The organism is Draconibacterium mangrovi, assembly GCF_010586825.1.
Classification (GTDB): Bacteria; Bacteroidota; Bacteroidia; order Bacteroidales; family Prolixibacteraceae; genus Draconibacterium; species Draconibacterium mangrovi.
The window spans coordinates 173,015-288,357 of record NZ_JAAAGB010000006.1; the positions used below are offsets into that span (position 1 = coordinate 173,015).

Genomic DNA, 115,343 nt, shown 5'->3' on the forward strand with positions numbered 1-115,343 from the left:
TATCCGATATTATTCAAAAGAACCTTTCGTACGGTGGTGCACTGGATCAGGACACTTTGAAGTACCGCGAAGAAGAAAAGGGAACGATGACTTTCCCAATGACGATAGGCGGAGGACTGTCGTTGGCAAAAAAGAATGTGTATGAAATAAATGTGGATTATTACCACGAAGGATGGGACAACACCAAATTTTTGGGAAGCAAAAGTAATTTTTTAACAGATTTAAATAAATTTGCGATTGGGGCTGAGTGGATTCCGGATAAGTTTTCGATCAGAAGTTTTGTAAACCGAGTTGCATATCGCGCAGGTTTTAAATACGAACAAACTTACCACACCTTTGCCGGACAGCATATAAATGACTTTGGCATAAGTTTTGGGGTTGGCCTACCACTGTATCGTTCTAACTCAACACTTAATTTAAGTGCCGAGTTCGGGCAAAGAGGGACAAAAGAGTATAATTTAGTACTTGAAAAATATGCAAAAGTTAATGTAAGTGTAAGCTTGCACGACTTGTGGTTTATGCAGCGAAAAATTGACTAGAATTCAAAAAAAGAAAAACAAATAAAACTCATTATGAAATCTATTTTACGCATATCTCTTTTAATCGCGGCAGTTGTAATGGTCGGTATTACAGTTGCACAGGCGCAAAGAGTTATTAAAGGAACTGTTTACATCGACGGAGAACCGGCAGCTGGAATTACTGTTGAAGCCCATAAAGGTGGAGAAATGATGACCAGTTTCGATGGTAAATACGAAGTTGAAGCCGATGAAAAATCAAAATACATCAGGTTTACATTTATCGATGAATCAAAACGACTAGACATTGAAGGCAAATCGGGCGATGTGTTTGATTTTGCATTTAGTGGAAGTCTTCCTTCGGGCGATGCTGAAGAAGTGGAAACAGGAGAAGTGAACCTGAGTACATTGGAAGAACTGATGAAAGCACAGGATAGAGATTTCTTAAATGAGCTATCGTTATATACCGAGTTCTTCAAACAACAGGATTATAAATCAGCTATTCCTCACTGGCAAAAGCTGTATAACATGTATCCTAAATCTACCATGAACCTGTATATTCACGGTTCGAAGATTTACGAGCACCAGATTGAAAATGCCACTACCGACGCTGAGCGCGACAAGTACATTGATTTGTACATGAAATTGTACGACAAACGGATGAAGTATTTTAACGACCGCGGTAATGTATTGGGTCGTAAAGGTACATCGTGGTTAAAATACAAATTAGACCAGAACAGAGATAAAGCTCCTGAGGGTGATGCGTTAAAAGCGGTTCACAAATCAGCTTACGAGTGGTTATCAGAATCGGTGAAGCTGCAAGGCGACCAAACCGAGCCACCTGTTCTTTTAGTTTATATGCAAACGACTGTTGCGCTGTTCAAATTGGGAGAGCTTCCAAAAGAGCAGGTTGTTAAGAATTACGAAGAGGCTACTTCAATAGGAAATGCTATTGTTGAGGCCAACGAAGATGCTGATAAAGTGAAACTAACGCAGGAAACAGTAATACCTTATATCGAAAATATTTTCGGAAAATCGGGAGCTGCTGATTGCGAAGCTTTAATAAGTATTTACGAACCTCAGTACCGCGAAAATTCAAGCGATGCCGATTTTATTAAATCAATGTTACGTCGTTTGGGTAGAGCTAACTGTACTGAAACGGAACTTTTTGGGTTAGCTACCGAGCGTTTGTACGAACTTGATCCGTCAGCAGAAGCAGCATTTAACATGGCTCGTCGTTTCCTGAAAAAAGACGATGTTGAAAAAGCACGTGAATATTACCAAATGGCTATTGACCAAGAAACTGATGATAAATTAAAAGCTACTTACCATTACGAGCGCGGTTTGGTTCGTTATACAAAAGATGGTAACTATGTTGGAGCCCGTAACGATGCCAGAAGAGCTCTTGAGTTGGATCCTGATTTATGTGATGCAAACATGCTGATTGCAAACATCTATGTTGCTGCCTCGCAAAAATTCGAAGGATCGGCCATGGAGAAATCAGCGGTATTCTGGTTAGCAGCCGACTATTTCGCGAAAGCGCGTCGCGGCGAAGACTGTGCAATTGATGCAGCAGAAAACCTTAGAAAATACAAAGCTTATTTCCCTAACAAGGAAGAAGCATTTATGGAAGGGCTCCAGGAAGGTTCTACCTATCACGTAGGAGGTTGGATTAATGAAAACACAAAAGTTCGCTTTTAAAATATTGCAACTGATAAGAATGTCTCGTATTGCAGTTCCCGTGTTGGGAACTGCAATACTTTTCTTTGCGTGTAAGAAAAACGACATTGACAAGATAAAAGCTTTTAGTTCCCCCGAAAATTTGCCGATTTTAGAGGCAACAAATTTCGAAACACTCTCCACCGATTCAGGTACCATTCGCTTTTTACTTAAGGCACCAAAATTACTTCGCTTCGAAAACGAAGGCAAAACATTTCACGAGTTTCCCGAGGGTTTATTGCTGATTAAATACGACGAGAACCATAAAATAACTTCAAGTATTAAGGCCGATTATGCCAAGGAGTTTATTAAAGAAGAAAAGTGGGAAGCCAAAAATAACGTGATCGTTACCAACGAAAAAGGCGATTCGCTAAAAACCGAACACCTTATTTGGGACGAAAAACATGAAACAATCTTCACCGAAGAATACGTAAAGATTATTAGTGCCGACAAAATTATAACCGGAACAGGATTAACATCTGACCAGAATATGCAAAACTGGAAAATTACAAATCCGAAAGGTGTTATTTATGTGGCGGTAGATAATAAAAACCAGCCGCAGCCAATGGGTAGCAACATTGAACAGCCAGCGGCAGAAATTAACGATCCGGTAATTTCAAAAACGCCACCCAAAAAAGCTGTAAACTTTAACTAGTTATTTATGAACCCATATTTGCTGATTCTGATAACGATCATTCTCTCGGCCTTTTTTTCAGGAATGGAGATTGCTTTTGTTTCAGCGAATAAACTGCGCCTTGAGCTTGATAAACAATCCGATCCGTTTAGCTCAAAATTATTGAAGTTTTTAACCCATAATGGAGGGCAGTACATTGCTACCATGTTGGTTGGCAACAACATTGCGCTTGTGGTTTACGGTATCGCTTTTGCTACAGTTTTAGAGCCAGTTTTGCTAAATTCTATCCAGTCGGAGTCATTGGTTTTATTGCTGCAAACAATCATCTCAACTTTTGTAATTTTGCTGTTTGCCGAGTTTTTACCCAAAACATTATTCCGCATTTTCCCCAATACGCTGCTGAATGTTTTTGCTTTACCACTAGTTTTTTTTTATGTAGTATTTTTTCCGGTAACACGTTTCTCAATGGGCATAACCAATTTTCTGTTGCGAAATGTTTTTAATACCGAACCAGGCAACGAAGACAAAAACAAAGTGTTCCGCAGGATTGATCTCGATGAGTTCATTAAAGAGAACGACCGGACAAATGCCGAGCATAAGGAATTGGTTGAAACAGAAATTAAACTGTTTAAAAATGCACTCGATTTCTCGAAAATAAAGTTGCGCGAGGTAATGATTCCGCGTACCGAAATTGAGATGATGGAAACCGGCGCCTCGATAAGCGATTTGCGGCAAAAATTTGTGGAAACCGGTTATTCACGGATTCTGATTTATAGCGAAAGTATCGACAATATAATTGGTTATGTGCATTCGTCGATGTTGTTTAAAAACCCGCAAACCATCGATCCGTTTATAAAAAATGTATTGATTGTGCCCGAAACCATGCCGGCAAATAAATTGCTGAGTACTTTTATTCAGGGACACCGGAGTATTGCAATTGTTGTTGACGAATTTGGCGGAACCGCAGGAATGGTGACCAGCGAAGATATTTTGGAAGAAATATTTGGTGAAATTGAAGACGAGCACGACGTAAAAGATATTGTTGAAAAGAAAATAAGCGATACCGAATTTATTTTTTCAGCACGAGCCGAAATCGATATGCTGAATGAAAAATATTTCCTCGAACTTCCCGAAAACGAAGAGTTTGAAACACTTGCCGGTTTTATACTTTACAACTACGAAAGTATACCAAAAGTGAACTCGGTTATAAAAATCGAAAAATTTCAGTTTAAAATCCTAAAGGCAACCAATACTAAAATCGAATTGGTAAAACTCAAACTTCTGGATGATTAATTTCATAAAACGTTGCGAAGATAAAGTGCTGGAAATCTGACGATTCTGAGCTCGTTTCGGGCATTGGTAAAAAATTTTCGATAATGGAGGTAAAACAGTTAAAATTATTATCTTCGTAGCTCGAAAAATTCAAACGATTTTAGACAAAAAATAACTGTAAATCAATGGCAACGTTACAAAACATTAGAACGAAAGCAGGATTGTTAGTAGCAATTGTAATCGGTTTATCATTGGCAGCGTTCATCCTTGGAGATTTGTTACAAGGAGGTTCGTCAATGTTTCAGAGAAACCGCTTAGAAGTTGGAGTAATTGATGGTGAATCAATTCAATATCCTGAATTTCAGCAAGAGGTAGAAGAGCTGGGGGAGATATTCAAACAAAACTATGGGCAAAATCAGTTAGATGATAATACCTGGTCACAAGTACGCGAACAGGCATGGCAACGAAAAATTGCCGAGATCGTAATGGGCGAAGCCTACGAAGATCTTGGAATTGAAGTTAGCTCAGAAGAGTTATTCGACATGCTTCAGGGCGCAAACCCGCACCAAATTGTTCGTCAGATATTCAGCAATCAGCAAACAGGTCAGTTCGATCGTACTGCGGTAGTTCGTTTTCTGAAAAACATGGATACTGGTTTAGTTTCGCCTGAAGACCGTGCATCATGGTTAAACATCGAAAAACAAATTGTTGAAGAACGTACGCAAAGCAAATACACTTATATGGTGGCAAAAGGTATGTACGTTACCGGCGAGCAGGCTGAAGCCAGTGCAACTGCCGGAAACAAATCGGTTAATTTCGATTATATCGCTTTGCCACACAGTACAGTTGCCGACGAAGATGTTACCGTTACTGAAACTGACCTGAGAGATTATTACAACGCACATAAAGAAGATTACGAATCGGAAGCCAGCAGAAGAATTGAATACATTGCTTATCCGGTAGAACCATCGGAAAAAGATTTTGCTGATGCTGAAGAGTGGATCACAGATATTAAAGCTGATTTTGAAGAAACTGAAAACACTATTCAGTTTATTGATACCAACTCAGACATTAGCTTTAACGATGTATGGGACAAAAAAGACGACCTGCCGGAAGCTGTTGGTAACTGGATTTACGACGAAGGTGCTGAAGTTGGATCAGTTTACGGCCCTTACAAAGAAGGCGAATCATTCACTTTGGTAAAATTGTACAAATCGGAAATGATGCCTGATTCGGTTGAGGCGCGTCATATTTTGTTGCAAGTTACAAATCAAGCCGAAGCTATTCTTGCACAGCAACTGGCCGACAGCTTGAAAACAATGATTGAAAACGGTGCTGATTTTGCTGAACTGGCACGTACCAATTCAGCCGATCAGGGATCTGCAATCAACGGTGGCGATTTAGGTTGGTTCCAGCGTGGTCAAATGGTAAAACCATTCGAAAATGCAGCATTTAACAACACTACTGATAGTGTAACAATGGTTGCAACGCAATACGGAATTCACCTTGTACAAACTACAAAACGTGGAAAACTTACCCGTCAGGTGCAGGTGGCCTACCTTACCCGCAATGTTGAGCCAAGTACAAGAACATACCAGAATGTGTATGCTAAAGCAAGCCAGTTTGTTGGTGAAAATCCAACTGCCGAAGCATTTAACGCTGCAGTTAGCGAACAAGGTCTTACAAAACGAGTAGCAAATGTTAGCGAAAATCAACGTACGATCGTTGGTTTGGAAGATGCTCGTCCGTTAATTAGAGCTGCCTACGAAGCTGAGGTTAATGATATTTTGACTAACAACCAGGATTCACGCATCTTCGAACTGGGCGACAATTTTGTAATTGCCATTTTAGCAAGCAAAACTGAAAAAGGAATTGCTCCTTTCGAAGACGTAAAAGCACGTGTTGAGTTAGCAGTAACAAAGGAGAAAAAAGCTGAATTGTTGGTTGAGAAAGCAAAAGCTGCTTTAAACGGCAATGCAGATTTAGCCGCTACCGCTTCAGCGCTTGATACTGAAGTTCAAACAGCAAACGCAATTAACTTTAACTCGTTCTCGGTTCCCGGAATTGGTTTGGAACCTGCCGTAATTGGAACAGTTGCAGCACTTGATGTTGACGAAGTATCGGAACCAATTGAAGGAAACAACGGTGTTTATGTTGTAATGCCTACTTCGGTTAGCGAAGGTGCAGGTGTTGACGTAGCTGCCGAGAAAATGCGTCTGGCGCAAACAAGCACTTACCGTGTTGGTTCGGAAGTATTTAATGTATTCCGTAACTCGGTAGAAATTGAAGACAAAAGAGCGAAATTCTATTAGTAGAATAACGCACAACAATAGTAGAAGCCGTTCCTTTTTTAGGAGCGGCTTTTTTCTTAGTCGCAAGTCTGCTTCAGAATTTATAGACTAAGCCTGATTGTACCTCTCAACAGGTACCTGGATTTGTTCAGATATGTTTTGATGAAATAAAAAGAAGAAAGCACATTCTATACTATTTTTTAGGAAAAAACGTTAAGTTTGACGATAAACCTTTATAATTCAATGCTATGAGAAATACACTATTGGTCGTTTTGGGCTTGTTGATTCTTTTAATCACTGCCTGTAAAGAAGTTGATAAGAGAACCATCACATCCGATGAAGCCACTGTTTTGGTAATGGAAGCTGCAACTGCTTACAGTATTTATAGTTCCACGCAGGAAGAAGGAACCAGTGCCGGTTTTCAATCGGAGGGCATGTTGAAAAGCGCTACAACTACAAACGAAAATTATCCCCAAATTTCTATTGAGCCACTCGATCTTACCTCCTGGCCAAAAACCATAACTGTGGATTATGGCCCTGAAAATATTTTGGGATTAGATAACCATGAGCGTAGAGGGAAATTGATTATTACTGCCGATAATTTCCCGGGAGTTAGCGGAGCTGAATGGGAAATCACCTTCGACGATTTTTATCACGACGACTATAAAGTAGAAGGCGTGCAAACCATTGCTTACAGCGGCCCAAATGCCAGCGAACACCCGGTATATAACTGTACCGTAAGCGATGGAGTAATTACTGCACCTAATGGTGAAAGGTTTTATTTCGAGCAACAAACACAGCGCGAATGGATAAGTGGCTACGATACACATATGGTAACAAGTGGTGAAACTTCCGATTTTTGCGATGATAATTTCCAAATAACAGGAACCCACAGTGGAACGAGCTCCGACGGATATGCCTACACCATGTCTACAACAACACCACTGCTGATTAGTAATTGTTGCCGTTGGATTAAAGAAGGAGTGCTGTATATTGGCCTCGAGGATTACGACCTGAGTTGTGAAATTGACTACCGGCCTGCAACGGATACGGGTGACGACTGTAATAATCTGGTCAGTGTTACCGTATTCGGAGAAAGCGTAGCGGTTAATCTGCCATAATGAGATAGTATCTGAAGATTTTCCCCAATCCAGGCTGAAAGTAAGAGACCGGGGCTGTATAAATGATATAAATACAGCCCCGGTTTTTTGCATGATACGCCGACAATGATTGGGGAAGTAAATGGCGAATCGAATTTTTCCCTGTTTAAACTGTGGTGGGCTGTTCGGGATGCAGCATTGATTCTCCACGGCTGTAGAGCTGTGTTTTGAAAATATTTTTTCGTTTCCGCAGCGGTGGAGAAGGATTTTGAAAGTTTATTTTTAACTCGACCGCTGTCGAGTTAAATCCTGAAAGTTTTTTTTGTTGCCGACAGCTGTCGAGTTGAAAATCAGAAATATTTTTGCTGTCGACAGCAGAAATCATCGATTTTGAAAATTTATTTTGTTGCCGACGGCTGTCGGATTAAAAACTGACAGCTGATTTTGTTGTCGACAGCGTCGGGCTTCATTGCAACGATAAATTTTATCAACACTGTGCATATGTCATACCGACAGGCCGGTATAAACATTAAAGCTGGCATTTTGTACGAAAACTGCACTTTGAGTTGAATACAAAAAAGAAACCAACCAACGCTCATACCTTCCTTTTACCAATAACAAATTGTAGCCAGAGCGCAATTCAACAGGATTGATGTTTCAAAGCTATTGCATTCCTGATTTGTATTTTTATATTTATCGAGATAGCTATTAAAAACTGAACAAACAAGGCTGGAAAAACGCAAAAATACCCGGGAACGACATGACTGAATTTACAAGATCGATACTGTTATTACTTGTTTTATTAAATCCGTTTTTGGTAATTGTTTATTTAATCGACATAGTTCAAAAGCTCGATAATAAACAGTTCCGGAGGGTTTTAATTCGTGCCGGGCTTATTTCGTGTATTGCATTTTGCAGTTTTGCTGTGCTGGGCGATCGGATTTTCTCCGACGTATTTCAAGTTCGTTTTGCTTCGTTTCAGTTGTTTGGTGGTATCGTTTTCCTGCTCATCGGGCTGCAGTTTGTTTTTCGGGGGCCAACCGCTATTGAGATATTGCGTGGCGAATCGAAACACATTGCCGGAGCCATTGCCATGCCGGTTTTAATTGGCCCCGGTACCATTAGTGCCAGCGTGGTTATTGGAAAACGTAACGATATTCTTATGTCGTGCGCATCCATCGTAGTGGCGGTTATGCTGTGTATTCTGGTTTTGGTGGTATTAAAATTTTTGCACGATGTAATTCGCCAAAAACGGGAAGAATTAATTGAGCGCTACTTCGATTTGGCCGGACGTATTACCGCGCTGTTTGTAGGTTCTGTAGCCATTGAAATGATTATGGCGGGCGTAAAATCGTGGCTGAATATTCACTGGAGTTAGTTTAACAAATCTCCACCAAACGAATATCAAAACTCAACACGGCATTTGGTGGAATTTTATTTCCGGTACCTTTTCGTCCCCAGGCCAGTTCCGAAGGCACCCAGAATTTATAACGGCTGCCTACGCTCATCATAGGTAAACCTTCCTGAAGTCCTTCAATAAGTTCTTCTATTTTAACTTCGTCGGGCTGGTTTTGGCGGTAAGTGTCTTCCAGAATTTTACCGTCGAGGAGCAAAGCGCGCTGATGAATTTTAACCGTATCGAAGAGTCCGGGTTTTGGCCCCTGTTTTTCTTCCACAATTAAATATTGCAATCCACTGTCGCTTTCTAAAACACCGGTTTTCTGCTTGTTGTTTTGCAAAAAATCTTCACCCGATTTCCGGTTGTTTCCGGCCGATCCTTTACTACGTGCTTTTTTCTCTCTGCGTGCCATCTTACTCTTTCAATATTAAAAAGTACTACAAAGTAAATGAAAATCAGAAAGTAAGTTTTAATTATTGCAGTTGAAGTTCTATATTTGAGCTGCTTTTAATACATATTTACTTTTTAAACCAACTTGAACCTGATAAGGAGGACTAAGATGATACTGCGCTTTCTCACCGTTTTTTCACTTTTAATTTGTTTTGCATTGAGTAACGTTTCGGCTGCCGAAAATCCCGAGAAAGATGTGCGTATAAAAAGCCACGGATCGTTATCGTACAACAAGCGGGATGCTAAAATTAAAGTTTATATCGAAGGCGCCCGGCTCGATATGGATTACATGCGACGCAATATGCGTTTTGCCGATTTTGTAAACGATCCGGCCGTTGCCGATGTGCATATCATTATAAATAGCCGGGTGAGCGGTTCGGGCGGAATGGTTTATTCGTTGATGTACAACAACCTTACGTTCGAGAATTTCAGCGATTTTACCATTACATGCACTATACTTGCCGACGATACAAACGAAGAAGAACGCCGGAAACTGAAAGACGCACTTTCGCTTGGATTGATGCCTTTTGTAAACCAGACAAAAGCTTCCGATCAATTGAGCTTCAGATACCGCGACGAAGCAGAGCAGACGCAGGTTGCTGTTGTTGACGATCCTTGGAACAACTGGACGTTTAGAGGCGACATTAGTGGCAGTGTGAATCTGGAAGAAAGCAAAAAGAACTATAACTATTCGTTTTATGGGCGTGCCGATAAGGTGACCGAAGAAATTCGGATAAGAAACAATGCGCGTCGTTCAGTAAATACGAAGAAATACACCACCGACGGGGAAGAGTACCGTTCGGATAATACATCAACATATGGCTCGTCGAGTGTGGTGAAAAGCTTGTCATCGCGTTGGTCAACAGGTTTGTTCGGAAGTTTTTATAACAGTAATTACCGTAATACCAAATACTCAATGTCGGTTAAACCTGCCGTGGAGTATAATATTTTCCCATGGGATGTGTCGGACCGAAAAGTGTTTACCATAGCCTATTATATTGGGCCCGAGTGGATGAAATATTACGAGGAATCGATATATGACAAACTGGAAGAAAGCCTTTGGGAGCAGTCGTTACGCCTTGATCTGCAGATTGTGCAAACCTGGGGCGAGGTAAAGGCCGGGCTTAATGCAACGAATTATATGCATGACTGGACCAAAAACCGGATAACTTTTGATACCGATCTGTCGGTTCGTATAATGCGCGGGCTTTCGGTTCGTATGGGTTTTACCGTAGAGAATGTACACGACCAGATTTATCTGCCTAAAGGAGACATTTCGTTGGAAGATGTATTGCTGAATAAAGTGCAGTTACCTTCGTCTTTCGAGGTTGGAGCCAATGTTGGAATTCGCGTACAGTTTGGTTCAATTTATAACAATATTGTGAATAACAGGATGTAAAGTTAGCTACGAGCTACTAGCCTCTCGCTATGAGCCGCTGGTTTTTTAGCGTCAATCTTTATTCAATCTGCATCAATCCTTCTTAACTTTCGCAATAACAACCACCCTTGTGGCCATCTGAAATCCATGCTGTTGTAGCGCCTTTTCTATTTCCGGGATTTGCTTTTTCAACTCGTGGTATTCCGGCTTGTCTTTAATCTGACTAAGCATTTCTGTTAGCTTGTCTTTACGCTCAGTAATTTCTTCAGGAGTTGGTTCTACACGATCTTTTTCATGGTTAAAGGCTGTGCAAATTTCCAATCCGGCTTTTTCAACCTCTTCCAGAATTTCGGCGCGCGTAAACGTTTCGTTATGGCAAACTCCATTCAGCCGATCAACCGTACTCCTGAAATGATGCATGCTTTTATGTACTTCCTGTGCAGGATTCAGGTTGTCGCTAAACAGTTCGTTTACGATAATCCAGCCGCCGCGTTTTACCACGCGTTTCATTTCATTGAAAGTTTGCTGAACATCTGGCAAATGGTGCATGGCCATTGAAATGCTTGCAGCATCGAAAGTGGAATCCGGGAAATCCAGTTGTTCGCCGCTCATAATACTGAACTGCACATCAGGATGGATTTTTGCAGCTTCTTCAAGCGATGCCTTATCCGGGTCGATTCCGGTAAATTTGGTATTGTTTAAGGCTTCTTTTAAAACCGAAATAAAATTCCCGCTTCCGGTTCCAACATCTAAAAGGGTGTTTACTGTTTTGTTTTGAAAAAATTGATGTAGTTGTTCCATCAGATCAAGAGTAAAAATGCCGACAGGGCAGTTACAATTATTACAGCGGTTCGGTATAGTTTATCCGATATTTTCTGTACCAGTTTTATTCCGGCAAAAGCACCAAAAGCGATGGCCGGTAAAAGCATCAGGTCAAGTGTGAGCGTATCAAGGTTAATGGTTTTCCAAACGAAAATGTGCAATGGAAATTTCGAAAAATTAACGATCAGAAAAAACCAGGCTCCGGTGCCGATAAAGCTATTTTTTGGCAAATGCATGGCCAGCAGGTAAATGGCAAAAATGGGGCCGGCTACATTGCCAATCATCGTAGCGAAACCTCCTAAAACACCCATAGTTGCTGAGAACCACCAGGTGTCGGGGAAAAGATTTTGTCCTTTTTTGCGGTCGCGCCAAAGCATGAGGCCAATACACAGAAAAACCAAAATGGCGATTATATTTTTAAACCAGGTATCATTAACTACTTCGCCAACCCAAAGCGCAATACCAATTCCTACAAAAGCCCAGGGCAGCAGTTTCCACAGGTATTTCCACTCGGCATGACGGTGATAATACCCAACTCCAAATAAATCGGCCATCATTAACATCGGCAGTAAAATTCCGGTTGAGGCTTTGCCACCAAAAATTAGCGCCAGTGTGGGAACCACCAACATTGAAACACCGGGAACACCTACTTTCGACATGCCAACCAGCATGCCACATACTGCTAATAAAATCCATTGAAGTGTGGAGAAGTCAAGTTCGAGCATAGCAAAAATGTTATGTCGCTAATGTAGTAATAAATATGGAACAGGGTAGAAAAGAAAAGGTCCCGCAGAAGCGGGACCAGTCTAGCTAACAATTCGAAGGTAGATCTTACCTCCTCAAAAAACAAAAAACAAAAACCATGTTCAAGGCCTCAGCCTTACTTTTAATCACTCAACTTAAAAACATGTTAGTTACGATATATATAACTAAATAGATGTGTACAAAGCCCATGCCATAACTTTCATATAAGCAGTAGTTTAACCTCTGTTAACGTGCTTGCAAAAAAGTATTAAAAAGTTTTTTTGTCAATATCCTGAAGTTCTGTAGGGTCGATTTCTCCAAACCACTCGTTAAGTTTTTCGCGTGTTTTGGCTTTAATTTCGGGGGTAATGCTGCCCGCCACTGCCGAGAGGGTAAAAAGCAGTACGCCAAGGTCGTCGCTGAACCCAATTATGGGTGTCAGGTCAACAATGGCATCGGTGGGAAGAATAAAATAACCCAATGCAGCGGCAATGCTGAGTTTGGTTTTTAATCCAACGCCTTTGTCTTCGAAAGTGTAGTACAACAACAAAACAGCATAAACAACTTTTGCTCCGGCCGCTTTGCCAAATTTCTTAAGCTTGTCCCACAACGATTGTTCAGAAAAATATTTCGAATACTTGTCGTCCATAGTTGTTCTATTTTAAGCTGGCCGTTGAAAAATCGAGTTGAAATGCACCGTATTGTTCGGTAATTTGTTCAAGAATGGCGTGTACCTCGTCGTTTGTTTCGGCGCGCAGCAGTTGAATTTTTAGGTCTCTGAAATTTGGCAACCCCGGGAAATACTTGGCAAAATGACGACGCATCATTAAAATCCCCGATCGTTCATTGTCGCGCCACTCCAGGTTTAGCCGGAGTTGTTCTTTTAATACTTCCACAACTTCGTTAACCGTTGGCTGTGCTAATTCTTCTCCGGTTTGAAGGTAATGTTTTACCTCGCGAAATAACCAGGGTCGACCAATAGCCCCGCGTCCGATCATCAGAGCATCTACTCCCGTTGCATCAAGCAATTGTTTGGCTTTTTTACCGCTGTTGATGTCTCCGTTACCGATAATGGGAATATGAATTTTCGGATTGTTTTTTACTTCTCCAATCAATGTCCAGTCGGCTTCACCGGTGTACAACTGTTCGCGCGTACGACCGTGAATGGCCAGCGCCTGAATTCCGGCATCCTGTAATCGTTCGGCCACTTCAACAATAGGTTGATTGTCTGCCGACCAGCCCAGTCGTGTTTTTGCGGTAACCGGAATTTTAACGGCTTTTACAATTTCTGCAGTCATCTTCTGCATTTTGTCCACGTCTTTTAACATGGCCGATCCGGCGCCGTGGCGCACGATCTTTTTCATGGGGCAACCGTAATTGATGTCGATAAAATCGGGTTCAAATTCTTCGGCTACCTGCGCCGCACGCACCATCGAGTCGATGTTGTGTCCATAGATTTGAATGGCTACCGGACGGTCGAACTCAAACAAATGCATTTTTTGTTTCGTTTTTTCCACATCGCGCACCAGTGCCTCCGACGATACAAACTCGGTGTACATTAAATCGGCGCCAAATTTTTTGCACATCATCCTAAACGACTTGTAGGTGACATCTTCCATCGGTGCCAGAAAAAGGGGAGTGCCCTCCAGATCTATGTTGCCAATCTTAATCATTCATTAGAAAATTGCTGCAAAAATAGCTAAAAATATTTGGGTGGGAATTTGGGCTAAATCAATCGTTTAACTTTTGCTTTTGGAGTGAGTTTCATCGTTTTGAAATCGATGCCGGTAATCAGGTTTGCACCGGGCTTTTTACCTTTTTCAAACGATCCAAAAGCAGTTGAAATGTTTAAGGCTTTTGCCCCGTTTATGCAGGCCCACGACAACAACTCTTCCAGCGAAATAGTTGGAAAATTTTGCTGAATGGTGAGCATCTCCTGAAGTATCGAAAGTTCGGTATTCGATGCTAAACTATCGGTTCCCAAACAAATCTGCATCTTTTCTTCCCGAAAAAGATCTACCGGTGGCAGCTCATTTTCAATAAAAAGATTGGAGTTGGGACACAAAACAAAATAGGTATTAGCGAGGCTGCGGTACTGTTTTAATGCTTCAATATCCTCTTTTCGGGTTTGTATGTTGTGCACTAAGAGCAACTGATTTTCTTTTGGCAAATATTCAAGAATGGATTGCAACGACGATATTCCGGTAGGTTTCCAATGTGAGGTATCCAGCTTTAAATTATCGATGAAATGCCTGGAAATATCCCCTTGCCCAAATAAAAAGAACTCTGTTTCAGCTTTGCTTTCCTGGTTGTGAATGGAGAGCGACCCTCCGTTTTTCTGTGCATGACTCTTCACTTTCTCGAACAAGTCTGGCGATACAGAATACGGTGAATGCGGAACGATGGAGGCAGAAAGATTAGCTTTTTCAAACGATTCAAACACTTCAAGCGCTTTGTTAAAAGCCCGCTCAGCCCGCGACGGATGAAAGCCAAAAACTTCAATAAAAGTGTAGTAGGTGATTTTACTTTTTTGTTTTACCGAAAGCGAAAGATTGAAGTTGGAAACATCTCCAACAGCGGCAATTCCTGCTGCCCACATTTTTCGGTCGGCAATTTGTATGGCCTTTTGTTTGTCGGCCGGTTCATCTCTTAACTGGTTAATCTTTTCGAGAAAAGCACTAAAACCGATGTGCTTTTCAATTTTGTTGCGGAGATGCGAAAATTCTAAATGACAATGGGTGTTTACAAATCCGGGAGTTAAAATGCCGCTGTAAAACTCCACACCGGCTTCTTCACGGAATGAATCGCCCCGATCCAGGATTTCGATGATTGTTCCATCATCGTCGCAAACTAAAATTCCGTTTTTTATTGGCGAAGTTGTTCCGGGGAAGACGTATGTGGCGGCGATTTTTCTCACCTTACATTTAATTATTCTTCTTCAAATGGCTCCAATTCCTCTTTTCGCCCTGAACGTTCCTGCTCCATTTCACTCAGTCTACTCATTACTCTGCGATACATTTTCTCAAAGTTTTTTGGGTGACTTTCGTAGAAAACCAGTGATTGCTCAAATAACGAGTCAGTAACTTCGTATTTATCCAAAACCGAGTAGTAAAAATTCTCTGTCCGGCTGTTTAACATGGCTGAGTCGTATCGGAAATGGTTAAAAGCAGCGTCGGCCAGGTGCACGTCAACGAGCATATTGATCATTTTCTTTTCCTTGATTAAATGCTCGGGCTTGGGCATAATCTCGTTTTCGCACGCAGTGAATGCGCACACAGCAATAATTATTATCAGAAAGGCATTTTTCATTTGGCTGCCAAATTATAAATAGTTCAATCGTTTTTCAAAAAAAGGTCGTTAAAAAAGCTTATTTATACTGTTTTATAAGCTGTGAGAAATTATTTTACGCGAAAATAGTTTTGAATACTTCTTCTACCCGGCTAACCTTCACAATATCGATTTTAAATTTCGAAACATCAAAACCTTTGTTAAGTGTTGGTACATAAATGCGCGAAAATCCCAGTTTGGCCGCTTCGGCAATACGTTGCTCGATGCGGCTTACGGCGCGTATTTCCCCGGTTAAGCCAACCTCGCCGGCAAAACATATTTTGTGGTTTATGGCAATGTCGATATTCGACGAAAGAATGGAGCAAATAACCGCCAAATCGGTTGCCGGATCATTGATTTTTAGTCCGCCTGCAATATTCAGGAACACATCTTTTGCAATGAGTTTAAAACCGGCGCGTTTTTCCAAAACGGCCAAAAGCATGTTCAGCCGGCGCAAATCAAAACCTGTGGATGAGCGCTGAGGTGTTCCGTAAGCTGCCGAACTTACCAATGCCTGAATTTCGATCAGGAATGGCCGTACACCTTCCACGGTTGCAGCAATGGCGGTGCCACTTACATCGACGTTTACTTTTGATATCAACTGCTCCGATGGATTTGTGATTTCACGTAATCCGTCGCTGCGCATCTCAAAAATGCCGAGTTCGTTAGTGGAACCAAAGCGGTTTTTATTCGAGCGTAAAATGCGATACATATAATTGGTGTCGCCTTCAAACTGCAAAACAGTGTCGACCATGTGCTCCAGTACTTTTGGCCCGGCAAGGCTGCCTTCTTTAGTAATGTGACCGATCAGCACCACGGCAACATGATTCTTTTTGGCAAATTTTAAAATAGCCGAAGTACATTCACGAACCTGCCCAACCGAACCCGGCGATGACTCGATAAGTTCTGTTGAAATAGTTTGGATAGAGTCGATGATCAGTAACTCCGGTTTTGCCTGTTCGCTTTGGGCAACAATGTGTTCCAACGATGTTTCGCTTAAAAACAGGCAATTGCTTTGGGCGTTACTCAATCGTTCGGCACGCAGTTTTATCTGTTGCAGACTTTCTTCGCCCGAAATGTACAGTACTTTTTTCCCGTTTAATCCCAAAGCCAGTTGCAGTGCCAGTGTTGATTTCCCAATTCCGGGATCGCCACCCAAAAGTATTAGCGAGCCGGGAACGATTCCGCCACCCAAAACACGGTTAAATTCTTCAATCCCCACCGAAATACGCTGTGTTCTGGCCATCTCGATATTTTCGAGTGTAATGGGTTGGTTGCCCGAAATCTGCACCGAAAGTTTTCCGGTAGATTGTTTCTTCTCCACAATTTCTTCCACGTAGGTGTTCCACTCGTTGCAGGCGGAGCATTTTCCGAGCCATTTGGGCGATTGGGCGCCGCAGCTCTGGCAGGTGTATATGGTTTTTGTTTGTGCCATTCTTTTCTGTGTTACTCTGTGCGGTTCTCTGTTATCTCTGCGGTAAAAAATAGTTCCACAGAGAACGCTGAGGTTTACACGGAGTTGTTAAAGGTTTTTAATTCGTTCAATAATTTCGCTGGTTGAAATTCCTTCAATCAATTCAAGTGTTTCCACCTTTCCACCGTTATTTAATACGGTATCGTGACCGGCAATTTCATGTATTTCGTATTGGGCACCTTTTATCAAAACGTCGGGGATGATCTTAGCAATTATTTCGGCCGGCGTTTCTTCATCAAAAAGAATTACCGCATCAACACATCCAAAGGCCGCCAGCACTTCTGCACGCGCCTGCTCATATATAATAGGGCGCTTATCGCCTTTTAATAATTTAACCGAAACATCGGAGTTAAGCCCAACAATCAATTTGGTGCCATATGCTGCCGATTTGTGCAGTGAATCAACGTGCCCGTTATGAATAAGGTCGAAACAACCGTTGGTGAAAACGATGGTGTTGTTACTTCCTTTCCATATTTCAAGCAGGGGACGGAGCGATTCAAAATCCTTAAAAATCTTTGATTTAAACATGAGATTCATAATTGTCAAAAATAACTATTAAATTGAAGTATCACTATTGCATTTTAAAGGATGTGTGAATTATTTTTATTCATTCTAAATCCCCCCTAAACCAATTTTTAACATATTATATTTTGAAAAAGAGAATTTGTTGAATTAAATTTAAGCTGTCGTTAAAGGAACCCCTGTTCTTCGACACAGATTTTCAGTAAAAGGATAGTATAAAGTGAGGTTGGAAATAAAACACAGTGGTGTTTTAGGGTGAAGGAAATAAAAGTTGTAAAAAAAGAACTTAGGTATAACTTCAGAAAACAATTAAACATATTCAAATGAGAAAAATTACGCTCGTATTTCAACTACTTCTTTTTGTGATAATTTCATTCGGACAAGAGGAGAGTCCGTTAACTAAAAGTGGATTAAAACTTACTTTCTTGAACCCGGGAATGGAATATGAATTTAAGTTGTCAGAAAAATCAACTTTCGCTTTAAATCTTGGCATCGGTTATGGTGGTTCATACAAAGATCTAAAAACCAGCGGAGATGGATTTATGTATTTGTTATCACCGTTTTACGATATGCAGTATCGTAATTACTACAACATAACGAAAAGAAACAGTGCCGGTAAAAATGTAAAGTATAACTCATCTAATTACTTTGGAGTAAGACTTCTTGTTCGAGGACCCGAGATTGCTTCCAGTTTCTCAAGAACCTCAGAATTGGATTATGCATTTGGACCAACATGGGGAATACAGCGCGCTTTTAATCAATTTTATGTATTATTTGATGTTGGGCCATATGTTTATTTTGACATGAAAGGGGAGTATGGATTTTTGCCAATGTTCCAGCTTAACATCGGTTATAATCTTAGAAAATGATCTTATTAACTGTGGCCAAATTGGGCGCAGTTTTTTTGTATTGAATAGTATTCCAAATGACTAAAATATTCTCAAAACTCAACATTTCTATTTTAATCATATTTTGGGTTTTTTTGGAAGCTCTTAGTCCTACTGAGTGTAGTGCACAAGACGAAAAATTCCCGGCCCATTTAAATTTTGATATGGGTACGAACGCATTTGTGCTGTATAATGACGATTTAGGATTTTATTTTGGAGGGGGCTATGAGTATTATATATCCAGAAAATTTGCCTTTGAACTGAAAGGATATGCGGGAAAGAATTCTCATAAAAAAATAGAGCCCATTGGTGGTGAAATCGTTCCGTATGGTAACGATTATATATTATTTACCGAAGCCAGTTATTACACACTCAGCCTGTGTCCGAGGTTTTACCAGGAATTATCAGATATTATTTTCTTTTTTGCCGATGTAAATCTGGGATTTGAGGGTTCAAATAGTAACGCCACTTTTGGAAACGAAGAAACTGAGGAAGAAGAATATCTTGGAAGCTCAAAGTCGTATTTTAAATGGTATCCTGGATTTCATGCAGGGTTTAAAGTTATTGCAGAAGATCTTTCCGTGTGGTTTTATGTGGGTTGGGAGAAGGTTGATTTGGGAAGAAGTTTAAATAATTTGCCCATTGCTGAAACCGGAATTTTTGACAATTATTCGGGTAGTACGGAGTTTTTGCAACTCGGAATTCGTCTGGGTGTTCCTTTGGGAAAAAATAGATAAGCTTTATCAAAAACGTCTCATTGATTGACTGAGATACCTTCAAATAAAAAACCTCGCAGTTAAAACTACGAGGTTTACTATTTATCGTAAATGTATTTTATACTACAGTATTCGTCTCAATATCGGGGAATATCAAACTTGGTTTAAACGTTTTGGCTTCCTCAAAATCCATTAAGGCGTACGAAATGATAATTACCACATCGCCAACAGCCACTTTTCGTGCAGCCGGGCCGTTCAAACAGATGGTACCCGATCCGCGCTCACCCCTGATAACATAAGTCTCTAAACGCTCGCCGTTGTTAATATTAACAACCTGTACTTTTTCGTTCTCAATAAGGTTTGCCGCGTCCATCAAATCTTCGTCGATGGTAATACTTCCAACATATTGCAGGTTCGCTTCGGTAACGGTAACCTTGTGTATTTTCGATTTACAAACTTCAATTTGCATAACTATGCTTATTTCGGTCTTAAAAAACTATATTGTCAATTAACCTGATCTTTCCGCAAAAAACAGCAACACATCCAACTTTTGTAGAATCTTCGTCCCAGTTTTTCACCGGTTGCAGCTGTTCGTCGTCAACGATCTCAAAATATTCAACATCCAGGAAGGGGTTCTTGTTTATCGTTTCTGTCACCCAATCCGTGATTTCTTGTACGGATCTCTGCTCCTTAAGTTCTTTGGCTTTAAACAAAGTCTCTGAAATTACGGCTGCATTTTTCCGCTGTTCTTCCGTCAATAACTCATTTCGCGAGCTCATGGCCAAACCACTTTTCTCGCGAATAATGGCGCAAGGTACAATTTCCACAGGAAGTTGCAGTTGTTTCACCATATTTTTAACGATAGCCAATTGCTGAAAATCCTTCAATCCGAAGTACGATTTGGTAGGTTTTACCATGTCGAAAAGCCGGCTAACCACCTGTGCCACACCATTAAAGTGTCCCGGGCGATGTTTGCCTTCCATTACCTCTTCTAATTTTCCAAAGTTAAATTTACGTTTATCCGGCTCGGGATAAACCTCTTTAGCATTGGGTGCAAAAACGATTGAACAACCTGTTGGTTCCAATAATTTCATATCGTTTTCGAGCGTGCGCGGATAACGTTCCAGGTCGGCCGGATCGTTAAATTGTGTTGGATTTACAAAAATACTTACCACCACAACCGGATTCTCCGAAACGGCCTGTTTTACCAACGAAATATGGCCCTGATGAAGGGCCCCCATAGTGGGTACAAAACCCACTGTTTTCCCATTGGTAAGATGCTGTAATTCAGCTTGTAGCTCTTGTATTGTACTAACCAGTTTCATGCCTAAAAAATTGCGGCTGCAAAGTAAGTAATTTTAATTGTTAAAACAGCATAAAAAGGAAGTATACTGACTGAAACTAACGAACTTAACTTGACTATTCGCATATTTTTATTACTTTTGCACACTGTTTTTAACTGCACTTATAGGTTCATGGAAAAGAAAAGAATCCTTTATATTTCACAGGAGATTACCCCTTATTTACCAGAAAGCGAGATGTCGGAGATTGGACGTTACCTGCCACAGGGCGTTCAGGAGAAAGGGAGAGAGATTAGAACTTTTATGCCGCGTTATGGCTGCGTAAACGAACGTAGAAATCAGTTGCATGAGGTAATCCGTTTGTCGGGTATGAACCTTGTGATTAACGATGCCGATCACCCACTTATCATAAAAGTAGCTTCCATTCAAGCTGCTCGTATGCAGGTGTATTTTATCGATAATGAAGATTATTTTCAACGCAAATCCGTATTACACGACGATGACGGCAAAGAGTTTGAAGATAACGACGAACGTGCGGTATTTTTTGCCCGCGGAGTGCTCGAAACTGTAATTAAGTTACGCTGGGCTCCCGATATTATTCACTGCCATGGATGGCTTACTTCGTTAGTGCCTTTGTATATTAAAAAGTACTATTACAACGATCCGTTATTCAAGAACTCGAAATTGGTTTATTCGGTTTATAACGATGATTTTAAACAAACGCTTGATAGCAGGTTTAACGAAAAACTATTGCTTGAAGGTATTACAACCGACGATGTAAAAATGATAGAAGAGCCAACTTTTGCCAATGTTAGCAAAATGGCTATCGATTATTCGGATGCGGTTATACAGGGAGCTGAAAGTATTAACGCCGACGTTAAAAATTATATTCAGGATAGCGAAAAGTTATTCCTTGATTTTCACCCAAAAGAAACATACATCGACGCTTATAACGAGTTTTACGATAAAGTGTAAAGCTTCGGTGTTAAAGAATCAAAATTATATTTAAAAAGTTCAATTTTACTCCGATTTCAGAATCGCTCTCGTTGTAATTTTCTATGTTTGTGTAATTTTTCGGAAATCAGAAAATTGAAGAGGCCATCCTAACTGTTTAAATAGGCTAATTTGCATTGGCTGCAGTGGGTAACGCTTCCTAAAATAAATTGGAATTATTGACATGAAATACAGTACAGTGCAGTTGTTAAAAATAGTTGGTGGATTATTCGTTCTTGTAAACATTTTGGTTGCATGCAATAGCGAGCAAAACGATTTAGGGCTGGGTATCCTTCCGGATGAAGATCTTATTAATGTTCGAAATATTTCTGTTTCGGATAAAATAGCATCGTATACATTTACTGAAAATGGAATTATTTCCAACAAAGGAGCAACAAACCTTTTGGGAACCCTGAATGATCCGGTTTTTGGAAAAACAACAGCCAATTATGCAACACAGTTTCGATTAACTTCATATCCCGATTTTGGAACCAACCCGGTAGTCGATTCTGTTCGTTTGTACCTGTTTTACAGAAATATATACGGCGACACAACTACCGTGCAACATGTTAAAGTGTACGAAATGGAAACGTACCTTGATCCGGATGCCGAATACACCCAGGATATTGATTTGAAATCGATGGCTTCGGATATTCCGCTTGCCGAATTTGAGTATACACCAAAAGTGGTGCTGGATTCTGCAACTCAGGATACTAATTACCAGTTATTGACGATTCCGCTGGATATTACTTTGGGCGAAAAGCTGATCGGAGCCGATTCGCTTGATATGATCAATAACGATGTTTTTCTACAATATTTTAAGGGCCTTTTACTCGAAAGTGCGGATGTTTCAGGGGAAGGAGCATTGGTGACCTTGCACACGGCATCGACCAGTACGTTTCAGGGATCGGCGTTGTTGGTATACTATAACAACGACGAAAACACCGTGTTGCTGGAAGCAGACGAAGACCCCGATACCTTATCGCAAGCCTACCTGATAACCCAATATAGTTCGCGTGTTAGTGAATTTAAACACGATTACACCGAAGCGCCGTTTTTAGCCGACCTTGATCAGGAAGATGAGGAAAGCGATCTGATTTATGTACAGCCCACCGGAGGGTTAAAATCTCGAATTACAGTTTCAGGTCTTGAAAGCTGGAAAGACTCGGTTAATATGGGTATTAACAAAGCTGAAATAATTTTTCATGTTGATACTACTGCAAGCGATATTCATAACTATCCGCCGCCAAGCCAGCTGATGTTTACCTTTGAGGCGCCCGACGGAGAAGAATACCGCCCAATTGATTACTTCTTTAATCCTTCGTTTTACGGTGGTTTTTTAGATACCAGTGATTACACCTACACCTTTAATATTACGCAGCACGTTCAGCGTATTATCGATGTAACCGATCCTGATGACGAAGAATTTGTTGGGAACCAGGGATTTTACCTGACAACGGGTCGTCGTGCAGATATTGCCAACCGTGTAATTTTGAAAGGTGCAAAACAAGGTGGTGTTGATATGAGGATTACCTATTCAAAATTCCTGGATTAGGCCGCGCTACTCAATAATTTATTCTTCCTCCATTTGTAAGCACTTTTGTAGTACATTGTGGTGCTGTGTTTATTTTTCAAGGATTCAGTATTGGATCCCTGTTGAATATAAAGCCCAATTTATAAAACATGGTACAAATTGAATGTTGTGGTATGTTTATCCCCCGAAAACTTTTATTTTAGCAGCCTTTACCAACAACTAAATTTATTGCACCGCTTAACCGGCTTTGCAAGCTGAGAATAAGGAAAGTTTTCGTTCTTGGCAAACCACAAAAAATATATTCATGAAACCACTATTTTATTGCGCTGTACTATTGGTGCTGTCTATTTCCTGTAAAAATCAAAATGATAAGAATTCGGCGACAAATGTTACTTCCGAAGATTATTGCCAGTATGTAAATCCGATGGTTGGAACCAGCACCATGGGGCATACTTTTCCGGGGGCTACCGCTCCTTTCGGAATGGTGCAGCTGGGGCCGCAAACCGATATGCAGCCTTATTTTAATCCCGATGGCAGCTACAATAAAAAAACCTACGAATATTGTGCGGGTTACCAATATCGCGACACAACGATAATCGGTTTTGCACATACTAATTTTAGTGGAACCGGCCACTCCGATTTGGGCGATTTTCTGGTGATGCCAACCACCGGCGATTTAGTGCTCGATCCTATAAAAACCGACGAAGGAAGAAAAGGGTTTTACTCGGTTTACTCGCATGATAACGAAAACGCAGCCCCCGGTTATTACAGCGTAAAACTTGATGATTACAATATTGATGTGGAATTAACCGCCTCCGAAAGAGTGGGATTTCACCAATATGCTTTCCCTGAAAGCGATGAGGCACATATTATTCTCGATCTGGTTTATAATATTTACCATTACGACCAGAAAAACGTGTGGACATTTTTGCGTGTTGAGAACGATTCGCTGGTTACCGGTTACCGCCAAACAAAAGGGTGGGGCCGCACGCGGAAAGTGTTTTTTGCCATGCAGTTTTCAAAACCTTTTAAGAGTTACGGACACAAAAAGTACGACGAGAATAATTACGACGGGCATTACCGGTATTTCGATCAGGAGAATAATTTCCCGGAAATGGCCGGACGAAATATAAGGGCTTATTTTAATTTCGATACTGCCGAAAACGAAAAGCTAAAAGTGAAATTTGCTTTGTCGCCGGTAAGTATGGCAGGTGCCTTAAAAAATATGGAGACCGAAATTCCTCATTGGGATTTTGCTAAAGTTAAAGCCGAAACGCAACAAAAATGGAATAACGAACTGGCAAAAATAGAAGTTGAAAGTATTTCGGAGGATGATAAAAAAACATTCTACACAGCACTTTATCATACTCTTCTTAGCCCGATTGTGTACGAAGATGTAGATGGCAGTTACCGTGGTCTCGATCAGAATATCCACCAGTCGGAAGGATTCACCAACTACACCATTTTTTCGTTGTGGGATACTTACCGTGCTTTGCATCCTTTCTTTAACCTCGTTCAGCCGTCGCGTAACAACGACATGATTAAATCGATGTTGGCGCACTACGACCAGAGTGTGCACCATATGTTACCCGTTTGGAGCCATTATGCCAACGAAAACTGGTGTATGATTGGTTATCACTCCACCACCGTTTTGGCCGATGCTGTAGTAAAAGGAGTGGGCGATTTCGACCGGAAACGGGCACTGGATGCAGCAGTTACAACCGCTAAAGTTCCCTATTTTCACGGAATTGGCGATTATATGAAATACGGTTTTGTTCCCGAGGATAAAAGTTCGTACTCGGTATCGAAAACCCTGGAATATGCTTTCGACGACTGGTGTATTGCGCAGATTGCCAAAAACACCGGAGATGTAGCTATCGAAAAAGAGTTCCTGGAACGTTCAAATGCGTACAAAAAAGTGTACGATCCTTCCATTGGTTTTATGCGTCCGAAACTATCAAACGGCGAGTTCCGTAAGGAATTTGATCCGCTGGATACACACGGCCAGGGATTTATTGAGGGTAATGCCTGGAATTACGGATTGTACGTTCCGCACCAGGTGGAAGATATGGTGCAGCTAATGGGTGGAAGAGCACGTTTGTCGGGAATGTTGGATTCGCTGTTTACCATGGAGCTGGACGATAAATACATTGAAAAAAACGAAGATATTACCCGCGATGGAATGATCGGGAATTATGTACATGGTAACGAACCGGGGCATCATATTCCGTTTTTGTACAATTACACCGGCGAGCCATACAAAACACAAAGCCGTGTGCGCATGATCATGAAAACCATGTATGGCGCAGAAGTGAATAGTTTGTGTGGTAACGATGATGCCGGACAAATGAGTGCCTGGTACATTTTTAACAGTTTGGGTTTTTACCCGCTGGCACCGGGATCGGAATATTACGAGCTGGGAAGTCCTTTGGTGAAAAAAGCAGTCGTTTCTTTTGAAAATGGAAACCAGTTGACCATCACAGTCAAAAATCAAAATGAGGAGAATGTGTACGTCAATAAAGTTACCTTAAACGGGACTGAAATTGAAGGCACAAAAATCTCGCACTTTGATTTAATAAAAGGTGGAGACCTGGTATTTGAAATGAGCGATCAGGCAGCGAAATAATTAATACGTTACTATAAAAGCTTTACCAGGTGAGATTCATGAGGAAAAGCAGCGAGGAAAAGTCTCCAAGGGTTCAACAAAACAAATAATTTGCAATCAACTCATACTCAAAATTAGAACCGATGAAAAAAGTATTACTGTTACTGGCTAACGGGTTTGAATTTTTCGAGGCAAGTGTATTTATCGATTTAATTGGCTGGAATCTTGAAGAAGGTGACAACTCCACAAAACTGTATACCTGTGGGGTAACAAAAGAAGTCAAAAGTTCGTTCGATCAGACTTTGGTGGTCGATTACCGGATTGATGAAATAGATGTAAATGATTTTGACGCGCTTGCGCTTCCCGGAGGTTTTGAAGTTTACGGTTTTTATAACGATGCCTACAGCGATAAGTTTCTCGACCTGATTAGGGCATTCCGCGCCGGTAATAAAGTTATCGCATCAATTTGTGTGGGCGCATTGCCATTGGGAAAAAGCGGTGTTTTAAAAGGTAAAAACGGAACAACTTACCGAAGTGCAGTAAGACGGGAAGCGCTGAAAAGTTTTGGCGTAAATGTGTTGGACCAGCCCATTGTTCTCGACGATCAGCTGATTACATCGTGGAACCCTTCAACAGCCCTTGATGTAGCTTTATTACTGCTGGAGCTGTTGACCTCCAACGCAAATGCTGAAAAGGTTCGGAAGTTAATGGGATTTTAAAACCAGGCAAAAGCAGAAAACGATGATTGAAATATCCACTGATAAGGGAAAGCTTGATGTCCTTGTCATTCACAATTATTTGGCGAACGAATCGTATTGGGCGAAAGGACGCACTTTGGAAACCGTAGAACGCTCAATCCAAAATTCGCTGTGTTTTGGTGTATACCTCGAAAGCAGGCAGGTTGGATTTGCACGCGTAATCACCGACTATGCTGTTTTTGCCTGGCTGCTCGATGTTTTTATCCTTCCCGAATTCCAGGGAAAGGGGTACGGCAAAAAATTAATGGAAGCCATAATGACACACAATAATTTACAGGGGCTTCGTCGCTGGGGCCTGGGAACTGAAGATGCTCACGAATTGTATAAACAATTTGGGTTTATGTCTTTGCATAAGCCCGGTAATATGATGGAGATCCAGAACAAATCCGGCGGACAATAAGTCGGCGTAATTCAAACCGATAATGCCACATTTAATATATTTGCTTCTATTTTTGTGATTTTTATGCAGAATGTAAGCGAGATACTCGACTTGGCGATAAGTACCTTACTTTTTCTCTACCTGTTATCATTAATAGGTAAGAGTACAAGCTACGCCAGAACCTGGTGGTTTTGGGGCGTTGTTTTTATATTGTTCTCAAAAGTCAACAGTGTTCTGGAAGTGCTTATTTTTTCCACTCAAATTAATATAATCGAGCATACATTTTTTTTAATTGCCTGTATTCTGCTGTTTGTTAGTATCGTAAAAAAGGAGCTGTAATGGAAAGTTATATTGTTGGAGTAAATGTAATATCAGCACTTCTTATTTCCATATCGGCAATAATTGTTTTTATGCGGCTCTATCGTAACCGGGGTCAATACAAAATATTATTGGGTGTTGCGTTAATTATTTTACTGGCCGGATCGATCATCAATATATACCAGCATTCTACAATATGGGAAAATGCCGAAGAATTTGAACAGATTGTAAGTATACTTTTTTTGCCGATTATAATTTTTGCCATTTACGAAAGTATTATAGGCGAACAGCTACGCACCCACATAAAGAGCGAGCAGATGTTTAAAGGCATTTTCAATCAAACATTTTCGTTTGTTGGCTTACTTGATAGTGAGGGGCGAATATTGGAAGCCAATTCAACCGCATGCGATTTTATCGGATATGGCAACGATGAATACAAAGGAGTATTTTTCCCTGAAACCAGGTGGTGGGAACATTCTGCCGAAGAAAAGACAAAATTAACCGGAGCTATTGAACAGGCCCGTCAAGGAAAAACCGTTCGGTACGAAACCACAAATATCGATAAGGATGAAAAAGTTCATTACATCGACATTTCGTTAAAACCGATCCACGATTCGCACGATAAACTCATTTATTTAATTGCCGAGGGCCGCGATATTACCGAAATAAAATCGACAAGACTAGAGTTGGAGAAACACAAAAGGAACCTGGAAGACATTGTTGATAGACGTACATCGGAATTAAAAACGGCCAATGAAAAGCTGCAGTTAAAAAACGAAACCTTACACGAAAAAAATACCATAATTAACGAGCAGAACGCTAAGTTAGTAAGTACCCTTATCGACTTAAAAGAAACCCAGGCGCAGCTGTTTCATTCCGAGAAAATGGCTTCGTTGGGGGTACTTACTGCCGGAGTTGCTCACGAAATTAATAATCCGCTTAACTATATTATTGGTGCCTACGAAGCATTAAAACAAAAGGAAATACATCTTGGCGACGAGGAAGCCGAGATTATTTTTAATGCCATTAAAACAGGAGTCGATCGTGTTGCCGGTATTGTAAAAAGCCTGAACCAGTTTAGCCGAAATACCCCGTCAGATAACGAAGAATGTAAAATTCATGAAATACTCGACGACAGCCTGGTAATGCTGCAAAGCCAGTTAAATAACCGAATTGAAATTCATAAGAACTATTCTGACGAAACATTTGTTACTTTTGGAAATGTTGGAAATATTCATCAGGTTTTTTTGAATATTCTATCGAATGCCGAACAGGCCATTAACGAAAAAGGCCAAATTTGGATAAAAACAACTAAAAACGACAACCATTTAATCATTACAATAACCGACTCAGGGAAGGGGATAGAAAAGGACGCTATAAATAAAATCACCGACCCGTTTTATACCACCAAAGATCCGGGGAAAGGAACCGGTTTAGGACTTTCAATTGTCTTTGGCATTATTAAAGAACACGGAGGTAGCCTCGAATTTGAGTCGGAAGTAAACAAAGGAACTACCGTAACAGTTATGTTACCACAAAAAGGAATGAAACATGAACAACAAACCCAAAATTCTTTATGTGGACGATGAAGAAATGAATATCACTGTTTTTCGATTAACCTTCTCGAAAGTTTTTGAGGTGTTAACTGCCGAGAGCGGCGAGAAAGGAATGGAGATATTCACCAGCGATCCGGACATAAAATTTATAATTTCCGACATGAGAATGCCTGCTATGAATGGGCTGGAGTTTATCCGCAAAATAAGAAATGTATGTGCGCATGTTCCCTGTAGCATACTGTCGGGCTATCAGGAAAGCCCTGAGATTTTGGAAGCTCTGGATAATGGCGAAATTGTCGACTATCTGCTTAAACCCTTTAACAGAGGAGCAATCGAGCAATTAGTACTAAAACACGTTAATGGCACTACCGGGAATTAATTGTTCCGGTAGCTACAACCCCCGCTTACACAAGTCTCTATGTTCGTGTGTTATACCGCTACCAAAACGAATCTTTTTGCGATGGAAAAGCTAGCCACTAGCCACTAGCCGCTAGCTACAAGTTTCAGGGCACAAGCATCCAGAATCTAGTATCTAGTTTCCAGAATCGGGTATCCAGCAACTAGTGTCATTTAATCGACCAATGACTAAGAGTCTCAATAAGCTTCGTTGAATTTTTTCTTGGCAACCTCTTTTACTTCCTCCATCGAAATCTCTCTACCCAACTCTTGTTGAATAGAAGTTACCGCAGATGAAGCAAAACCACACGGGTTGATGTAGTTGTAATAACGCATGTCGGTGTTTACGTTTAGCGCAAAACCGTGCATGGTAACATAACGGCTCACACGTACCCCGATTGCACAGATTTTTCGTGCACGCACTTTATGGTCGGGTTGCAGCCACACGCCGGTAGCACCTTCTTTTCTTCCGGCTTCCAGTCTGTATTCGGCAACCGTTGCAATAATGGCATTCTCCATTCTTTCGATGTATTCGCGCACGCCAATTTTGTAGTGTTCCAGGTCGATAATCGGGTAACCAACCAATTGTCCGGGTCCGTGATAAGTAATATCGCCACCGCGGTTTATCTTGAAATAAGTGGCTTCAATCTTTTTTAAAAATTCGGCATTGGCCATCATGTTGGCTTCGTCGCCACTTTTGCCCAGCGTGTAAACATGTGGGTGTTCAACCAAAATAAAATGGTTGTCGGCAGTGGGTTTGCCGGTGCTGCGTTTTTGCGTGGTAAGCTCCTGAAGACGCTCTTCCTGGTAATCCCAGCACGCTTTATATTCTTTTAAACCAAGATCGACGTAATTAAAATCTGCCATTTTTCTTTTTTAGCTACGAGCTACGAGCCACGAGATACGAGTTTTTTCAACCTTTCTCAGTCAGTAACTCAAATTTTATAATTGCTAAACTGTTCTATTGTTAAACTGCCAACTGCGACTGAATACTGATAACTTTCCTTACGCTTTTACATGTTCTTCAGCCCGGTATGAGCTGCGCACCAGTGGCGAACTTTCAACAAACTTAAAACCTTTACGGATTCCAATGTTGCGGTACTCCACAAATTTTTCCGGTTCGATGTATTCAACCACAGGCATGTGTTTTGTTGTTGGTGCCAGGTATTGGCCAATGGTCATTACCTTACAACCGGCTTCCAGCAAGTCGTCCATTGTTTTTAGCACATCTTCGTGGGTTTCGCCCAAGCCAAGCATAATACCCGATTTTGCCCGTCCGAAATTGTCGGCAACGTATTTAATTACATCCAGGCTACGGCGGTATTTTGCAGCAAAGCGGATAAACGGAGTGCGCTCTTCGGTAGTTTCCAGGTTATGCGAAATCACATCCGGGCAGGCATCAATAACCTGTTGCACCAATTCCATTTTTCCTCTGAAATCAGGGATCAGCACTTCAATTTTGGTTTCCGGATTCACACGTTTTACTTCGCGAATGGTTTCAGCCCAGATTCCGGCACCCTGATCTTCCAGATCATCACGGTCAACCGAAGTAATAACACAGTGTTTTACGCCCATAATGCGCACCGATTCTGCCAGTTTTTTGGGTTCTTCCAAATCGGGGGCAAGCGGCATTCCATTAGGTACGGCACAGAATTTACATTTGCGGGTACAGATGTTTCCTAAAATCATAAATGTGGCTGTTCCACGGTTCCAGCATTCGCCAATATTCGGGCAGTTTCCGCTGGTGCAAATGGTGTGCAACCCATGTTTATTCACCAGGTTCTTTACCTTCGAATAACTTTCCCCCTTCGGCATTTTCATCTTCATCCACTTTGGCAGGCGTTCTCTGCCATTCAACTCATGTGCCATATCCTAAACTGACTAAAAATTATTATATCGTTCTATTCTGCGTCTTTTTCATTTATTCTGCTGCAAAACTTCCTTAAATAGCTGGTGCTATTCGCGTCAATTTTGCCTTGTCTAAATAAAAAATCCATCAGAATATTTCCGACAAATAACATTTAGACAGTTCATGAAAAATTTCTGCAAATGTAAAAGTTTAAAATCAAACTAAAATTGATTAAACTCCTAACTCTCAAAATTGTTCTTAAAAAAAGTATAGTTTAAACAACTGTGTTATTTTTGTACAACAAGCTGAAAACAATGAGACACTTCATTATACTACTCCTCTTAATTACGGGATTGAATGCCGGTTTTGCACAACAACAGCAGTCCGAGGTTCAAACCAAATCGAGTCTGGCCATTCGTTACTACAATGCGAAGGACTTTGAAAAGGCTGCGCCGTTATTAAAAGAGGTGTATCAGCTCACCCGCAACAGTACCTATTTCAGGTATTACATTAACAGCCTGATAGGTTTGGAGCAATATGGCGAGGCCGAGACGGAAATTCAGCGCGAGATTAAAAAGCAAAAACCACCGCGTCCGGAATATTATGTGCATTTGGGGCAGGTTTATAAAGAGCAAAACCGCAGTGAAGAAGCCGAAGCGATGTTTCGTGAGGCCATCAACAAAGTGCCGGCCAACCGCGGAGCTTACCTTACCACTGCCAATTCGTTTTTGGGATGGGGCGAATACGGTTTGGCGCGCGATACCTATTTAAAAGGAAGAGCTGCCATGCCCGAAGAGTCGTTTAATTACGAGCTGGCGCGGGCTTACCTGTATTTACGCGATTACACCAACATGATGGAAGAATACCTGAACCTGTTACGCGAAGGAGAGCAACATCTGGCGCGGGTGCAAAGCAGTTTGGCCTCGGCCATGCGCTTGGATATTGATGATGGTTTGCGCGACCAGTTTCGGGGGCAGGTGCTAAAACGTATTCAGGGCGAGCCCAATATAATTGGCTACAATCGTTTGCTGATCTGGTTTTTTCTGCAGGAAAAGAAATTTTCAAGTGCGCTGCGCCAGTCGATTGCTTTGGATAAACGAACCGGGGCAGAAGACGGGCAGATTGCACAATTGGGCGACATGGCTTTACGAAATAAGGAGTATGCACAGGCACAAAAAGCCTACGAATATATACTGGACAAAGGAGAAGAAACGCCATATTTTCCGCAGGCTTTTGCCCGGAATATTCATGCAAAATACATGGAATATACCAAAGAGGGAGATGGCGACCCGGAGCAAGGTAAAGCTTTGGCCACCGATTTTGAAAACGGTTTGATATACCTGGGCATTGGCCCGGCTACCCTGCAACTGGTGCGCGAGTATGCACATTTGCTGGCCTTTTACCTGAATGATACAGAAAAAGCAATTGCTGTTTTGGAGAAAGGTGAGAAAGTGCCGCAACTAAAACCCGAAGAGCTGGGGCAGCTGAAAGCCGAAATGGCGGATATCTATGTGTATGCCGACGATCAGTGGGAAGCCATGCTGATTTATTCGCAGGTAATTGAAGCCAACAAAAAGAATACATTGGGCGACGAGGTAAAACTGAAAAAAGCAAAATTGGGTTATTACATGGGTAACTTCAGCTGGGCAAAAGCACAGTTGGATGTGTTAAAAGCCAGCACTTCGAAACTAACGGCCAACGATGCCATGGAGCTGTCGATGCTGATTGGTAATAACCTTAACCTCGATACTACCGCGGTTCCGCTGACCATGTTTGCTAAAGCTGATTTGCGCTTTTTCCAAAACAAAAGCGATGAGGCTATGACCATTCTCGATGGTTTGGCAGAATTGTATCCGTATCATTCGCTGGTGGATAATATCCTTTTCCGTAAGGCAAAAATTGAAATGGATAAGCAGAACTACGCAATGGCTGCCGAGTATCTGCAAACTATTGTTACCGATTTTAGTTACGACCTGCTGGGCGACGATGCTTTGTACCTGCTGGCTGAAATTAATAACTACCACCTGGTGCAGCAGGAAAAAGCAAAAGAGCTGTACAAACAAATGCTAACCAGCTATCCGGGAAGTGTGTTTATTGAAGAATCGCGCGAGAAATACCGGGAACTTCGCAAGGTTTACCCGGATAAAGAGCCGGAAAATAAAGAAGGATTGTTTGAGCGTGCTATTGAGAATTCGGAGTTTTAGGAATCACTGTATCAGTCTTTATTCAACTAATATTTTATATACTCCATCTAATTCGTTCAATTCAAATTCCGAACCGTCTATTTCTATTTCATTATACCGTGTAAAAGCACAACAATTCTCATTCAGCCTTTCAGCATCAACAAACAAGGTAAACAAACTTTCTGAAGAGATTTCAATGGAGTAAGTAACAGTCTGGGTTTTCCAACCTATTGAATGAATGGTAATAACATTAAAATCGTTTTCATCAATAAATTGAAATTCAGCGTTGCTATGGTCATCGATATTTACAATGTTAATGTCTTCAGGACTAAATACACCTGATGTAAATAGATTTTCTCCTGTTGATTTATCAACCAACTCAAAAACAAAGGGTGCTGGAGGTGTAAAACAATCAACACCATCACAATTGTTTTGTGTATCACAAGACCAGGTTGTGGTTGCAAAAACGAAAACTAAGAAGATTAGTGCTTTTCTCATGATAGCTTTTTGGGATCAATGTTTTCTTTTAGGATTGTTTTTTGACGGTTATGGTTGCGTTGCTTTCAGAATTATGTTCATCGATAATATGACTCAATGTTTTGTTACTGCTATATGTGTTTATAATTACAGCGAATTTGAGTTTTACTGCATTAAATATAATCGCTTTCCATTACATTGAAAAAAACAGTTTTTTGGAATGTACAAATTACACGGGGAAAAGCTCGTTTGACGAATGTAGTTTTTACATTGCTCAAAAGGTGGCTAGTTTCCGAATGTAGTTTCTACATTGGCCAAAAGGGCGCTAGTTTCGAAATGTAGTTTCTACATTGGTCAAAAGGTCGCTAGTTTCAGGATGTAGTTATTACATTACTCAAAAGTACGCTAGCCTCTGAATGTAAAAAGTACATTACTCAAAAGGATGCTAGTTGCGGAATGTAAATATTACATTGGGGCGAAAAGTCGCTAGTCGTAAAATGTAATCGCTGCACCAGCCAAAAGATTGTCGGTTTCCCCTTTTTCTGTATGACATTAGGCAAAAAACCATTCAATTTCTTTTCGTACTTTGGCGTTCTGATTTTACCAGCTTATGTCGCGAACCGTAAAAACCTATTTATACGCCGGCTTGGCGGTTTTATTTTGGTCGACCGTGGCCACATCGTTTAAACTGGCATTGCGCGAGTACGATTTTATTCAGCTTATATTTTATGTGTCGGCAGTAACGGTGGTGCTGCTGTTTTTTGTTTTGGTAGCACAGCGGAAAACACATTTAATATTTCGGCAAACCAAACGCGAATGGTTGTATTCGCTGCTGATGGGGGCTTTTAATCCGCTGCTTTATTATTTGGTTTTGTTTAAAGCTTATTCGCTGCTTCCGGCGCAGGTGGCTCAACCACTGAATATGATCTGGCCGATAACGCTGGCGCTGCTTTCGGTGCCGATGCTCAAGCAGAAGATCAGCTGGATCAGTTTTGTGGCGCTGCTGATCAGTTTTGTTGGGGTGTTTTTTATCTCGTCGCAAGGTGGTTTCAATGGATTTAGCAACACTAATCCACTGGGCGTGGCATTGGCGGTTGGAAGTTCAATTCTGTGGTCGTTGTACTGGATATTTAATGTAAAAGACACGCGCGACCAGGTAGTGAAACTCTTTCTCAACTTTGCCATCGGGCTTATTTACCTGACTCCGGTGGTGGCACTGTTCTCATCGTTTAAAGTGCATTGGGGCGAAGCATTTATTGCCACCATTTACTCCGGAATTTTTGAGGTAGGAATTACCTACGTGTTGTGGTTAAAAGCCATGAACCTGACCAGCAGCAACGCCAAAATCGGCAACCTGGTGTTTTTTGCACCGTTCCTGTCGCTGGTGTTTGTTCACCTTATTTTAAAGGAAACCATTTACGTTACCACATTTGTTGGTTTGCTGTTTATTATTTCGGGTGTGCTGGTGCAGCAACTCGACCGGAGAAAACGGCGGTGAACGATAATCTTATGGATTTCGATTATCGATGCCAGAACAACTTTGTGAAATTTAGTGGGGACTTTGAGTGCGTTGTGGTAAAATTTTAAACCACAAAGATTCACAAAGGAGGTACGAAGTAACACAAAGAACGATTAACGATCATAGATTGAATAGGCAATTGCAAATAGCAATAGGCAATCAAAAAACTTTTAATTGAGAAAGTAAGCTAATGTGTTCTATGTGTCTATGTGTTTCAAATAAACAATATCTGTACTTTTGCCAGCAGGTTAGCAACAAATTACTATTTTCATCGAATGGATAAACCGCTTCGTATATTGGGTATCGACCCCGGAACAACGGTAACCGGCTATGGTTTGGTTGAGATTAGAAACAAAAAACCGGTTATTTTGCACATGGGAAACATTACGCCCAAGCGATACTCTGATCATTATATGAGACTGAAATATCTGCACGAGCGGGCACTGCACCTGGTAAAAGAATATCGCCCCGATGTAATGGCCATTGAAGCTCCGTTTTATGGCAAAAACGTACAGTCGATGTTAAAACTGGGGCGCGGTCAAGGCGTACTGATGGCCGCCGCACTGATGTTTGACGTGCCGATTCACGAATACGCTCCTTTGCTGGTAAAACAGGCCATAACCGGAATGGGCCGTGCCTCGAAAGAGCAGGTGGCTTATTTCCTGCAAAAAGTATACGACCTGAAAGACATGGATCAATTGCTCGACGAAACCGATGCGGTGGCCGTAGCTATTTGTCATTTTATACAAATGAGCAAGCCGCAAAAATCGAAGGAGTATAAAAATTGGGGCGACTTTGTTAAAAAGAATCCGGGTAAAATTAAATAATCCCTATCCGAAAGCCTTTTCCAAACGATTCAGCGCTTCCTTTAATACACTTCTCTGGCAGCCGATATTCAGACGAAGGAAACCATCGCCGCCAATACCAAAACGACCACCATCATTTAGTGCCACACCCGCTTTTTCAACGGTGAATTTTGCCAGCTCCTCGTTTTTCATGCCGTAATCCGAAAAATCCATCCAGATGAGGTAAGTGGCTTCCGGTTTCATTACTTTAACACGAGGCAGCTTTTCCTGAATAAAGCTTTCAAGCAATTGATAGTTGCCCCAAAGGTAATCCAGCAATTGCGCCAGCCATTCGTCGCCGCGCGTGTAGGCCGCCTCTAATGCTACCGTGCCAAAAATATTACCCATGTGTAAATGCCCTACGCCAATGGTGCGTTCGTAGGAAGCCAGTTTTCGTTTGTTTGGAATGATAACCAGCGACGAGGTAAGCCCGGCAACATTAAACGTTTTGCTTGGCGCCATACTCACCATACAGTTTTGTGCCACCTCTTCGGAAATAGTGGCAAGTGGAATGTGTTTATGACCCTTGTAAATTAAATCGGAATGAATTTCATCTGAAATGATCATGATGTTATTCTCCAGGCAGATATCCGTCAATGCAACCAGCTCTTCGCGTGTCCAAACCATACCTCCCGGATTTTGTGGATTACACAGCAGCAGCAGTTTGGTATTTTCGTCAATCTTCGATTTCAAATCTTCCAGATCGAAAGTATAACGACCGTTTTCCATTTTCAGCGGATTCTGGATCATTTTCCGGTTGGTGCCTTTTACACTGTCGAAAAACGGGAAATACACCGGAGGCTGAACGATAACGCCGTCGCCCGGTCTCGAAAAACTTTCTATCGCATAAGTCAATCCTGCAACAACGCCCGGACTAAACGAGATCCATTCTTTTTTGATATCCCACTGATGGCGCCGGCTCATCCAGTTAATCACCACCTCGTAATACGAATCGGAACGAAAGGTGTAACCATAAATCTCGTGTTCGGCACGTTCTTTTATTGCATTAACAATAAAATCGGGTGTTCTAAAATCCATGTCGGCTACCCAAAGTGGCAGGGCATCGGCCGAATTGAAAAAACGTTCAAGGGCATCGTGTTTTAAACAGTTGGTTCCTTTGCGTGGAACTATTTCGTCGAAATCGTATTGTTGCATTGTTACAAGGCTTTTGTTATACCTTATTTTATATAGGTAAAAACAGGTTAAATTTTGAGTTTTCGAAGATAATTTAAATCACCAACCTTTTCAACTTTCAATATAAAATCAAAACGGTTTAAATCCATGCACAGGTGAAAATCACTTTCGGGCGACCAGCTTTCGGTAGCCGGATCAAAAAATCGGGCACCATCGGTTTCTTTAATCTTTTGTACCATGGCGGCAAAATCGTTTGGCCGTCCTTCCAGTTCATTTTTTATGTATTCGGCACACAGTGTATCTTCGGCAGTGGGGTACTGGCAGGCAAAACCCATACAAACCAACGAAACCTCCTTCGGATTGGTCTTTTGTATATAATTAATAATAGCACCTGCATTAACAAAGCTGCCTGTAATTATTTCGTCGGCATTTATGGCATTTGCAATCCCCTGCGTACCCGAACTTGTGGTCTGAACCATTGTTTTGGCCGTAATTGCTGCATTGTTAATATGTGTTGGCGAATTCCCAAAATCAAAACCTTCCGGTTTCTGCTCGTGTCGTTCGCCTGTTAAAAGATAATCGGGGTTAGCCTCTTTTAACTGATAAGCTAAATCAATATCGCCAACTGGAATAATGGTTTCAATGCCTTTATTTATGGCATAACAAGCTGTGGAAAAGGCTCGTAATACATCTATTATAATAGCGGTTCCTTTTGCGTCTCTAGCACCTTCAGCGAGATGCAGGATATTTATATGCATATTTTACTGTTTATTCATAAATTACTAAAAATTATTTAACATTTCAAAATGCAAAATGGCACGATAATTGTTAGTCAAAGTGTCGCATCTACATAAAGCCTTTATATAAGGGCATTACGCAAATTTAGAAAATTACAAGTTAACTTCAATGTTAAATTATCACAACATTATTAATTATTTTAATATGTTATTCGACATGCATGCTGTAAAACATGTATGTTTGCAGAGTGGTTTTAAAATGAAAACAATTAAAGAAAATAGTTATGAAAACAATTAAATTTTTAACAACAGTAATGGCGCTGGCAATTGTAGCAGTTGCAACAGCCGTTGAGAAACCGAAAATGGATATCGTTCCTTTGTCTGAAGATAGAGCAGTTGTTTCTATTCTGAATGGCACTGAGGCTGTGTTTGAGTTGAGTATTAGTGCTAAAGACGGTGGTTTGGTGTATTATAAGCAAGCGGCAAACCCATCTCTTACTTATCAGAAAATTTTTGATTTTAAAAATATTGAAGACGGAGATTATACAATGGATCTTCGTGTAAACGATACACGATTGATTAGAGATATTAAAGTTTCGTCAAAAGGTATCGCTGTGGGTGAGTCGAAAATGAGAATCGATCCTTACTTCGGATTTTCAAACAATGTGTTGAAGCTTACCTATTTGAATTTCGACCAGGAAAACCTGAGTTTGAATATTTATGATGAGACCGGTTTGATTTACGAATCGAAATTGGGTCAGGATTTTAATATTGCAAAAGGTTTTGATCTTGCGGCTTTGGCTGCCGGTCAATACGAAGTGATTTTGACTTCAAGAAATAATGATTTTACGTTTAGTTTAGTAAAATAGATTAGAAAATGTTATTGGTTTAGAAGGGCTGTCGGAAAATTCCGACAGCCCTTTTTTTGTTTTGGATTCGGTCTTGGACCGGATTTTTTTTTGTAGGGGCGTTTGTTCGTAGGTGAATGAAATGTTGCATGGCTGTAATTTTGTGCGCTAATTGGTGGGATTGATGTGCTTGAAGGGTGAAAAGTGAAGGTGCGGATTTTTGTTGTGATGAGGTGGTAGTGTGTTGCAAATAAAGACAATAAGGTGTTCTAATATGTCGACTTAACTGTTTATTGAGGAAATGCTAAAAGTAATTTAATATAGCTATTTGTAAAATGGCATGAAAATTGTAAAGAGGCGGAGCCGCTTTCGGAAGTCCTGAAAATAAAGGCGTTAAGATGGTGTTAGTATGTCCAATGTTAAGGCTAATGTTAAATATAGCGTAGTTATTTAATTTTTTAAACATGTTGTTTGGCATATATGCTGTAAAACATATATGTTTGTACTGTCATTCAATGTTAAACTAAAAAATGAATGGTTATGAAAACAATTAAATTATTATCTACAGTATTGGCAGTTGCAATTGTAGCAGTTGCAACAGCCGTTGAGAAACCGAAAATGAGTGTAACTCCGTTGTCAGCTGACAAGGCGGTGGTAACAATTATGAATGAAAATGCATCGTTGTTCGAGTTGAGCATTCAGTCCGAAGATGGTGAGTTGGTTTATTATAAACAAACTACAAAGCCATTGACTTCTTACCAAAAGATCTATGATTTCAAAAATCTTGAAAACGGAAATTATACCATGGATCTTCGTGTAAACGACACACGTTTAATTCGAGATATTCAGGTAGCATCAAATGGTATATTCGTAGGCGAGTCAAAATTAAGAATTGATCCTTACTTCGCATTTGCTGATGGTATATTGAAACTTTCTTATTTGAATTTTGATGAGGAAAGACTGAGCATAAATATTTACGACGAAAACGGTTTGGTTTATAAATCAGATTTGGGTAAAGAGTTTAATGTAGCTTCAGGATACGATCTTTCTGCTTTGAGAAATGGAAAATACGAAGTGGTGCTGAGTTCTTATAATAATGAATTTACGTTTAGTTTAGAAAAATAGTCAGAAAATGTTATTAGTTTAGTTAAGGCTATCAGGAAAGGCAACTGATAGCCTTTTTTTTTGTTTTAGTTTTTCCCCAGAATTTGATTGTAGGAGCCGGTTGTTGAGACCGGTTTTTTTTGTGTTGGCCGACACTAGCTTGTTGTTGGTCGACTAGTCGCCAAATGGAGTAACGAAAGGTGCTGTTTTTGTGTCTATTAAGTAAGAAACAATTAAATGAAAAGTCATGAAAACAAAAGTTTGGGCTGTTATAGTCCTGGCATTTCTTGTTGCGGGAGCGGCAAGTGCCACAGAGTTACCAAAAATGAATGTTATTCAGGTGGAGGAGAATGCGGCAATACTTGCCTATAGTTTTTCTCACGAAGCACCCTTGCAGGTAAGCCTTACCAATTTCGACGGTGAATTGTTGTATTACAAGGAAACCGAACATCGGACAGAGTATAAAAAAATGTTCGATTTTTCTGAATTGGGTGATGGTCTGTATTGCGTAAGTATCAATTACGGCAATCAGAGTATAAATCGTGTATTAAAAGTAGCGGATAAGAAAATTACAGTGAGTAATGCTTCTTTTTGTTACGAGCCGTATTATAAAGTAAATGGAAAAATGGTTAATCTGTCATTTTTAAATACCAGGAATAAACCGGTGTACGTAAATATATACCAAAACGGAGAATATATTGACGGATCGAATCTTGGCCGCGATGTTAGTATTCAAACCCGGTTAGATTTTAGCCATTTAAAAAGAGGTACCTACGAAGTTGTGTTAACCGACTGTGTAAAAGATCATAGATATACGCTAAAATTATAAAAAATGGTGTTTTTAATCTGTAATTGTTGACTCCCTCACTTTCTTTGTTTACCAAACGAAAGTATCAGCTTTGCAAGGATTTGCAGAGCTTTTTTATTTCTGTATAGTTCGGCTTATTGGTGTAATTGTGAATTTGCCGGCCGCAATTTCTTTGATGTATTCATAAAAAAAACAAAAGAAATCTGCTGAGGGATGTAATTTAAATCATAAAAGTGCACCAACACTATTAAACGATTTTATGCTTTGTAAGTCCAAGGCAGTGTTCTCTTAAAATATTATTGCAAGGTGCATATTAAAATAGAAAATCTAAACAAAATCTACAAGGGAGGCAGTTACGCTGTAAATAACCTCAACCTTGAAATTCCAAATGGTATGTTTGGCCTTTTAGGTCCAAACGGGGCTGGGAAATCAACACTGATGCGCATTTTGGTAACGCTAATGAAACCAACAAGCGGCAAAGTATATTTCAACGATTATGAACTTTCGAAACATCGCCGCGAGATTCGCTCGATGTTGGGTTATTTGCCCCAGGATTTTAGTTTCTTCTCTAAATTAAAAACCTCCGAATTTCTCGATTATACTGCCCGTTTGGCAGGTATGAAAAGCGGGGCAGCACGCCGCAGTGCCGTTGACCAAATGCTGGAAGAAGTAGGTTTGTTTGAAGTGCGCGACAGAAATGCGAATAAACTTTCAGGTGGTATGAAACGCCGTTTGGGAATTGCCCAGGCGCTGATAAATGATCCGCAGATTATTATTGTGGATGAACCTACTACCGGTCTCGACCCCGAAGAACGTATCCGCTTCCGTAACCTGCTTTCAACCATTAGTACCCGCGACGTAATTATTATCCTGTCGACACACATTGTGGGCGATATTTCGAGTACCTGCGATAATATGGCATTACTCAACCAGGGAAAACTGGCATTTGCCGGATCGCCGGAGCAACTGGTAAAAGAAGCCGAAGGCCATGTTTGGGTAATAGAAGCTACTGAACAGGAATACCTTGAGATAAACGAAAAATACCCTGTAATTTCTACCATCCCGATCGATGGAGGCTGGGAGGTGCAGGTTGTTGCCAATGAGATTGACGGTTACCAGGGAAAACCCATGGACCCAAATCTGGAGCACGCTTATGTGCACTTTATGGAAAACAAACTAAACCAATGGTCTAACGCTTAAAACCGGATAAATGATTTCGTTACATAACATATTTTCGATAGCAAAATACGAGCGGAAAACACTTTTTCGCAGCTGGTTTTTCCGCATATTCAGTATACTCTCATTGTTCGTATTGTTTGGTTTAAACTTCGGAATGGTGATTGAAGGCGGTGGTGGTGAAAGCTGGGCCATCCGTGCGATTCCGAGTGCGATTCCGTATTTTAATTTGCTGATTTTAAACGTGGCCCAGGCAGTAATTGCTGTGTTTTTGGCCTCCGACTTTTTAAAACGCGATAAAAAATTAGATACCACCGAAGTAATCTACATGCGCTCGATGACCAATGGCGAATACGTGATCGGAAAAACACTGGGCAACATGCAGGTGTTTATGATTCTGAACATCGCGGTGGTTATTCTGGCACTTGTTTTTAATGCGCTGGCCAAAGGTACTCCCATCGATTGGGTTTCGTACGGCGTGTATTTGGTGCTGATAAGTATTCCAACCCTTGTTTTTATTATGGGCTTGTCGTTTTTGCTGATGAGCGTAATCCGCAACCAGGCCATCACTTTTGTTTTGGTGCTTGGTTATATCGGTATCACCCTCTTCCTTTTACAGGCAAAATATTATTACATTTTCGATTACATGGCGTTTAACATCCCCATGTTAAGTTCCGATATTGTTGGATTTAGCAATCTTGATGTAATTCTTATCCATCGCGGAATATATTTCGGATTGGGTTCAGGTTTCATTTTCCTTACCATTTTCTTGCTCAAACGTCTGCCACAGTCGGAAGCAATGACCTACGTGTCGCTATTTTTTAGTGTTGTGTTTATTGGTGGTGCCGGTTATCTGGCTTTTAATCACATCAACAGTTTCAAAAAAACAGAAGCTTTACGTGCCGATATCATCGAGTTGAATAATCAATATGTAAAAGAACCACTGGCCGATGTGCTTTCGCACGATATTGTACTCGATCATAATGGCGAGTCGTTGAGTGTGCAGTCGGCAATGATGCTGAAAAATAATTTGGAGCAGCCTTTGTCGAAACTGATTTTTAGTTTGAATGCAGGTCTGGAAATTACCGATCTGAAAGTAAACGGAAAAACTACCCCGTTTTTGCGCGAAGATCATCTGGTTATCCTGTCCGATCAGCTAAGCCTGCAACCCGGCGACAGTACAAAAGTTGAATTTACATACAACGGAACAATCGACGAAGCGTATTGCTACCTGGATATCGACGAAGAACAACGACAGGAAAAATACGGACAATTTGTATTGAATGTTGACAAACGTTATGCTTTTGTAACGCCCAATTATGTGTTGCTTACCCGCGAAGCCAACTGGTATCCGAAAGTTGGTGTTACGTACAGCTCTGAAGATGTGAGTTGGTACAAACCTGAGTTTGTGGATTATTCGTTAACGGTGAACACAAAAGAGGGATTACAACCGGTTTCGGAAGGTGAAATGACAGAAGTTTCGGCAGGTAAGTTCCATTTTGAGCCGGAAACACCGCTAACACAACTTTCGCTGGCTATTGGCAAATATGAATATAAAAGTCTGGAGCATAATGATTTTGAATTTGGCATTTGGCTCGTCGAAGGTCACGATTATTTCAACAGTGTTTTCCCGGAGTCGAAAGATACCCTGGCATCAGTAATTTACGAGCGTTTTGAGGATTTCAAACGAGGTTATAACCTGGAGTACAATTCCGATAAACTGGCACTGGTTGAGGTTCCGGCGCAGTTTAAAACCTACCAACGTATGTGGACATCGGTGCAGGAAGTTATTCAGCCAGGCAAGGTGCTGATTCAGGAAAAAGGCTACATGTTTCGCGAAGCCGATTTTGAAAAACAAAAAGAACGAATGGGCCGTTGGAGAGGTCGTGGAGGCGGTGGCGAAATGACCGACGAAGACAAAGAGTTGCGCGTTCTTGGGCAGTTTCTCGAGAAATTTACAGAGCAAAATGAAACCGATCGCCGATGGTCGCGAGGAGAAATGAGCGTGGAACAATCGTCAAATCCGTATTTTATTTTTCCCTGGTTGTACAATTTTCAAAACAATATTCAATCGGACAAATGGCCGATTACCAACCGGGTTTTCGAGGCATATTTAAAAAGCCAGTCTACCGATATGCGATCACTTTTTATGAGTAGCATGAGTGGCGAAAGCCCTGATATTATGGCAAATATTGCCTTGCAGGATTATTCGTTCGAGGAAATTCTTGCCGATCCGGATCAAAGCGATATTATTAATAATGTAATTAAACTGAAAGGCGATGTGCTTTTCTCAACCATAAAACTGGAAGCCGGCCAGGAAGATTTTGAAGATTTTCTGCGCGGGGTGCTGGAGAAGTACAAGTACCAGAATATCTCGTTCGAGGAATTTGATGAAGAGATTAAAGCCAGGTTTGAGATAGAGCTGGAACCAATGATGAACAGTTGGTTTAAAGCCAAATCATTGCCCGGTTACCTGGTTTCGCCAATAAAAGGTGTAAAAGTAAAATCGGGCGATGCCATGAAAACCATGATCTCGCTTAAAGTTACCAACTTCTCGGATGTTGATGGTATTATAAAACTCACCTTCCGCCTTGCCGGAGGTGGTGGCGGCGGTGGTTTTGGCCCTCCGGGAATGGGCTCGGAAGAAACGGTGGATAAACTTATTGAATTAGCCGCCCACCAAACCAAAGAAATGAGCTATCTGTTTGATGGCACTCCGCGTATGGTCATTTTTAATTCTTTAACATCGAAAAATGTTCCGCAAACCTATATGGAAATGTTCCGCGAAGTGGAAGAAGACCTGAAAGCCAGGGTGTGGGAAGGAGAACGTATCAGTTCAACTGCAGTACAAACAAAACTTCCGAATGAGGAGATTGTAGATAACGAAGATCCGGGATTTGAAGTGACAGAAAATCACCAGGTGAGTTTGCTCGAAAAACTTATTGTAAAAGAAGAAGAGACAAAGCAGAAATATTCGAGTGTAAACCAGTGGAGGCCTCCAATGTCGTGGACTGCTACTACCAGCGACGAGTTTTATGGCGAATACGTTCGTTCGGCCTATTATATTAAAGGCGGAAACGGCGAGCAGGTTGCCCGTTGGAATGTTCCGGTGAAAGAGGCCGGTTACTACGATGTGTATTACCACTTTTATAAAGGACGCGGGTTTGGCCGTAACCGTGGAGAAGAAAAAGGAAGTTTAAACTTTATAATTCATGCCGACGACGGAGAAGAAGAGGCTTACCTTGATTCGCAAAGTACCGAAACCGGGTGGGTGCATTTAGGCTCATTTTATTTCTCGTCCGAAAAGGCGGTTATTGAATTAACGGATAAAACCGAATTGCGAATGATATACGCCGACGCGGTAAAAATTGTGAAATTATAAAATAAATCAGCATACGTTTCGAGCTAAGTGCTTGTAAAACAAGGATGAATTCGGAGCGGAACCATTGAAGAAAAAATTTTAAAGAAGATGAAAACAAAAATCAAACTTATGCAAAAGCTGGCAATTGCCTTGTTTCTTATGGCGGCTGCAACTTTTGCTCTTCAGGCACAGGAAGCCTTAACCCTGGAAAGGGCTTTAAGTATTGCCGAAACGGGAAGCCCTGATTTGAAGCTGTCGTTATTAAATCTCGAGCGCTACCAAAAAAATCTGGAAGCCCAGCGAGCCGCTCTGAAATCACGTTTCTCGTTGCAGGTTAATCCTGTAAATTACAGTAAACAGAGGCGTTTCGACAACCGTGTTTCCGAGTGGTATACCAACGAAAACTTCGAAACAAGTACTTTATTTACAGTTGCTCAGCCAATTTTAATAACCGATGGTACTATCTCGCTAACCAACGAGTTTGGGTGGTCGAGTAATAATTCCAGTTCATCATTCACCGAAAGTGAGGTATTCTTTAATAACCTCTATTTAAACCTGAATCAGCCCTTATTTACTTATAACACTTTAAAGTTACAACTTAAGGAGCTGGAGCTGAACTTTGAAAATGCCCGCATCAGTTACGCAATGCAGTATCTGAACCTTGAAAGAAGTGTGACTGAGTTTTTCTACAATGTTTATATGGCGCAAATGAACTTGTCGATTGCCAAAGATGAGCTGGTCAATACACAAAAAAGTTACGACATAATTAAAAACAAAGTTGAAGCCGGTTTGGCTGCAAAAGAAGAAGAATACCAGGCGGAATTGAACCTGGCATCGGCCAAATCTACTTTGCAAAACAGCGAAGTAACCTTCGAAAACGCCAAAGACCAGTTGAAGCTTTATTTAGGCATGGATCTTTTTGAAGATATCATGATTTTAGCCGATGTTAGCGTAAACCCGGTTCCGGTTGATTTAGATAAAGCCATTAAAAATGGTTTGGAATCAAGAATGGAGTTGCGTCAACGCGAAATCGATGTGGAAACCAGTCAGTTCGATCTTATCCGTACTAAAGCACAGAATGAATTCAGAGGAGACATGAATTTGCGTTTTGGTATTACCGGCGATAACAATGAGTTGGGTAATATTTACCAAAATCCAACCAAAAGTCCGTCGGTAGGTATCAGTTTTAATATCCCAATTTTCGACTGGGGCGAACGTAAAGCAAGAATTGCCGCTGCCGAAGCGGCTATCGAATCGCAAGAGTTGAACCTGAATGAAGAAAAGAAACAAATTGTTGTTGATATTCGCCAGGTTTACCGTAACATCCTAAACCAGTTGAACCAGATTGATTTGGCCAAACAAAATGAACGCAATGCTCAACTAACTTACGAAATTAACCTTGAACGTTACGAAAACGGCGACCTGACAGGTATGGATTTAAACCTGTATCAAAACCAGCTTTCGTCTCAAAAAGTGGCATTGAGCCAGGCGCTTATAAATTATAAAATCGAATTATTAAACCTTAAAATACAATCGTTGTACGATTTCGAAAAAGACGAAGCCATTATTCCTGAGGAATTGTACGTAATCGATAGTCAAAAATAAAACTGAAAAAATTACCAAAAATGAAGCATATAAAATTACTTATCGTGTTAGGTGTTGTTGTTGCCGCCATTTCGTGTAACAACCAAACCGGTTCTGAGTCAACTGAGTTAGCTGTTCCTGTTTCAGTTGAAAACATCAAGCTTAAAAGTATTCAGCAATTTGTAAGTACAACCGGAAGCGCAAAAGCCGTGTACGAGACCGAATTGAGTTCTGAAATTCAAGGAAATTATATTTTACAAACCAACCCGAGAACGGGCCGCAAATTTCAATTGGGCGACCGCGTAGAAAAAGGTCAGGTTATTGTAAAACTGGAAAATGCAGAATACCTGAACGGACTGAATATTGAGTCTATAAAACTAAATCTTGAGATTTCAGAGCAGGAATACGAAAAACAGAAGTCGCTGTACGAAAAAGGTGGTGTTACACTGCTCGAAATGCGTAACTCTGAAGTTTCGATGATTTCAGCCAAAAATAACTACGAAAGTGCTGAAATACAGTTGGCAAAAATGCAGGTTGTTGCTCCTTTCTCTGGAATCATTGTAGCACTGCCTTATTACACCGAGGGTGTTCGCGTATCGTCTGGCGAGAGTATGGTTAGCCTGATGAACTACAACAAAATGTATGTGGAGATCAACCTTCCGGAAAAAAACATTTCGGAAGTAACTACCGGGCAGGAAGTAATGATTACCAACTATACACTTACCGAAGATACGCTTGTGGGGCATGTTACGGAACTGTCGCCAATTATCAGCGACGAAACACGCACATTTACAGGTAAGCTCGAAATTGATAATCCGGAACTGAAACTACGTCCGGGAATGTTTATAAAAGCCAACATTATTACGGCTCAAAAAGACAGTGCCGTAGTTATTCCGAAAGACGTGATAATGACCGGTTCGCGCGGGAAATATGTGTTTATTGTTGGGCGTAACAGCGCTGCCAACGATCGTCGTATCACGACAGGTATCTCCAACCAGGATGAAATTGAAGTACTGGAAGGCCTCAGCCCCAACGACCGTTTGATTATAAAAGGATTTGAAACACTCCGCGATAATTCAAAAGTAAAAGTGATTTTATAGAGTAGCCGGTAAAACAAAGACAAATCAGTTATGAAAAAATTAACGCAATTTTCTGTCAATTACCCGGTTACCGTTTTAATGGTGGTGCTTGGCGTTTTATTGCTGGGCTACATTTCGTACGATAAATTGGGGGTCGACCTGTTTCCCGATCTGAACTCACCCCGCATTTTTGTGGAAGTGACTTCGGGCGAGCGCCCTCCGGAAGAAATGGAGCAGCAGTTTGTTGAAAACATCGAAGCACTTGCCATTCGTCAGTCCGACGTGGTACAGGTAACTTCTTCATCAAGGGTAGGATCGGCACAAATAACCGTAGAATACGCCTGGAATAAAGATATGGACGAAGCTTTTCTCGACCTGCAAAAGGCCTTGAATACGCTTACCCAGAATTCCGATATCGACGAACTTCAGATAACCCAGCACGATCCGAACACAACCCCGGTAATGATAATTGGGCTGAAGCACAACGAAATTACCAACATGAACGAGCTGCGAAAAGTAGCTGAAAACTATGTAAGAAACGAGTTGGTTCGTTTGGAAGGTGTTGCCGAAGTTGAACTGTCGGGCCAAGAAGAAAGTGAGATAATTATTGAAACCGATATTTACCGGCTCGATGCGCAGGGTCTTTCCATGGACGAAGTGGCATCGCGCATCCAGAATTTTAACCGCAACGTTTCCGGTGGTCAAATCACCGACATGGGTACGCAATACATTGTAAAGGGTGTATCGATGTTGCAAACGGTGGAGGATTTTGAAAACCTGATTGTGGGTTACAAAGCTGTTCGCAGCGCTGAAACAAACGCTAATCAAAATCAGGGCTCAATGGCTCCGGTTTATTTAAAAGATATTGCAGCAGTTTCTATCGGCAATAAAGAACCAACAAACATTGTTCATATAAACGGCGAACGTTGTTTGGGACTATCTATTTACAAAGAAACCAAATTCAATACTGTAAATGCGGTTGATCAAATTAACGAAGCATTGGTGGATATTGAAAAAGCACTTCCCGGTTACGAATTGATTGGCGTAACCAACCAAGGGCGTTTTATCAGCAGTGCCATTGGCGAAGTGCAGGATACAGCTTTACTGGGTATTTTGCTGGCAGTGGTGGTTTTATTTATTTTTCTACGTCGTTTCGGAACTACACTGATTGTAAGTGTTGCCATTCCAATTTCGATTGTTGCCACTTTCAACCTGATGTATTTTAACCACCTCACCATAAATATTATGACTTTGGGAGGGCTCGCCTTAGGTGCGGGTATGTTGGTTGACAATGCCATTGTGGTTATGGAGAATATATTCCGAAACCACGAAAACGGCATGAGTGTAAAAGACGCGGCAATTAACGGAACTGCCGAGGTTGGCGGGGCAATTACAGCATCAACGCTTACCACCATTATCGTTTTTCTGCCAATAGTTTATTTGCACGGTGCTTCGGGCGAGTTGTTTAAAGATCAGGCCTGGACGGTTGCATTTTCGCTGCTTTCGTCGTTGGTAGTAGCTATCTTTTTAATCCCGATGATGTACCACCGTTTTTACCGAAAACGAACTGCACCGCTGAAATCAAAATCGGTAAAAGTTGGAGGGTATGGCCGTTTCTTATCAAAAGTAATCGATGCAAAATGGGTGGTTATAATAATTACAACCTTAGCGATTGGTGGAGCCGGATTGTTGATACCGCACATTGGTACCGAGTTTATGCCAAAAACACAAACACACGAACTTACTGTTAACCTGAAATTGCAGGAAGGAACAGAACTGGAGCGCACAGAATCGACAGTAAGAAATCTGGAAGGTATTTTAATGGATTACCTGGGCGATAATTTAGATAAAATTTATGCGCAGGCGGGTCCGTCGTCAAGTATTTCGGGTGACCAGAATGCTGTTTTTGAAGGCGAAAATACGGCAGAGTTAAAAGTGATTCTTAAACCTGAATCAACCATCTCAACCGAAAGTATTGTAAAAACACTCGACCAGTTAACTTCTAATATTGAAGGACTCGAAGTTAGTTTTTCGCAGGAAGAAAGTGCACTTCAGTCAATTCTTGGAACCGACGAAGCACCAGTTGTGGTTGAGGTTCGTGGCGAGGAACTGGACGAGATCGAGCGTGTTGTTAACCAGGTAAAAGAAAAAATGCAGGGTGTTAACGGACTGTTTAATATTCAAACATCGATTGAAGATGGTGCGCCTGAAGTTGAAATTCATGTCGACCGCATGCGCGCCGGAATGTACAACATCGATATTAACAGTGTAATTACGCAAATGCAGGATCAGTTGCAGGGGAAAGATGCCGGCGAACTGGAACGCAGTGGCGAAATGCAGGATATTACCATTAAAGTTCCCGAGAAAAGTATCGATGAAATCGGTTCGCTGATCATCACATCGGGCGACCAGGTTTTCCGTTTAAGCGAAATTGCCGATATCAGTTTTGGCGTATCGCCAAAAGAAATTTTCAGAAGGAACCAGAACCGCATAGGAAAGGTTACTGCACAGTTGGAAGACGGTATTCCGTTGGATCATGTGGCAAACGATATTCGTATGCAGACAGCAAGCATCGATTTATTACCCGATTACCGTATCATGGTAACCGGTGAAGAGGAGAAACGTCAGGAATCATTGACTAACCTTACTTTTGCATTGTTGCTTTCTATTGTGTTGGTTTACATGGTTCTGGCCTCTCAGTTCGAGTCGCTCATTCACCCGTTTACCATTCTGTTGACTATTCCGCTGGCTGTGGTTGGTAGTGTTCTCGTCTTCTTTATTCTCGGAAAAACATTCAACATTATGGCCATTATCGGGGTGATTATGTTGGTGGGTATTGCCGTAAACGACTCGATCATTCTGGTCGACCGGATCAATCAGCTCATCCGCGAAGGGGTAGAACGAAAACAAGCCATTCTGCAAGCCGGGCAGCAACGTATTCGGCCAATTGTTATGACCAGTTTAACAACCATATTAGCCCTGTTACCACTTACCGTTGGTTTTGGCGAAAGTGCATCGCTGCGTTCGCCAATGGCGCTGGCAGTGGTTGGCGGTTTGGTAACATCAACTTTGCTTACCCTTATTGTAATACCTTGTGTTTACGATGTTTTGGATAGGGTGAGAAGTGTTTTTGTGAAGAAGAATTAGAACACAGATGACGTTGATTTAACTGAAACTCGCTGATAGATGAAAATGGATTACAAATATTCTGATTTAACCGAAGCAATAATTAAATGCTTCTATAAGGTTTACAATGAATTGGGATATGGTTTTCTGAAAAAAGTCTATCACAATGCACTTTTAATTGAGTTGCAAAATGAGGAGTTGAAAGTTGAATCGCAGAAACCAATAAAAGTAAGTTATCAGGGTGATGTAGTTGGAGAATATTATGCCGATATTATTGTGGAGGATGTTGTAATTCTTGAGCTAAAAGCAACCGAAACTGTGACTGAAGCGCATGAGTTTCAACTGATAAATTATTTGAAAGCGACGAATATAGAAATTGGTTTACTGCTAAACTTTGGGAAGAAACCAGAAATACGGAGGAAAATATTTACTAATAAAAAATCTGTGAATATCAGCTAAACCTGCGTCATCAGCGTTCCAAAAAAGAAAAAAATGAAACGAGCAATAAAAATATTTACGCCTAGTATGGTTAGATTATTTGCGAGTTCCATACGATACCTTTTAAAGCATAAAATCTAATCGTATGAAATTCATTATCAACAGAAAAATATTCATCAGTATGCTGTTTCTGGGATTAACCATGTTGGGTTATATCTCTTACAAACAGTTGCCGGTGGAACTTATGCCAAATGCCGAGCTCCCGATGCTGTATGTCCAGATCCGGTCGCAGATTGAGGTCGATCCGAGCTATTTGGAAAATCAGGCCGTTATTCCGGTTGAAGGAGCGATCGGGACGATGGAAGGTATTGAAGATATGGAGTCGTCTATTAATAACCGATCGGCATCTATCCAGGTAAATTTTAAACAGAACGTCAACTTTAAATACACTTTCCTGAAATTGCAGGAGAAGATTGATCTTATTGCCGGCGAGCTCGATGATAACTTTACTGTAACGGTTAACCGTGTTGATCTGGATCAGCTTACCAATCAGTTTATGGAACTGCAGATTCGTGGTAGCGGGGGAGTTGATCGCGTGCGTAATATCGTTGACCAGGAAATTACCGCCCAAATGGAGAACATTGATGGGGTGGCTTCGGTTTCGGTTTTTGGTGGTAAAGAGCGTTCGATTGAAGTAACCTACGATGCAGGTGCCTGCGAGGCCTACGGAATTACACCGGCTCAAATTCGAAGTGCTATTTCAGGCAATTCTACCAACCGAACATTTACCGGTTACCTGCACGATGCACAGAAGCAGTATTTTGTGCATGTTACGGCCGAATACGATAAAGTTTCGGATATCGAAAACATAGTTGTGGCCGATGGCCCGATTTATTTAAAAGATGTAGCCGATGTATTTTTTGGTGTAAAAGAAGAAACATCGATCAGTCGTATAAACGGATTGGATGCGGTTTCGATGAGCCTGGTGAGCGATTCACAGGCCAACCTTATCGAACTGTCGCATAACGTACAGGCCGAAATTGCGGAATTAAACAGAAAATTGGCTGCCAAAGATGTACAAATCGTGGTTCAGACCAACCTGGCCGAAACCATGGAGAAAAACATCGATCAGATTATTGATCTGGCACTGGTTGGAGGTTTGCTGGCCATTTTTGTACTTTGGATGTTCCTGAAAAACCTGCGCATTGTTTCATTTATTGCACTGGCCATTCCAATTTCCGTGTTTACCGCATTCAACCTGTTTTACGCTTTTAATATTTCGCTGAACAGTTTAACACTGGTGGGTCTTGTATTGGCTATTGGTATGCTGCTCGACAATAGTATTGTGGTGCTCGAAAATATATACCGACTCTCGGGAAATAAAATGAGCCCCGAGCAATCGGTAACACAGGGAACAAAAGAGGTTTGGCGTTCGATTGTAGCGGCTACGCTTACTACTGTAACTGTATTTTTACCCTTTGTTTTCTCTACCGATTACATGGTGAAACTGTTGGGTAACCACGTGGGGGTTTCCATTATTTCTACGCTCATTGTTTCGTTATTTGTGGCCTTGCTGTTAATTCCAATGGCGGCTCACTTGCTGTTGCGCAAAAAACGTCAACACAATGTGTTTTACGAAAAGGTTACCACCAATAACCGCATTATACAAATTTACATTCTGTTGCTGAAAGCCAGTATGCGCGTTCCTGCGCGTACAATTATTGGTGCATTGGTGTTCTTCTTCTTAACCGTATTTATTGTGTTGGCAATTAGTGTCACCAACTTGCAGGAGGTTGAAGAGGAGCAATTCAATATTTATGTTACCATGCCAACCGGTACAACACTGGAAGCAACCGACAAAGTAGTTGCCGATGTGGAAAGCCGGCTGGAAGATGTTGCTGAAAAGCAGGATCTGTCCGCCAATATCGAGGCCGAGGAAGCTATTCTGACATTTATTCTTCGCGAAGATTACAAAGATATTGATGACCGTACTATTGCCGAAATCAAAAAGGATGTTGAAGATCGTCTTCGTAATGTTTCGCAGGGAGAGGTTGGCCTTGATGCGCCTACGTCGAGTGCACGTTTCCGTGGCGGTGGTGGCGGTGGTGGCCGTTCAGGCACCCAGGGATTCCAGCAATTTATGGGAATTGGCTCGGATCAGGAGCGTGTAGTTATAAAAGGCGAAAACTTTGAGGTGATGAAAGGTGTGGCCGAAGACTTGCTGTACTACATCGAAGATCTTGAAACGATTCGTCGTGCAAACATTAGTGTGGCGAACAACCGGCCCGAAGTACATATGTATTTCAACCAGATGCTGCTGACCGAATATGGAATTACACTTCAGAATATAACATCGGAGCTGGGAACATTTACAAGCCAGTTTACCTCGGGAGTTAATTTTAAGCAGGGTACGGAAGAATATGAAATCGTAATCAAAGAAAAATTACCCGATGGTGTTGAAGAAGAGGATAATGAAAAAGGTATTGAAGATCTTCGTCGCCTGCAGGTAAGCAATAATCAGGGCGCTACCTACGATATGGACGAACTGGCTGATATGGTGTATGCCGAAGGAATGGCCAGCATTACCCGTGTAAACCAGGAAAAACAGATTGAATTAACCTACCGGTTTGTTGATGAAGCCAGCGAGTCGAAAGATCTGCTGGAGGCTTACCGGTTGGAGATCGACGAGATAATCGGTGCTTATAAACTGCCTTCCGGAGTTGCGGTTGAGGTAATTCACGAAGAGGACCAGTATGCTGAATTTAAGTTTCTGATTGCTGCTGCATTCATTCTTATTTTAATGATTCTGGCATCGGTTTTCGAATCGGTATCAACGCCGTTTGTACTGATATTCTCAATTCCTCTGGCTGCCATTGGATCATTCCTGGCACTGATATTTACCGGAAACAGCCTGTTTAACGCCAACACTTTAATGGGCTTTATTATCCTGATTGGGGTGGTGGTGAACAACGGAATTATACTGATTGATTATACCAATATTCTACGAAAACGGGGCTTCCGAAAATCGCGTGCCTTAATGGCTGCCGGTCTTTCGCGTGTTCGCCCGATTTTAATTACGGCCATTACTACCATTGTAGCATTATTTCCGCTGGCAATGGGGCAGGCTGAATATGTGGGTGCTATTGGAGCGCCGTTTGCCATTACTGTAATTGGCGGTTTGGCATTAAGTACGGTGCTTACCCTGGTTTTCATTCCAACATTATACGCAGGAATGGAAAATGCGTTAGACTGGATTAAATCGTTACATCTTGGCTTAAAACTCGGCATGTTAACGGTGTTTATCATCGGTGCTGTTCTTATTTACCTACGCGTGGATAGCTTTGTATGGCAGCTGCTCGATTTTATTCTGTTGGTTATTTTGGTGCCGGGTGTTGTAGCTTTTACAATGACCAGTTTGCGCCAGGCCAGCGAAAAAGTTGTGGACGAAAACGAGCCGATAAGAATTAAAGTAAGAAGGCTGGTGAAAATTTACGATCGCGATTCTCGATTTGTACGCGAGTGGAAATCGGGATTAAGAATTCGCGAACGTGCCGGATTAAAGAAAGATTATAAACATCTCCGCGATTTTTCAGATCTCGTATGGCATATCCCGCTGTTTGTTTTTGTGGCTTATTTCACCTTCTTCTACATCGAAAACCATATCTGGATGTGGGTGTTGTCGCACGGTGTTTTCTTTTTCCTTTTCTTGCTTAGGGTGCCGCTAAACCAGGTGCTGATTAATAAACATGAAGCTACAGGCAAGGCATTCTATCTGAAACTGAATAAGTGGATCTATAACATATTGTTCTGGATTGTCCCGCTGGTTTTCCTGCTCTATTTCTACAAAGACTGGAATAACCTGGGCATGGTAATTTTCATTGCAATTATCTGGTATATTTTGCTGATTTTCTATGCTACCGCAGAATACATTCATAATAAAGAAGTAAATATTGCCCGTATTGAAGGACGTTTTGGTGGCTTGCGCCGTGGATACTTTAACATGGTTCGCCAAATTCCGGTAATCGGAAAACGCAAGAAGCCATTCAGGGCGTTGAACGGAGTTTCGCTGGAGATTAAAACCGGTATGTTTGGTTTACTTGGGCCAAACGGTGCCGGTAAATCAACCATGATGCGGATTATTACCGGAGTGCTCGAACAGAGTTACGGAAAGATCTGGATTAACGGAATGGATACCCAAAAATACCGCGAGGAGTTGCAGGGTTTGATTGGTTATTTGCCACAGGCTTTTGGTACCTACGAAAATATGTCCGCATGGGAATTCCTGGATTATCAGGCTATACTGAAAGGTATAAAAGATACCAAAACGCGCGAAGACCGTTTGGAATATGTGCTGAAAAGTGTTCATATGTGGGAGCGTCGTACAGATAAAATCGGTGCATTCTCGGGCGGTATGAAACAACGTATTGGTATTGCACAAATTCTGCTGAACCTGCCACGTATTTTGGTGGTTGACGAACCTACCGCCGGTCTCGACCCGCGCGAACGTATTCGTTTCCGTAACTTGCTGGTAGAGCTGAGCCGCGAGCGGATCGTAATTTTCTCGACACACATTATCGAGGATATCTCGAGTTCGTGTAATCAGGTAGCCGTAATTAACCGGGGTAACCTGAAATATTTCGGAACACCAAACGATATGGTGAATATGGGTACTAATTTTGTTTGGCAATTCTCGGTTCCGGCTAAGGAATTTGATAATATGGCCAATAAACAAATGATTGTTCACCACATGCGGGATGGCGAAAATATTAAGATGCGTTGTTTGGCGAAAGAAAAGCCTGCACCCGACGCTGTTAGTGTATTGCCAAACCTTGAGGATGCTTATTTGTGTTTGTTAAAAGACTTTGTTTAAGGAATTATGGAAAGACAATTCGATATAAAAAACAGGCTGTATATTTTAATTAAAATGATACGGTATAATTTAAGAATCATCTTTGCCAACCGGTTTATATGGTTTTTAATAGCAGCACTTGCATTCTTTTTGTTTTTTGCCATACAAACGGTATATAATGGTGGCTCCATGTCGGAAGATGTGGTGTATAGCTTACTGATATTTCCTGGCATTTTACTCATTTTTTATCCTTCGGTTTTTGGTATACAAAATGATGATGATTCGCGGATGTTGGAAATACTTTTCGGAATACCGAACTACCGTTATAAAGTTTGGCTGGTGCGGTTGGTAATGATCTATACACTTGTATTTGTTATTATCTTTCTGTTTTCGGCCCTGGCTTCGGTACTGCTGTACAAAATTAACCTGCTGGAAATGTCGTACCAGTTAATGTACCCGATTATCTTTTTAGGATCGATGGCATTTATGTTCTCTACCATTGTTAAAAACGGAAACGGAACAGCGGTAACCATGGTTTTAATTGGTGTGGCACTGCTGATATTGCGCGAAGATTTAATGCAGGGTACGCAGTGGGATGTTTTTCTGAACCCGTTTGAAATACCAAATAACCTGAACGAGGTGATCTGGATAGGAATAATCCGGAAGAACCGGATTTTTATGGGGATAGCCACTCTGGTGTTTGTTCTGTACGGTCTTTTTAATCTGCAGAAACGAGAAAAGTTTGTTTAAGCAATAAGAATAGAGGTGATGCCCTTACTCTGAGAATGAGTGAGGGCATCTCTGTTTTTAGGATGTTTGTGACTCTCAAATAATCTTCCTCCGGAAATTCAATGGGTAATGTTCAATAAACTGTGTCATGAATAGCGACAAGGAACACATAAAGGATGTTAAGGAATGGAAGATGGCGTGCAGGAACTCATGAGCAACGTGAAGGAACACAAGGTAAGCGCCAAGGAACGCATGAGCAGCTTTAAGGAACACGTGGTAAGCGCTAAGGAACGCGTGAGCAGCGTTAAGGAACACATGGTAAGCGCTAAGGAACGCGTGAGCAACGTTAAGGAACACATGGTGAATGCTAAGGAACGTATGGGCAACGGTAAAAAATACATAACCCACCTGATGAATGGGATAAGCGATGTCCTCATTATTTTCATCCCATCCGTAATTCCCAAAAACTCTTAACTTTGCACCGCAATTTTTAAAACTTCACGCATAAGCAATGGAAAGAAGAGATGTGGAAATAATGGCGCCGGTTGGTTCGTACGAATCGTTAATGGCAGCCATTCAGGGAGGAGCCGGATCGGTATATTTTGGTGTTGAAAACCTTAACATGCGTTCGCGCTCGTCTAATAATTTTAATCTCGACGACCTGCGTAAAATCGTGCGTATTGCCACTGAAAATAAGGTAAAAACTTACCTTACCATGAACGTGGAAATTTTCGACGGCGAACTGGATAAAATGCATGAAGTTATCGATGCCGCCAAAGAAGCCGGTGTATCGGCAGTTATCGCCGCCGATGTTTCGGTAATTCAATATGCGCGTTCCGTTAATCTTGAGGTTCATATCTCAACCCAGGTAAATATCACCAACATCGAAGCTGTAAAATTCTACTCCAATTTTGCCGATGTAGTGGTGCTGGCGCGCGAAATGAACCTTGGCCGTGTGTGGGAGATCAGCGACCAGATTAAAAGGCAAAATATTACCGGGCCAAACGGCGAACTGATGAAAATTGAAATGTTTGTGCACGGTGCTTTGTGTATGGCAACGAGCGGCAAATGTTACCTGAGTCTGCACGAAATGAACTCGTCGGCAAACCGTGGTGCGTGTTTGCAAACCTGTCGCCGGGCATATACCGTTACCGATAAAGAAACCGGTGCCGAACTGGAGATCGACAACGAGTACATCATGTCGCCCAAAGATTTGAAAACCATTCATTTCCTCAATAAAATTCTCGATGCCGGAGTTTCGGTGCTAAAAATTGAAGGGCGTGCCCGTTCAGCCGAATACGTAAAAACAGTTGCGCAGTGCTACCGCGAGGCTGTTGATGCTTATTTTGACGAATCGTTTACCGAAGAAAAAGTTGAGGACTGGAATACGCGCTTGGAATCTGTTTTTAACCGTGGATTCTGGGATGGTTATTATCTTGGTCAGCGACTGGGTGAGTGGAGTAAAAACTATGGATCAAGGGCGAGCAAACGCAAATTGTATATCGGGAAATGCACCAATTATTTCAAAAAAATTGGTGTAGCCGAATTCAAACTGGAAACCAACAACCTGAAAGTAGGGGACGAGATAATTGTTACCGGCCCAACAACAGGGGTCTATCAAAACAACGTCAGCGAAATTCGTTTCGAGTTAAAACCTGTTGATGAAGGCTTAAAAGGGCAAAGAATCTCTGTGCCAATCGATGAAGTAATCCGCCGTGCCGATAAACTTTACAAGCTGGTTGATGCATCGCAGGTAAAAGAAAGACGATAGATTTATTTTACATTGTTTCCATTTCTGATAAAAACGGCTTAAATTAAACGCTGTAAGTCAAAGAGATGGTTGTGAGAAAATTGCTATTTGTTTTTATGATGCTTATGGTTGGTGCATTTTCAGTAAATGCACAGCTTATAGGTTTCAGGGTGGCAGCCAATTCAGGCATGCTTATGTCCGAATTCGGAACTTCTGATGTACCGCATCCCAATGCCTTGCTTGCATCGCCGGCTACCAGCAGCGACAGATTTACCCCGCAACTATCGGCCGGTCTGGAAGGTGAAATTCTGTTTCAGGTTACCGAAAAAACCTATTTTGGCATAGAGCTGGATTATACTCATCTTAGAGGTTTTAACGACGATCCACCAGTTTTTAACTATTTTCTTACGCCTTATTTTCAGTATTACCAGGATGAGTTTATTGTTTCTCCGCTGGAGTACAACACCCGCTTGTTTAATGTGGCTGTTAACTACAAATACTTTTTTATGCCCGACAAAACATTCACGCCTTTTTTTAAACTTACAGGTGTTGTGGCATTGGTGGGTACGGAATTAAAGTACCGGGATTTCTCTCAGGAAGAACCTTTGCCTGGTTTTGATCTGAACGTAATAGATTATGCTTTTAGTGAAGGTGCAGATGTGCTATATGCGCGCGGAACATCCATCTCGGAACAGAAAAAATGGCCTGCATTTCACGTTGGCGGAGGAATTGGTTTTGATTATGCCCTTCGCGATAATTTACTGTTTGAAATTGATGGAACCTGTACGGTTTTAAACTCAGGCATTATCGACGGGGTGCCGAATTTCACTTACGCCAACGAAGATGGTGATGATCTGCTAAAATACAACCGCCGTTTGTCGTTAACTACACAAATTAGTGTGGGATTGGTATTCTTATTTGAGATTGGCGACGGCGGACGAGGCGGCGACGGAAGGATTGATCCGAACTTCCCATTCTACCGAAACAAACATTAGGATAGTTTTATACGTGACAACGTGATTATAAATAAGGGAAGCGATGAATATTCATCGCTTCCCCTTTTTTTTGAAAGACAAACAACTAATTACCTTTTCAACTTTGTATTAATTTCTCCAATCAACCCCTTTAAGTCCTTTTAGGTATACAAAGTTGTTTAGATTTACGCGTACACCACTTTATTGTTTCGAAATAAAGCAGGATTAACAAAAATTAATGGTAAATAGCAATAGTCGAGTCTATTATAAAACTGTTATAGTGTTTTAAATACTTTTTCAAGAAGTACTTTTGTGGCTATTACACCTTCGCGTTCCGAAAGCTCGGAACCTTCATATTCAATACCTACAAAACCTTTGTAACCCGCATCGTCAACAATTTCCATCAGTCGGTAATAATCCATATTGGCTTCGTCGCCGGCAGCGTTAAAAACATTGGTTTTTGCACTCACTCCTTTTGCATAAGGCATTAAAAGTTCAACCCCTTTGTAGCGGTCGTATTCTTCGCCGGTGTCGCGGTTAATCATAAAGTTTCCGAAATCAGGCAAAGTGCCCACACGTTTGTGGTCAACCCTTTTCATTACTCCCGAAAGCCATTCACCATTGCTCGATAAACCACCATGGTTTTCAACTATAATGTTAATTTTTTGGGTGTCGCCATATTCGCAAAGCATGCGTAATCCATCGGCGGCCAGTTTTTGTTGCTCTTCGTAAGTGCCCCTACTTCCGGCATTTACACGAATTGAATGGCAGCCCAAAAATGCAGCCGCATCAACCCATTTTTTATGATTTTCAACTGTTTTTACACGCTCGTCTTTTTCCGGATGGCCAACCATTCCTTCGCCATCGCACATAATCAGCACGTTGGTAACACCTTCGTTCTTTGCAATTTTCTTTAGTTCGCCAAGGTATTTTTCGTCCTTTGCTTTGTCTTTAAAAAACTGGTTTACATATTCCACGCCGTCAATTCCCAGTTCACGCGTAACTTTCGGAAAGTCGAGGTTTGTCATTTCATTGGCAAACAAAGCCTTGTGAAACGACCATTCGGCCAGTGAAATCTGGTAACGCGATTTGGCACCATTCATTGCAAATGCCGGTGAAACAAGCATTGTTCCTGCCGTTGCAGCTGCGGTAGTTCTTAAAAAGTTCCTACGATTTGTTTTCATCATTTTATAAATTTAGTTGATATCAAGTAAGTTTTAAACTCTAAAATATATTCGTTTTATAAACAGGTAATAGCAAAGCAGCCACTCCAATGCGAGAACACTTAAGGCAGTTGTGAGGTTTATTAAAAATTCAGGAGTTTTAAACCACTCCAAAAAGCCATGGGTAAAAATGCCAACAAACTGGTTTAACCATTGACCTCCAACCGTATTCGAAAACAGATAGATAAAAATGGAGTTGGTGCCAACAACCACAAAAGGAAAAATCCAGCGGTTTATTTTTTTTATGTCGATGAACCAGTAGCTTAAAGCCAGTACCAGCAGTGCCCAGCCACCCGATGCCAAAACAAACGACGAGGTGGAAATACGTTTTATAATTGGTGTTACCGAAGTCCAGTCGAGTAAATAACCTATAATCAGAATAATCAAACCTCCAATTGCTAATTTTTTTACTTTCTCAGTCTGGCTTTTACCCGACTGCAACAGTTGCCCGGCCACTACGCCCCAAATGGTATGTGCGGCTGTTGGAATACAGTTGATGGCTACCCAGCCACCGCCGTTGTTAATTTTCCCCATTAATAGCATGTCAACCCAGCTTCCGAAATTATGGTCTTTTACAAATGGCTGATTATAGCCATCAAGCGGGAATGTACGATAAAGAATTTCAGTTAGCAGCAATAAGCCAAACGAAACAATAATTTGAGTTGACCACTTGCAGCGCATTAAAAAGTAAGCGATTAAAATAGTTACCGAAAGTTGCGATAAAACGTTCCAAAGTTCCCAAACCAATCTTCGTTTGTAGCCACAGTGCAGGGCTACTCCAAAAGCCAAAAGGATAATGCAACGTTGTATGATATGCCGGGTGATTTTAGTTTCTGAGTCGCCCCGTTTTTTTCGTTTGGCATACGAAAAAGGCATTGCCACACCAACAATAAACATAAAAAAGGGTTGAATAAGATCCCAGAATCTCAACCCGTTCCACGGATGGTGATGAAATTGTAGAAAGAAACTTTCAAAGACGGTTCCCGCAATTGGAGGCTCAACTAAAACCGACCACAAATGTGTGCCTTCAGCTACCAACAGAAACATTGTAATTCCGCGAAAGAAATCCAGCGACAACAGGCGATCCTCAGGAAAGAGTTTACTTGACTTTAAGTTCATTAAGTAGTAGTTAGTTGAAACAAATGTAGCAATATTTCCTGTTTAATTTGTATGTGAACATTTGTTCTGCCGCCTATTGATTCAGGTTTGATTTTTACCTAACTTGAAGAATATTCTAAATTAATATACTATGAATGAACAAGTAACAGGTTATATTGAAAAGGCCTACGATTTGATAATTACCTACGGTTTAAAGGTAATTGCGGCCATTGTAGTTCTGATACTGGGTTTTTGGATTATTAAAATTATTACCCGGAGAACTGCAAAAGTTATGGAGAAACGCCACGTTAATGTTTCGGTGAGCGGGTTTTTACAAAGTTTAATAAACATTCTTTTAAAGGTGATGCTTCTGATAAGTATTGCCAAAATGGTGGGGATTGAAACCACGTCGTTTATTGCGGTGCTTGGTGCCGCCGGACTTGCTGTTGGCATGGCGATGCAGGGAACACTGGCGAATTTTGCAGCAGGAGTAATGATACTGGCTTTTAAACCCTTTAAAGTGGGCGATTTGATTGTTTCGCAAGGGCATCTGGGAACCGTTAAAGAGATACACATTTTTGTTACTATACTTTTAACACCCGAAAACAAAACTGTAATCTTACCAAATGCCTCAGTATCGGGCAACGACATAGTAAATTATACTACTGAAGGTTTGATAAGGGTTGATATGGATTTTGGTATTTCTTACGGTTCAAATATAAAACAGGCCAAAGATGTGCTAATGAAGATAATTGAAAGCCATCCGAAAGTACTGAAAGAACCGGCACCTTTTGTTGGTGTAAAAGGTCTGGGCGACAGTTCTGTAAACCTCGCCGTTCGGCCCTATACCTTGCCTGCCGATTACTGGAAAGTATATTTTGATGTGTACGAAGCCGGAAAAATTGCACTCGATGAGGCCGGAATTGTAATTCCTTTCCCACAAATGGATGTGCATTTGGATAAGCTGGAGAAATAAATTAAGACTATTTTGATAAAAAAAGGCTGTCTAATAAATATCAGACAGCCTTTCTTTTATACGTATTTGTAACGTTTTATATTTCGTTTTGGCGTTTTTTCGAACTCTTCGTCAACCAGCTCAATTCGGCTAACATGTTCGTAACGGGGTAATTCGGCATTGGCCTTTTTTTGGTTCTCGGCCATTATTGCCGGCAGCTCTTTTTCGTCAATATTATCGGTTTTCATCGATTCAAAATCGGGGTAAACCAATGCCACAAGTTTATGGTCGCGCTCAACAACCACACACTCGGCAATATAACTTTGGTTGCAAAGTTTTGCTTCAATTTCTTCGGGGTAAATATTTTGCCCCGAGGGGCCAAGCAGCATATTTTTCGAGCGTCCGCGAATGTAAATAAAGTTGTTCTGATCGATTACACCCAGGTCGCCGGTTTTTAGCCAGCCATCTTCGGTAAGCACGGCTTTGGTTTCTTTTTCGTTTTTATAATAACCCAACATCACGTTTTCGCCTTTTACCTGAATTTCGCCAACAACATTATACGGATCTTTCGAATCGATTCGAACTTCCATGCGATCGACAAGCGTTCCGGCCGAAGAGGACATTGTTTTGTACCATGCTTCATAACTAATCAGCGGGCCACATTCGGTCATTCCGTAGCCAATGGTAAACGGGAAATTTATGCGTTTAAAGAATGCCTCCACATCGGCGCTTAATGGTGCACCGCCAATTACAATTTCGTAGAAGCGTCCGCCAAATGTTTCAATCATTGTTGTCCTGATCTTTTTCAGAATCAAATTTGAAATGATCGGTACTTTAAGCATAAATTTTACCGAAGGCTTTTCAATTGCCGGCAGAATGCGTTTTTTGTAGATCTTCTCAATTACCAGCGGAACCGATAAAATAAGGTGTGGTTTTATTTCGCCAAAAGCCTTTGTAATAACAGCGGGAGAAGGCATTTTACTCAGGAAAGTAATGTGGCATCCTTTACTAACCGGGAATAAAAATTCGAAAAGCAGTCCGTAAACATGTGCCATAGGCAAAAACGAAACAATTTTGTTACCGGCTTTTAACGGCATGTGTTCCTGTGCAAAAATTACGTTCGATAGCAGGCTTCGTTCGGGTATCATTACTCCTTTTGTAAAACCCGATGTGCCCGATGTATACGAGATAATACACATTTCTTCGGGTTCCCATTCTTCAAAAACAAAAGCTGCTTTACTTAGGCGGTTTTCCTTGTAGTATTGAAATCCGTCATTGAGTTTGTATTGTATATTTTCGTCTTTGGCGGAATATAAACTAAAATCTTCGAGCTTAATTACTGCCTGCAGTTTTTCCGAAACTTCCAGGTCAACCTTTTCCAAAAGAGCGCTGGCTCCAATAACCAGTTTCGATTCGGAATGATTGATAATGTGGTTGGTATCGCTCTTGTTAAAATCGGGCAGAATAGGAACAATTACCAGCCCTGCAGAAAGCGCTGAGAGAAAAGTGGCTGCCCATTGCGATGAGTTTCTTCCCAGAACTGCAATTTTGTCGCCGCGTTGCAAGCCGGAAAGTTGATAAAAAAGGTGCAACGATTTTATGGTACCGGCAATGTCTTTGTAAATGAAATCACCACCTTCAAAATCGGAAAAGGCCAGTTCTTCCCAGTTTTCATGAAAAGCAGAAGTAAATAGTTTTGCTAATGTTTGATCACGCATTTCGAGCAGTTTAAAATTTAACTTCTAAAAATACCATATTTAGCATTAAAACAAATTGTTTGACCTTAAATATGATTACCGTTGGAGGTGAAACCGATATTTGCCTGAAAAGTTTGAAATTGAAGCAAAAAAAAACCAACCCTTGAGGAAGTGGGTTGGCTTTATTCCTTGTTTTGTTTGTCTTGATCTAACTATTAGTTTGCTTTCAGGGACAGTGAAGGACAGTTTGCGTTTGCGTAGTTAATAACCGCGGTGTTTGTAATTTTAATCAAGCCTAAACAAGGAACCGAATGTGAGGAGATAAATTCTTCTTGTTTCTTTTTTATAAATAATTTAAAGAACTGTTTCGTAATTGTGATACAATACTACGCAATTGATTTGAAATAAAATTAGGTATTTTATAAACGGTAGGTTCTGGCGAATAAGCGGTAGGTTTTGCCGAATAAGCGGTATTGGGCTTACTCAACGATTGGCACCAGAAGTGTAATTTTTGCTCCCGGATTTGTTTCTCCGGGGTAAAGTTCTTCGTAACTAAGTTGGGTTTTTACCTGGTACTTCTCACCAATTAGTTGAATTCTTTTTTGTGTGAGATTGGAAGCCATGTTAAGGTGGTTTTTCGTTTTTGAGAATGCTTTTGATTTCTCGAAACCAATACCATTATCTTCAATAATTATGCGAATACTTTTTTCATTAACATATATAAAACGGATGGTAATTCTTCCTTCGCCCGAAAGTTGTGAAATGCCGTGCCAAATGGCGTTTTCAACAAACGGTTGTACAATCATCGAAGGAATGAAATAATCGTCTTGCTGCAACTGCTCGTCGAGAATTACACTAAAATCAAAATGGTTTTCCATTCTGAATTGCTCTAGTTCGATATAGTTCCTCAAACGTTCCACTTCGTCATCCAATAAAACGGAGTTCGATTTAATGGAATTCATGGTTTGCCTTATCAGTCGGGCAAATCGCGAAAGATAAGCCCCTGCTTCTTCCGATTTATTCTGTAGTAAAAACTTCTGAATCGACCCCAACGAATTGAAAATAAAATGGGGGTTCATCATCGATTGTAAAGCCCGGTTTTCGAGTGTAACCAGCTGGTTGTCCTTTTCACGCTCGCGAAGTTGACGGCGGTAGTAGTTTCTTACCATCAGAAATCCTAAAAACAACAGGATAAGCAGTGCCCCGATTCTTGTAATTATTCGTTGAAAGAAAGTTGGAACAACGGTAACAGGAAGTTCGATGACTTCGCTGTAGGGCTCCATATTTTTTCTTGATTTTAGCTTAAATGTATAGTGCCCGGGTTTTAGGTTAAGGTATACCACCTGTTTTTCGGTACCGGTAATCCAATCGTTATTTACACCTTCAAGCATATATGCATAGTTTGATGGCGATGATGAGAAATTAAGACTCGAAAATTCAATGTTTAAGCGGTCTTTGTTTTTGTAAACAATTTCTCCTTTACCAAGTACCATCTCTTTTTCGTCGAGTGTTACTTTCGAAAAATAAGGTTTTGTAGGGATCAAAACAGCATTAACGCATTCGCTTACCGGAATAAGTGTTAGCCCGTTATCGGAGGCAACATATAAAATTTCGTTTTGGCAATATAGGTCGTTAATGTTGTTGAATGTGATGTTTAGGCGGTTAAGTACTGCCATTTCACCCTGGATAACTTCTGTTGGATTTGAAATAAAATAAACTGTTTGCTGATTATACAGAAAAAGCGTTTTATCGTAGTAAATCATATCTTTTATTTTCAGGCTGATATGATCGTCGAGATTGTTGATAAGTTGGTATGTACTATCGTTATGGTTTAAAACAAGCTCCGATTTGTCGGCTTCTTCTATCTGCAGTATCTCGCTGGTTGAGTCGATTGTAATGTTCGATGCGATCCATTTTCCGTCGAAAGCACTATAAGTAGAATTGGTAGAAATTTGGCCGTTTGAAACAACATGGTTTGTGTTTCCATTTACAATTAAATCATTTTTGTAATTCAGAAATATATTGCGTACTCGCCCCCAATTGGTATAGGGAATGCGAAATTGCGGGTAGTTGTCTCTCAACTCGCGAAAGAATAAATTGTCGTTTAAATAAAAACTCACTCTCGATTCGGAAGGATCGACTACCGGTTTCCTCACATGGATATTCGACTTGTCCAGATCATCGTATTTTATGGTGTTGCTTCGCGTATCTATTCTAAGGTTTTTATAAATGTATAATGGCGTACTTATGCCGCTTATCAGCAATGTGTTATCTCTTGTTTGGGTAATTTCGTCGAGAATGTATTCTCCTACATCGATTTTATTATCGAAGAGTTTTCCATTTTTAAAAATGAATATGGATTCTCCATTGGTAAGCCACAAAAAATCGTCATTCGATGGGGCAATTGCTCTTACGCCTTTTTCATCGAACTGCTCGGCTTCAATTGTTAGGTATTTTAGTATGCCGTCGCTTATTTTTAAAACGCCGTAGGTAGTTGAGCTTGTCCATAAATTGTTTTGAGCATCGAGCACCAGGTTTTGAATTTTATTCATTGCATGATGAAAGATCAGGCTGTCGTTTTTAAAACAATACAGTCCGTTGTCGAATGTCGATACCCATAATAATTCATCCTTAATGAGCATGTCGTTTACCACCTGCGCATTAATGTGTACAAAGTTTCTCGAAACCAGTCGCGAGCCTTGAAACAGATGAATATTACCATTCATATCGCACACATAGGTAACTCCTTCGGGCGATGTGGTAACCCGGGTAACGTTAAAATCAAGCGGATGAATTTCTATTATTTCATCAACAGTACGTTTTTCAACTATCCGGTTACTATCCCAAAAAAGCAGGTTGTCGTTTGTGTTTCGGGTGATATTAAAAACGACTGCGCCGTTACGGGTTGAAGGTATATAATCGATGTAGATGTTGCCTTTTACGATTCCAACTTCTCCGGCACCATTAAAGAAGTAAATGGTTGAATCTTTATCCTGAAACAGGTCGTGATAATAGAAGTCGGTTTTTACTTCACTCAGGAACGGAGCATTTTTTTCGTTGAAAACCTTGTTTTTATAAATGTAGTTAACTGATCCATCAATGTTCAGGCACCAAATTCTACCCTCCATATCTTCTTTCATACGGACGATGCGGTTGTAACTCATTCCGTCTTTGGTAGTATACCGAACAAAGCTTGTCCCGTCGAAACGAACAACACCGGCTGATGTGCCGAACCACATAAAATCATTTTTATCCTGCAATACACAAAACACTTTGTTGGTGGGCAATCCATTGGCAATAGTATAGTTTGTTATAAACGGATTTTGTCCGCAAACAAACTGGGTAATGAATAAAATTAGTGTTGGTATTAAAAGGAATTTTTTCACTATTCAATTGATTTGGAATATTTTGAAACAGCTTCCTTAAACTCATTGTATTTTCTGCGCGAAATAGCCAATTCTGTTTGATCGTCCAATATCGCGTAGTTGCCTTCGAAACTCGAAAATCCCCGAAGAAAATTTAAGTTTATCAAAGTGGATTTATGGATGCGAACAAACATGGAAGGATCGAGAATTTTTTCAATGTCTCCAACCGGTTTGCTCGAAACAACATTATCCAACCCCGATAAATGTATCACTGAATAAGCTCCATCAGCTTCAATATATCTTATCTTATCAACTTCAATAATTTTAAAACCAAATTTTTCGATTACCGTTATTTTTGGGGCAAATACAAATCCTTCATTAGCTTGGAGGGTAAGATTGTTTAATGATTCGCCATAGGTTTTTTGCATGTCATGGTTTTGCATGCGAAGATCGAGGAGCGATGTTGCTTTGGTTACTGCTACTTTTAGCTCCTCCGCATCGATAGGTTTTAGCAGGTAATCAATAGCATTTGTTTTAATAGCTCGTAACGCATATTCTTCGTAAGCTGTGGTAAAAATAATGGCGTAATCTTCTTTCGGAATACTATCCAGAAAATCGAATCCATTTTCTCCGGGCATCGATATATCGAGGAAGATTAATTGCACATCCCATTGGTTTAATAATTCGCGTCCCTGGCTGGCCGAGCTTGCCGTATCGCAAATGTTAATATTCGGACAATTGCGCTGAAGTAAGATCTTTAAAGCCTCCTGCACATTCTTTTCGTCGTCGATAATTATGGCGTTGTAATTAGTCATTACTAACAAAGATAGGATTAATTGTAAAAAATATTTTGTTTTTATATAAGCGGTAGGTTCTGGCAAATAAGCGGTAGGTTCTGGCGAATAAACGGTAATTATTACTCTTTCTAATCTCCGATATTTTATCACGTTTTTCAACAATTTTAGCGCTTAACATGACATTAACACAGGTATAATGTGCTGATAATAAAAGACTAAAACATCTTTAACAATCAATTAACAGGATACAATTAAACTTTATCCATATATTTCTGTCAGAGAAAATGAAAACAATTAAAAAGAAAACAAATTATGAAACGATTAAACAAAGTTCTTTTAACACTTGCTCTTGCACTTAGTGCAGGAGCTGTAATGGCGACAGGAAACCTAAGTGTAAGCATTTCGGAAGGCGAAGGTGCTGAGGCGCATGTTCGTGTTACCAATGCGGTTGAAAGCCAATTTGAAATGGAAATCCGCAACAGGAACAACGATATTATTTATTACAAGCAAATTCAGCAACCATTAAAACTGGTTTTAAACACTTATGATTTCTCAAAACTTAGCGATGGAGAATACACCTTTTTGGTGAAGCTTGACAACGAACAAAATATGACCACGCTCGCAGTAAAAGACGGCGATGTAAAAGTTGTTGATCAGGTGAAACAGGTTGATCCTTATTTTGGGTTATTCAACGATCGATTGAACATCTCTTATCTGAATCATGGAGCGGGCGATGTAAAATTGTACCTGTATGATGAAAAAAACAACAGTTTGGTTCATGAAGATGTACTGGGATCGGAGTTTGCCTTACATCACGCCATCGATCTTTCGAAACTTAACAATGGCAGCTACGAGGCCGTTTTGGTAAGTAACAACGGAACATATGAATACGAAATAACTCTCAATTAGCATTTTTCGTAAGTATAGTTAGATTAGTTAGTTTTGGTAAAGCGAATCCGATGGGATTCGCTTTTTTTTTGCTAAAATCAAAGTGTAAGCAATTGCCTCTTTTCGTGCTTAATGTCAGCAATGAAATACTTTAATCATTCACAGACTATATCTTCTTATCTGTAAATGATTGAGATACTTCTCTTTTCGCTGGCTTGAGGTTCAATAGTTTTTCCTCGTTAAGTTTGCATATTAACATGTAATTAACATGCCCTTGGAACGCCTGCTATTATTGGGTTATATCCTTTTATTTTATAGAAATGTTTAAATATGTCGGCGAAAGAATAAACAAAAGTATGTATTGATTCCTTTCTTTTGTAGAAAACAATTAGAAATCAGAATTTAAAAATTTAGAAACATGAAAACTTTATTTGTAGGAATTATTGCAATGTGTGTAGCAAGTGTTGCCATGGCATCAGGAAATTTGAGAGTGAATATGGAAGCCAACGAAAATGAGGCAACGGTGGTTGAAATCTCAAGCGGTGAAATGGTTCATTTTGAGATTGAATTAACAGACGAATACGGAAATAGTATTTACGAGATGAATTCAGAAGTTCCGAGAAGTGAGATGGAGAAACGTTATGACTTTTCGGCACTTGACAATGGTACATATTGGTATTATGTAAGAACTGGTGATGAAGAAATTCGTAAGCAGTTATCAATTGAGTACGGCGAAGTTGAAGTAATGGATGTGCGAAAAACAGTAGAACCATACTTTTTTCAGGAAGGAGATCAGATTATACTTTCGTATTTGAACTTCGAAAATGAGAATATTAATTTGTATGTATACGAAAACAATACTTTGTTGACGGAAGTAGCTTTGGGTAAGGATTTTGCAATACACAAGGCCATCGACTTATCTAAATTAAATTACGGAGAGTACGAGGTAGTATTGACCAACGAAAATGATATTTACGAACATAGTGTAGTAATTGAATAGAGGCTGAATGATGAGAAAAGGTAAGGCGGATTCGTGGGAATTCGCCTTTTTTATTGAATTAATTTCATACAACTGCTTTCTGTCTCCTTGTCTTTTGGTTATTGATTTTCGGTAAAAAAAGTAGTGGTTTGCCATTGATAAATATGAAGAACTTTTCGCTTTGTTATATGTTTTAGTGCTATCAAAAAATACTTCAACATGAAAACAATTATTACCATTTTATTAGTCCTTATTTTTGTTCCTGCATTTTCGCAACCTCATGCCAACGTAAAAACCGGAGATATAATCATTGATTTTACTGCACAACTAATTGATGGAAGCGAAGTTCCAATAAACAAATTATACAATGAGTCGCCGCTTGTTCTGATTGTTCTGAGGGGCTGGCCCGAATATCAGTGTCCGGTTTGTACCCGCCAGGTAGGGGAGTTTGTTTCCGAAGCCGATCAATTTAAAAAGTACGGTGCAAAGATACTTATGATTTATCCAGGGCCATCGGAAGTGCTACAGGAAAAAGCAGACGAATTTGCTGAAGACTTTACTTTTCCTGAAGGATTTTATTTTGCCCTTGATCCGAACTACTCCATGATAAATAAATACGGCTTGAGATGGAATGCTCCAAAAGAAACGGCTTACCCATCAACTTTTGTAATTGATAAGGCCGGAAAAGTGCAGTTTGTCAAAGTTAGCTCCACTCACGGAGGAAGAGCTGATGTTGAAGAAATAGTTGCTGCATTAAAAAAATTGTAACCAAGATAAAAGCCAGATCCATCAGGAACCGGCTTCAATTTTATCTTATTCATGGGATGACTCAGAGTCATACCATGAAATTATTGGTTAATTAATAAGTTCTGCTTCTTTCAGCAACTCGCAATAATTTAATACACTTTGTAAATCCGAAACTTGCTTGTGTTGTGTATCCAACATCTTTTTAATGTCCAAAGCACTGTTTTTGCCATTAATCAATGCACAAAGTTCGGTAGTGCTGGCAATGTTTGTGTACGGATATTTTTCCTGAATAGCCTTGGGTAAAGTACGTACCGCTCCTTCAACACGGAAAGCGCCAACCTTTATTTCTTCCGAAGGAACAGGAATGAATTCGCTGGCTTCCTTTTCCAGTTTTGTTAACTTATATGCCGGGACTTCTAACCCAAACTTTGAAGCTGTTAGTTCAATTTGATTATCCAGAACAACAGAGTTGGCCTCGAAAAGCTGCTTTGTTGATGCCGATAAGGTTTCCAGTTGCGTAGCAAGTAATTTGCTATCCGGTGCCAGTTCTGTTACCGATTGAAGTGTGGCAAGTTCGTTTTTGCAGGTAGCTTCCAGATAAGCTTTCACTTTTTTGCATGTCGATTCAAACGACTCTGCATCGGTGTATTTCAGCTCATCCAACGCACGACCCAATTCAATCCCCATTCTTTTCGATCCGTAGGAAAATGACGTTGCCGCAATTGATCCGGCCATTTCTTCGTCGGCCGATGCAATGTTATAAGCGCCGGCTGCTGCAATAACTGCGGCGCGTTTCATTTGCGTGGCATCGAGTTTATCCGGCGTATCCTGCGAAGTGTGGTAGTACATATCAGGCCAGGTAATCAGCATTACGCCCGGCACATGCGTGGTCCAGTTGTTAAACACTTCATGGTCAGACGAGCCGTAATGTTGCTCAATCTGGTAATAAAACGCATCGTCCGTTCCGCTTGGAGCGATAATCTGATTTGCAATTCTTTTGTTACTTCTGTTGGCAAGAATTTCGCGGTTTGCTTCACCCATGTAAACAAAGTAGTTTTCCATTACATCGTTTATGTAGTGCGGATTACCAAATGTGGTGCGCATTAGGCTAAAAAACGAATTGTTACTTTTCAGATGCAATCCAACCATGTCGAGGTTGATGTTACAAAGCGTTTGTTCCATAATATCAGCATGGGCACTTACCCAAGGAATTGTTCCCGAAAATTCAGGCACCCAGATAAAGCGGATACTTCTTTTTGGTTGTGGAATGCGGCCATCGGCAACCAACTGGTTGATGATGCGTGCCACTTCCAAAATGGCTGCACCACCTGAAACGTTATCGTTGGCTCCCTGTTTGGTATAACCTTCAAAAATGTGTGCCGAAAGAATTATCTCTCCGGCGTCAGGATCGCTACCCGGAATAACGCAGGTTGGTACCTGCAAATCGTAAGGCAACATTTGCGACTCGACAACAGCATGTACTTTAATTTTTTCGCCACGAATCAAACGGTCGCGTAATTTGTAACCTTCACGCGGCGTGAGGTAAAAACCAAAAGTGGCGTTTTCGCTCCTGATCCCACTGGCAGGGATGGCAAGTGGAGCAGTAAGTTCGCGGCTCGAGCCAAAAGCAACAACACCCAGTGCACCTTTTTCAATTGCTGTATTATGAACTCTGCTAACCTTAGCGGATGTTACAACAATTTTGCCTTTAACGTCCAATCCTTCAAAGTCGTTTTCCAGTCCTTCTTCCACCCACACCAATTCGGCAGTTACATCGGTAGGTTTACTTCCTTCTGCCAACGAAAGGGCAATATCTTTATAATCGGCCAGTTTTATTTTTCCCGGTTCTACTTCCCATAATTCTCCTTTTATTCCGTCCCAGGTTTTACCGCCGTCGAAACGTTCTATTTCTGCTCCGGCAATTCCGTATTCATTTAATTTGTCCAGCACGTATTTCCCTTCGCGGAAATATGCAGAACCATATTCACTTGCCGGCCGGTTACGCTGGTAACCCACCATTTCAATAACGTGATTGATTGCCGTTTCGCCCGATGATTCTCCGATAATTTCATCCATTACCTCAGGAGGCAGTAAGGTGTATTGGTAAAACGGTGTGTATTGTGCAAAAGCACTGGTAGTACTAAACAGAAACAGTAAAATGAAAAAGAGATTTTTCTTCATGTTGATGATTTTAGTTTTTGACTTAATTGTGTTGGTAAAAGTAGCATAAATTCATTTTTACGAACTGACTGATGTCATATATACATTAAGATATTGATACTTGTAGTAAATCGTTCGCTATTGTTTGTGTTTTGCATCTTTTTGTGTGCTGTTGCTATAATCGAATCCGTACCGGATTCTTTTTTGGGATTGTGGTTGGTATTGTTACTAGAATCAAACTCGTACCGAGTTTTAAATTATTTGAACGAAATAGAATGCGCAGAAAAAGAACGCAGTAAGCGTTCGACTATAATAGCAACATTGTAAGATGTTGTAAACACAACCCGGGACGGGTTGGATAGAGAACCGCGCTAAAAATCACGGGTAATTCGAATCAGTGTTATAGGGAAGAGGCTTTCTTTTCGCATAATTTTATGTTTTGTATCTTTAAATAAAAATGACTGAAAAAGTATGCTATATTTCGAATAAGGGCAAAGAGAATCAGAGAATTCATACAAGTCGTGTGTCAGCAAGTCATATTCTTAATAAGATAGAATATCCCAAAGAGACAGTACCTCCAAAAAATTTGCTTAAGTTTTACTCTATTACCCAAAACAGTGTGGATGCTTTAATAAAGAATTATTTATTTTCTGCCAATCCTTTAAGTTTTAATGATCCATTTGATTGCCCCGTTCAAGTCTGGGATGAAATGATTTTTTCACAAGAGACTATGCTTAATTCAGTGAATCCATTATTTAAAAGCATTTGGCAAAATGATAATAATATAAACAAAGAAAATTTCTTTAATTTTTTCTTTGGATTTATAGGAATAATCTGTCTTAATAATCCAGCATATGAGAATCAAGATCTAATGTGGGGATATTATACTAATCAGCAAGGATTTGCAATCTCATTTAAAAGTTCAGAGTTACTAAAAATATGGCATCAGCCATTTTTGGTTGAATATTTAGAAAAAGATAAATTAGATAAATTCTCTGCTGATTCTATCGCAACAAGGAATATAATTGATTTGTTCCCGAGAATTATAAGATGGTCAACACAAAAAGACAATAAGTGGGATAAAGAAAATGAGTGGAGATTTGTATTTTTAGATTGCTTAATTGATCCCTTAACTTTTAAACCAAAGATTGAAGATCGGAAAAAGAATTATACTCCTGAGTCAATTGAAGAAATCTTGCTAGGGAATCGTTTTTTTGACTCACAATATTCCGTGTACCAAAATAGAGAGCAATTTCTATACCTAACAAATGAAAAGACCAAACTTCAAAATGAGTTGCTTTCGTACTTAGCTTTTCCTAATTCGATTAAAGTAAGACATCTATTTATGAAAAAAGAAGAACTTTATCTCTATCCTAGAGAATGTCGAATTTGGAGACAAGACAAAGAAAGATTTAGGATTGAGTACTTGGAATAATAAAAGCCGGTCCCAAACGGAACCGGCTTCGTAGAAGTTATATAGCGACTTCTTATTTAGTCTTGCATTTAAAGCTAGTCTTCTTTATAAGCTTCGATCAAAATTTCAAGGATTTTTTTACCTGCACCTGCAACGCTGGTACCCGGGCCAAAAATGGCAACTGCACCTGCATCGTAGAGGTATTGGTAATCCTGGTGAGGAATTACACCACCACAAATAACCATGATGTCTTCTCTTCCCAGTTTTTTCAGCTCCTCGATAATGGCAGGAACCAGTGTTTTATGACCGGCTGCCAGTGAAGAAACACCTACCACGTGCACATCGTTTTCAACGGCTTGTTTAGCACTTTCTTCAGGAGTCTGGAATAATGGTCCCATGTCAACATCGAAACCAAGGTCGGCATAACCGGTAGCAACAACTTTTGCTCCGCGGTCGTGACCATCCTGACCCATTTTAGCGATCATAATACGTGGCTGACGGCCTTCCATCTCTGCGAATTTCTTCGCTAAAGCCTGAGCTTCCTGGAACTCCGACTTGTCTTGTGCTTCTGCTTTATACACGCCTTCAATAGTTCTGATTACTGCTTTATAACGTCCTGCAACTTTTTCGCAAGCGTCTGAAATTTCACCTAACGAAGCACGTTTTTTAGCGGCTTCAACCGACAAGGCCAACAAGTTGCCTTCGCCTGTTTCGGCAGCTTTTGTAATGGCTGCCAACGCTTTTTGCACGTCTTCTTCGTTACGCTCGGCACGCAGCTTGTTCAATCTTTCGATTTGCGATTTACGAACTGCAGTGTTGTCGATATCCAGAATGTCGATCGGATCTTCTTTCTCCAAACGGTATTTGTTGATACCCACAATGGTTTGAGTTCCACCATCAATACGTCCCTGTGCACGCGCTGCGGCTTCTTCAATACGCATTTTTGGCACACCGGTTTCAATAGCTTTGGCCATACCGCCCAGTTTTTCAACCTCTTCGATATGTGCCCATGCTTTTTGTGCCAGCTCGTGTGTTAATGCCTCAACGTAGTACGAACCTGCCCAAGGATCTGCCGAACGACAAAGTTCAGTTTCCTGTTGGATGTACAACTGCGTATTACGTGCAATACGAGCCGAGAAGTCGGTTGGCAATGCAATCGCCTCATCAAGCGCGTTGGTGTGCAAACTTTGTGTTCCACCCAGTGTTGCTGCCATTGCTTCAATAGCAGTACGGCCAACGTTGTTAAACGGATCCTGCTCGGTTAACGACCAGCCCGAAGTTTGCGAGTGTGTACGCAATGCCATCGATTTTGGATTTTTCGGGTTAAACTGTTTAACCAGTTTTGCCCAAATCATACGAGCAGCACGCATTTTTGCAATTTCCATAAAGTGGTTCATTCCCACGGCCCAGAAGAAGGACAAACGTGGCGCAAAAGCATCGATATCCAAACCGGCTTTAACACCTGTGCGCAAGTAGTCCAAACCGTCGGCAAGGGTGTAAGCCATTTCAATGTCGGCAGTTGCACCGGCTTCCTGCATGTGGTAACCCGAAATGGAGATCGAGTTGAATTTCGGCATATTTTGAGACGTGAACTCAAAAATGTCGGCAATAATTTTCATCGAGAATTCCGGTGGGTAAATGTATGTGTTACGCACCATAAATTCTTTCAGAATATCGTTCTGAATTGTTCCTGAAAGTTGCTCTAAAGTAGCGCCTTGTTCCAAACCTGTAACAATGTAAAATGCCAGCACAGGAAGAACAGCACCGTTCATGGTCATCGATACCGACATTTTATCCAGAGGAATCTGATCGAAAAGGATCTTCATATCCAGGATAGAGTCGATAGCCACACCTGCTTTACCAACGTCGCCAACCACACGTTCGTGGTCAGAGTCGTATCCGCGGTGTGTAGCAAGGTCGAATGCCACTGACAAACCTTTCTGACCGGCCGCAAGGTTACGGCGGTAGAATGCGTTTGATTCTTCGGCAGTTGAGAAACCAGCGTACTGACGGATTGTCCATGGACGCATGGCGTACATTGCCGAGTAAGGTCCGCGAAGGTAAGGTGCCAAACCTGCTGCATAGTTCAGGTGCTCCATTCCTTCAAGGTCTTCTTTGGTGTAAACCGGTTTCACAGGAATCTGCTCCGGCGTTACCCAGTCTTTTTTAATGTTATTTTTTGCAGCCCAGTCGGCAACTTTCGCTTGCTCGGTAGCTGCTTTGATATTTATATCTTTAAAATTCGGTTTCATTTTGACTTGATTTTAGATACTGGATTCTTGATTCTGGATACTTGATTCTGAATATCCAGAATCGAGGATCTGACATCCAGTATCATTTGATTTAGATACCTAGCTTTGTTTGATACGCTTTAAGTTCTTCCAGAATGTTGCTTTTCACGTGAATGAAGTTTGTGATTCCTTTTGCTTTCAGCTCATCCGCACAAGCAGGAGCTCCGGCAACAACCAAAATTTCTTCACCCAATTGCTCTGCTACTGCAGGAACAATCTCAGCATACTCTTCATCCGAACTACAAACCACAACAATGTCGGCGCCTGCTGCTTTTGCTGCGGCAACACCTTCTTCAACTGTTGTGAATCCGTTATTATCCTGTACCTCGAAACCGGCAACTGCAAAGAAATTACAGCTAAACTGTGCACGTGCCTTGCGGAAAGTAAGGTTACCAATGGTTAGCATAAATGCCAGCGGGCGTTTGTTCTCGCGTGCGTACATATCGGTTGTGTAACGCAATGTCTCAAATGGTTGAGCACCACGGTAAGGTTTCAGTGTTTCCACTTCAGCACCTTCTTCAGTCAGGTCAACCGGTTCGAACAACGAACCGTCGAAATCAGCCTTCATGTTCTCTGTGAAGTTAGGGAACTGGTTGGTTCCTAAAAGATTTTCACGACGCTGAGCGATCTTTCTGTCACGATCAGCAGCCATTGTTTTAACCTCTGCCTGAACAAATCCATCTTTGAAAGCAGCAATGAAACCACCTTTTTCCTGAACAGCAAGGAAAAGTTCCCAGGCCTGATCGGCCAACGCTTCAGTAAGTGTTTCAATGTAGTACGAACCTGCTGAAGGATCGGCAATCTTATCGAAGTGCGATTCTTCTTTTAACAAGATCTGCTGGTTACGTGCAATACGCTCCGAGAATGGAGTAGTTTCTTCGTAAATAGCGTTAAAAGGAAGTACGGTAACCGAGTGTGCACCACCCAAAGTGGCCGACATCGCTTCGGTTTGTGTACGCAGCATGTTTACATACGGATCGTAAACCGTTTTGTTGAAACGGTTGGTTTCGCTGTGAACGATCATTTTTGACGAACACTTGCACTCCGGTCCGTAAGCTTCAACAATCTTCGACCATGAAAGTCGGCCGGCACGCAACTTGGCTATTTCCATAAAATAGTTGTTGCTGATACCCATGTTGAATTTAATCGCTCTGGCTGCATCGTCAACACTAACACCGGCTTCGGTTAGTTGTGTTAAGTACTCAGCACCTTGTGCCAGCGCGAAGGCCAACTCCTGAACGATAGATGATCCGCTGTTTGCGAAGAATTTTCCGTGAACGCCAATTACGCGGAAATTCTTAACGGCTTTTGCAGCCTCAACAGCCGGAACCAGTTTTGCTACTGCATCCTCTTCAATTTTACCTTTTAAAGTGAAAGTGCCAATAGGATCGAGTGATGCCGAAGCAATCACTTTATCGTTGTCCCAGTTGCCTTCCGAAACGTAAGCTGCAAAAGCTTCAGCGCAATGGTTGTTGTCGCAAGGGCAAACCAGGTTAATTTCGGCTGCTTCCAGACAAATGTCTTTTAGCAACACACCCAGGCTTTCCTTGGTAACCGAACCACATTCGCTGAAAAGGAAACCTAAAGAGGTGATACCTTTTCCAAGCACTTCTAAAGCTTTCTTGTTAGCTTCTTCAAAATCGGTAACAAAGATGTTTTGACGAATGAACCAATCATTGTTGGTTTTATTGTTTCCCCGCACATATGGAAATTCTCCCGGTAAGCTTTCCAGGTATTCTTTTCCTGCAAGGTTTTCCTGACGGTAATACGGGCGAACTTTGAATCCCTCGTAAGTATTCCAAACGAGAGAGCGCTCGTAGTCTTTGCCTTTTAAATCGGCATTAATTTTTGCTTCCCACTCTTCTGTTGTGATGGGTGCAAAATCGGTGAACAGTTTTTGCTCTTTATCTGCCATGTTGAAAATTGTTATTGAAAATCGAGTGGCAAAATTAGGGGTTTTAACTGTACGCACCTCAGAATCACTATGGTTTTTGGCTAATGTTAACAAAAATCATATTAATCATGGGCTCAAATTAATGTTATGGTAAAACTGAACGAAATTGGGATAAAAAGGTCTTGTTCTTGCCGGGCTTAAATTGTTCAGAATGCATCATTTCGGGTACTTTTTTCAAAGGAATACCTGATTCCCCATAAATGTCGCAGATTAAGAACTTCGTTATTAAAATAATACTCCGGCGCAACTTCAATTACCACAGAAAGTTGTTTAAACGATTGTATCGGGAAAATTTCCAACGATAGAGGAGCCGAAAAGAAGGCATCTTCTCCGGATTCGGGGATAAGACCAAAGCCTAAACCAACAGAAAACTGATGGTAGGGTTGCGGCACAAATTTATAGCTGCCGCTGAGTTCAATGCTGGTGTTTTCAAGTAGTTGACCTTGATTGGTGAATACTTTTATTTCTCCTGAAAACAGATCATTAAAAGGAGCGGAAACTCCAACGGCGTAGATCGAGTAGCTGGTGACTTTTACCTGGCTAAAACATGACAACGAAAAAAGAATAAAGGCTAATGTGATTAAGGTTTTAACGGATTTCATAGTAATCTTTTTAATGAATTAAAGGTCTGGATTGTTCCAGAGGTTTATTATTATGTTCTGTAAAAATATGATTATTATCCAGAAATAAAATAAATATGGAGGGAGTGATTCACCAAATGTATGCACAATCCGGTTTTTAGAATTGGAAAATTTTGTGTGAATGGTTTAAATAAGAGGGATTCTTTAGGTTGTTGGCATTTCGCGAATTAAATGTTTTTCTTTTTTACTAATGTCTGATATTCTGTAATTCTCAAAAACAATGGCAATGGCAATTTTTACCAGGAATGTGAAAAGCAAAAATCCCAGCGAGAAGATCATTGCTGCCGTTCTGATTTCAGTCATTGAAGGAGTGTAAACGTAAATTTGTCCCAAAACATCCGGTGTAAATCCGGGGATAATCAGGGCAATTCCTTTTTCAACGTAAACACTGGCGTAAATCAGCACAGCTCCAATGTTTAGTGTCACAAAGTTTTTACGGGTTTTCGGTATCAGGAAGAGCACAAAGGCAATAAATCCCATCGTTATTGAAGACCAACTGTAGGGCACAATTTCTTTTGAGTCGCCAATTCCGAAAAGGAGATACTTCCAATAAAGGAGGTGTTCGGTTCCTGAATAAAATTCTTTAAACAGTTCGGCAATCGTGAAAAACAAGTAGATAAACATGGAATAAACCATTAACTCGGCAATGGTCCAGATTGCTTTGTCTTGTATTTCGAACTTGGTGATTTTTCGAAGTATCTGAAATAGTATAATAAGTATGGCCGGGCCTGAACAGAACGCGGATGCTAAAAATCGTGGCGCCAGCAGGGCACTGTTCCAAAACGGACGGGCGGGTAAGGCATTGTATAAAAACGCAGTTACGGTATGAATTCCAACGGCCATTGGAATACTTATCAGCACGATAATCTGCACCATTTTTTTATTGTAGGGTTTCTTGTAAAAAATGGAATACAACAAATGTGTAACAACAGTGAGGTTGATAATAAGGTAGGCCAGCAGGAAGAAAAAGTCCCACGAGAGCATTGAATATGGGAAGTTCATGGTGCCAACCAGTGGTAGCATGTGCCAGAAACGAAGCGGATTTCCAATGTCGACAACTATAAACGCAATACACATAATTACTGCGCAAACAGCCAGTAGTTCTCCAAAAATCACGATTTCTTTTATGGGTTTCCAGTTGTAAATATATGCCGGAATTACGAGCATAATTGCGGCAGCTGCAATTCCGACCAGAAACGTGAAGTTGCCAATGTAAAATGCCCACGAAACGGAATCGCGCATGTTTGTTGTTATCAGGCCTTCGTTTAGCTGATCGGCATAACCAAATGCTCCCCAAAGTGCGAGTGCAATAAGAAAGAACAACCAGGCGTAATAAGCGTTGGAACCTTTTAGGATTAATTTGATACTCCCGTTTATAAAGCGAATGAAATTCATAGCGAAAATTCTTAGTTATTTCTTAATTTCTTGTTTAAAGTAGCTTGCAGAAAGGAGTTACACACCGAAGAAATAATAAAATCTCGGCTGTGTATTTAACTCTTCTTTAAGCACCAGTACCCGTTTATTTTCGAGTATATATCTGATCTCACTTTCAGGATCAAGCAGATTTCCGAATTTGCGTGCTCCAACCGGACAAATCTCAACACACGACGGATATTTCCCTTTTCGTACGCGCTGAATGCAGAAAGTGCATTTTTCAACTACACCTTTTACGCGAGGTCGGTTTCCGAGGTAGTGTAAATCGGTATTGAGGTCCTCTTCCGGAACTTCGGGTTCGCCCCAGTTAAAGTGCCGTGCTCCATACGGGCAGGCGGCCATACAATAACGACAACCGATACACCAGTTATAATCGATAACTACAATTCCATCGGGTTCCTGCCAGGTTGCTTTTACCGGGCAAACGGTTGTGCATTGCGGAGTTCGGCATTGCTGGCAGGCAACAGGCAGATAAAAGTGGCCTTTCTCAGGAACTTTCTCCGGGTTGTAATGCACATCGGAATGGGCAAAGTCAATTCCTTTTTCCTTTTCCATTTGCAGCACCTGAATCCAGTGAATTTGTGGCGACCGCGATTGGTTATTTTCATCTACACAGGCATAAACACATTTGCGGCAGCCCACACAACGCGATAAATCGAGTGCATAAGCAAATTCAACCTGCTCCATGGCCGGTTGTGACGAAACCTGAAACTCTTTGTTGTATTTCTCCTTGTACTTTTGCTCCAGATTCTTAATAATGTCTTCCTTTTCTTTATCTGAAAGGGTTCTGAAGTTACGCTGGAAAAATTCGTCCAGTTCTTTCATGTTACATCCGGTAGCAGTCAGCGCAGCCATTGAAGCCAGGGATATATTTTTCAGGAAGGATCTTCTTGATTTATTCTGTTTCATCGTCGTTCACTTTAAGGTTCATATAGCTAATACTCTCCTGCATAACCGGCGGCGGTTCCGGTGTTAGCGACTCAAATTTTGGCGAATGCGGATTATGGCAATGCACACAAAGCAAATATTCCTTTTTCCCGTTCCATTCGCCTGTTCTTTTGCCGTGAACTCCCACTTTCCAGTCTCGAAGTTTTAATCCGTGGCACTGTCCGCACAATTTGTACGATTCTTTAAAGTCCAGTAATTGACCACTGGCCAGCCTAAGTGAATCGCGGTTATTAAGGTCGTGGCAATCTAAACACCACCGGTTATCACTATCGTGGTTAAAGATTGCTGTAATGTCGTCGTGCATGTCAACCAGTTCTCTTCTCTCCGGATTGGCTTCTATCTCCGAGTGGCAATCGTTACAAGGAAAAATGCCATCGGTTAACGGAGGCGCTTCAACCGCAATTTCTGTAATACCGGCTGTTTTAACTGCGATTTGTTCCGTCGAATTGTTTATTTCCGGATTGTGATTGTCAGCTTCAGACAGTTGACTTGAACAACCGTAGCCGAAAATGAACAGTACCAGAACCAGGAGGGGTAATGGGCCTTTCTGAATTTTTTTGAGCTTCATATTTGTTTGATTAGTCAGTTGCGAATTTCATTCAACAGAAGGAATCAGTCTGTCTCTTCCTTCTTTTTGATATAGTATTTTGTGTATAAAATGGATACCGTAATCGAAATAATTGCCAGTGCCAGAAATATAAGTACCCGGTATCCAATGTCAACGTTTTTCATGTCGATGAACAACAGCCGGATGGCCGAAGCAACAAGTGATGCGATAGCCAGCCATCGGTATTTTTTCCGTTTTAGCAGCAGGCTCAGAATAAAGAAAAGCACTGCGGCAAAAATCCACGAAGCGGTAATGTATGATACGGGGAATAAATAGTAAAAAGTTACCAGTGTCATTACAAAGCCCGAGAGTAGATAGAAGTTACGAACCATTTCTGTTTTGATGTTGAGGCGTTCTTTCTTCCAGTTGAGTATACGCGCGGAAACAAAGGCCACAAGCATATACGACAGGTTTATCTGGTTTTGGCTTTCGTGTTGCGACAGATAAACTGTTAGCAATGTCAGGAAAAGAAGTGTGTTCATAACCACTATAAAACGCGAGCGGTACCACAGGGCCATCGATACTACCAGCAAACTTTGAAGTGCAAAATAGGCGTGCGATTCGGGTAGCCCGAAAATGCCATAGATGGCAACACTCAGCGATAAAAATCCAAAAAGGACATACATTGGGGCGGTGATAGTTAACGACGACCAAAGTTTTAGTACCACAGAATAGATGAGGCAGAAAAGTGTTAACAGAACAAATATAGGAACATAATTTTCTGAGAAATAGGTAACAACAATCAACCCCAGGATTACGATAAACCCCAATCCGTTCCATACCACCGAGGCAATTACAAATTCGTTTGATATTGCCTCTTTTCGGGGGAGGAGCGCCAGCATGGAAAAAGCAAACCAGCTAAGAATAAAAAACCAATAACCAAAACCCGGCGATGCAATAAAATCGGGATTATTACCAAGTATCGGATTGTTTATCAACCAGTTTACATGCGCCAGGTAGACAAGAAAAATGAAAGCAAAAGTAAGTTTCAGCCAAGTGAAACGGTAATATAAAAACATAGAAATAACGGCAACCAATAAAGTAACGCCCGATACAATACTAACGTTCTTCCCTAAAATGCCACAAAACAGCAACATAGTAAGAACGATGCCCGACATTGTTTGCGATTGTTTTCTGTAGGAGATGTACAACAAAGAGAAACTCACCAAAAACAAAAGGATCAGTCCAAAAGTCTCGTTTCCGACAACCGGATTTTCCTGGAAGAAGTGCAGGCGCAGGGTGAAATAGTAGATCAGTAAATGGCCGTTGAATGCGAAAAGTTTTGAAAGAAACGAGTAAGACTGGCGCGTAAACCACGAACTTAAATATAATCCTGCTACGGCAACAAATCCAACAAGCGACGAAAGAATTGCCGTGCCGGTGTTTTGAATATATGAACCCAGAAAAGTGATACCAATAAAAAGTACAATGTTGCCGAGCCAGGCCATTCCTGATTCTCCAACTCCAAACTCGATGGAGCCTTTTGTGTTGAAAGGAAGGTTTACTTCGAAATCTTCCTCCGGTTGAGCAGAAATACTCTTTTCGGGTGTAACACCTTGTTTTTGCAGTTCTTCCAGCTTGGTTTCAACGAGATTTAAACGTTGGGTTAAGACAAAAATATCTTTTCTGAGGAGTTCAATTTCAGGGAAATCAGACTTGTCCTTTTGCATGGTCCAAAAATTTCAGGTTATGCAGATAGTGTACTAATAACTCCTAAGAAGTATAAAGTGATATTGACAAGGCGTTTTGTCTCAATATCATTTTATTTTTCAGATCATGTCGCCTCTAAATTTATAAGAATTGATTGTATTATCCTACTCTTTTACTATGATATAAATCAATAGTCTGTTGAATATCAAGCATCTCTGTGATATATATCAATTTCAATAAATACAAAATAATAGTTTTGCGATAGTCGAAATCGCGAGATTTTCATCAAATATCCGCAGGTTCATTTGGTCCATTTCAAAATCAGTGGGGAAAATCAGTATCCTTATTGTTTGCTTTCATACTTAATTGAATTTAACAAAAATTAACAAAACTTCTGTAAGGTATGTATCTATTGGTTTGTGGATATTATTTAGATATAAATGTTTAATAAAAAACTAAAAATAATAAACAAAAAGTGTTTAAGATTGTATTAGTTGTAGTTAAACAAAATGAAGGCAAGAAAACAATTTCAGAGAACGAAAACAGAAACATTTATTTATCCACTTTTAAACTAGAATTATGAAAACGATTGAATTATTAAAAAAGACAAAAAACCGGTTTAGTTTACTACCGGTCCTATTGCTGGTATTGACGCTAAGTTTTACTGCATGTAATGATGACGATGATCCGATGCCGGATTCTGAAATGGAAAAAACGATTGTAGACGTGGCTGCTGAAGCGGGCTCGTTTAGTGTATTGATACAGGCAGCCCAAAAAGCCGGTTTGGCTGAATTTTTAAGTACCGAGCAAAATATTACCGTATTTGCACCAACTGATGCTGCCTTTGCAACTTTGTTAACAGATTTGGGCGCAAGCAGCCTCGACGATATTGATGCAGCTACTTTAGTAGCCGTGCTTAAATATCATGTAGTGGGCGATTTAGCATACTCGAACAACCTTGAATCGGGTGCAGTGGCAACATTAAACACGGGTTCACCCGACGGAACTCCACTTTCACTGCTGGTTAATGTTAATGGCGGTGTAATGATTAACAACGCCAAAGTTACCACTGCCGACGTAATGGCGTCGAATGGTGTAATTCACGTAATCGACAAAGTGTTGTTGCCACCAACAGTTGTTGATCTAGCCACTTATTCAGATAATTTCTCATCGTTGGTAAGTGCTGTTGTAAAGGCCGATTTGGCAGGAGCCTTAAGTGCCGACGGGCCTTTTACCGTGTTTGCTCCAACAAACAATGCTTTTGCAGCACTTTTTGCAGCGCTCGAAATTTCAGGGTTAGATGATGTAAGTGTTGAAGATCTGACATCGATATTAACCTATCACGTGGTTGGTGATAATGTTTTGTCAACCGAACTTTCGGCCGGAGCAGTTGCGGCAATTTCGGGAGAAGAATTTGAAGTGACCATTGACGGAGACGTAATGCTAAACGGAACTATTAAAGTAGTTGCTACCGATATACAGGGAACAAATGGTGTAATTCACGTAATCGATGCTGTTTTGGTTCCTGAATCACAAATGTCGAATACCATAGCAGACATTGCTGTGGCTAATTCGGAGTTTTCAATTCTGGTTGAAGCGCTAATGAAAGCTGACTTGGTTGGTGCTGTTGCGGATAGTGAGGCAGAGTTGACTGTTTTTGCGCCAACTAACGATGCTTTTACGGCGCTTCTATCTGATTTGGGAGCCACTTCGCTCGATGACGTTCCGGTAGAAACGCTGACCTCAATTCTATTGTACCACGTAATTGGCAGCAAAGCCATGTCAACTGATTTGGCTACCGGATATTTTCCAACGCTGTCAACTTTTAGCGACAACAACATGTCGATGTACATTCAGGTGGGTGAGGGCGTAACCATTAACGCGAATACAAGTGTTACCACTGCCGATATTGAAGCGGATAACGGTGTAATCCATGTGGTTGATAAGGTTATTCTTCCTCCATCGGTAGTTGATATTGCCATTGCAAACGAAAATTTCAGCACCCTGGTAAGTGCAGTGGTTAAAGTCGGTTTGGTTGATGCCTTAAGCGCCGAAGGACCGTTTACCGTTTTTGCTCCAACAAATGCCGCTTTCGATGCATTGTTTGCTGAACTTGAAATTTCAGGAATCGATGATTTGACTGCTGAGCAGTTAACTCCAATTCTTATGTATCACGTGGTATCCGGAAATGTACTGTCAACCGCTTTGACGAACGGAGAAGTTCCAACCTTAAAAGACGGAAGTAACATTACTGTGGATCTTTCATCGGGTGTAATGATAAACCAAAGTAAGGTGGTGGCAGCCGATGTACAGGGAGCCAATGGAGTGGTACATGTGATAGATAAGGTATTAATTCCATAATTGAATAAAATATTGATTGCAATTGAGCCGGTCAGATCTCTGGCTCATCGCAATCGCCCCTCCCCCTCGAGGCCTGCCTGCCGGAAGGCAGGGGAGAACCAAAGAGGGGTGAAATGATAAAATTACACGTAGAAATAATTTTTAAAATTAAATATCATGAAAACAGTAAAACAAATTTTTTCGATCGCCCTGGTGGCAGTAATGACTTTCGGTTTGACTTTAAACTCAGAAGCCAAGAGTAGTGACGACACATCGTCGTCGACAGTAGTAGAAATTGCCGTTTCAAATCCTGATTTTTCAATCCTGGTAGAAGCGGTAACAAAAGCCGACCTGGCAGGAGCTTTAAGTGCTGACGGCCCGTTTACCGTATTTGCACCGACCAACGACGCTTTCAAAACATTGTTTGCCACTTTGGGAGTGAAAGGTGTTGAGGATCTTACAGCTGATCAACTGACCCCAATTTTAACTTATCATGTTGTTTCGGGTAAAGTAATGTCGGGCGATCTGTCGAACACTTCAGTGAAAACATTAAATGGCGGGAAAATTAAAGTCGACCTTTCGGAAGGAATAAAAATTAACGATAGCAATGTAATTGCAGCCGACATTAAAGGGAAAAACGGAGTAATACATGTAATTGATAAAGTGCTTATTCCTGAATAAAAATCAGGCGAATAGATCTTGATTGCAACAATACGCTTTGACATTTAAGTATAGATTTACCATGACTTTGAGCCGGCTTCGAAAGGAGCCGGTTTTTTCGTTAAAGATTGTAAAAATGAAATGAAGCTGCAGAATTCATTTTAATTATTCCTGCTAATTTTTATAAATTGCGTTTCTTGAAACGGAGGATATTTTGAATGGAAGAGCTAAGATGGAGTAAGCAAATATTTGGGACGAAGCTGGAGATCATGCAGGGCGATGAGAAAGTTGGAAACATTGATTGGGAAAGCATGATTGGTTCACAAGCGCAGGCTATTATTAATGGCCGCTATTTTACGCTTAATCGTGAGTTTTTTCTTTCGAAACTGGAGATCTACGACGGAAACAGTAAATCGCTGCTGGCCATGGTAATGGTAAATATATTTAACCCGCGTAGCGATGTGTTGATAAACGGTAAACGTTTTGAACTGGAAATAAAAAACTTCTGGCAATCGCGCTGGAGCTGGAAATACAACGGACAAGAAATTGTCACTTTTACCTCGCACGAATTCATTTCAAAAGACAAAGGAACAATTGAACTGGCAACACCAATGAACGAAGAGGTGGAGATTCTTATTCTCTTGGGATTGTTTGTCCGCAACCAGTTCATCCTGTTTATGCTGCTTATTTTGGTGGTATTGTTCTTTGTGATTGTCTGATTTCAATTATTCATAAAAAAACCGTTCCTGCGTACAAGAACGGTTGTATATGTTGAGTAAGTTGCCGATCTGCGTTAAGCAGTACTGCAGCTTACGGAAGCGCGCCAACAATAGTTGGCACGACTATCTTTATCTCATCAGTTGCTTTCTAAAACAAATACTGTTTTCCATTTCAACGTATTGTCCGTAATTTGGGATACGTTCATAACCACTCTTTTGGTACAGCCTAACTGCATCAGGAAGCTTTTTCCCGGTTTCCAGGATGCAGTAATCGTAGCTCAGTTCTTCGGCCCAGGTTTCCAGTTCGTTTAAAACTTTTGTGGCAAATCCGTTTCCCCGAAATTCGGAACAGGTGAACATACGTTTTACTTCCATGGTGTCGGATGTAAATTCTTTTATGGCTCCACAGGCTACAGGATCAGCACCATTGTAAGCAACAACTACATGTTTTATGCTGTCGATTTTGTTGTACTCATTATAAAAATCATGCTCACGACCATCCATTGCTGCCAGTAATTCATCCAGCTGTTTCACCAGTTGAATGAAGTCTTTGTTTGTTGAGTCGGTCCTGAGGATTTTCATCCGGGAATTGGTTAGCGTATTTCTGATCCGTTTTTAACAGCCTTATCCGGCGAAACGATTGACAGCGTTCCGTCAGCATTTTCAGCACAAAGGATCATTCCCTGCGATTCAATACCACGCAATTTTTTCGGTGCAAGATTTACCAAAATAGAAACCTGTTTTCCAATCAACTCTTCGGGCTGGTAATACTCGGCAATACCCGAAACAACAGTTCTTTGATCGATTCCGGTGTCGATTTTTAGCTTCAGCAGCTTTTTGGTTTTGGCTACTTTTTCGCATTCGATTACGGTTCCGGCACGAACGTCCATTTTTGCAAAATCGTCGAATTCTATGTTTTCTTTTGCTGGCGCTGCTTTGGCTTCTGCTATTTCGTTGGCTTTTTTGGTGTTGGCCAGTTTTTGCAGTTGTGCCTCGATTACGTTGTCTTCAATCTTTTCGAAAAGTAATTCCGGCTTGTTTACTTTATGGCCTGTTGGTAACAAATCAGTTTCGCCCAGTTTTACCCAATCCATTTTCTCCAAATTCAGGAAGCCACGTAGTTTATCCATGCTAAACGGAAGGAATGGCTCCAGACAAATGGTAAGGTTGGCGGTAATCTGCAAACAGATATTCATAACTGTTTTTACACGCTCAGCATCGGTTTTTATCACTTTCCAGGGCTCTTCGTCGGCCAGGTATTTATTACCCAAACGCGCCAGATCCATTGCATTTTTCAGCGATTCGCGAATACGGAAACTGTCGATACTCTTTTCAACCTCGCCTTTAATGTTTGCAATTTCGGCAAGTGTTTCCTTGTCGTGGTCGGTCAGTTCTCCGCGGGCAGGAACTTCGCCTTCGTAATATTTCTGCGTAAGTACCAGTGCGCGGTTTACAAAGTTGCCGAGCACAGCTACCAACTCGTTGTTATTTCGGTTCTGGAAATCTTTCCAGGTAAAATCGTTGTCCTTAGTTTCCGGCGCATTGGCAGTCAATACATATTTCAGCACATCTTCTTTACCCGGGAATTCTTCCAGGTACTCGTGCAACCAAACCGCCCAGTTTCGTGAAGTTGAAATTTTATCGTTTTCAAGGTTCAGGAACTCATTGGCCGGCACGTTTTCAGGCAGGTTGAATGTTCCTTCCGCTTTCAACATACTTGGGAAAATGATACAGTGGAAAACAATATTGTCTTTTCCGATGAAGTGCAACATGCGGGTTTCCGGATCTTTCCAGTAAGTTTCCCAGTCTTCGGTCAATTCTTTTGTTGCTGAAATATAACCTATAGGTGCATCAAACCAAACGTAAAGCACTTTGCCTTCAACGCCTTCAACAGGCACAGGCACACCCCAGTCGAGGTCGCGGGTTACGGCACGTGGCATTAAACCACTGTCGATCCACGATTTGCACTGACCGTAAACGTTGGTCTTCCACTCTTTATGGCCTTCCAGAATCCATTCTTTTAACCACGGTTCATACTGGTCGAGCGGCAGGTACCAGTGTGTGGTTTCTTTTAAAACCGGCTGGTTCCCGCTAATGGTTGAAGTTGGATTGATCAGCTCGGTCGGGCTCAAAGAAGTTCCGCAGCTTTCGCACTGGTCGCCGTAAGCTTTTTCGAAACTACATTTTGGGCAGGTACCAATAATATAACGGTCGGCCAAAAACTGGTTGTTGGCTTCATCGTAATATTGTTCTGATGTTTTTTCAACAAACTTACCTTCGTCGTACAATTTCTTAAAAAACTCAGAAGCAGTTTCGTGATGAACCGGAGAACTTGTGCGTGAGTAAACGTCAAACGAAATACCAAATTTCTCGAACGAATCCTTAATAATTCCGTGAAAGCGGTCAACCACATCCTGTGGTGTAATGCCTTCGTTTTTAGCCTTCAGCGTAATGGGTACACCGTGTTCGTCAGATCCGCCAATCATAATTACATCCTCGTTTTTCAGGCGAAGGTAACGTGCATAAATATCGGCAGGAACATAAACTCCGGCCAGGTGACCGATGTGGATCGGACCATTGGCATAAGGTAGTGCTGTGGTAATTAGGGTACGTTTGAACTTACTCATAATTCTATTTTGGCGGAATCGCGATAAATGCAAACTTCTTCGTTGTTATAAAATTTTAAAATCCTCATTTACTTCAGTAGACTCCGGTTTTAAAATTTCTCACGCCTCGAATTTTATCATTTCTGGCGATTCCATTTTTAACTGATTTTAGGGCTGCAAAGATAACAAAATTCAGGGAGCAAATTTAAAACTATTACCTTCGCAAAAATTTTAGTTGAATGGCACAATTTTCACACATTATATTCGATCTCGACGGTACGCTTACCGACAATACGCTGGGCATAAAAAACTCGCTGAAATATGCGCTGGAGCAAATGCAGGTAGACGGTTACCACGAGAATATTCTGGATACTTTTATCGGACCTCCGCTGCAGTGGGGGTTTAGCACGCAGTTTGGAATGAACGAACGCGACACAAAACTGGCGGTTGATTATTTCCGTGAATATTATGGCGAACACGGTTGGCACCAGAATGATCCGTACGATGGTATTATGGAGTTGCTGGCCGAGTTGGACGCGCAGGGAAAACGAATGTATGTGGCCACTGCCAAACTGGAAAAGTATGCCAACAAAATTATCGAGCATTTTGAAATGGATCGCTACATTATTCAGTTGAAGGGGGCGGATTATCATGCAAAAAAGGCCACGAAAAATAAGATCATAGCTGATGTACTAACCATGCAACAACTGGTGCCGTCGAAAGAAATTGTAATGGTTGGCGATACGGTTTATGATATTGAAGGCGGTAACGAAAACGAAATTTCTACCATTGCAGTGGGTTACGGTTTTGGAAAAGAGGAAGATTTAAGTGCTGCCAATCCTGATTATTTTGTGGAGGATGTGGACGAACTGTTTGAGCTGTTAACTCTTTAATGTTGTTTGCCAATTACTTTGTATTTTTGATTGATTTAAATGTCAATCACCTTATTTCAGATAAAATTTATGATTACACCACAACCCATACAACCCGGCTCAATAATCCGAATCGTTTCTCCGGCCGGAAAAATTGATGAAAAACATGTTATGCCAGCTGTTAACTGGTTGGAAGAACAAGGCTACACCGTAAAATTGGGCAAACACGTTTTCGCCCAACATTTCCAGTTTGCCGGAACTGACGAACAACGTGCTGCCGATGTGCAGGAAGCACTTGACGATCCCGATTGCGACGCCATCATCTGCTCTCGTGGCGGATACGGAACAGTGCGTATCATCGATCGGCTCGATTTTTCGAAATTCCTTAAAAAACCAAAGTGGCTGGTAGGTTTTAGCGACATTACCATTTTGCATTCGCGCCTGCATAATCTTGAAATTCCTACAATCCACGGAGTGATGCCGCGCTACTTTTTTGATGACAAAGGCGAACCAAAAGAAGATCTCACCTCGATGATGGCGCTGCTAAAAGGCGAGGGGATCAGTTACAATATTGCTTCCACTGAGTTTGATCGTCAGGGTAAAGCGTCGGGACAATTGGTTGGTGGAAATTTGTCGATAGTTACCAGTTTAAGCGGCACTAAATATGACATTGATACGGCCGGTAAAATCCTTTTTCTGGAAGATATTGACGAGTTTTTGTATCATACCGACCGGATGGTTCATCAACTGAAATTAAGTGGCAAACTGGATAATCTGGCCGGATTGATTTTGGGTGATTATACGGATATGAAAGACAATGAATCGCCTTTTGGGCAAACGGTGCATGAGATTTTTACCGAAGCAGTGAAAGAGTTTGACTACCCGGTTTGTTACGGATTTCCGGGAGGACACGATAAAAAGAACCTGGCACTTGCTTTTGGCCGCGATTGGGAACTGGAAGTTGCTGTAAGCGGAACCAGGTTGAGATTGAAAGGAGATTGAGCACTGAAAGTGTGAGATTATGAGAATCGAACCCGCGAGAGGATAAAGGTGATTACTGAATTGTAAAATTGATAAATTGTAGCTCAAAACCGTTTGTTTTTTTCCCTCGGTGCAACTCTTTTACTTCTCGGAGTAACTCTGTGGTAAAATCAACTGGATTGAAAAAGATGGATGAGAGATTGAGCACTGAGATGGTGAGAGAACCAAAGAATTGACAAACGGCTAAATTGTAAAATTGCTTTTCTCCTTTGTACTTTTGCCTTAATACTATTACCTTGAACACTGAACTTTAAACGCAGTATTACATGGTATCAACACGCGAATTAGGTGATTTGGCTGAGGGCCTGGCACAGGATTATCTTCGAAAGCTGGGTTACGAGATTAAAGCCACCAACTGGTACCACGGGCATTTGGAGCTTGATATTGTTGCGCAGGATGGTGACGAGCTGGTTATTGTAGAGGTGAAAGCGCGGTCGGGATTACGATACGAACACCCATCGGAAGCAGTAACCAACTCCAAAATTAAACGCATTGTTGAAGCGGCCGATGCCTATATTATCGAACACGAGAGCGAACTGGACACCCGTTTCGATGTAATTACTGTTATTTTCTTTCAGCAAGGCCATGAGCTGGAGCATTTTAAAGATGCATTTTATCCGACGATGTAAAGTGGCGAAAATTCAGGATTATTCAAAAGTCACCCCTCTTTAGTTCTCCCCTCGAGGGGAGATGTCGAACACGGTGAGACAGTGGGGTGAATGAAGAAAGAATAATTAACATTCAATTTTTAACCACCACATCATTTTTATTTCTTCCCGATTCTACTATTTTTAGGCTTTCCAAAGAAGGTATCATGAATATTGAAGAGATCCGCGAGTATTGCATCCGGAAAAAGGGAGTTACCGAAAGTTTCCCTTTTAATGAAACCACATTGGTTTTTAAGGTGATGAACAAGATGTTTTGTTTGCTGGGCCTCGATGATCACCGGGTAAGCTTAAAAAACGATCCGGATAAAAATATTGAGCTAAGGGCACAATTTCCGGCGATCTACGAGGGCTATCATTTGCACAAACAAATGTGGAATACCATCGAATTAAACGGAACAGTTCCGTCAAAACTGATGGCTGAAATGATCGACGAATCGTATGATTTGATTGTTGCGAGCCTTACAAAAAAGTTAAAAGAAGAATTAAAAAATTTATAAGCACTATTATGAAATTATTGTCAATGTTAGCAGCGTTACTACTTATGGTTTCAGCTGTTTACGCAGAGGGAGAGAAAGAAGATTTTACCATCGTAAAAGAGGTGAAGCATACACCGGTTATCAGCCAGGGACGCACAGGAACCTGCTGGAGTTTTGCTACTACCAGTTTTTTGGAATCGGAGATTATGCGCAAAGGATTTCCCGAAACCAATTTGTCGGAAATGTTTTTTGTGTATTACAACTATAAAAACAAGGCGTTTCAGTACCTGCTTTATCACGGTAAAAACAATTTCGGAGAAGGAAGTTTGTCGCACGATGTTTTAAAAGTGGTGGCCGACCAGGGCGTAATGTTATACGATGAATTTCCCGGAATTCAGAAGGATGGTAAATACAACCACTCGGCTTTGATTAAAGAGCTTCGCGATGAAACGGATAAAATCGACAAGGAGAAAAGAGGCCAAATGGATGTGTCCGATTTAAAAGCATTGAAGTCGGCCTTAAAAAACGAGTTGGGCAAGTTGCCGGAGAAAGTGGAGCTGGAAGGCAAAAAATATTCGGCATTGGAACTTCGCGATAAATTTGAAATAAATGCGGATGACTATGTGGAGCTTACTTCGTTCAGTCATCACCCGTTTTACGGACAATGTGTTGTTGAAGTGCCTGATAACTGGGCGCACGAATCATACTACAATCTGCCAATCGATGAATTATTGGAGGTTATGTATTATGCACTGAACAACGGTTATAGTATTGCCTGGGACGGCGACACCAGCGAAGAAACTTTTGTGCACAAAAAGGGAAAAGCCGATGTGCCGAAAAAGTTACAGGGAAAAGTGGATCAGGAAGAACGCCAGAAAACGTTTTACGACCGCACAACAACCGACGACCACCTGATGCACCTGGTAGGTTTATCGAAAGATGCCGATGGAAAAGATTGTTTCTACACCAAAAACTCGTGGGGTGCCGAAAGTAACGCTTATGGTGGTTACCTGCATATGACCGAAGATTACGTGCGCCTGAAAACCATCGGAATTATGGTGCATAAAGATGCCATTCCTGATGCGGTAAAATCAAAACTTGGAATATAATGCGCGAATTTCAGCTGAGCACCGAATATATTGAACTGGTAAAACTGTTAAAGCTTTTGCGATTTGCGCAAACGGGCGGCCATGCAAAAATCATTGTCGAAGATGGCGAAGTTATCCGCAACGGTGAGCCCGAGTTCAGAAAAAGAGCCAAACTGGTGAAAGGCGATGTGCTCGAAATAATGGGAGAAACCATTAAAATTGTATAGCCAAAAAGCTGCTGTTAAATAAAGAAGACGAAATCACAGCTTGAAAAAGATATTCGAGATAAGCGCTTAGCGGATTTAAGCGCTTAGCGCTTTTTTTGTAGAGCGTATTTCTTTGGTTTCCAATCTGCGCGTGTCAGTTAAATCAGCGTTGTTAGCGTTCGTTTTATATGAATTCTCTCCGCGCTGAGATTTCTAAAGTAAATGATGTTCAAAATATTCAATACATTAGTCAATCTAAATAACCGTTCGCCCATGTTTAAAAAGATTTTAGCACTGTTGTTGATAAGCCTTGTTTGTAATGCATTTGTGTCGGCGCATTCCGGCAAACCCAAATACCACGTAATAATTGATACCGATGGTGCGATTGACGACATGCGGGCGATTTCAATGTTTCTGGCGCAAAATGATACGCGCGTTTTAGCCATCACCTGCTCGCAGGGAACACTGGCTCCCGATACCATTTTTGTTAAGGTGCACCAATTGCTTGCGGCTTTGCATTACGAGGGAATTCCGGTTGGATTGGATAAAAGACTGGATAAAGATTTGCCGTCCTGGGCTGCGTACACACAAAAAATAAAATGGGCATCGGAGGAAAGAGAGTCATCTACTTCACCTAAAATCCGTTCGACAGAATTGATTTCATCGGTGTTGAAGGATTGTCCCGAAAAAATTACTTTGGTGGCACTGGGTTCACTTAAGACTTATGCCGAATTGGTAGAACAACATCCGGAATATGTTGACAAAATCGAACGAATTGTTTGGTACAATAATCCGTATATCGATACCGATTTTAATGAATCGGTGTCGCCGGAGAGTTACACTTATTTCAAGCAAAAGAACATTCCGCTGGAAGTGGTAGGGAATAACACCGATCATTACAATGTTGATGAGGCATACCTAAAAACGATCAAAAACGCAAACTCCAAGTATGCACAACAGATTGCCTGGGTGCACCAACATCCGGAGATTGTTTCGCGAATGCAAGCAGAGCATCTGCAGCTCTGGGATGATCTGGTGGCGCTTTATGTGGCGGTGCCCAATCTATTTCAAACTGAAAAGGCGGGAGGTGAAGTGCGTTATGTAACCGTGCAAAACGATCTGCCCGATGAAGTGGTTAACACAGCCATAGCTAACATGTTGGAATAGGACAACAATCCGGGAGTTTAACAACTTTCCTTTTTGAAGTTGATTTGTAAATAAATTCTATTGGCGCTACAGCCAAAACCATTTGTTTCCCGAAAGCTACTCCGGGAATTGTTTCGGATGCTTCAAGCGTATTCGTTTGGGGAATGTTTTCTGCAACTGATTAGTTTTCGTACTTAAACGATACTTTTAGTTTTACACGATAACATTCAATTTCACCTTCGGTAATATGAATGTCCATTTGGCACACTTCTGCAATTCGTAAATCGCGCAATGATTTTGATGCCGTGCTTATGGCATTTTGTGCTGCTTGCTCCCACGAAACGGGACTGCTTCCAATCAGCTCGACAATTTTGTAAACGCTGTTAGGCATAACTTTCGTTTTTTTGGTTATTACTATGTTCAAAATGGTTTCATTATGTACGAAGCGTAACCATAATAGTTTAATGCGCACAGCTTTAAATTTAGCTGAACGATAAAATCAAAAAAAAGAATAAGTAAGAATCAGGGAAGTGTGCTATAGTCTAACCAGAAATAATCGGCCGGCAACAACAAGCAAGAGCAGAACCAAAACGATGATATTAAATATCAGGTCTTTTGTTTCTTTTCTTTTTGAATGCACAAAGGTGGCCATAACCATAATAATGGTAAGCCCTATGGCCGCTATCGGGATTAAAATTTCGAGAGTAGAATAAACGCCTGGCAGGAAAAGTCCTAAGCCGCCCAGCACCTCGAACGCACCAATTAATCGCAGTCGTTGTTCAGTGAAATCTTCGATCCATTCGAAAACTTTTATTAGGCTGTCTTTAGTCAAAACAAGTTTCAGTGAACCTGTAGTAAGAAAGAGAGCTGCAATAATAATTTGGATAATCCAGAGCGCTATATTCATAATTACAGTTTTTAATTAGCGTTGAGTCTTTTATTATTTTAATGGATTAACTGTTAAATAGTAACCCAATATTAATTAAATTGTTGCTTTGTTCTAACAATCCATTACTTTTTTTTAGTCTTTTACAATTATTTGAGATAAGTGTAAAAGTTTATTTTTTGTAAACCCAAACTTCCGACCCCGGATTGTCTTCCATATATTTCACCTTAGCAGCATCGGCCTCGCTAAAAGTTTTATAGCCGGCAATACCTACAATAAAGAAACGACCTTTTTTCCCAACATGAAAAGCTTCGTACCCTTTTTGCTGCAACTCGAGCAAATAATTATCGGCATTTTCTTTTACCGAAAAACTTCCGCCAACCAGGTAATACTTAATCGAGTCCTGTTCTTCAGGCAGCATTTCAACAACTTCGGGAATATTTTGTGTGGTGTCGGCAGCCAAAGCTGTTTCTTCTTCGGTCATGGATAAGGTGTCGGTTGCGACCGTATCAACAACGGCTGTCTCCATTGCGGCCTTCGATTCTTCGATAGTATATGTTGGAGGCAGCATTTCTTCTTCGTCTCCATTGGTGTTGTTAAATCCTTTCAAATAAATAAAAACAGAAACGGCAAGTAAAGGAATAATTATGAGCAGAAACAGCCACGGCTTTCTCTTTTTTACTTCTTTTTCCTTTGTTAGAACTGCTTGTTTTTCTTCTTTAATCTCCGGCTCTAAAACCACCGGCTCTTCCGCAACGGGTTCATCTTGTGGTTCAGGTTCTGTTACTTCTGGCTCATTTTCCGGTTCTTCTTCTGCATCAACAGATGTTTCTTCTTCTGGTATTTCTTCTGTTTCTTCTTCCGGTTCTTCAACAGGCTCCGGTTCGCTTATCGACATGGCACCAAGGCCAAACGAATCGAGCAGCATATTTTCTTCTTCCGATGCTTCAAAAACAATTTCTCCCTGTTCGTTGTGCGAAAGTGTACCCACTCCTTCAACAAAAACCTTGTCGCCTTTGTCGAGTTTAAAAAGCATCTCGTCGCGTTCTTTTTCAATACGAACCAATGCATTAAAATGCGATATATGCAGTTTCTCGGCAATATGGCCAACCAGTAATCCGTCGTTGTTTTTTAGTTGCCCGTTAAACGAAATGGTTTTCGACGGAGGTTTAATCTCGTCGCTCTCATCGCTAATCTCTGCCGGCTTGTATTCCGAAACAAAAGCACCCAACCCGGGAATGATTACAATATCGTGCTGTAACAGAAGTGTGTATATTTCTTTTCCGAAGCTCACTTGAATGAATTTAGACGGTAAAATTACAAAACATAAAGTAAACTCCAACTGCCCAAAAATTAAGTTTTTACAAAAGCCTGCTCCTTAAGCAGGTAAACGATAGATTTCTGCATTGTTTTTTTCTACTTTTGCTGGCTAAATCAATAAAAGTAATGGCAAAAAAGATTTTAGTTACAGGCGGAACCGGGTACATTGGTTCGCATACCGTTGTTGAATTACAGGATTCGGGCTACGATGTTGTAATTGTCGACGACCTTTCAAATTCAAGTATTGAGGTACTGGATAACATCGAAAAAATTTCAGGAATAAAACCGGCATTCGAACAGTTTGATTTGGCCGATGCTGCAAAAACCGACGAATTTTTTAGCCGTAATTCCAATATCGAGGCAATTATTCATTTTGCAGCCTCGAAAGCAGTTGGCGAATCGGTGCAAAAACCTTTGTTGTACTACCGCAACAACCTGGTGTCGTTGATGAACCTGCTGGATTGCCAGTTAAAATACAATGTGGCAAATATTGTATTCTCGTCGTCGTGTACAGTTTACGGCCAGCCTGATGTGTTGCCTGTTACCGAAGATACGCCACGCAAAGATGCCGAGTCGCCATACGGAAACACCAAACGTGTGAACGAAGATATTTTAAGCGACAGCATTGCCGCTTTCCCGCAATTAAAAGGAATTGCACTGCGCTACTTTAACCCGATTGGGGCACATCCAACAGCACTGATTGGTGAATTGCCGCTGGGCGTACCACAAAACCTGGTGCCCTTTATTACTCAAACAGCTGCCGGATTACGCGACGAGCTAAAAGTTTTTGGCGATGATTATGATACGGTGGACGGATCGGCCGTTCGCGATTACATTAACGTGGTTGATTTGGCCAAAGCGCACGTTGTTGCTATTGAGCGACTGCTGGAAGGCAAAAACAAAAAGAATTACGAAATTTTTAACCTGGGTACCGGAAACGGACTTTCAGTGCTGGAAATAATAAACGCTTTTGAAAAAGCAACCGGTGTTAAACTGAATTACAAAATTGTTGGTCGTCGTGCAGGCGATATCGAAAAGATTTGGGCCGACACTACTTTTGCAAACGAAGAACTGGGCTGGAAAGCTGAAAAAGGAACAGAAGAAACGCTACTTTCGGCCTGGAACTGGGAGAAAAAAGTGCGTGGAATAAAGTAAGACAATCATAATTGCATACATTTCGCCGGGCGACTTGCAGCTTATGCAGCGTTACCCGGCGATTTTATTTAGTGAGACCCAAAGTACAGGAGAGAAACGAACTGTAATTTGATGGTCGAACTAATCCCGGTAGCGGAGCGTATCGGGATAAATGAGATAATACTCCGATGCTTTCATCGTTATTAAACTACGCTCCGTATTGATACCTCAATAGCTTGCTGCGAGGTAGTTCATTTTCCGTTTGTTTATTCCGACTGTGGCAGTTCTATGTAAAAGGTACTTCCTTTTCCGGTAGCTGATTCAACATAAATATTACCCTTAAGTTTTTCGGTAAAATCTTTGCATATTTTTAGTCCAAGGCCTGTCCCTTTTTCATTCCCGGTTCCCGGCAGCGTTTCGGCAGTGTCTTCTTTAAAAATATTCTTCAACTGATCCGGGTTCATTCCTGTTCCTTCATCTTTAACCGAAATTACTGGTGTACCGTTTTCGTTTATTTGGCAATCAACATAAATATTCCCCTTTTCAAACGAAAATTTAATAGCATTGGCCATTAGGTTGCGCAGAATGGGCTGTAGGAATCTTTTATCCGTATAAATCGAAAGATCGTCAGGTACCTGATTGATAATATTCACACCTTTTAACTCGGCTCTGCTAGAAACCTGTTGGCTTACGACCTCAATAATCTTATTCAGCGATACACGAACAGGATTAAATTTAATCTGGTTGGTTTCGAGCGTAGCCCAGTCGAGTATATTCAGAAGCAGTTCATCGGCTTGCTTCGCCGATTGCTGAATATGCGAAATAAATTCTTGATCTTTCTCTTTTCCCAATCCCGAGTCGGAAAGTAATATGTCCGAAAGACCAAAGATATTGGCGTAAAAGCCTCTCAGATCGTGCCCGATAACCGAAAACAATTTGTTTTTTGAGGCGATAAGCTCTCTCAGTTCATTCTCTGCTTTTTTCCTCTCGGTGATGTCTCTTACATAAACGATCAAACGTTTATCTCCGTTAAGGTTAATAAATTTGGTGTTTATCTCGGTCGGGAAAATCGTCCCGTCCTTTTTTTTGTTTACACGTTCCACATACACCTCACCCGTTGCCATTTCTTCCGGAATTATATCGGGCAGCATTTTAGCAAATTCATCCGGAACCAGATCTCTTATCGACAGCTGTAGCATCTCTTCGCGGGAGTAACCAAACATTTTGTGCCCCATGGTATTACAATCCAAAATTTCCCCACGCTCATTCTCCACATATATTCCATCGAGCGACAAATCAATCAGTGTTCTGAATTTAATTTCACTTTCCTGTATGCTTCTGTTTTTTTTCTGGTTCTTGTTAATCAGAAGCGCAATAAAAAATCCGGTAATTCCACCAAACACGATGGATAGTGCCAGGGTTGGAAAAGTAAAAGGATTAATTTTTAAGAATAAGAATTGAATGAAAGATAACAGAAAGATTATTGATATACCGCTTGTAATCCCTGTAAAAAGTTCCGGTTTAGATTTAAATCTCATTAATTTTTTAATTTAGGTGACATAAATATAGAATTTTTATTGACTACATTTATAAGCTGATACTTCTCAAATTTACACGATGTAAAACCCAAAATCAATAAGAATGGCCTACATTACCGACGCACGTAAACGCGATTTTGTTAAACAAATCACCATTTTCACCGAAACTAACAAAGATGTTTTGATAGCTGCAGGATTCGATCCAAGCGAGCGGATTGAAGAATTAAAAGCCAGCTATGCCGAAGCTATGATGAATAAAGAAAAACAGATTGAAGCGATGGCTCAGGCGAAGGATGCAACAAAAAAAGCGCAGCTATCATTGCTTGAGTCTTATTCCCTGGCTTCGAAAACGGTGGAATTGTTTACCGGTTTGCTGGGAAAGGATGCTACTTTGGTGACACAAATTAAAAAGCTGCGGAAATAGTTTAAGAAGACAATCCCTGGGGTTGAAAGTCTTCCAACTCTGGTTGATTGCTTGCCTACATTAGTTGGAGGCTTGCCAACTTAGGTTGATTTCTTATCAACCTAAGATGATTATATATCAACCATGGTTGATTGCCTGCCAACCATAGTTGATAGCCTTCCATCCTAAGTAAATTCCATGACAACCTTAGTTGGTTGCTTTCCAACCAAGGTTGATTGCGAACCAACCAAAGTTGATTGAGAGTCAACCTTGGTATGTGCCGCGTCATCCTTTATCTTTTTCTTGTTGAAGTGTTTTTCTATATCTGGCGAAAAGTCTACTTTTGATTTTCAAAACAATTAAAGATGAGCAAGACAATACTTATAACTGGTGGAGCTGGTTTTATCGGATCTCACGTGGTTCGTTTATTTGTAAATAACTACCCCTATTACAAAATTGTAAACCTCGATAAACTAACCTATGCCGGTAATCTTAATAATTTAAAAGATATTGAAGACCAGCCCAATTACGAATTTGTAAAGGGCGATATTGTTGACAGTGAGTTTATTCAGCAACTGTTTGAAGAACGTCAGTTCGACGGGGTGATTCACCTGGCTGCCGAATCGCATGTTGATCGTTCGATTTCGAACCCGACCGAGTTTGTTTTCACCAACGTTATTGGCACGGTTAATTTGCTGAATGCTGCAAAACATATCTGGAAGGATAATTTTGAAGGCAAACGTTTCTACCACATTTCAACCGATGAGGTTTACGGCTCGTTGGGCGAGGAAGGAATGTTTACCGAAAAAACAGCTTACGATCCGCACAGTCCGTACTCGGCATCAAAGGCCAGTTCCGATCATTTTGTACGTGCCTATAACGATACTTTTGGTGTGCCGGCGGTAATTTCTAACTGCTCGAATAACTATGGTTCGTTTCAGTTTCCCGAAAAATTGATTCCGCTTTTTATTCACAACATTAAAAACAGCAAACCGCTGCCGGTTTACGGTAAAGGTGAAAACGTGCGCGACTGGCTTTGGGTGGTTGATCATGCCCGCGCCATCGATGTAATTTACCATAAAGGCGTAACTGGCGAAACCTACAATATTGGTGGTTTTAACGAATGGACCAACATTGACCTGATTCGGGTAATGTGCCGCAAAATGGATGAAAAGCTGGGCCGTCCTGAAGGCGAATCGGAAAAACTGATCACTTATGTGAAAGACCGCGCCGGGCACGATTTACGATACGCTATTGATGCCACAAAGATTAAAAACGAACTGGGCTGGGAGCCATCGCTACAGTTTGAAGAAGGTATTGAGCGTACCATCGACTGGTACCTCGAAAATACCGCGTGGCTCGAGAATGTAACTTCGGGCGACTACCAGAAATACTACGAGCAGCAGTATGTAAAAAGATAATTTAAACCAACCAGTGATACGATCACTCCGGGTGATAGTATCACTAATTTTTCATAAAAAAACAGAAAAGGAGATACAACAATGTGTCTCCTTTTCTGTTTTAGAAATGATTATTGTAACTTGTACGAACACAAAAATTCCGTTCTCAAAAACAAACAAAATTTAAAAGAATAAACATGAAACAAACATTTCTATTGCTGGCGCTTGTGGCTTTATTGGCGGCGTGCACCACTACAAAACAAGTAAGGAGTTCGCAGAAAGGTTTAAAAGGCAACTGGACATTGTCGTCGATTACAACCGACCAGGGAAACAAAGTGGAAATTAAAGAGCTGTTTAACCAGGCATCGCCCGATTGTTTCGAGGGTAGCGAATGGACCTTCGTTAGCAATAACAATTCCGGCACCTACTCGTTTATGGACGTGGCCTGCGTGAACTCCACCCATTCGATTAAATGGTTTATGGAAGAAGATGGCCAGGACATTTACTTTTTATGGAAATTTATTCCCGATGGAGTGAAGCCAAAAGATGTAACTGCCGGTTATAAGCTTAAATTAATTTCTGAATCGGAGACCGAATTTGTTTTGGCACAGGATGCTTCGTTCGAGGGCAGCATCATTTCAATTTATTATCAATTCGTAAAAAATTAAGATCACAGTTATGAAGAATAAAACATTATTGGTACTTGTCCTTTTTGTGGCAGGAATACTTTTGAATAGTTGCAGCTCGTTGCAAAATGCCAACAGCTCGCAAAAAGGTGCAGGAATCGGTGTAGCTGCTGGAGCTGCTTTAGGTGCCTTAATTGGCGGAAAAGATAACCGTGCGGCAGGCGCTTTAGTTGGTGCTGCCGTTGGTGGTGGTGCCGGTGCAATTATTGGTAAACAAATGGATAAACAGGCCGAAGAAATTGAAACAACAATGCCCGGTGCCGAGGTGGTTCGCAGCGAAGAAGGAATTCAGTTAATTCTGGATGAAAATGCTGATGTGCGTTTTGGTTTTGATAGTTCTGATCTTACAGCTGATTCAAAGGCAAATGTTGGCAAACTGGTTGAGATATTTAATAAATACCCGGATACCGATATTCTGGTAATTGGGCATACCGACAGCGACGGTGCCGAAACGTACAATCAAACCTTATCGGAAAAGCGTGCGGCATCGGTTGTTAGTTTCCTCAAATCAAATGGGATTGTGGCTTCGCGTTTGAGTTCGGTAGGAATGGGCGAATCGCAACCACGGGCAACCAACGATACCAAAGAGGGAAAAGCTCAAAACCGCAGGGTAGAGTTTACCATTACGGCTAACGAAGACATGGTAGATGCTGCAAAAGCACAGGCTGGCGAGAATTAATTTTGGTGTCGTTTTCTGAGTTCAGATGTTAAGAAATGAAACGACTATGAAAATTGTATTGCAAAAGTTTCAGGAACAGAAATTTATACTATCTTTGCGCCACATTTTTCAAAATTTAAAAATAGAATTATGCCAGTAAAAATGAGATTAGCGCGACACGGTCGCAAACGCTACGCATACTACCACATTGTAGTAGCTGATAGCAGGGCGCCACGAGATGGCAGGTACATTGAAAGAATTGGCACGTACAATCCTAACACTGATCCTGCTACTATCGATCTCGATTTTGACAAAGCTTACGACTGGCTTGTTAAAGGCGCACAACCAACCGACACTGTAAGAGCAATTTTGTCTTACAAAGGTGTATTGTACAAAAAACACCTGATGGGTGGAGTTAAAAAAGGAGCTTTCGATGAAGCTGAAGCTGAAAAACGTTTAGAAAGCTGGATTGCAGCAAAGGATGCTAAAATTCAGGCAAAAATCGACCGTTTGGCCGGTGATGCCGCTGCAGAAGCTGAAAAACAACTGGACGCTGAGAAGAAAGTCAACGAAGAAAGAGCTGCCGCTATTGCTGCAAGAGAAGCAGAATTAGCCGCTGAAGTTGCCGCTGCCGCTGCTGCTGAAAAAGCAGAAGCAGAAGCAGAAGTAGCTGAAGAGGAAGAAGTAGTTGCTGAAGTTGAAGAAACTCCTGAAGCTGAAGCACCTGCTGTTGAAGAGGAAGCTTCGGAAGAAGAAAAAGGTGCGGAATCTTAAGAAAGACAACTCATCTTATTATAGAAAACCATCCGTCGGCTGACGGATGGTTTTTTTTTGAAAGTACAATAACAATTTATAGCAAAATCTGCTTCAAAATTTGTAGACTCACCCTGATTGTGCCTTCGACACAATCGTCCCACTCTTCGGGAGAAGAGAGGGAATGAGGGAGAGTTCGCTGAAAATTTGCATTGCTTTCATCACAGTTGTTGATTCACAGGAATCACGATTGTTTTTTGTGTTTATAGTCTTCGTTTCACCTCTTTCGAAAAAAATTATGTTGCAAATTTTTGGAACTTTCTACTTATAACTACCGTTTCAAGTGAAAATGCTTTACTTTTGAAGTATGGAAACGATACCAAAAACCGATTGCCAAAAAGTTGGATTCTTCAGAAAAACGCATGGCGTGCATGGCGAAGTAGTCCTGGAGTTTGACGAACAGTTTGAATATTCAGTGGAAGATAGCGACCGCTTTTTTGTCGAACTTGATGGTTTGCTCGTTCCTTTTTTCATTGAACAAGATGGTTTCCGATTCCGTTCATCCAAAACGGCAATTGTAAAGTTTGATTGGGTTGACGACGAAAAATACGCCAAACGCCTGATCGGAGCCAGTGCCTACCTGTTTCATTCCGAGATTATTGATGAGCAGGAAGAAAACGAATCGATGTTTGAAGGCCTGATGTTAATTGACAGCAAACTAGGCGAAATTGGCATAATCGATCAAGTTGATGACTACTCAGGAAATATTGTTTTTACGGTTTCGTACAGGGGCGAGGAGTTGTTAATCCCGTTTCACGAAGAGATGTTGGTTTCATATAGCGAAAATGAAAGTACGCTAACCTTAAACTTACCCGACGGACTGATCGACGTTTAAGTCAGGCTCAAAATCTGCAAATTTCTTTCTCCAAACATCCGGGATCGGTTCCGAAACCCTGGCTTTCATATCAAAACAAACCATTACCGATTTACATATTGCCACCGGCTCTGTACTGTCTTGTTTGTATACAGCTTGTGTCATCTCAAGGCTTTTTTCACCCAATGATGACACCGAAGTAAGCACATGGATGGTATCCTCAAGAAAGGTTGGTTGCATGTAATCTACTTTTACCGAGGCAATTATCAATCCTTTGTGTGTCCAGCTAATAAGGTCGCCTAAAACTGTTCCGAAATATTTTAGACGGGCCAGATCAAAAAATTCCTGGTATTTGGCATTGTAAACATGGCCCATCAGGTCGATGTCGTTAAACCGGATCTGTACCGGTACACTATGTTCCTGTTTCATAAAATGCTTGCTTTATGAATTTAAAAGTGCAATTATTTTGTTGCGTGTGCAACTTTATTCCAATTGTCGCGTCATTAAAACGTAATAATAATATTGGCCGGAAAGATCATTGGAATTAGCCAATTATATGCACCAATTTTATTCCGGGTATTGAAAAATAAGAATTAGAAATTTAAATAGTAAAAGCATGAAAACCAGAATTTTAGTATTGAGCCTTTTTGTAATGGGTCTATTTATGGCCTCAACCGTTCAGGCCGAAGAAGAAACACGTGATGTGTCAAGTTTCTCGGAGATCAGTTTGCGAATTCCGGCAACTGTACATCTACAGCAGGGTAGTCCGCAAAGTGTACGGATAGAAGCAAAGCAGTCGACTCTTGAAGAAATAATTACCGAAGTAAACGGAAGTAAATTGATAATTCGTTTTCCGGGAAAAAGCATTTTTCAGCGCAATTACAAACCCGGCAGAATAGATATTTATATCACTGTGCCGGATGTAAATGGATTGGGTGTTTCGGGCTCGGGAGATATTTTAGCCGATGAGATTAAAGCACGAATTATCGACCTGGCTGTTAGTGGCAGCGGAAATATTGAAATTGAAGACCTGACATCTGATAAAGTAAAAGGAGCCATCTCAGGATCGGGTAATATTCAAATTGAAAGCGATGGAGTTGCCGATGAACTTTCTGTTTCAATTTCGGGATCAGGTAACTTTAAAGCCGATGGATTTGAAGCCAAAGATGTAACTGTTAGTACGTCAGGATCGGGCAATTGTAATGTTCGATCAAACGGTTCGCTAAAAGCACGAATCGCCGGATCGGGAAGTGTATATTACAAAGGCAATCCCAGAGTTGATGCGTCGGTAGCCGGCTCAGGCAGAGTAAAAAGTATGTAATCTAAGTGGATTAAAAATATTACAGGCCATCTGTTTATCAGGTGGCCTTTTTTTCTGAAAGTCCATCAAAAGATATCTTCGCAAATCTAAGGTTCTCAAAGAGAGGGAATGAGAGAGAGCTAGCTGAAAGTTTGTAATACTTTCATCATTGTTGGTAACTCCCGTGAATATGTATGTTTTATTTTCTAAGGATTTCGATTTGCCCGCCCGGCCCCAGTTTTATTACGCTTGATGGTTTCGATGGCATACGATCATCCTGCCGGTATTCCACAATATAATCAACTGCTTCTTTTATTTCCTCCGAAATTTCATCAAAAAATACCGACGATTTTTCGCCACTTTTATTGGCTGAAGTTGATACGATAGGCCGGCGAAAACGTTGCAACAGCTGACGCGTAAACTCTTCTTTGGTAAACCGAATACCGATACTGCCGTCTTCGGCAATTAAATTGGCAGCCAGGTTTTTTGCTCCGGGATAAATTACAGTGAGTGGGGTTGTGCTTACGTCAACCAAATCCCAGGCTACCTCCGGAACTTCATCGATATAACGATCGAGCAAAGCCGGATTCTCCATTAAAACCAGCATGCTTTTCGAGTCTTCGCGTTTTTTTATATCGTAAATGCGTTGTACAGCTTCAGCATTGGTGGCATCGCAGCCAATGCCCCAAATGGTATCGGTTGGGTAAAGAATGATACCCCCGCTTTTTAAAACTTCAACCGCCTTTTTTAAATCGTTGTGCATGTAATATACTTTTTTCTTTCATTTGACCCCCTATCTTCGCTTCGTTTCGATTGTCTCCGTCAGCTGACGGAGGACAGGCGCTTTGAAGAAGCGACAGAGGGGAATCTGAATCCCTTACTTTATTAATTCGGCGTACAAAGAAATCAATTTTTCAACATATTTTTTGGGTTGAAACTCATTGGCTCTGACTCGCCCTTTCATAATTAATTCCTTACGGAAATTGGTGTCGGTAAGTATCTTTTCAATGTTGTTGCCCAATTCTTCAATGTTGTGTGGCGAACAGAGTACAGCTGCATCGCCGGCGGTTTCCGGCAAACAAGAAGCGTTTGATGTAATTACCGGGCAGCCACAAGCCATCGATTCGATTACCGGAAGCCCAAAGCCTTCGAATACCGAAATATAAATGGATAATTGTGCCAGTTGATAAATGCCTGCCAAATCTGCTTCCGGAATATTTTTAAGGAAAATTACCCGGTTATGAAGTTGCTTTTCGGCAATGTATTTATGAATATCATTACAATACGAGGTTGGATTACCTACCAAAACCAGCGGTAACTTGATGTTTTTTTCGACCAGTGCTTTAATTATCGAAAGCTGATTTTTTCGCTCTTCAACTGTACCAACGGCCAAAATAAATTCGTTGGGGAGTTTATATTTTTCCTTGATCTTTCCGGTATTGGCATTCTCAAAAAACAGCGGCGAAATTGCTTGATGGAGAATTTCAATCTTTTCCGGGTCAACATCTACAAAATCGATAATATCGTCTTTGGTTTGCTGGCTGATGGCCAAAATTTTGGTAGCAGCATTACAGGCATATTTGGTTTTGTGGAAATAAATGGCGCGGTCGAGTGTTTTGTAAAACTCAGGATAACGAATAAAAATAAGGTCGTGAATAGTTACCAGTGTAGGGATGGAGGTTTTGTGAATTCCCTTGGGAAGTTCGTTGCTTAGCCCATGAAACAGATCGAGATTGTGATCCTTAATTTCGTCGCTCAGTTGCATCGAACGCCAGATTGCTTTTACAAATCCGGAATGCGCATTTTCCGGAACTACCACCTCAAATTTATTTTGCTCTTCCAGCATTGCGGCTTTAACTTCAGGGGAGAATAAAGTGTAATGGTGATCGGGGAAATATTTCTGAAGGGCATTCAAAGTATTCCGGCTGTAGTTGCCTAATCCGGAGGTATTCAGAAATGCTCGTTTTGCGTCGTATCCTATCTTCATCGTTTGTTGTTTAGTGTGCTTTTAAAAATACAAAAAAGGCCGGGTTTTGTCGCCCGGCCTCATTAATTTATTGTGAAGTATGAATTTTTAAAAGTCTTTCACGCCATCGAAGTCGAGCGTTGCAAAATAATCCTCGAGCGTTTCTGCACGTCGAATCTCTGCCACATCGCCATTTTCGCGAAGTAATAATTCGGCAGATTTAAGTTTTCCGTTGTAGTTAAATCCCATTGAATGGCCGTGTGCTCCGGTGTCGTGAATAACCACAATATCATCCTGCTCAATTTCCGGCAACATGCGGTCGATGGCAAATTTGTCGTTGTTTTCGCACAACGAACCGGTTACGTCGTATTTTATATTCGCCTCGTCGTTTTCTTTTCCCATTACTGTAATGTGATGGTAAGCACCGTAAAGTGCAGGGCGCATCAGGTTGGTCATACAGGCATCCAAACCGGCGTAGGTTTTATATGTTTTTTTAATGTGACGAACTTTGGTTACCAAATAACCGTAAGGGCCGGTAATGGCACGTCCCGATTCAAAGAATATTTTCAACGGAGCAAGTCCCGCTTTAACAATAATATCATCATAGCATTTTTTCACACCAGCACTTACAAATTCCATGTCAACCGGTTTTTCGCCCGGTTTGTAAGGAATTCCAATACCGCCACCCAGGTTCGCAAATTCAATTTTCACGCCTGTTTTTTCGGAAACCTCAACGATCAAGTTAAACAGCAACTCGGCAGTTTCCACAAAATAGGCCGACTCCAGTTCGTTTGAAGCCACCATGGTGTGAATACCAAAATGTTTTACACCCTTTTCTTTCAGGATTTTATAACCTTCAATCATTTGGTCGCGGGTAAAACCGTATTTGGCTTCCTCAGGATGTCCGATAATTACATTACCTTCTTTCAAACTGCCTGGATTGTAACGCATACAAATCGTATCCGGCAATCCTACATGCTTATCAACAAAGTCGATGTGCGAAATATCATCAAGATTGATAATGGCGCCCAAATCTTTAGCCAGCTGAAACTCGTATGCCGGCGTATCGTTTGAAGTCAGCATAATTTCATCGCCGCTCATTCCAATACGTTTGGCCAGTTCCAGCTCAGCAACAGAACTACAGTCAATTCCAAAACCTTCCTCTCTCAGAATCTTCATCAGGTATGGATTTGGCGCGGCTTTAATTGCATAATATTCCTTAAAACCTTCGTTCCACGAAAATGCTTTTTTGAAATTACGTGCATTTTCAATCATTGCTTTCTCATCGTAAATATGAAACGGAGTAGGGTGGTTTTCAATAATGCTTTCAAGCTGTTCTTTGCTAAAAGGTAGATTTTTTTCTGCCATGTTTTTCGTATTATTTAAGGACAACAAAATTAACTAATTTTTCGATCTTGTAGAATCAATCTAAATAAAGGACGTTCTAATTAACCGGAAGTTTACAATTATGCTTGTTCGATGAAATGCATGGCCGCTTTAATGCCATCGGCGGCACTCGAAATAATTCCGCCGGCATAGCCGCTGCCTTCGCCAACAATGTAGATATTATCGAATCCTTCGCATAAACCACTGCTATCGCGAATTACCTGAACCGGTGATGAAGTTTTACTTTCGAAACCTAAAAGGCTGCCATTCTCAAAACCACGCATTTTACGTATAAATTCCTGCAAACCAACCTGCATCGACTCAACAACCGGTTTGGGCAACAGGTCCCATAGCGGAGCCGGTTTTAAACCCAGCGGGTAACTGGTTTCAAACTGCGTGCCTTTTCCTTTCTGTTTCAGGAAGTCGTTGATAGAACATGCAGGCGCAGCATAACCTTCGGAATATTGATAAAAACTCTCTTCCAGTTTTTGCAGGTTGTCCAGCGCTTCAATGGGCGAAACTGTTTTGCCTGCCAGCTCATCAGGATGAATGGCGGCTACGCAGGCAGCATTGGCAAAATTGCCGTTGCGTTTGTAGTAGCTCATGCCGTTTACGATGTTGGTATTTTCGTAAGCAGCTGCCGGAACAATCATGCCTCCCGGGCACATACAAAACGAAAAAACCGAATGTTTACCGTCGGCTTGCGAAGTGAGACGGTATTCGGCGGCTTTCACGCCCGGAAGTTGCGGTTTTCCCCACTGTGCCCGGTTGATGATTTCCTGTGTGTGTTCCATCCGGCTGCCAATGGCAAAGTTTTTAGTGCGGAAAGGAATGCCTTTTATGATCAACATTTTATAGGTTTCGAAAGCAGAATGACCGGGAGCAATAAAAAGCGCATCAGCCGGCAAGTTTCCTTTGGATGTAATAACCTCTTTTACTTTAGAATTAGCAATTAGCACATCTTTCAGCATTGTTTCAAAGAGAAATTTGCCTCCCAGATTTTCAAAAGCTTCGCGGAGGTTCTGCACAATTTTTCTGAGGTTGTCGGTTCCCAGGTGCGGGTGAGTCATGTATAAAATCTCTTCCGGTGCACCGGCTTCCACGTAACTGGTTAGGATAAACTGTTTTTCTTTAGATATGCGTTTCGAGCGCGAAGTGAGTTTACCATCAGAGAAAGTTCCGGCACCACCTTCGCCAAAGGCGTAATTGTTTCGTGCGTTGAAAGTTCCGGTTCGTTCAAAGTTGGAAATGGCTTTGCCACGTGTTGTAACATCCGAGCCACGTTCGATCAGTGTAACATCAAAACCGGCTTTCTGTAATACAAAAGCATTAAAGAAACCGGCTGGTCCGCTACCAACAACCACGATTTTTTTGTTGCTTTTCCTGTAAGGTATTTCAAGCTTTTCTTTTTCAACCTGTTCATCGCCTTTAATTTCAGGCGATGATACAACGGCTTTTACCAACCAGTGGATGTTCGATTTGTTCCGGGCATCCAGACTTTTTGTCTCCAGCTCGTACGAAAAGTTCTTAATCCGAAGTGTTTTGGCAATTTGGCCTTGCAGCAATTCGGGGCTGTAGTTGGTGGGTAATTTAAATGAAACTGATTTTGTTCCCATGTACTGAAATATTAGAAGCCAAAAATACGGAAAGATTGGAATCGTAAGAAATTTCTAGTGAAGCAAGGTAAATAAAATCTGCAGATCCAAATGGGGCTATATTAAATTAGGCCAAATTAATGTGGGCAAAATGTTTTTTGAGTAGCTACAGATTGGTAAGGAGTTTACTATTAACAAAGAGTCTTTGCCTTATCAGGCCGATTTTACTCTTTGGCTTAGCCCAAAGAGTAAACAGAAAACCCAAGGCTGCGCCCGCTTCACTCGGAAAAGCTACGCGGCGCCAGCTAAAATTCCTGAAACTCGTCGTACCTCCTCAAACATCAGTAATTTTTCTACGCTGTCACCGCTTGTTTTCCGGCTCACCGGCCAAGGCCGAAGCTTCGAACGCTTTCCCAATTATATTGATATTTGCAGAAGTGGAACGGCCTCTTTTGGTGTTTACCTGTAGTTGAAATAGAACCTTAATGAGAGCGGGAAGCTCCGAGTGATCGAGGAGATCACCCGCCCGAATTTAGGTTATATGAAAACGGAGGGTGAATATCAAAAGCAGCCTTGACTTTTTTGTGTCGTTTTTGTGTCAAGACAAAAATGACAGCCTCCGGCAGGAAATTCGTCAAAATGAGTGTTGTTTTTGTCCGTGAAATTTTGATCCGTTAGCTTGAACAAATGATTTTAAGATCGCAGGTTTCTGAACACCATATCAAAAAAACAAAAATTCATTGTAACGTATCAAAAAGTTGTGCGTCACATAACTGAAAAAACAAGCAAGCTTTAAATGCTATAAAAACAAAAAACGTTCAAAAATATTTTTTTACATGCCCAAATAGGTCGTTCGTCGAAAAAAGACCTCGGGTAAGCCTTTTTTTCATCAACTTTAGTTCGAAAACAAAAATCAACGGCTTTTAATAGTCGGATAAACAGAAAACAAGTTCAAGCCATGATTAGTCTAAACAATGTTCACAAATCGTACATAACGGGTAGTAACTCGTTGCATGTATTAAAAGGAATCGACCTCGAAATCAAATCCGGAGAGTTCGTCTCCATTATGGGGTCATCGGGTTCCGGGAAATCAACTTTACTTAACATCCTTGGAATTTTGGATAACTACGATGAAGGATCGTATTATCTGAACGGATCGTTGGTAAAAGATATGTCGGAAAAGAAAGCCGCCAAACTCCGCAACGAGTTAGTAGGTTTTGTATTCCAGTCGTTTAACCTGATTTCTTTTAAAAACGCCCTTGAAAATGTGGCGCTTCCGCTGTATTATCAGGGAGTGAATCGGAAAAAGCGAAACAAAATTGCAGAAGAATACCTCGATAAAGTTGGTTTGCTGGATTGGGCGACGCACTTACCCAGCGAAATGTCGGGCGGACAAAAACAACGTGTAGCGATTGCTCGTTCACTTATCTCTCAGCCAAAAATTATTTTTGCCGATGAGCCAACCGGTGCACTCGACACCAGCACATCGTACGAGGTAATGGATATTCTGAAAGAAATTAACGATGACGGAATTACAGTTATTCTGGTAACACACGAGCACGATATTGCTTCGATGACCCAGAAAATTGTCCGATTGAAAGATGGCCGGATCGATGAGATCATTAAAAATGGTGATTTGAAAAACTTTCAGCATCGTTACGCCAAAGAACTGGAAACAGCCTAGAGAAGTCTGCAGTCGCAGTTTTCAGTCTCAGCAGGCACTTTTGCCTTTTTACTTTTCACTTTAAACTTAAGCTATCATGTTCGATATTGATAAATGGCAGGAGATCTTTGCCACCATCAAAAAAAATAAAATGCGCACTTTCCTTACCGGATTTAGCGTTGCCTGGGGGATTTTTATGTTGATGATCCTTCTTGGGGCCGGTAATGGATTAAGCAATGGCGTGTCGGAAAACTTTATGCGCGATGCCGTTAACGCCATGTGGTTGTGGAGTGGCCGTACCAGTATACCTTACAAAGGCATGCAGGAAAACAGGGAAATCCGTTTTACCAATGCCGATTACGATATCCTGAAAGATTTGGAAGGAATTGAGCACACCTCGGGCCGTTATTATATTGGCGGAAACTTATTCTCTTACGGAAGCGAATACGGCGAATATTCTGCTATAACTTGTCATCCTGATTTAAAAGATGTTGAGTCGATTGAAATTGTAGAAGGTCGTTTTGTGAACCAGGTTGACATTGATCAGACCCGAAAATCGGTGGTGTTGGGGAAAGATATTTACGATGCACTTTTTGATGGTAAAGAGGCCGTTGGAGAGTATGTTCGTGTAAATAACATTCCGTTTAAAGTGGTTGGAATTTGTAAAGAAGGCGGTGGCACACGTCACCGAAATGCATACATACCGGTTACTACGGGGCAAAAAGTATTTAACGGATCAAACCGCCTGCATAATTTTGCATTAACCATTAACGCCGAAACAATAGAAGAAAGCCAGGCCATTGAAAACCGTGTTCGGGAGAGACTGGCGCGCAAACATAAGTTTGATGCATCTGATGAATCGGCCATGGGATCGTACAGTAAACTGGAAGATGTAATTCAAACCATGAAGATCTTCCAGGCGATCGATATTTTCATTTGGATTATTGGAATAGGAACCCTGATTGCCGGTGTGGTTGGCGTAAGCAACATCATGCTAATCGTAGTAAAAGAACGCACAAAAGAAATTGGCATCCGAAAAGCCATTGGTGCCAGTCCTGCTTCGGTAATTGGATTAATCCTTTTGGAAGCAGTAATGATCACAACAATTGCAGGATACATCGGACTGGTGTTGGGAACCGGATTGATGGAAGGTTTGAATTTTATCGTAGAGAAACAATTTGAAGCTTCAGCGGCAACTAACGGCGGAAACGGAGAAACCTTGTTCCGCAACCCGACCGTTGACCTGGGAATTGCCCTATCGGCAACATTATTACTGGTGATAGCCGGAGCCATTGCCGGGTATATTCCTGCAAAACGAGCTGCAAAAATCAAACCTATTGAAGCTTTACGCGACGAATAACAGAAACGAAAACAAAAGCAGAAAACAATGTTCGACTTAGACCTTTGGAAAGAAATATTAAGCGCTTTAAAGAAAAACCGGATGCGCAGTT

100 protein-coding genes (2 of these 100 running past the window's edge) are annotated in these 115,343 nt (G+C 41.1%); 60 read left to right on the forward strand and 40 right to left on the reverse strand.

All coding sequences use genetic code 11. The annotated features are described in order from the left end of the window. The 7 genes from G4420_RS15780 to G4420_RS15810 form a co-directional block, all read left to right on the forward strand. On the forward strand, positions 1 to 539 hold the 3' end of the coding sequence (locus tag G4420_RS15780; RefSeq protein WP_163324907.1) for a hypothetical protein. It extends 742 nt beyond the left edge of the window; only the last 539 of its 1,281 coding nucleotides appear in the window; its start codon lies off the left edge, out of view; it ends in the stop codon at positions 537 to 539. Positions 540 to 572: 33 nt separating this feature from the next. Further along, a complete protein-coding gene (locus G4420_RS15785; RefSeq protein WP_163324908.1) occupies positions 573 to 2,216 on the forward strand; it encodes a tetratricopeptide repeat protein in 1,644 nt (547 codons plus the stop codon). Between the two features lie 19 nt (positions 2,217 to 2,235). Continuing rightward, a complete protein-coding gene (gene lptC, locus G4420_RS15790; RefSeq protein ID WP_163324909.1) occupies positions 2,236 to 2,889 on the forward strand; it encodes an LPS export ABC transporter periplasmic protein LptC in 654 nt (217 codons plus the stop codon). Positions 2,890 to 2,895: 6 nt separating this feature from the next. Next, positions 2,896 to 4,161: a hemolysin family protein gene (locus tag G4420_RS15795; protein WP_163324910.1), complete on the forward strand. Its 1,266-nt coding sequence runs from the start codon at positions 2,896 to 2,898 to the stop codon at positions 4,159 to 4,161. Positions 4,162 to 4,325: 164 nt separating this feature from the next. Continuing rightward, entirely contained in the window at positions 4,326 to 6,452 is a 2,127-nt protein-coding gene (locus G4420_RS15800; RefSeq protein WP_163324911.1) for a peptidylprolyl isomerase, read from the forward strand. A gap of 227 nt (positions 6,453 to 6,679) precedes the next feature. Further along, positions 6,680 to 7,552, forward strand: coding sequence for a hypothetical protein (locus tag G4420_RS15805; protein WP_163324912.1), 873 nt, complete (start codon positions 6,680 to 6,682; stop codon positions 7,550 to 7,552). 739 nt (positions 7,553 to 8,291) lie between these two features. Further along, on the forward strand, positions 8,292 to 8,909 hold the full coding sequence (locus tag G4420_RS15810; RefSeq protein WP_163324913.1) for a MarC family protein: 618 nt from the start codon (positions 8,292 to 8,294) through the stop codon (positions 8,907 to 8,909). A gap of 1 nt (position 8,910) precedes the next feature. On the opposite strand, the gene G4420_RS15815 is transcribed toward G4420_RS15810, so the two are convergent. Then, positions 8,911 to 9,342, reverse strand: coding sequence for an FKBP-type peptidyl-prolyl cis-trans isomerase (locus tag G4420_RS15815; protein WP_163324914.1), 432 nt, complete (start codon positions 9,340 to 9,342; stop codon positions 8,911 to 8,913). A 195-nt stretch (positions 9,343 to 9,537) separates the two neighbouring features. On the opposite strand from G4420_RS15815, the gene G4420_RS15820 reads away from it, so the two are divergent. Continuing rightward, positions 9,538 to 10,779 (forward strand): hypothetical protein, encoded by a 1,242-nt coding sequence (locus tag G4420_RS15820; RefSeq protein WP_163324915.1) that lies wholly within the window; start codon positions 9,538 to 9,540, stop codon positions 10,777 to 10,779. Positions 10,780 to 10,851: 72 nt separating this feature from the next. Here G4420_RS15820 and G4420_RS15825 read toward each other — a convergent pair whose 3' ends face one another. The 8 genes from G4420_RS15825 to G4420_RS15860 all read right to left on the reverse strand — a co-directional run bounded on the left by G4420_RS15825 (position 10,852) and on the right by G4420_RS15860 (position 17,653). Continuing rightward, positions 10,852 to 11,559: a class I SAM-dependent methyltransferase gene (locus G4420_RS15825; RefSeq protein ID WP_163324916.1), complete on the reverse strand. Its 708-nt coding sequence runs from the start codon at positions 11,557 to 11,559 to the stop codon at positions 10,852 to 10,854. Then, positions 11,559 to 12,305, reverse strand: a complete 747-nt coding sequence (locus tag G4420_RS15830) for a sulfite exporter TauE/SafE family protein (protein ID WP_045031363.1) — start codon at positions 12,303 to 12,305, stop codon at positions 11,559 to 11,561. The genes G4420_RS15825 and G4420_RS15830 overlap by 1 nt, the downstream gene beginning before the upstream one ends. Before the next feature lie 287 nt (positions 12,306 to 12,592). Further along, positions 12,593 to 12,973 (reverse strand): YkvA family protein, encoded by a 381-nt coding sequence (locus tag G4420_RS15835; RefSeq protein ID WP_163324917.1) that lies wholly within the window; start codon positions 12,971 to 12,973, stop codon positions 12,593 to 12,595. Between the two features lie 7 nt (positions 12,974 to 12,980). Next, positions 12,981 to 13,997 (reverse strand): tRNA dihydrouridine synthase DusB, encoded by a 1,017-nt coding sequence (gene dusB / locus G4420_RS15840; RefSeq protein ID WP_214647213.1) that lies wholly within the window; start codon positions 13,995 to 13,997, stop codon positions 12,981 to 12,983. Between the two features lie 53 nt (positions 13,998 to 14,050). Beyond that, positions 14,051 to 15,241, reverse strand: a complete 1,191-nt coding sequence (locus tag G4420_RS15845; RefSeq protein WP_163324918.1) for an amidohydrolase family protein — start codon at positions 15,239 to 15,241, stop codon at positions 14,051 to 14,053. 11 nt (positions 15,242 to 15,252) lie between these two features. After that, positions 15,253 to 15,633, reverse strand: a complete 381-nt coding sequence (locus tag G4420_RS15850; protein WP_163324919.1) for a DUF4296 domain-containing protein — start codon at positions 15,631 to 15,633, stop codon at positions 15,253 to 15,255. Between the two features lie 94 nt (positions 15,634 to 15,727). Then, positions 15,728 to 17,086, reverse strand: a complete 1,359-nt coding sequence (radA, locus tag G4420_RS15855; protein ID WP_163324920.1) for a DNA repair protein RadA — start codon at positions 17,084 to 17,086, stop codon at positions 15,728 to 15,730. 87 nt (positions 17,087 to 17,173) lie between these two features. Then, a complete protein-coding gene (locus G4420_RS15860; protein ID WP_163324921.1) occupies positions 17,174 to 17,653 on the reverse strand; it encodes an adenylyltransferase/cytidyltransferase family protein in 480 nt (159 codons plus the stop codon). A gap of 317 nt (positions 17,654 to 17,970) precedes the next feature. On the opposite strand from G4420_RS15860, the gene G4420_RS15865 reads away from it, so the two are divergent. Together G4420_RS15865 and G4420_RS15870 are read left to right on the forward strand one after the other, a co-directional pair. Continuing rightward, a complete protein-coding gene (locus tag G4420_RS15865; protein ID WP_163324922.1) occupies positions 17,971 to 18,516 on the forward strand; it encodes a hypothetical protein in 546 nt (181 codons plus the stop codon). A gap of 182 nt (positions 18,517 to 18,698) precedes the next feature. Further along, positions 18,699 to 19,271: a hypothetical protein gene (locus tag G4420_RS15870; RefSeq protein ID WP_163324923.1), complete on the forward strand. Its 573-nt coding sequence runs from the start codon at positions 18,699 to 18,701 to the stop codon at positions 19,269 to 19,271. A 97-nt stretch (positions 19,272 to 19,368) separates the two neighbouring features. On the opposite strand, the gene panD is transcribed toward G4420_RS15870, so the two are convergent. After that, the gene (gene panD / locus G4420_RS15875) at positions 19,369 to 19,719 is read right to left on the reverse strand and encodes an aspartate 1-decarboxylase (protein WP_045031375.1); all 351 of its coding nucleotides are present in this window, start codon (positions 19,717 to 19,719) and stop codon (positions 19,369 to 19,371) included. Between the two features lie 19 nt (positions 19,720 to 19,738). Continuing rightward, on the reverse strand, positions 19,739 to 20,575 hold the full coding sequence (gene panC, locus G4420_RS15880) for a pantoate--beta-alanine ligase (protein ID WP_163324924.1): 837 nt from the start codon (positions 20,573 to 20,575) through the stop codon (positions 19,739 to 19,741). Between the two features lie 150 nt (positions 20,576 to 20,725). Between panC and G4420_RS15885 the strand changes: the two genes are divergently transcribed. From G4420_RS15885 to G4420_RS15915, 7 genes are all read left to right on the forward strand, one after another. Next, entirely contained in the window at positions 20,726 to 21,526 is an 801-nt protein-coding gene (locus G4420_RS15885) for a glycogen/starch synthase (protein WP_163324925.1), read from the forward strand. Between the two features lie 202 nt (positions 21,527 to 21,728). Next, the gene (locus G4420_RS15890; protein ID WP_163324926.1) at positions 21,729 to 23,099 is read left to right on the forward strand and encodes a DUF4270 domain-containing protein; all 1,371 of its coding nucleotides are present in this window, start codon (positions 21,729 to 21,731) and stop codon (positions 23,097 to 23,099) included. Positions 23,100 to 23,325: 226 nt separating this feature from the next. Then, entirely contained in the window at positions 23,326 to 25,704 is a 2,379-nt protein-coding gene (locus G4420_RS15895; RefSeq protein ID WP_262888334.1) for a GH92 family glycosyl hydrolase, read from the forward strand. Between the two features lie 122 nt (positions 25,705 to 25,826). Continuing rightward, positions 25,827 to 26,402 (forward strand): DJ-1/PfpI family protein, encoded by a 576-nt coding sequence (locus G4420_RS15900; RefSeq protein ID WP_163324928.1) that lies wholly within the window; start codon positions 25,827 to 25,829, stop codon positions 26,400 to 26,402. Positions 26,403 to 26,424: 22 nt separating this feature from the next. Then, positions 26,425 to 26,841 (forward strand): GNAT family N-acetyltransferase, encoded by a 417-nt coding sequence (locus G4420_RS15905; RefSeq protein ID WP_163324929.1) that lies wholly within the window; start codon positions 26,425 to 26,427, stop codon positions 26,839 to 26,841. 317 nt (positions 26,842 to 27,158) lie between these two features. Further along, the gene (locus tag G4420_RS15910) at positions 27,159 to 28,727 is read left to right on the forward strand and encodes a sensor histidine kinase (RefSeq protein WP_163324930.1); all 1,569 of its coding nucleotides are present in this window, start codon (positions 27,159 to 27,161) and stop codon (positions 28,725 to 28,727) included. Beyond that, a complete protein-coding gene (locus G4420_RS15915) occupies positions 28,690 to 29,073 on the forward strand; it encodes a response regulator (protein WP_163324931.1) in 384 nt (127 codons plus the stop codon). Before G4420_RS15910 ends, G4420_RS15915 begins: the two co-directional genes overlap by 38 nt. 215 nt (positions 29,074 to 29,288) lie before the next feature. Here G4420_RS15915 and lipB read toward each other — a convergent pair whose 3' ends face one another. Together lipB and lipA are read right to left on the reverse strand one after the other, a co-directional pair. After that, positions 29,289 to 29,957, reverse strand: coding sequence for a lipoyl(octanoyl) transferase LipB (gene lipB / locus G4420_RS15920; RefSeq protein WP_163324932.1), 669 nt, complete (start codon positions 29,955 to 29,957; stop codon positions 29,289 to 29,291). A gap of 138 nt (positions 29,958 to 30,095) precedes the next feature. Continuing rightward, positions 30,096 to 30,959 carry a lipoyl synthase gene (lipA, locus tag G4420_RS15925; RefSeq protein WP_163324933.1) on the reverse strand — a complete coding sequence of 288 codons (864 nt, stop codon included), beginning with the start codon at positions 30,957 to 30,959 and terminating at the stop codon, positions 30,096 to 30,098. Between the two features lie 294 nt (positions 30,960 to 31,253). On the opposite strand from lipA, the gene G4420_RS15930 reads away from it, so the two are divergent. After that, entirely contained in the window at positions 31,254 to 33,143 is a 1,890-nt protein-coding gene (locus G4420_RS15930) for a tetratricopeptide repeat protein (protein ID WP_163324934.1), read from the forward strand. An 18-nt stretch (positions 33,144 to 33,161) separates the two neighbouring features. Here the strand turns inward: G4420_RS15930 and G4420_RS15935 are convergent, their stop codons facing one another. After that, on the reverse strand, positions 33,162 to 33,620 hold the full coding sequence (locus G4420_RS15935) for a hypothetical protein (protein WP_163324935.1): 459 nt from the start codon (positions 33,618 to 33,620) through the stop codon (positions 33,162 to 33,164). A gap of 589 nt (positions 33,621 to 34,209) precedes the next feature. On the opposite strand from G4420_RS15935, the gene G4420_RS15940 reads away from it, so the two are divergent. Together G4420_RS15940 and ruvC are read left to right on the forward strand one after the other, a co-directional pair. Beyond that, positions 34,210 to 35,097, forward strand: a complete 888-nt coding sequence (locus G4420_RS15940; protein ID WP_163324936.1) for a DMT family transporter — start codon at positions 34,210 to 34,212, stop codon at positions 35,095 to 35,097. A gap of 296 nt (positions 35,098 to 35,393) precedes the next feature. Beyond that, positions 35,394 to 35,945: a crossover junction endodeoxyribonuclease RuvC gene (gene ruvC / locus G4420_RS15945; protein WP_045031512.1), complete on the forward strand. Its 552-nt coding sequence runs from the start codon at positions 35,394 to 35,396 to the stop codon at positions 35,943 to 35,945. Between the two features lie 3 nt (positions 35,946 to 35,948). On the opposite strand, the gene G4420_RS15950 is transcribed toward ruvC, so the two are convergent. Together G4420_RS15950 and G4420_RS15955 are read right to left on the reverse strand one after the other, a co-directional pair. Then, positions 35,949 to 37,118, reverse strand: a complete 1,170-nt coding sequence (locus G4420_RS15950; RefSeq protein WP_163324937.1) for a MalY/PatB family protein — start codon at positions 37,116 to 37,118, stop codon at positions 35,949 to 35,951. A gap of 47 nt (positions 37,119 to 37,165) precedes the next feature. Continuing rightward, positions 37,166 to 37,855: a 2-phosphosulfolactate phosphatase gene (locus G4420_RS15955; protein WP_163324938.1), complete on the reverse strand. Its 690-nt coding sequence runs from the start codon at positions 37,853 to 37,855 to the stop codon at positions 37,166 to 37,168. Between the two features lie 263 nt (positions 37,856 to 38,118). Here G4420_RS15955 and G4420_RS15960 point away from each other — a divergent pair, with 263 nt between their 5' ends. The 14 genes from G4420_RS15960 to G4420_RS16025 all read left to right on the forward strand — a co-directional run bounded on the left by G4420_RS15960 (position 38,119) and on the right by G4420_RS16025 (position 59,681). After that, positions 38,119 to 38,703 (forward strand): hypothetical protein, encoded by a 585-nt coding sequence (locus G4420_RS15960; RefSeq protein WP_163324939.1) that lies wholly within the window; start codon positions 38,119 to 38,121, stop codon positions 38,701 to 38,703. 519 nt (positions 38,704 to 39,222) lie between these two features. Further along, entirely contained in the window at positions 39,223 to 39,807 is a 585-nt protein-coding gene (locus G4420_RS15965; protein WP_163324940.1) for a hypothetical protein, read from the forward strand. 226 nt (positions 39,808 to 40,033) lie between these two features. Further along, positions 40,034 to 40,615 carry a hypothetical protein gene (locus G4420_RS15970; protein WP_163324941.1) on the forward strand — a complete coding sequence of 194 codons (582 nt, stop codon included), beginning with the start codon at positions 40,034 to 40,036 and terminating at the stop codon, positions 40,613 to 40,615. Between the two features lie 285 nt (positions 40,616 to 40,900). Continuing rightward, positions 40,901 to 41,794, forward strand: a complete 894-nt coding sequence (locus G4420_RS15975) for an ABC transporter ATP-binding protein (protein ID WP_163324942.1) — start codon at positions 40,901 to 40,903, stop codon at positions 41,792 to 41,794. Between the two features lie 10 nt (positions 41,795 to 41,804). Then, entirely contained in the window at positions 41,805 to 45,152 is a 3,348-nt protein-coding gene (locus tag G4420_RS15980; RefSeq protein WP_163324943.1) for a golvesin C-terminal-like domain-containing protein, read from the forward strand. Between the two features lie 87 nt (positions 45,153 to 45,239). After that, positions 45,240 to 46,736 (forward strand): TolC family protein, encoded by a 1,497-nt coding sequence (locus tag G4420_RS15985; RefSeq protein WP_163324944.1) that lies wholly within the window; start codon positions 45,240 to 45,242, stop codon positions 46,734 to 46,736. Positions 46,737 to 46,756: 20 nt separating this feature from the next. After that, complete coding sequence (locus G4420_RS15990; protein ID WP_163324945.1) at positions 46,757 to 47,815, forward strand: efflux RND transporter periplasmic adaptor subunit; 1,059 nt, start codon at positions 46,757 to 46,759, stop codon at positions 47,813 to 47,815. 30 nt (positions 47,816 to 47,845) lie between these two features. Further along, the gene (locus G4420_RS15995; RefSeq protein ID WP_163324946.1) at positions 47,846 to 50,941 is read left to right on the forward strand and encodes an efflux RND transporter permease subunit; all 3,096 of its coding nucleotides are present in this window, start codon (positions 47,846 to 47,848) and stop codon (positions 50,939 to 50,941) included. A gap of 39 nt (positions 50,942 to 50,980) precedes the next feature. Further along, a complete protein-coding gene (locus G4420_RS16000) occupies positions 50,981 to 51,379 on the forward strand; it encodes a GxxExxY protein (protein WP_204273716.1) in 399 nt (132 codons plus the stop codon). Between the two features lie 124 nt (positions 51,380 to 51,503). Continuing rightward, positions 51,504 to 56,228 (forward strand): efflux RND transporter permease subunit, encoded by a 4,725-nt coding sequence (locus G4420_RS16005; RefSeq protein ID WP_163324947.1) that lies wholly within the window; start codon positions 51,504 to 51,506, stop codon positions 56,226 to 56,228. A gap of 54 nt (positions 56,229 to 56,282) precedes the next feature. Then, positions 56,283 to 56,957, forward strand: a complete 675-nt coding sequence (locus G4420_RS16010) for a hypothetical protein (RefSeq protein WP_204273717.1) — start codon at positions 56,283 to 56,285, stop codon at positions 56,955 to 56,957. 165 nt (positions 56,958 to 57,122) lie between these two features. After that, entirely contained in the window at positions 57,123 to 57,410 is a 288-nt protein-coding gene (locus tag G4420_RS16015) for a hypothetical protein (protein WP_163324949.1), read from the forward strand. Positions 57,411 to 57,447: 37 nt separating this feature from the next. Beyond that, the gene (locus G4420_RS16020; RefSeq protein ID WP_163324950.1) at positions 57,448 to 58,707 is read left to right on the forward strand and encodes a peptidase U32 family protein; all 1,260 of its coding nucleotides are present in this window, start codon (positions 57,448 to 57,450) and stop codon (positions 58,705 to 58,707) included. Between the two features lie 71 nt (positions 58,708 to 58,778). Next, the gene (locus G4420_RS16025) at positions 58,779 to 59,681 is read left to right on the forward strand and encodes a hypothetical protein (protein ID WP_163324951.1); all 903 of its coding nucleotides are present in this window, start codon (positions 58,779 to 58,781) and stop codon (positions 59,679 to 59,681) included. 254 nt (positions 59,682 to 59,935) lie between these two features. Here G4420_RS16025 and G4420_RS16030 read toward each other — a convergent pair whose 3' ends face one another. Together G4420_RS16030 and G4420_RS16035 are read right to left on the reverse strand one after the other, a co-directional pair. Continuing rightward, the gene (locus G4420_RS16030; RefSeq protein ID WP_163324952.1) at positions 59,936 to 60,847 is read right to left on the reverse strand and encodes a sugar phosphate isomerase/epimerase family protein; all 912 of its coding nucleotides are present in this window, start codon (positions 60,845 to 60,847) and stop codon (positions 59,936 to 59,938) included. 30 nt (positions 60,848 to 60,877) lie between these two features. Beyond that, positions 60,878 to 62,002, reverse strand: coding sequence for an acyltransferase family protein (locus G4420_RS16035; protein ID WP_163324953.1), 1,125 nt, complete (start codon positions 62,000 to 62,002; stop codon positions 60,878 to 60,880). Between the two features lie 130 nt (positions 62,003 to 62,132). Between G4420_RS16035 and G4420_RS16040 the strand changes: the two genes are divergently transcribed. Then, a complete protein-coding gene (locus G4420_RS16040) occupies positions 62,133 to 62,957 on the forward strand; it encodes a mechanosensitive ion channel family protein (RefSeq protein WP_163324954.1) in 825 nt (274 codons plus the stop codon). A gap of 56 nt (positions 62,958 to 63,013) precedes the next feature. On the opposite strand, the gene G4420_RS16045 is transcribed toward G4420_RS16040, so the two are convergent. The 3 genes from G4420_RS16045 to G4420_RS16055 form a co-directional block, all read right to left on the reverse strand. Then, positions 63,014 to 64,654 carry an AMP-binding protein gene (locus tag G4420_RS16045; protein WP_163324955.1) on the reverse strand — a complete coding sequence of 547 codons (1,641 nt, stop codon included), beginning with the start codon at positions 64,652 to 64,654 and terminating at the stop codon, positions 63,014 to 63,016. A gap of 458 nt (positions 64,655 to 65,112) precedes the next feature. After that, complete coding sequence (locus tag G4420_RS16050; RefSeq protein WP_163324956.1) at positions 65,113 to 68,019, reverse strand: sensor histidine kinase; 2,907 nt, start codon at positions 68,017 to 68,019, stop codon at positions 65,113 to 65,115. Beyond that, entirely contained in the window at positions 68,019 to 68,813 is a 795-nt protein-coding gene (locus G4420_RS16055; protein ID WP_163324957.1) for a LytR/AlgR family response regulator transcription factor, read from the reverse strand. Before G4420_RS16055 ends, G4420_RS16050 begins: the two co-directional genes overlap by 1 nt. A gap of 294 nt (positions 68,814 to 69,107) precedes the next feature. Here G4420_RS16055 and G4420_RS16060 point away from each other — a divergent pair, with 294 nt between their 5' ends. The 3 genes from G4420_RS16060 to G4420_RS16070 all read left to right on the forward strand — a co-directional run bounded on the left by G4420_RS16060 (position 69,108) and on the right by G4420_RS16070 (position 71,430). After that, complete coding sequence (locus tag G4420_RS16060) at positions 69,108 to 69,704, forward strand: hypothetical protein (protein WP_163324958.1); 597 nt, start codon at positions 69,108 to 69,110, stop codon at positions 69,702 to 69,704. A 397-nt stretch (positions 69,705 to 70,101) separates the two neighbouring features. Next, positions 70,102 to 70,683, forward strand: coding sequence for a hypothetical protein (locus tag G4420_RS16065; protein WP_163324959.1), 582 nt, complete (start codon positions 70,102 to 70,104; stop codon positions 70,681 to 70,683). 198 nt (positions 70,684 to 70,881) lie between these two features. Further along, positions 70,882 to 71,430: a peroxiredoxin family protein gene (locus G4420_RS16070; protein ID WP_163324960.1), complete on the forward strand. Its 549-nt coding sequence runs from the start codon at positions 70,882 to 70,884 to the stop codon at positions 71,428 to 71,430. Positions 71,431 to 71,517: 87 nt separating this feature from the next. Here G4420_RS16070 and G4420_RS16075 read toward each other — a convergent pair whose 3' ends face one another. Next, complete coding sequence (locus G4420_RS16075) at positions 71,518 to 73,590, reverse strand: M28 family peptidase (RefSeq protein WP_163324961.1); 2,073 nt, start codon at positions 73,588 to 73,590, stop codon at positions 71,518 to 71,520. A 436-nt stretch (positions 73,591 to 74,026) separates the two neighbouring features. On the opposite strand from G4420_RS16075, the gene G4420_RS16080 reads away from it, so the two are divergent. Continuing rightward, complete coding sequence (locus tag G4420_RS16080; RefSeq protein WP_163324962.1) at positions 74,027 to 75,004, forward strand: DUF2971 domain-containing protein; 978 nt, start codon at positions 74,027 to 74,029, stop codon at positions 75,002 to 75,004. 74 nt (positions 75,005 to 75,078) lie between these two features. Here G4420_RS16080 and scpA read toward each other — a convergent pair whose 3' ends face one another. The 7 genes from scpA to G4420_RS16115 all read right to left on the reverse strand — a co-directional run bounded on the left by scpA (position 75,079) and on the right by G4420_RS16115 (position 84,528). Beyond that, positions 75,079 to 77,235: a methylmalonyl-CoA mutase gene (gene scpA / locus G4420_RS16085; protein WP_163324963.1), complete on the reverse strand. Its 2,157-nt coding sequence runs from the start codon at positions 77,233 to 77,235 to the stop codon at positions 75,079 to 75,081. Positions 77,236 to 77,326: 91 nt separating this feature from the next. After that, on the reverse strand, positions 77,327 to 79,189 hold the full coding sequence (locus tag G4420_RS16090) for a methylmalonyl-CoA mutase family protein (protein WP_163324964.1): 1,863 nt from the start codon (positions 79,187 to 79,189) through the stop codon (positions 77,327 to 77,329). A gap of 185 nt (positions 79,190 to 79,374) precedes the next feature. Further along, complete coding sequence (locus G4420_RS16095; RefSeq protein WP_163324965.1) at positions 79,375 to 79,830, reverse strand: hypothetical protein; 456 nt, start codon at positions 79,828 to 79,830, stop codon at positions 79,375 to 79,377. A 183-nt stretch (positions 79,831 to 80,013) separates the two neighbouring features. Continuing rightward, complete coding sequence (gene dsrP, locus G4420_RS16100; protein ID WP_163324966.1) at positions 80,014 to 81,264, reverse strand: sulfate reduction electron transfer complex DsrMKJOP subunit DsrP; 1,251 nt, start codon at positions 81,262 to 81,264, stop codon at positions 80,014 to 80,016. A gap of 57 nt (positions 81,265 to 81,321) precedes the next feature. Further along, complete coding sequence (locus G4420_RS16105; RefSeq protein ID WP_163324967.1) at positions 81,322 to 82,212, reverse strand: 4Fe-4S dicluster domain-containing protein; 891 nt, start codon at positions 82,210 to 82,212, stop codon at positions 81,322 to 81,324. Beyond that, a complete protein-coding gene (locus tag G4420_RS16110) occupies positions 82,199 to 82,819 on the reverse strand; it encodes a cytochrome c3 family protein (protein ID WP_163324968.1) in 621 nt (206 codons plus the stop codon). The genes G4420_RS16105 and G4420_RS16110 overlap by 14 nt, the downstream gene beginning before the upstream one ends. A gap of 44 nt (positions 82,820 to 82,863) precedes the next feature. Beyond that, the gene (locus G4420_RS16115; protein WP_163324969.1) at positions 82,864 to 84,528 is read right to left on the reverse strand and encodes a hypothetical protein; all 1,665 of its coding nucleotides are present in this window, start codon (positions 84,526 to 84,528) and stop codon (positions 82,864 to 82,866) included. Between the two features lie 559 nt (positions 84,529 to 85,087). On the opposite strand from G4420_RS16115, the gene G4420_RS16120 reads away from it, so the two are divergent. The 3 genes from G4420_RS16120 to G4420_RS16130 all read left to right on the forward strand — a co-directional run bounded on the left by G4420_RS16120 (position 85,088) and on the right by G4420_RS16130 (position 88,227). Next, positions 85,088 to 86,869, forward strand: coding sequence for a fasciclin domain-containing protein (locus tag G4420_RS16120; protein WP_163324970.1), 1,782 nt, complete (start codon positions 85,088 to 85,090; stop codon positions 86,867 to 86,869). 156 nt (positions 86,870 to 87,025) lie between these two features. Then, positions 87,026 to 87,529, forward strand: coding sequence for a fasciclin domain-containing protein (locus tag G4420_RS16125; protein WP_163324971.1), 504 nt, complete (start codon positions 87,026 to 87,028; stop codon positions 87,527 to 87,529). Positions 87,530 to 87,726: 197 nt separating this feature from the next. Beyond that, a complete protein-coding gene (locus G4420_RS16130; protein ID WP_163324972.1) occupies positions 87,727 to 88,227 on the forward strand; it encodes a hypothetical protein in 501 nt (166 codons plus the stop codon). 129 nt (positions 88,228 to 88,356) lie between these two features. Here the strand turns inward: G4420_RS16130 and G4420_RS16135 are convergent, their stop codons facing one another. Together G4420_RS16135 and metG are read right to left on the reverse strand one after the other, a co-directional pair. Then, the gene (locus tag G4420_RS16135; RefSeq protein ID WP_163324973.1) at positions 88,357 to 88,809 is read right to left on the reverse strand and encodes a GNAT family N-acetyltransferase; all 453 of its coding nucleotides are present in this window, start codon (positions 88,807 to 88,809) and stop codon (positions 88,357 to 88,359) included. A gap of 11 nt (positions 88,810 to 88,820) precedes the next feature. Further along, entirely contained in the window at positions 88,821 to 90,854 is a 2,034-nt protein-coding gene (metG, locus tag G4420_RS16140; protein ID WP_262888335.1) for a methionine--tRNA ligase, read from the reverse strand. A gap of 218 nt (positions 90,855 to 91,072) precedes the next feature. On the opposite strand from metG, the gene G4420_RS16145 reads away from it, so the two are divergent. The 7 genes from G4420_RS16145 to G4420_RS16175 all read left to right on the forward strand — a co-directional run bounded on the left by G4420_RS16145 (position 91,073) and on the right by G4420_RS16175 (position 96,351). Continuing rightward, positions 91,073 to 91,726, forward strand: a complete 654-nt coding sequence (locus tag G4420_RS16145) for an HAD hydrolase-like protein (protein WP_163324974.1) — start codon at positions 91,073 to 91,075, stop codon at positions 91,724 to 91,726. A gap of 69 nt (positions 91,727 to 91,795) precedes the next feature. Then, positions 91,796 to 92,707: a S66 peptidase family protein gene (locus G4420_RS16150; RefSeq protein ID WP_163324975.1), complete on the forward strand. Its 912-nt coding sequence runs from the start codon at positions 91,796 to 91,798 to the stop codon at positions 92,705 to 92,707. 305 nt (positions 92,708 to 93,012) lie between these two features. Further along, the gene (locus G4420_RS16155) at positions 93,013 to 93,375 is read left to right on the forward strand and encodes a YraN family protein (RefSeq protein WP_045031588.1); all 363 of its coding nucleotides are present in this window, start codon (positions 93,013 to 93,015) and stop codon (positions 93,373 to 93,375) included. A 185-nt stretch (positions 93,376 to 93,560) separates the two neighbouring features. After that, positions 93,561 to 93,911, forward strand: coding sequence for an MmcQ/YjbR family DNA-binding protein (locus tag G4420_RS16160; protein WP_045031590.1), 351 nt, complete (start codon positions 93,561 to 93,563; stop codon positions 93,909 to 93,911). 23 nt (positions 93,912 to 93,934) lie between these two features. Then, entirely contained in the window at positions 93,935 to 94,999 is a 1,065-nt protein-coding gene (locus G4420_RS16165; protein WP_163324976.1) for a C1 family peptidase, read from the forward strand. After that, a complete protein-coding gene (locus G4420_RS16170; protein WP_163324977.1) occupies positions 94,999 to 95,205 on the forward strand; it encodes an RNA-binding S4 domain-containing protein in 207 nt (68 codons plus the stop codon). The genes G4420_RS16165 and G4420_RS16170 overlap by 1 nt, the downstream gene beginning before the upstream one ends. Before the next feature lie 252 nt (positions 95,206 to 95,457). Further along, positions 95,458 to 96,351, forward strand: coding sequence for a nucleoside hydrolase (locus G4420_RS16175; RefSeq protein ID WP_163324978.1), 894 nt, complete (start codon positions 95,458 to 95,460; stop codon positions 96,349 to 96,351). Positions 96,352 to 96,511: 160 nt separating this feature from the next. Here G4420_RS16175 and G4420_RS16180 read toward each other — a convergent pair whose 3' ends face one another. The 3 genes from G4420_RS16180 to G4420_RS16190 form a co-directional block, all read right to left on the reverse strand. After that, positions 96,512 to 96,721 (reverse strand): dodecin family protein, encoded by a 210-nt coding sequence (locus tag G4420_RS16180; protein WP_045031599.1) that lies wholly within the window; start codon positions 96,719 to 96,721, stop codon positions 96,512 to 96,514. 144 nt (positions 96,722 to 96,865) lie between these two features. Further along, entirely contained in the window at positions 96,866 to 97,237 is a 372-nt protein-coding gene (locus tag G4420_RS16185; RefSeq protein WP_163324979.1) for a DoxX family protein, read from the reverse strand. A 151-nt stretch (positions 97,238 to 97,388) separates the two neighbouring features. Continuing rightward, a complete protein-coding gene (locus tag G4420_RS16190; protein WP_163324980.1) occupies positions 97,389 to 98,510 on the reverse strand; it encodes an HU domain-containing protein in 1,122 nt (373 codons plus the stop codon). A gap of 152 nt (positions 98,511 to 98,662) precedes the next feature. On the opposite strand from G4420_RS16190, the gene galE reads away from it, so the two are divergent. Next, positions 98,663 to 99,691: a UDP-glucose 4-epimerase GalE gene (galE, locus tag G4420_RS16195; protein WP_163324981.1), complete on the forward strand. Its 1,029-nt coding sequence runs from the start codon at positions 98,663 to 98,665 to the stop codon at positions 99,689 to 99,691. A 245-nt stretch (positions 99,692 to 99,936) separates the two neighbouring features. Here the strand turns inward: galE and G4420_RS16200 are convergent, their stop codons facing one another. Next, positions 99,937 to 101,208, reverse strand: coding sequence for a PAS domain-containing sensor histidine kinase (locus G4420_RS16200; protein WP_163324982.1), 1,272 nt, complete (start codon positions 101,206 to 101,208; stop codon positions 99,937 to 99,939). A 103-nt stretch (positions 101,209 to 101,311) separates the two neighbouring features. Between G4420_RS16200 and G4420_RS16205 the strand changes: the two genes are divergently transcribed. The 6 genes from G4420_RS16205 to G4420_RS16230 all read left to right on the forward strand — a co-directional run bounded on the left by G4420_RS16205 (position 101,312) and on the right by G4420_RS16230 (position 106,003). Beyond that, the gene (locus G4420_RS16205; RefSeq protein WP_163324983.1) at positions 101,312 to 101,632 is read left to right on the forward strand and encodes a hypothetical protein; all 321 of its coding nucleotides are present in this window, start codon (positions 101,312 to 101,314) and stop codon (positions 101,630 to 101,632) included. A gap of 344 nt (positions 101,633 to 101,976) precedes the next feature. After that, positions 101,977 to 103,032 (forward strand): dTDP-glucose 4,6-dehydratase, encoded by a 1,056-nt coding sequence (gene rfbB / locus G4420_RS16210; protein WP_163324984.1) that lies wholly within the window; start codon positions 101,977 to 101,979, stop codon positions 103,030 to 103,032. A gap of 176 nt (positions 103,033 to 103,208) precedes the next feature. Further along, positions 103,209 to 103,679 carry a lipocalin family protein gene (locus tag G4420_RS16215; RefSeq protein ID WP_163324985.1) on the forward strand — a complete coding sequence of 157 codons (471 nt, stop codon included), beginning with the start codon at positions 103,209 to 103,211 and terminating at the stop codon, positions 103,677 to 103,679. A 10-nt stretch (positions 103,680 to 103,689) separates the two neighbouring features. Then, on the forward strand, positions 103,690 to 104,376 hold the full coding sequence (locus G4420_RS16220) for an OmpA family protein (RefSeq protein ID WP_163324986.1): 687 nt from the start codon (positions 103,690 to 103,692) through the stop codon (positions 104,374 to 104,376). A 129-nt stretch (positions 104,377 to 104,505) separates the two neighbouring features. Beyond that, positions 104,506 to 105,129: a 30S ribosomal protein S16 gene (locus G4420_RS16225; RefSeq protein WP_163324987.1), complete on the forward strand. Its 624-nt coding sequence runs from the start codon at positions 104,506 to 104,508 to the stop codon at positions 105,127 to 105,129. Positions 105,130 to 105,475: 346 nt separating this feature from the next. Continuing rightward, the gene (locus G4420_RS16230) at positions 105,476 to 106,003 is read left to right on the forward strand and encodes a ribosome maturation factor RimM (protein WP_163324988.1); all 528 of its coding nucleotides are present in this window, start codon (positions 105,476 to 105,478) and stop codon (positions 106,001 to 106,003) included. Here the strand turns inward: G4420_RS16230 and G4420_RS16235 are convergent. Further along, on the reverse strand, positions 105,977 to 106,411 hold the full coding sequence (locus G4420_RS16235; protein ID WP_163324989.1) for an acyl-CoA thioesterase: 435 nt from the start codon (positions 106,409 to 106,411) through the stop codon (positions 105,977 to 105,979). The genes G4420_RS16230 and G4420_RS16235 overlap by 27 nt on opposite strands. A gap of 187 nt (positions 106,412 to 106,598) precedes the next feature. Here G4420_RS16235 and G4420_RS16240 point away from each other — a divergent pair, with 187 nt between their 5' ends. Then, positions 106,599 to 107,303, forward strand: a complete 705-nt coding sequence (locus G4420_RS16240; protein WP_163324990.1) for a head GIN domain-containing protein — start codon at positions 106,599 to 106,601, stop codon at positions 107,301 to 107,303. A 178-nt stretch (positions 107,304 to 107,481) separates the two neighbouring features. Here the strand turns inward: G4420_RS16240 and G4420_RS16245 are convergent, their stop codons facing one another. The 4 genes from G4420_RS16245 to G4420_RS16260 form a co-directional block, all read right to left on the reverse strand. Next, a complete protein-coding gene (locus G4420_RS16245) occupies positions 107,482 to 108,045 on the reverse strand; it encodes an L-threonylcarbamoyladenylate synthase (RefSeq protein ID WP_163324991.1) in 564 nt (187 codons plus the stop codon). A 114-nt stretch (positions 108,046 to 108,159) separates the two neighbouring features. Continuing rightward, entirely contained in the window at positions 108,160 to 109,269 is a 1,110-nt protein-coding gene (locus G4420_RS16250) for a glycosyltransferase family 4 protein (RefSeq protein WP_163324992.1), read from the reverse strand. Positions 109,270 to 109,356: 87 nt separating this feature from the next. Next, the gene (locus G4420_RS16255; RefSeq protein ID WP_163324993.1) at positions 109,357 to 110,616 is read right to left on the reverse strand and encodes a diaminopimelate decarboxylase family protein; all 1,260 of its coding nucleotides are present in this window, start codon (positions 110,614 to 110,616) and stop codon (positions 109,357 to 109,359) included. A 98-nt stretch (positions 110,617 to 110,714) separates the two neighbouring features. Beyond that, positions 110,715 to 112,250 (reverse strand): NAD(P)/FAD-dependent oxidoreductase, encoded by a 1,536-nt coding sequence (locus G4420_RS16260; protein ID WP_163324994.1) that lies wholly within the window; start codon positions 112,248 to 112,250, stop codon positions 110,715 to 110,717. 937 nt (positions 112,251 to 113,187) lie between these two features. Between G4420_RS16260 and G4420_RS16265 the strand changes: the two genes are divergently transcribed. From G4420_RS16265 to G4420_RS16275, 3 genes are all read left to right on the forward strand, one after another. Next, positions 113,188 to 113,913, forward strand: coding sequence for an ABC transporter ATP-binding protein (locus G4420_RS16265; RefSeq protein WP_163324995.1), 726 nt, complete (start codon positions 113,188 to 113,190; stop codon positions 113,911 to 113,913). Positions 113,914 to 113,989: 76 nt separating this feature from the next. After that, positions 113,990 to 115,252, forward strand: a complete 1,263-nt coding sequence (locus G4420_RS16270; protein ID WP_163324996.1) for an ABC transporter permease — start codon at positions 113,990 to 113,992, stop codon at positions 115,250 to 115,252. Positions 115,253 to 115,279: 27 nt separating this feature from the next. Beyond that, positions 115,280 to 115,343 carry the 5' portion of an ABC transporter permease gene (locus tag G4420_RS16275; RefSeq protein ID WP_163324997.1) on the forward strand. It continues 1,208 nt past the right edge of the window, so the window shows 64 of its 1,272 coding nt (coding positions 1–64); its start codon is at positions 115,280 to 115,282; the stop codon falls past the right edge of the window.

Excerpts from the sequence above, each read along its gene's own strand:
- G4420_RS15785 (WP_163324908.1), top strand. The coding sequence starts at position 573 with ATGAAATCTATTTTACGCATATCTCTTTTAATCGCGGCAGTTGTAATG.
- lptC (WP_163324909.1), top strand. The coding sequence starts at position 2,236 with ATGTCTCGTATTGCAGTTCCCGTGTTGGGAACTGCAATACTTTTCTTT.
- G4420_RS15795 (WP_163324910.1), top strand. The coding sequence starts at position 2,896 with ATGAACCCATATTTGCTGATTCTGATAACGATCATTCTCTCGGCCTTT.
- G4420_RS15800 (WP_163324911.1), top strand. The coding sequence starts at position 4,326 with ATGGCAACGTTACAAAACATTAGAACGAAAGCAGGATTGTTAGTAGCA.
- G4420_RS15805 (WP_163324912.1), top strand. The coding sequence starts at position 6,680 with ATGAGAAATACACTATTGGTCGTTTTGGGCTTGTTGATTCTTTTAATC.
- G4420_RS15810 (WP_163324913.1), top strand. The coding sequence starts at position 8,292 with ATGACTGAATTTACAAGATCGATACTGTTATTACTTGTTTTATTAAAT.
- G4420_RS15815 (WP_163324914.1), bottom strand. The coding sequence starts at position 9,342 with ATGGCACGCAGAGAGAAAAAAGCACGTAGTAAAGGATCGGCCGGAAAC.
- G4420_RS15825 (WP_163324916.1), bottom strand. The coding sequence starts at position 11,559 with ATGGAACAACTACATCAATTTTTTCAAAACAAAACAGTAAACACCCTT.
- G4420_RS15830 (WP_045031363.1), bottom strand. The coding sequence starts at position 12,305 with ATGCTCGAACTTGACTTCTCCACACTTCAATGGATTTTATTAGCAGTA.
- G4420_RS15835 (WP_163324917.1), bottom strand. The coding sequence starts at position 12,973 with ATGGACGACAAGTATTCGAAATATTTTTCTGAACAATCGTTGTGGGAC.
- dusB (WP_214647213.1), bottom strand. The coding sequence starts at position 13,997 with ATGATTAAGATTGGCAACATAGATCTGGAGGGCACTCCCCTTTTTCTG.
- G4420_RS15850 (WP_163324919.1), bottom strand. The coding sequence starts at position 15,633 with ATGAAAAATGCCTTTCTGATAATAATTATTGCTGTGTGCGCATTCACT.
- radA (WP_163324920.1), bottom strand. The coding sequence starts at position 17,086 with ATGGCACAAACAAAAACCATATACACCTGCCAGAGCTGCGGCGCCCAA.
- G4420_RS15860 (WP_163324921.1), bottom strand. The coding sequence starts at position 17,653 with ATGTTTAAATCAAAGATTTTTAAGGATTTTGAATCGCTCCGTCCCCTG.
- G4420_RS15865 (WP_163324922.1), top strand. The coding sequence starts at position 17,971 with ATGAGAAAAATTACGCTCGTATTTCAACTACTTCTTTTTGTGATAATT.
- G4420_RS15870 (WP_163324923.1), top strand. The coding sequence starts at position 18,699 with ATGGGTACGAACGCATTTGTGCTGTATAATGACGATTTAGGATTTTAT.
- panD (WP_045031375.1), bottom strand. The coding sequence starts at position 19,719 with ATGCAAATTGAAGTTTGTAAATCGAAAATACACAAGGTTACCGTTACC.
- panC (WP_163324924.1), bottom strand. The coding sequence starts at position 20,575 with ATGAAACTGGTTAGTACAATACAAGAGCTACAAGCTGAATTACAGCAT.
- G4420_RS15885 (WP_163324925.1), top strand. The coding sequence starts at position 20,726 with ATGGAAAAGAAAAGAATCCTTTATATTTCACAGGAGATTACCCCTTAT.
- G4420_RS15890 (WP_163324926.1), top strand. The coding sequence starts at position 21,729 with ATGAAATACAGTACAGTGCAGTTGTTAAAAATAGTTGGTGGATTATTC.
- G4420_RS15900 (WP_163324928.1), top strand. The coding sequence starts at position 25,827 with ATGAAAAAAGTATTACTGTTACTGGCTAACGGGTTTGAATTTTTCGAG.
- G4420_RS15905 (WP_163324929.1), top strand. The coding sequence starts at position 26,425 with ATGATTGAAATATCCACTGATAAGGGAAAGCTTGATGTCCTTGTCATT.
- G4420_RS15910 (WP_163324930.1), top strand. The coding sequence starts at position 27,159 with ATGGAAAGTTATATTGTTGGAGTAAATGTAATATCAGCACTTCTTATT.
- G4420_RS15915 (WP_163324931.1), top strand. The coding sequence starts at position 28,690 with ATGAACAACAAACCCAAAATTCTTTATGTGGACGATGAAGAAATGAAT.
- lipB (WP_163324932.1), bottom strand. The coding sequence starts at position 29,957 with ATGGCAGATTTTAATTACGTCGATCTTGGTTTAAAAGAATATAAAGCG.
- lipA (WP_163324933.1), bottom strand. The coding sequence starts at position 30,959 with ATGGCACATGAGTTGAATGGCAGAGAACGCCTGCCAAAGTGGATGAAG.
- G4420_RS15930 (WP_163324934.1), top strand. The coding sequence starts at position 31,254 with ATGAGACACTTCATTATACTACTCCTCTTAATTACGGGATTGAATGCC.
- G4420_RS15935 (WP_163324935.1), bottom strand. The coding sequence starts at position 33,620 with ATGAGAAAAGCACTAATCTTCTTAGTTTTCGTTTTTGCAACCACAACC.
- G4420_RS15940 (WP_163324936.1), top strand. The coding sequence starts at position 34,210 with ATGTCGCGAACCGTAAAAACCTATTTATACGCCGGCTTGGCGGTTTTA.
- ruvC (WP_045031512.1), top strand. The coding sequence starts at position 35,394 with ATGGATAAACCGCTTCGTATATTGGGTATCGACCCCGGAACAACGGTA.
- G4420_RS15950 (WP_163324937.1), bottom strand. The coding sequence starts at position 37,118 with ATGCAACAATACGATTTCGACGAAATAGTTCCACGCAAAGGAACCAAC.
- G4420_RS15955 (WP_163324938.1), bottom strand. The coding sequence starts at position 37,855 with ATGCATATAAATATCCTGCATCTCGCTGAAGGTGCTAGAGACGCAAAA.
- G4420_RS15960 (WP_163324939.1), top strand. The coding sequence starts at position 38,119 with ATGAAAACAATTAAATTTTTAACAACAGTAATGGCGCTGGCAATTGTA.
- G4420_RS15965 (WP_163324940.1), top strand. The coding sequence starts at position 39,223 with ATGAAAACAATTAAATTATTATCTACAGTATTGGCAGTTGCAATTGTA.
- G4420_RS15970 (WP_163324941.1), top strand. The coding sequence starts at position 40,034 with ATGAAAACAAAAGTTTGGGCTGTTATAGTCCTGGCATTTCTTGTTGCG.
- G4420_RS15980 (WP_163324943.1), top strand. The coding sequence starts at position 41,805 with ATGATTTCGTTACATAACATATTTTCGATAGCAAAATACGAGCGGAAA.
- G4420_RS15985 (WP_163324944.1), top strand. The coding sequence starts at position 45,240 with ATGAAAACAAAAATCAAACTTATGCAAAAGCTGGCAATTGCCTTGTTT.
- G4420_RS15990 (WP_163324945.1), top strand. The coding sequence starts at position 46,757 with ATGAAGCATATAAAATTACTTATCGTGTTAGGTGTTGTTGTTGCCGCC.
- G4420_RS15995 (WP_163324946.1), top strand. The coding sequence starts at position 47,846 with ATGAAAAAATTAACGCAATTTTCTGTCAATTACCCGGTTACCGTTTTA.
- G4420_RS16000 (WP_204273716.1), top strand. The coding sequence starts at position 50,981 with ATGAAAATGGATTACAAATATTCTGATTTAACCGAAGCAATAATTAAA.
- G4420_RS16005 (WP_163324947.1), top strand. The coding sequence starts at position 51,504 with ATGAAATTCATTATCAACAGAAAAATATTCATCAGTATGCTGTTTCTG.
- G4420_RS16010 (WP_204273717.1), top strand. The coding sequence starts at position 56,283 with ATGATACGGTATAATTTAAGAATCATCTTTGCCAACCGGTTTATATGG.
- G4420_RS16015 (WP_163324949.1), top strand. The coding sequence starts at position 57,123 with ATGGAAGATGGCGTGCAGGAACTCATGAGCAACGTGAAGGAACACAAG.
- G4420_RS16020 (WP_163324950.1), top strand. The coding sequence starts at position 57,448 with ATGGAAAGAAGAGATGTGGAAATAATGGCGCCGGTTGGTTCGTACGAA.
- G4420_RS16030 (WP_163324952.1), bottom strand. The coding sequence starts at position 60,847 with ATGATGAAAACAAATCGTAGGAACTTTTTAAGAACTACCGCAGCTGCA.
- G4420_RS16035 (WP_163324953.1), bottom strand. The coding sequence starts at position 62,002 with ATGAACTTAAAGTCAAGTAAACTCTTTCCTGAGGATCGCCTGTTGTCG.
- G4420_RS16040 (WP_163324954.1), top strand. The coding sequence starts at position 62,133 with ATGAATGAACAAGTAACAGGTTATATTGAAAAGGCCTACGATTTGATA.
- G4420_RS16045 (WP_163324955.1), bottom strand. The coding sequence starts at position 64,654 with ATGCGTGATCAAACATTAGCAAAACTATTTACTTCTGCTTTTCATGAA.
- G4420_RS16055 (WP_163324957.1), bottom strand. The coding sequence starts at position 68,813 with ATGACTAATTACAACGCCATAATTATCGACGACGAAAAGAATGTGCAG.
- G4420_RS16060 (WP_163324958.1), top strand. The coding sequence starts at position 69,108 with ATGAAACGATTAAACAAAGTTCTTTTAACACTTGCTCTTGCACTTAGT.
- G4420_RS16065 (WP_163324959.1), top strand. The coding sequence starts at position 70,102 with ATGAAAACTTTATTTGTAGGAATTATTGCAATGTGTGTAGCAAGTGTT.
- G4420_RS16070 (WP_163324960.1), top strand. The coding sequence starts at position 70,882 with ATGAAAACAATTATTACCATTTTATTAGTCCTTATTTTTGTTCCTGCA.
- G4420_RS16075 (WP_163324961.1), bottom strand. The coding sequence starts at position 73,590 with ATGAAGAAAAATCTCTTTTTCATTTTACTGTTTCTGTTTAGTACTACC.
- G4420_RS16080 (WP_163324962.1), top strand. The coding sequence starts at position 74,027 with ATGACTGAAAAAGTATGCTATATTTCGAATAAGGGCAAAGAGAATCAG.
- scpA (WP_163324963.1), bottom strand. The coding sequence starts at position 77,235 with ATGAAACCGAATTTTAAAGATATAAATATCAAAGCAGCTACCGAGCAA.
- G4420_RS16090 (WP_163324964.1), bottom strand. The coding sequence starts at position 79,189 with ATGGCAGATAAAGAGCAAAAACTGTTCACCGATTTTGCACCCATCACA.
- G4420_RS16095 (WP_163324965.1), bottom strand. The coding sequence starts at position 79,830 with ATGAAATCCGTTAAAACCTTAATCACATTAGCCTTTATTCTTTTTTCG.
- dsrP (WP_163324966.1), bottom strand. The coding sequence starts at position 81,264 with ATGAATTTCATTCGCTTTATAAACGGGAGTATCAAATTAATCCTAAAA.
- G4420_RS16105 (WP_163324967.1), bottom strand. The coding sequence starts at position 82,212 with ATGAAACAGAATAAATCAAGAAGATCCTTCCTGAAAAATATATCCCTG.
- G4420_RS16110 (WP_163324968.1), bottom strand. The coding sequence starts at position 82,819 with ATGAAGCTCAAAAAAATTCAGAAAGGCCCATTACCCCTCCTGGTTCTG.
- G4420_RS16115 (WP_163324969.1), bottom strand. The coding sequence starts at position 84,528 with ATGCAAAAGGACAAGTCTGATTTCCCTGAAATTGAACTCCTCAGAAAA.
- G4420_RS16120 (WP_163324970.1), top strand. The coding sequence starts at position 85,088 with ATGAAAACGATTGAATTATTAAAAAAGACAAAAAACCGGTTTAGTTTA.
- G4420_RS16125 (WP_163324971.1), top strand. The coding sequence starts at position 87,026 with ATGAAAACAGTAAAACAAATTTTTTCGATCGCCCTGGTGGCAGTAATG.
- G4420_RS16130 (WP_163324972.1), top strand. The coding sequence starts at position 87,727 with ATGGAAGAGCTAAGATGGAGTAAGCAAATATTTGGGACGAAGCTGGAG.
- G4420_RS16135 (WP_163324973.1), bottom strand. The coding sequence starts at position 88,809 with ATGAAAATCCTCAGGACCGACTCAACAAACAAAGACTTCATTCAACTG.
- metG (WP_262888335.1), bottom strand. The coding sequence starts at position 90,854 with ATGAGTAAGTTCAAACGTACCCTAATTACCACAGCACTACCTTATGCC.
- G4420_RS16145 (WP_163324974.1), top strand. The coding sequence starts at position 91,073 with ATGGCACAATTTTCACACATTATATTCGATCTCGACGGTACGCTTACC.
- G4420_RS16150 (WP_163324975.1), top strand. The coding sequence starts at position 91,796 with ATGATTACACCACAACCCATACAACCCGGCTCAATAATCCGAATCGTT.
- G4420_RS16155 (WP_045031588.1), top strand. The coding sequence starts at position 93,013 with ATGGTATCAACACGCGAATTAGGTGATTTGGCTGAGGGCCTGGCACAG.
- G4420_RS16160 (WP_045031590.1), top strand. The coding sequence starts at position 93,561 with ATGAATATTGAAGAGATCCGCGAGTATTGCATCCGGAAAAAGGGAGTT.
- G4420_RS16165 (WP_163324976.1), top strand. The coding sequence starts at position 93,935 with ATGTTAGCAGCGTTACTACTTATGGTTTCAGCTGTTTACGCAGAGGGA.
- G4420_RS16170 (WP_163324977.1), top strand. The coding sequence starts at position 94,999 with ATGCGCGAATTTCAGCTGAGCACCGAATATATTGAACTGGTAAAACTG.
- G4420_RS16175 (WP_163324978.1), top strand. The coding sequence starts at position 95,458 with ATGTTTAAAAAGATTTTAGCACTGTTGTTGATAAGCCTTGTTTGTAAT.
- G4420_RS16180 (WP_045031599.1), bottom strand. The coding sequence starts at position 96,721 with ATGCCTAACAGCGTTTACAAAATTGTCGAGCTGATTGGAAGCAGTCCC.
- G4420_RS16185 (WP_163324979.1), bottom strand. The coding sequence starts at position 97,237 with ATGAATATAGCGCTCTGGATTATCCAAATTATTATTGCAGCTCTCTTT.
- galE (WP_163324981.1), top strand. The coding sequence starts at position 98,663 with ATGGCAAAAAAGATTTTAGTTACAGGCGGAACCGGGTACATTGGTTCG.
- G4420_RS16200 (WP_163324982.1), bottom strand. The coding sequence starts at position 101,208 with ATGAGATTTAAATCTAAACCGGAACTTTTTACAGGGATTACAAGCGGT.
- G4420_RS16205 (WP_163324983.1), top strand. The coding sequence starts at position 101,312 with ATGGCCTACATTACCGACGCACGTAAACGCGATTTTGTTAAACAAATC.
- rfbB (WP_163324984.1), top strand. The coding sequence starts at position 101,977 with ATGAGCAAGACAATACTTATAACTGGTGGAGCTGGTTTTATCGGATCT.
- G4420_RS16215 (WP_163324985.1), top strand. The coding sequence starts at position 103,209 with ATGAAACAAACATTTCTATTGCTGGCGCTTGTGGCTTTATTGGCGGCG.
- G4420_RS16220 (WP_163324986.1), top strand. The coding sequence starts at position 103,690 with ATGAAGAATAAAACATTATTGGTACTTGTCCTTTTTGTGGCAGGAATA.
- G4420_RS16225 (WP_163324987.1), top strand. The coding sequence starts at position 104,506 with ATGCCAGTAAAAATGAGATTAGCGCGACACGGTCGCAAACGCTACGCA.
- G4420_RS16230 (WP_163324988.1), top strand. The coding sequence starts at position 105,476 with ATGGAAACGATACCAAAAACCGATTGCCAAAAAGTTGGATTCTTCAGA.
- G4420_RS16235 (WP_163324989.1), bottom strand. The coding sequence starts at position 106,411 with ATGAAACAGGAACATAGTGTACCGGTACAGATCCGGTTTAACGACATC.
- G4420_RS16240 (WP_163324990.1), top strand. The coding sequence starts at position 106,599 with ATGAAAACCAGAATTTTAGTATTGAGCCTTTTTGTAATGGGTCTATTT.
- G4420_RS16245 (WP_163324991.1), bottom strand. The coding sequence starts at position 108,045 with ATGCACAACGATTTAAAAAAGGCGGTTGAAGTTTTAAAAAGCGGGGGT.
- G4420_RS16250 (WP_163324992.1), bottom strand. The coding sequence starts at position 109,269 with ATGAAGATAGGATACGACGCAAAACGAGCATTTCTGAATACCTCCGGA.
- G4420_RS16255 (WP_163324993.1), bottom strand. The coding sequence starts at position 110,616 with ATGGCAGAAAAAAATCTACCTTTTAGCAAAGAACAGCTTGAAAGCATT.
- G4420_RS16260 (WP_163324994.1), bottom strand. The coding sequence starts at position 112,250 with ATGGGAACAAAATCAGTTTCATTTAAATTACCCACCAACTACAGCCCC.
- G4420_RS16265 (WP_163324995.1), top strand. The coding sequence starts at position 113,188 with ATGATTAGTCTAAACAATGTTCACAAATCGTACATAACGGGTAGTAAC.
- G4420_RS16270 (WP_163324996.1), top strand. The coding sequence starts at position 113,990 with ATGTTCGATATTGATAAATGGCAGGAGATCTTTGCCACCATCAAAAAA.